The sequence below is a fragment of the Ideonella sp. genome, assembly GCF_041918995.1.
GTDB lineage: Bacteria > Pseudomonadota > Gammaproteobacteria > Burkholderiales > Burkholderiaceae_C > Ideonella.
Map to the genome: position 1 here is coordinate 1 of NZ_JAYRUN010000002.1, position 111,225 is coordinate 111,225.

At 72.5% G+C, this 111,225-nt stretch carries 104 protein-coding genes and 1 tRNA gene (1 of these 105 only partly in view); 56 read left to right on the top strand and 49 right to left on the bottom strand.

Annotated features, from left to right (window positions below):
* The first annotated feature begins 347 nt into the window (after positions 1-347).
* Positions 348-2,282: a DUF1631 family protein gene (locus ACE3UN_RS01775; RefSeq protein ID WP_374673190.1), complete on the top strand. Its 1,935-nt coding sequence runs from the start codon at positions 348-350 to the stop codon at positions 2,280-2,282.
* Between the two features lie 9 nt (positions 2,283-2,291).
* On the opposite strand, the gene ACE3UN_RS01780 is transcribed toward ACE3UN_RS01775, so the two are convergent.
* On the bottom strand, positions 2,292-2,708 hold the full coding sequence (locus ACE3UN_RS01780; RefSeq protein ID WP_374673191.1) for a PilZ domain-containing protein: 417 nt from the start codon (positions 2,706-2,708) through the stop codon (positions 2,292-2,294).
* A 197-nt stretch (positions 2,709-2,905) separates the two neighbouring features.
* Between ACE3UN_RS01780 and ACE3UN_RS01785 the strand changes: the two genes are divergently transcribed.
* Positions 2,906-4,867 (top strand): GspE/PulE family protein, encoded by a 1,962-nt coding sequence (locus ACE3UN_RS01785; RefSeq protein ID WP_374673192.1) that lies wholly within the window; start codon positions 2,906-2,908, stop codon positions 4,865-4,867.
* 15 nt (positions 4,868-4,882) lie between these two features.
* On the opposite strand, the gene ACE3UN_RS01790 is transcribed toward ACE3UN_RS01785, so the two are convergent.
* The 6 genes from ACE3UN_RS01790 to ACE3UN_RS01815 all read right to left on the bottom strand — a co-directional run bounded on the left by ACE3UN_RS01790 (position 4,883) and on the right by ACE3UN_RS01815 (position 10,412).
* Positions 4,883-5,704, bottom strand: coding sequence for a class I SAM-dependent methyltransferase (locus ACE3UN_RS01790; protein ID WP_374673193.1), 822 nt, complete (start codon positions 5,702-5,704; stop codon positions 4,883-4,885).
* A 115-nt stretch (positions 5,705-5,819) separates the two neighbouring features.
* Positions 5,820-6,341 carry a DUF2231 domain-containing protein gene (locus ACE3UN_RS01795; protein WP_374673194.1) on the bottom strand — a complete coding sequence of 174 codons (522 nt, stop codon included), beginning with the start codon at positions 6,339-6,341 and terminating at the stop codon, positions 5,820-5,822.
* Between the two features lie 67 nt (positions 6,342-6,408).
* The gene (locus ACE3UN_RS01800; protein WP_374673195.1) at positions 6,409-6,792 is read right to left on the bottom strand and encodes a hypothetical protein; all 384 of its coding nucleotides are present in this window, start codon (positions 6,790-6,792) and stop codon (positions 6,409-6,411) included.
* A 121-nt stretch (positions 6,793-6,913) separates the two neighbouring features.
* Positions 6,914-7,603, bottom strand: a complete 690-nt coding sequence (locus tag ACE3UN_RS01805; protein ID WP_374673196.1) for a glutathione S-transferase — start codon at positions 7,601-7,603, stop codon at positions 6,914-6,916.
* A gap of 2 nt (positions 7,604-7,605) precedes the next feature.
* On the bottom strand, positions 7,606-9,093 hold the full coding sequence (locus ACE3UN_RS01810) for a diguanylate cyclase domain-containing protein (protein WP_374673197.1): 1,488 nt from the start codon (positions 9,091-9,093) through the stop codon (positions 7,606-7,608).
* Positions 9,090-10,412 (bottom strand): TIGR03862 family flavoprotein, encoded by a 1,323-nt coding sequence (locus ACE3UN_RS01815; RefSeq protein WP_374673198.1) that lies wholly within the window; start codon positions 10,410-10,412, stop codon positions 9,090-9,092. Before ACE3UN_RS01815 ends, ACE3UN_RS01810 begins: the two co-directional genes overlap by 4 nt.
* A gap of 116 nt (positions 10,413-10,528) precedes the next feature.
* On the opposite strand from ACE3UN_RS01815, the gene ACE3UN_RS01820 reads away from it, so the two are divergent.
* Both ACE3UN_RS01820 and ACE3UN_RS01825 read left to right on the top strand, forming a co-directional pair.
* Positions 10,529-11,464: a response regulator gene (locus tag ACE3UN_RS01820; protein ID WP_374673199.1), complete on the top strand. Its 936-nt coding sequence runs from the start codon at positions 10,529-10,531 to the stop codon at positions 11,462-11,464.
* Positions 11,465-11,486: 22 nt separating this feature from the next.
* Positions 11,487-12,389: a hypothetical protein gene (locus ACE3UN_RS01825; RefSeq protein WP_374673200.1), complete on the top strand. Its 903-nt coding sequence runs from the start codon at positions 11,487-11,489 to the stop codon at positions 12,387-12,389.
* 30 nt (positions 12,390-12,419) lie between these two features.
* On the opposite strand, the gene ACE3UN_RS01830 is transcribed toward ACE3UN_RS01825, so the two are convergent.
* Genes ACE3UN_RS01830 through ACE3UN_RS01840 form a run of 3 tightly spaced genes read right to left on the bottom strand, consistent with a single transcriptional unit; the run spans position 12,420 to position 17,309 of the window.
* A complete protein-coding gene (locus ACE3UN_RS01830; protein ID WP_374673201.1) occupies positions 12,420-13,649 on the bottom strand; it encodes a diguanylate cyclase in 1,230 nt (409 codons plus the stop codon).
* A 5-nt stretch (positions 13,650-13,654) separates the two neighbouring features.
* Positions 13,655-16,330, bottom strand: coding sequence for a PAS domain S-box protein (locus ACE3UN_RS01835; RefSeq protein WP_374673202.1), 2,676 nt, complete (start codon positions 16,328-16,330; stop codon positions 13,655-13,657).
* A gap of 49 nt (positions 16,331-16,379) precedes the next feature.
* On the bottom strand, positions 16,380-17,309 hold the full coding sequence (locus tag ACE3UN_RS01840) for a recombination-associated protein RdgC (RefSeq protein WP_374673203.1): 930 nt from the start codon (positions 17,307-17,309) through the stop codon (positions 16,380-16,382).
* A 276-nt stretch (positions 17,310-17,585) separates the two neighbouring features.
* Between ACE3UN_RS01840 and ACE3UN_RS01845 the strand changes: the two genes are divergently transcribed.
* Positions 17,586-18,302, top strand: a complete 717-nt coding sequence (locus tag ACE3UN_RS01845; protein ID WP_374673204.1) for a hypothetical protein — start codon at positions 17,586-17,588, stop codon at positions 18,300-18,302.
* Between the two features lie 9 nt (positions 18,303-18,311).
* Here ACE3UN_RS01845 and fahA read toward each other — a convergent pair whose 3' ends face one another.
* From fahA to ACE3UN_RS01890, 9 genes are all read right to left on the bottom strand, one after another.
* Entirely contained in the window at positions 18,312-19,613 is a 1,302-nt protein-coding gene (gene fahA, locus ACE3UN_RS01850; protein ID WP_374673205.1) for a fumarylacetoacetase, read from the bottom strand.
* Positions 19,610-20,164: a VOC family protein gene (locus ACE3UN_RS01855; RefSeq protein ID WP_374673206.1), complete on the bottom strand. Its 555-nt coding sequence runs from the start codon at positions 20,162-20,164 to the stop codon at positions 19,610-19,612. The genes fahA and ACE3UN_RS01855 overlap by 4 nt, the downstream gene beginning before the upstream one ends.
* Before the next feature lie 106 nt (positions 20,165-20,270).
* Positions 20,271-21,362, bottom strand: coding sequence for a 4-hydroxyphenylpyruvate dioxygenase (gene hppD, locus ACE3UN_RS01860; RefSeq protein ID WP_374673207.1), 1,092 nt, complete (start codon positions 21,360-21,362; stop codon positions 20,271-20,273).
* 299 nt (positions 21,363-21,661) lie between these two features.
* A complete protein-coding gene (locus tag ACE3UN_RS01865) occupies positions 21,662-22,033 on the bottom strand; it encodes a hypothetical protein (protein ID WP_374673208.1) in 372 nt (123 codons plus the stop codon).
* Positions 22,034-22,349: 316 nt separating this feature from the next.
* Positions 22,350-23,780 (bottom strand): sigma-54-dependent transcriptional regulator, encoded by a 1,431-nt coding sequence (locus ACE3UN_RS01870; RefSeq protein ID WP_374673209.1) that lies wholly within the window; start codon positions 23,778-23,780, stop codon positions 22,350-22,352.
* On the bottom strand, positions 23,777-25,132 hold the full coding sequence (locus ACE3UN_RS01875) for a sensor histidine kinase (protein ID WP_374673210.1): 1,356 nt from the start codon (positions 25,130-25,132) through the stop codon (positions 23,777-23,779). Before ACE3UN_RS01875 ends, ACE3UN_RS01870 begins: the two co-directional genes overlap by 4 nt.
* A 38-nt stretch (positions 25,133-25,170) precedes the next feature.
* Positions 25,171-25,806, bottom strand: a complete 636-nt coding sequence (locus tag ACE3UN_RS01880) for a DUF2242 domain-containing protein (RefSeq protein WP_374673211.1) — start codon at positions 25,804-25,806, stop codon at positions 25,171-25,173.
* 25 nt (positions 25,807-25,831) lie between these two features.
* Positions 25,832-26,239 (bottom strand): type II toxin-antitoxin system death-on-curing family toxin, encoded by a 408-nt coding sequence (locus tag ACE3UN_RS01885; RefSeq protein WP_374673212.1) that lies wholly within the window; start codon positions 26,237-26,239, stop codon positions 25,832-25,834.
* Complete coding sequence (locus ACE3UN_RS01890; protein ID WP_374673213.1) at positions 26,236-26,460, bottom strand: AbrB/MazE/SpoVT family DNA-binding domain-containing protein; 225 nt, start codon at positions 26,458-26,460, stop codon at positions 26,236-26,238. Before ACE3UN_RS01890 ends, ACE3UN_RS01885 begins: the two co-directional genes overlap by 4 nt.
* 40 nt (positions 26,461-26,500) lie before the next feature.
* Between ACE3UN_RS01890 and ACE3UN_RS01895 the strand changes: the two genes are divergently transcribed.
* The 13 genes from ACE3UN_RS01895 (at position 26,501) to ACE3UN_RS01955 (ending at position 37,980) form a co-directional block, all read left to right on the top strand.
* Positions 26,501-26,938, top strand: coding sequence for a hypothetical protein (locus ACE3UN_RS01895; RefSeq protein WP_374673214.1), 438 nt, complete (start codon positions 26,501-26,503; stop codon positions 26,936-26,938).
* A 122-nt stretch (positions 26,939-27,060) separates the two neighbouring features.
* Complete coding sequence (locus ACE3UN_RS01900) at positions 27,061-28,194, top strand: 4-oxalomesaconate tautomerase (RefSeq protein WP_374673215.1); 1,134 nt, start codon at positions 27,061-27,063, stop codon at positions 28,192-28,194.
* Complete coding sequence (locus ACE3UN_RS01905; protein ID WP_374673216.1) at positions 28,191-29,216, top strand: amidohydrolase family protein; 1,026 nt, start codon at positions 28,191-28,193, stop codon at positions 29,214-29,216. Before ACE3UN_RS01900 ends, ACE3UN_RS01905 begins: the two co-directional genes overlap by 4 nt.
* A gap of 1 nt (position 29,217) precedes the next feature.
* Entirely contained in the window at positions 29,218-29,901 is a 684-nt protein-coding gene (gene ligK, locus ACE3UN_RS01910) for a 4-carboxy-4-hydroxy-2-oxoadipate aldolase/oxaloacetate decarboxylase (protein WP_374673217.1), read from the top strand.
* Between the two features lie 9 nt (positions 29,902-29,910).
* Entirely contained in the window at positions 29,911-30,810 is a 900-nt protein-coding gene (locus tag ACE3UN_RS01915; RefSeq protein ID WP_374673218.1) for a DUF1932 domain-containing protein, read from the top strand.
* A gap of 1 nt (position 30,811) precedes the next feature.
* Entirely contained in the window at positions 30,812-31,738 is a 927-nt protein-coding gene (locus ACE3UN_RS01920; protein WP_374673219.1) for an amidohydrolase family protein, read from the top strand.
* A complete protein-coding gene (ligA, locus tag ACE3UN_RS01925) occupies positions 31,738-32,139 on the top strand; it encodes a protocatechuate 4,5-dioxygenase subunit alpha (protein WP_374673220.1) in 402 nt (133 codons plus the stop codon). The genes ACE3UN_RS01920 and ligA overlap by 1 nt, the downstream gene beginning before the upstream one ends.
* Positions 32,139-33,014 (top strand): class III extradiol dioxygenase subunit beta, encoded by an 876-nt coding sequence (locus ACE3UN_RS01930; protein ID WP_374673221.1) that lies wholly within the window; start codon positions 32,139-32,141, stop codon positions 33,012-33,014. Before ligA ends, ACE3UN_RS01930 begins: the two co-directional genes overlap by 1 nt.
* 27 nt (positions 33,015-33,041) lie before the next feature.
* A complete protein-coding gene (locus tag ACE3UN_RS01935; RefSeq protein ID WP_374673222.1) occupies positions 33,042-33,548 on the top strand; it encodes a TRAP transporter small permease in 507 nt (168 codons plus the stop codon).
* The gene (locus ACE3UN_RS01940) at positions 33,545-34,867 is read left to right on the top strand and encodes a TRAP transporter large permease (protein ID WP_374673223.1); all 1,323 of its coding nucleotides are present in this window, start codon (positions 33,545-33,547) and stop codon (positions 34,865-34,867) included. Before ACE3UN_RS01935 ends, ACE3UN_RS01940 begins: the two co-directional genes overlap by 4 nt.
* A gap of 50 nt (positions 34,868-34,917) precedes the next feature.
* Entirely contained in the window at positions 34,918-35,967 is a 1,050-nt protein-coding gene (locus ACE3UN_RS01945; protein ID WP_374673224.1) for a TRAP transporter substrate-binding protein, read from the top strand.
* 37 nt (positions 35,968-36,004) lie between these two features.
* Positions 36,005-36,952 (top strand): Gfo/Idh/MocA family oxidoreductase, encoded by a 948-nt coding sequence (locus ACE3UN_RS01950; RefSeq protein WP_374673225.1) that lies wholly within the window; start codon positions 36,005-36,007, stop codon positions 36,950-36,952.
* A gap of 14 nt (positions 36,953-36,966) precedes the next feature.
* Complete coding sequence (locus ACE3UN_RS01955) at positions 36,967-37,980, top strand: aldo/keto reductase (protein WP_374673226.1); 1,014 nt, start codon at positions 36,967-36,969, stop codon at positions 37,978-37,980.
* Between the two features lie 723 nt (positions 37,981-38,703).
* Here the strand turns inward: ACE3UN_RS01955 and ACE3UN_RS01960 are convergent.
* Positions 38,704-40,020 (bottom strand): esterase-like activity of phytase family protein, encoded by a 1,317-nt coding sequence (locus ACE3UN_RS01960; RefSeq protein WP_374673227.1) that lies wholly within the window; start codon positions 40,018-40,020, stop codon positions 38,704-38,706.
* Between the two features lie 97 nt (positions 40,021-40,117).
* On the opposite strand from ACE3UN_RS01960, the gene ACE3UN_RS01965 reads away from it, so the two are divergent.
* Complete coding sequence (locus ACE3UN_RS01965) at positions 40,118-40,762, top strand: DUF599 domain-containing protein (RefSeq protein WP_374673228.1); 645 nt, start codon at positions 40,118-40,120, stop codon at positions 40,760-40,762.
* A gap of 24 nt (positions 40,763-40,786) precedes the next feature.
* On the opposite strand, the gene ACE3UN_RS01970 is transcribed toward ACE3UN_RS01965, so the two are convergent.
* Positions 40,787-41,686 carry a LysR family transcriptional regulator gene (locus ACE3UN_RS01970; protein ID WP_374673229.1) on the bottom strand — a complete coding sequence of 300 codons (900 nt, stop codon included), beginning with the start codon at positions 41,684-41,686 and terminating at the stop codon, positions 40,787-40,789.
* Positions 41,687-41,797: 111 nt separating this feature from the next.
* On the opposite strand from ACE3UN_RS01970, the gene ACE3UN_RS01975 reads away from it, so the two are divergent.
* From ACE3UN_RS01975 to ACE3UN_RS01995, 5 genes are all read left to right on the top strand, one after another.
* On the top strand, positions 41,798-42,145 hold the full coding sequence (locus ACE3UN_RS01975) for a protocatechuate 4,5-dioxygenase subunit alpha (RefSeq protein ID WP_374673230.1): 348 nt from the start codon (positions 41,798-41,800) through the stop codon (positions 42,143-42,145).
* Between the two features lie 31 nt (positions 42,146-42,176).
* The gene (locus ACE3UN_RS01980; RefSeq protein ID WP_374673231.1) at positions 42,177-43,043 is read left to right on the top strand and encodes a class III extradiol dioxygenase family protein; all 867 of its coding nucleotides are present in this window, start codon (positions 42,177-42,179) and stop codon (positions 43,041-43,043) included.
* A gap of 129 nt (positions 43,044-43,172) precedes the next feature.
* Positions 43,173-43,667, top strand: a complete 495-nt coding sequence (locus ACE3UN_RS01985) for a DUF2938 family protein (protein WP_374673232.1) — start codon at positions 43,173-43,175, stop codon at positions 43,665-43,667.
* Between the two features lie 117 nt (positions 43,668-43,784).
* The gene (locus ACE3UN_RS01990) at positions 43,785-44,396 is read left to right on the top strand and encodes a flavodoxin family protein (protein ID WP_374673233.1); all 612 of its coding nucleotides are present in this window, start codon (positions 43,785-43,787) and stop codon (positions 44,394-44,396) included.
* The gene (locus tag ACE3UN_RS01995; RefSeq protein WP_374673234.1) at positions 44,393-44,629 is read left to right on the top strand and encodes a DUF2798 domain-containing protein; all 237 of its coding nucleotides are present in this window, start codon (positions 44,393-44,395) and stop codon (positions 44,627-44,629) included. Before ACE3UN_RS01990 ends, ACE3UN_RS01995 begins: the two co-directional genes overlap by 4 nt.
* A 28-nt stretch (positions 44,630-44,657) precedes the next feature.
* Here the strand turns inward: ACE3UN_RS01995 and ACE3UN_RS02000 are convergent, their stop codons facing one another.
* On the bottom strand, positions 44,658-45,122 hold the full coding sequence (locus ACE3UN_RS02000) for a helix-turn-helix domain-containing protein (RefSeq protein WP_374673445.1): 465 nt from the start codon (positions 45,120-45,122) through the stop codon (positions 44,658-44,660).
* Between the two features lie 90 nt (positions 45,123-45,212).
* Here ACE3UN_RS02000 and ACE3UN_RS02005 point away from each other — a divergent pair, with 90 nt between their 5' ends.
* Complete coding sequence (locus ACE3UN_RS02005; RefSeq protein WP_374673235.1) at positions 45,213-45,698, top strand: DUF6622 family protein; 486 nt, start codon at positions 45,213-45,215, stop codon at positions 45,696-45,698.
* A 66-nt stretch (positions 45,699-45,764) separates the two neighbouring features.
* Here ACE3UN_RS02005 and ACE3UN_RS02010 read toward each other — a convergent pair whose 3' ends face one another.
* The 3 genes from ACE3UN_RS02010 to ACE3UN_RS02020 all read right to left on the bottom strand — a co-directional run bounded on the left by ACE3UN_RS02010 (position 45,765) and on the right by ACE3UN_RS02020 (position 49,907).
* The gene (locus ACE3UN_RS02010; protein ID WP_374673236.1) at positions 45,765-47,324 is read right to left on the bottom strand and encodes a S8 family serine peptidase; all 1,560 of its coding nucleotides are present in this window, start codon (positions 47,322-47,324) and stop codon (positions 45,765-45,767) included.
* Positions 47,325-47,526: 202 nt separating this feature from the next.
* Positions 47,527-48,282 (bottom strand): alpha/beta fold hydrolase, encoded by a 756-nt coding sequence (locus tag ACE3UN_RS02015; RefSeq protein WP_374673446.1) that lies wholly within the window; start codon positions 48,280-48,282, stop codon positions 47,527-47,529.
* Positions 48,283-48,335: 53 nt separating this feature from the next.
* Positions 48,336-49,907, bottom strand: coding sequence for a benzoate-CoA ligase family protein (locus tag ACE3UN_RS02020; RefSeq protein WP_374673237.1), 1,572 nt, complete (start codon positions 49,905-49,907; stop codon positions 48,336-48,338).
* Between the two features lie 86 nt (positions 49,908-49,993).
* Here ACE3UN_RS02020 and ACE3UN_RS02025 point away from each other — a divergent pair, with 86 nt between their 5' ends.
* The 8 genes from ACE3UN_RS02025 to ACE3UN_RS02060 all read left to right on the top strand — a co-directional run bounded on the left by ACE3UN_RS02025 (position 49,994) and on the right by ACE3UN_RS02060 (position 59,017).
* Positions 49,994-50,941 (top strand): helix-turn-helix transcriptional regulator, encoded by a 948-nt coding sequence (locus ACE3UN_RS02025; protein ID WP_374673238.1) that lies wholly within the window; start codon positions 49,994-49,996, stop codon positions 50,939-50,941.
* 117 nt (positions 50,942-51,058) lie between these two features.
* Positions 51,059-52,735 (top strand): 2,3-epoxybenzoyl-CoA dihydrolase, encoded by a 1,677-nt coding sequence (boxC, locus tag ACE3UN_RS02030; protein WP_374673239.1) that lies wholly within the window; start codon positions 51,059-51,061, stop codon positions 52,733-52,735.
* Between the two features lie 37 nt (positions 52,736-52,772).
* Positions 52,773-54,200, top strand: coding sequence for a benzoyl-CoA 2,3-epoxidase subunit BoxB (gene boxB / locus ACE3UN_RS02035; protein WP_374673240.1), 1,428 nt, complete (start codon positions 52,773-52,775; stop codon positions 54,198-54,200).
* A gap of 25 nt (positions 54,201-54,225) precedes the next feature.
* Positions 54,226-55,533, top strand: a complete 1,308-nt coding sequence (gene boxA, locus ACE3UN_RS02040; RefSeq protein WP_374673241.1) for a benzoyl-CoA 2,3-epoxidase subunit BoxA — start codon at positions 54,226-54,228, stop codon at positions 55,531-55,533.
* 100 nt (positions 55,534-55,633) lie between these two features.
* The gene (locus tag ACE3UN_RS02045; protein ID WP_374673242.1) at positions 55,634-57,061 is read left to right on the top strand and encodes a hypothetical protein; all 1,428 of its coding nucleotides are present in this window, start codon (positions 55,634-55,636) and stop codon (positions 57,059-57,061) included.
* A gap of 51 nt (positions 57,062-57,112) precedes the next feature.
* Entirely contained in the window at positions 57,113-57,736 is a 624-nt protein-coding gene (locus tag ACE3UN_RS02050; RefSeq protein WP_374673243.1) for a DUF4142 domain-containing protein, read from the top strand.
* Positions 57,737-57,767: 31 nt separating this feature from the next.
* The gene (locus ACE3UN_RS02055; RefSeq protein ID WP_374673244.1) at positions 57,768-58,676 is read left to right on the top strand and encodes a GDSL-type esterase/lipase family protein; all 909 of its coding nucleotides are present in this window, start codon (positions 57,768-57,770) and stop codon (positions 58,674-58,676) included.
* An 11-nt stretch (positions 58,677-58,687) separates the two neighbouring features.
* A complete protein-coding gene (locus ACE3UN_RS02060; RefSeq protein ID WP_374673245.1) occupies positions 58,688-59,017 on the top strand; it encodes a thioredoxin family protein in 330 nt (109 codons plus the stop codon).
* A 13-nt stretch (positions 59,018-59,030) separates the two neighbouring features.
* On the opposite strand, the gene ACE3UN_RS02065 is transcribed toward ACE3UN_RS02060, so the two are convergent.
* On the bottom strand, positions 59,031-60,560 hold the full coding sequence (locus ACE3UN_RS02065; protein ID WP_374673246.1) for an acetyl-CoA hydrolase/transferase family protein: 1,530 nt from the start codon (positions 60,558-60,560) through the stop codon (positions 59,031-59,033).
* Positions 60,561-60,697: 137 nt separating this feature from the next.
* The gene (locus ACE3UN_RS02070; protein ID WP_374673247.1) at positions 60,698-61,051 is read right to left on the bottom strand and encodes a DUF1304 domain-containing protein; all 354 of its coding nucleotides are present in this window, start codon (positions 61,049-61,051) and stop codon (positions 60,698-60,700) included.
* A 208-nt stretch (positions 61,052-61,259) separates the two neighbouring features.
* On the opposite strand from ACE3UN_RS02070, the gene ACE3UN_RS02075 reads away from it, so the two are divergent.
* Positions 61,260-61,835, top strand: a complete 576-nt coding sequence (locus ACE3UN_RS02075; protein ID WP_374673248.1) for a TetR/AcrR family transcriptional regulator — start codon at positions 61,260-61,262, stop codon at positions 61,833-61,835.
* 18 nt (positions 61,836-61,853) lie between these two features.
* On the opposite strand, the gene ACE3UN_RS02080 is transcribed toward ACE3UN_RS02075, so the two are convergent.
* A complete protein-coding gene (locus ACE3UN_RS02080; protein WP_374673249.1) occupies positions 61,854-63,854 on the bottom strand; it encodes a PAS domain-containing protein in 2,001 nt (666 codons plus the stop codon).
* 178 nt (positions 63,855-64,032) lie between these two features.
* On the opposite strand from ACE3UN_RS02080, the gene ACE3UN_RS02085 reads away from it, so the two are divergent.
* Positions 64,033-65,286 carry a glycerophosphodiester phosphodiesterase family protein gene (locus ACE3UN_RS02085; protein WP_374673250.1) on the top strand — a complete coding sequence of 418 codons (1,254 nt, stop codon included), beginning with the start codon at positions 64,033-64,035 and terminating at the stop codon, positions 65,284-65,286.
* Between the two features lie 8 nt (positions 65,287-65,294).
* Here the strand turns inward: ACE3UN_RS02085 and ACE3UN_RS02090 are convergent, their stop codons facing one another.
* Entirely contained in the window at positions 65,295-66,650 is a 1,356-nt protein-coding gene (locus tag ACE3UN_RS02090; RefSeq protein WP_374673251.1) for a tetratricopeptide repeat protein, read from the bottom strand.
* Between the two features lie 326 nt (positions 66,651-66,976).
* Between ACE3UN_RS02090 and ACE3UN_RS02095 the strand changes: the two genes are divergently transcribed.
* On the top strand, positions 66,977-68,377 hold the full coding sequence (locus tag ACE3UN_RS02095; protein WP_374673252.1) for a choice-of-anchor Q domain-containing protein: 1,401 nt from the start codon (positions 66,977-66,979) through the stop codon (positions 68,375-68,377).
* A 50-nt stretch (positions 68,378-68,427) separates the two neighbouring features.
* On the opposite strand, the gene ACE3UN_RS02100 is transcribed toward ACE3UN_RS02095, so the two are convergent.
* From ACE3UN_RS02100 to ACE3UN_RS02120, 5 genes are read right to left on the bottom strand one after another with little or no spacing between them, the layout of a single operon-like run.
* Positions 68,428-69,435, bottom strand: a complete 1,008-nt coding sequence (locus tag ACE3UN_RS02100; RefSeq protein WP_374673253.1) for an alpha/beta hydrolase family protein — start codon at positions 69,433-69,435, stop codon at positions 68,428-68,430.
* Positions 69,432-70,004 (bottom strand): GNAT family N-acetyltransferase, encoded by a 573-nt coding sequence (locus ACE3UN_RS02105; protein ID WP_374673254.1) that lies wholly within the window; start codon positions 70,002-70,004, stop codon positions 69,432-69,434. The genes ACE3UN_RS02100 and ACE3UN_RS02105 overlap by 4 nt, the downstream gene beginning before the upstream one ends.
* A gap of 56 nt (positions 70,005-70,060) precedes the next feature.
* A complete protein-coding gene (locus ACE3UN_RS02110) occupies positions 70,061-70,696 on the bottom strand; it encodes a DUF2306 domain-containing protein (RefSeq protein WP_374673255.1) in 636 nt (211 codons plus the stop codon).
* Entirely contained in the window at positions 70,693-71,892 is a 1,200-nt protein-coding gene (locus tag ACE3UN_RS02115; protein WP_374673256.1) for a sensor histidine kinase, read from the bottom strand. The genes ACE3UN_RS02110 and ACE3UN_RS02115 overlap by 4 nt, the downstream gene beginning before the upstream one ends.
* Before the next feature lie 32 nt (positions 71,893-71,924).
* Positions 71,925-73,511 (bottom strand): methyl-accepting chemotaxis protein, encoded by a 1,587-nt coding sequence (locus ACE3UN_RS02120; RefSeq protein WP_374673257.1) that lies wholly within the window; start codon positions 73,509-73,511, stop codon positions 71,925-71,927.
* A gap of 235 nt (positions 73,512-73,746) precedes the next feature.
* On the opposite strand from ACE3UN_RS02120, the gene ACE3UN_RS02125 reads away from it, so the two are divergent.
* Together ACE3UN_RS02125 and ACE3UN_RS02130 are read left to right on the top strand one after the other, a co-directional pair.
* Positions 73,747-74,652, top strand: coding sequence for a LysR family transcriptional regulator (locus ACE3UN_RS02125; protein ID WP_374673258.1), 906 nt, complete (start codon positions 73,747-73,749; stop codon positions 74,650-74,652).
* Positions 74,653-74,803: 151 nt separating this feature from the next.
* Complete coding sequence (locus ACE3UN_RS02130) at positions 74,804-75,262, top strand: DUF2141 domain-containing protein (protein ID WP_374673259.1); 459 nt, start codon at positions 74,804-74,806, stop codon at positions 75,260-75,262.
* Between the two features lie 30 nt (positions 75,263-75,292).
* Here ACE3UN_RS02130 and ACE3UN_RS02135 read toward each other — a convergent pair whose 3' ends face one another.
* Genes ACE3UN_RS02135 through ACE3UN_RS02145 form a run of 3 tightly spaced genes read right to left on the bottom strand, consistent with a single transcriptional unit; the run spans position 75,293 to position 77,383 of the window.
* Positions 75,293-76,048, bottom strand: coding sequence for a VOC family protein (locus ACE3UN_RS02135; protein WP_374673260.1), 756 nt, complete (start codon positions 76,046-76,048; stop codon positions 75,293-75,295).
* 3 nt (positions 76,049-76,051) lie between these two features.
* The gene (locus ACE3UN_RS02140; protein WP_374673261.1) at positions 76,052-76,444 is read right to left on the bottom strand and encodes a tautomerase family protein; all 393 of its coding nucleotides are present in this window, start codon (positions 76,442-76,444) and stop codon (positions 76,052-76,054) included.
* Positions 76,445-76,456: 12 nt separating this feature from the next.
* Positions 76,457-77,383: an amino acid ABC transporter substrate-binding protein gene (locus ACE3UN_RS02145; protein ID WP_374673262.1), complete on the bottom strand. Its 927-nt coding sequence runs from the start codon at positions 77,381-77,383 to the stop codon at positions 76,457-76,459.
* Between the two features lie 391 nt (positions 77,384-77,774).
* Between ACE3UN_RS02145 and ACE3UN_RS02150 the strand changes: the two genes are divergently transcribed.
* From ACE3UN_RS02150 to ACE3UN_RS02160, 3 genes are read left to right on the top strand one after another with little or no spacing between them, the layout of a single operon-like run.
* Positions 77,775-78,149, top strand: a complete 375-nt coding sequence (locus tag ACE3UN_RS02150) for a hypothetical protein (protein ID WP_374673263.1) — start codon at positions 77,775-77,777, stop codon at positions 78,147-78,149.
* 15 nt (positions 78,150-78,164) lie between these two features.
* Positions 78,165-78,875, top strand: a complete 711-nt coding sequence (locus tag ACE3UN_RS02155) for a VOC family protein (RefSeq protein WP_374673264.1) — start codon at positions 78,165-78,167, stop codon at positions 78,873-78,875.
* Positions 78,872-79,618 (top strand): hypothetical protein, encoded by a 747-nt coding sequence (locus ACE3UN_RS02160; protein WP_374673265.1) that lies wholly within the window; start codon positions 78,872-78,874, stop codon positions 79,616-79,618. Before ACE3UN_RS02155 ends, ACE3UN_RS02160 begins: the two co-directional genes overlap by 4 nt.
* Here ACE3UN_RS02160 and ACE3UN_RS02165 read toward each other — a convergent pair.
* From ACE3UN_RS02165 to ACE3UN_RS02180, 4 genes are all read right to left on the bottom strand, one after another.
* Positions 79,567-81,696: a putative bifunctional diguanylate cyclase/phosphodiesterase gene (locus ACE3UN_RS02165; RefSeq protein ID WP_374673266.1), complete on the bottom strand. Its 2,130-nt coding sequence runs from the start codon at positions 81,694-81,696 to the stop codon at positions 79,567-79,569. The genes ACE3UN_RS02160 and ACE3UN_RS02165 overlap by 52 nt on opposite strands.
* A 186-nt stretch (positions 81,697-81,882) precedes the next feature.
* Entirely contained in the window at positions 81,883-84,153 is a 2,271-nt protein-coding gene (locus ACE3UN_RS02170) for a hypothetical protein (RefSeq protein ID WP_374673267.1), read from the bottom strand.
* A gap of 113 nt (positions 84,154-84,266) precedes the next feature.
* Positions 84,267-85,190 (bottom strand): LysR family transcriptional regulator, encoded by a 924-nt coding sequence (locus ACE3UN_RS02175; RefSeq protein ID WP_374673268.1) that lies wholly within the window; start codon positions 85,188-85,190, stop codon positions 84,267-84,269.
* A gap of 46 nt (positions 85,191-85,236) precedes the next feature.
* Entirely contained in the window at positions 85,237-85,935 is a 699-nt protein-coding gene (locus tag ACE3UN_RS02180) for a hypothetical protein (protein ID WP_374673269.1), read from the bottom strand.
* 227 nt (positions 85,936-86,162) lie between these two features.
* Here ACE3UN_RS02180 and ACE3UN_RS02185 point away from each other — a divergent pair, with 227 nt between their 5' ends.
* Positions 86,163-87,053: a LysR family transcriptional regulator gene (locus ACE3UN_RS02185; protein ID WP_374673270.1), complete on the top strand. Its 891-nt coding sequence runs from the start codon at positions 86,163-86,165 to the stop codon at positions 87,051-87,053.
* 17 nt (positions 87,054-87,070) lie between these two features.
* On the opposite strand, the gene ACE3UN_RS02190 is transcribed toward ACE3UN_RS02185, so the two are convergent.
* Entirely contained in the window at positions 87,071-88,651 is a 1,581-nt protein-coding gene (locus tag ACE3UN_RS02190; RefSeq protein WP_374673271.1) for a methyl-accepting chemotaxis protein, read from the bottom strand.
* A 161-nt stretch (positions 88,652-88,812) separates the two neighbouring features.
* Positions 88,813-90,021, bottom strand: coding sequence for a choice-of-anchor Q domain-containing protein (locus ACE3UN_RS02195; RefSeq protein WP_374673272.1), 1,209 nt, complete (start codon positions 90,019-90,021; stop codon positions 88,813-88,815).
* 468 nt (positions 90,022-90,489) lie between these two features.
* Between ACE3UN_RS02195 and ACE3UN_RS02200 the strand changes: the two genes are divergently transcribed.
* The 4 genes from ACE3UN_RS02200 (at position 90,490) to ACE3UN_RS02215 (ending at position 93,298) form a co-directional block, all read left to right on the top strand.
* Positions 90,490-91,512 (top strand): hypothetical protein, encoded by a 1,023-nt coding sequence (locus ACE3UN_RS02200; protein WP_374673273.1) that lies wholly within the window; start codon positions 90,490-90,492, stop codon positions 91,510-91,512.
* 46 nt (positions 91,513-91,558) lie between these two features.
* Positions 91,559-92,101 carry a hypothetical protein gene (locus ACE3UN_RS02205; RefSeq protein ID WP_374673274.1) on the top strand — a complete coding sequence of 181 codons (543 nt, stop codon included), beginning with the start codon at positions 91,559-91,561 and terminating at the stop codon, positions 92,099-92,101.
* On the top strand, positions 92,091-92,633 hold the full coding sequence (locus tag ACE3UN_RS02210) for a GNAT family N-acetyltransferase (RefSeq protein WP_374673275.1): 543 nt from the start codon (positions 92,091-92,093) through the stop codon (positions 92,631-92,633). Before ACE3UN_RS02205 ends, ACE3UN_RS02210 begins: the two co-directional genes overlap by 11 nt.
* Positions 92,634-92,794: 161 nt before the next feature.
* The gene (locus ACE3UN_RS02215) at positions 92,795-93,298 is read left to right on the top strand and encodes a DUF6714 family protein (protein WP_374673276.1); all 504 of its coding nucleotides are present in this window, start codon (positions 92,795-92,797) and stop codon (positions 93,296-93,298) included.
* A 33-nt stretch (positions 93,299-93,331) separates the two neighbouring features.
* On the opposite strand, the gene ACE3UN_RS02220 is transcribed toward ACE3UN_RS02215, so the two are convergent.
* Together ACE3UN_RS02220 and ACE3UN_RS02225 are read right to left on the bottom strand one after the other, a co-directional pair.
* Complete coding sequence (locus tag ACE3UN_RS02220; RefSeq protein WP_374673277.1) at positions 93,332-94,315, bottom strand: Bug family tripartite tricarboxylate transporter substrate binding protein; 984 nt, start codon at positions 94,313-94,315, stop codon at positions 93,332-93,334.
* Positions 94,316-94,371: 56 nt separating this feature from the next.
* A complete protein-coding gene (locus tag ACE3UN_RS02225; protein WP_374673278.1) occupies positions 94,372-95,217 on the bottom strand; it encodes a 3-keto-5-aminohexanoate cleavage protein in 846 nt (281 codons plus the stop codon).
* A gap of 596 nt (positions 95,218-95,813) precedes the next feature.
* Here ACE3UN_RS02225 and ACE3UN_RS02230 point away from each other — a divergent pair.
* Positions 95,814-97,481 carry a methyl-accepting chemotaxis protein gene (locus tag ACE3UN_RS02230; protein ID WP_374673279.1) on the top strand — a complete coding sequence of 556 codons (1,668 nt, stop codon included), beginning with the start codon at positions 95,814-95,816 and terminating at the stop codon, positions 97,479-97,481.
* 16 nt (positions 97,482-97,497) lie between these two features.
* On the opposite strand, the gene hrcA is transcribed toward ACE3UN_RS02230, so the two are convergent.
* On the bottom strand, positions 97,498-98,526 hold the full coding sequence (hrcA, locus tag ACE3UN_RS02235; RefSeq protein WP_374673280.1) for a heat-inducible transcriptional repressor HrcA: 1,029 nt from the start codon (positions 98,524-98,526) through the stop codon (positions 97,498-97,500).
* Between the two features lie 81 nt (positions 98,527-98,607).
* On the opposite strand from hrcA, the gene ACE3UN_RS02240 reads away from it, so the two are divergent.
* From ACE3UN_RS02240 to ACE3UN_RS02255, 4 genes are read left to right on the top strand one after another with little or no spacing between them, the layout of a single operon-like run.
* Positions 98,608-99,483, top strand: a complete 876-nt coding sequence (locus tag ACE3UN_RS02240; protein WP_374673281.1) for an NAD kinase — start codon at positions 98,608-98,610, stop codon at positions 99,481-99,483.
* A 4-nt stretch (positions 99,484-99,487) separates the two neighbouring features.
* On the top strand, positions 99,488-101,185 hold the full coding sequence (gene recN / locus ACE3UN_RS02245; protein WP_374673282.1) for a DNA repair protein RecN: 1,698 nt from the start codon (positions 99,488-99,490) through the stop codon (positions 101,183-101,185).
* Positions 101,186-101,201: 16 nt separating this feature from the next.
* Complete coding sequence (gene rapZ, locus ACE3UN_RS02250; RefSeq protein WP_374673283.1) at positions 101,202-102,116, top strand: RNase adapter RapZ; 915 nt, start codon at positions 101,202-101,204, stop codon at positions 102,114-102,116.
* Entirely contained in the window at positions 102,113-102,745 is a 633-nt protein-coding gene (locus ACE3UN_RS02255; RefSeq protein WP_374673284.1) for an LON peptidase substrate-binding domain-containing protein, read from the top strand. The genes rapZ and ACE3UN_RS02255 overlap by 4 nt, the downstream gene beginning before the upstream one ends.
* A 19-nt stretch (positions 102,746-102,764) precedes the next feature.
* Here the strand turns inward: ACE3UN_RS02255 and mutY are convergent, their stop codons facing one another.
* From mutY to mutM, 3 genes are all read right to left on the bottom strand, one after another.
* Positions 102,765-103,811 carry an A/G-specific adenine glycosylase gene (gene mutY / locus ACE3UN_RS02260; RefSeq protein WP_374673285.1) on the bottom strand — a complete coding sequence of 349 codons (1,047 nt, stop codon included), beginning with the start codon at positions 103,809-103,811 and terminating at the stop codon, positions 102,765-102,767.
* 7 nt (positions 103,812-103,818) lie between these two features.
* Positions 103,819-105,864, bottom strand: a complete 2,046-nt coding sequence (locus ACE3UN_RS02265; protein WP_374673286.1) for a dynamin family protein — start codon at positions 105,862-105,864, stop codon at positions 103,819-103,821.
* Between the two features lie 117 nt (positions 105,865-105,981).
* Complete coding sequence (mutM, locus tag ACE3UN_RS02270) at positions 105,982-106,833, bottom strand: bifunctional DNA-formamidopyrimidine glycosylase/DNA-(apurinic or apyrimidinic site) lyase (RefSeq protein WP_374673287.1); 852 nt, start codon at positions 106,831-106,833, stop codon at positions 105,982-105,984.
* Positions 106,834-106,925: 92 nt separating this feature from the next.
* On the opposite strand from mutM, the gene ACE3UN_RS02275 reads away from it, so the two are divergent.
* The 5 genes from ACE3UN_RS02275 to ACE3UN_RS02295 all read left to right on the top strand — a co-directional run.
* Positions 106,926-108,767 (top strand): tetratricopeptide repeat protein, encoded by a 1,842-nt coding sequence (locus ACE3UN_RS02275; RefSeq protein ID WP_374673288.1) that lies wholly within the window; start codon positions 106,926-106,928, stop codon positions 108,765-108,767.
* Complete coding sequence (locus tag ACE3UN_RS02280) at positions 108,764-109,294, top strand: lipoprotein insertase outer membrane protein LolB (protein ID WP_374673289.1); 531 nt, start codon at positions 108,764-108,766, stop codon at positions 109,292-109,294. The genes ACE3UN_RS02275 and ACE3UN_RS02280 overlap by 4 nt, the downstream gene beginning before the upstream one ends.
* 28 nt (positions 109,295-109,322) lie before the next feature.
* Positions 109,323-110,231, top strand: coding sequence for a 4-(cytidine 5'-diphospho)-2-C-methyl-D-erythritol kinase (ispE, locus tag ACE3UN_RS02285; protein ID WP_374673290.1), 909 nt, complete (start codon positions 109,323-109,325; stop codon positions 110,229-110,231).
* A 39-nt stretch (positions 110,232-110,270) separates the two neighbouring features.
* A tRNA-Gln gene (locus ACE3UN_RS02290) sits at positions 110,271-110,347 on the top strand.
* 110 nt (positions 110,348-110,457) lie between these two features.
* Positions 110,458-111,225 carry the 5' portion of a ribose-phosphate pyrophosphokinase gene (locus ACE3UN_RS02295; RefSeq protein ID WP_374673291.1) on the top strand. It continues 195 nt past the right edge of the window, so 768 of the gene's 963 nt are visible here — the first part of the coding sequence; it begins with the start codon at positions 110,458-110,460; the stop codon falls past the right edge of the window.

A 111,225-nucleotide genomic window follows, 5' to 3' on the forward strand; every position in this document is an offset into this window, starting at 1 on the left:
AGCACCCCCGCCGCGATGCCGGCGCGGCACGCACGGGCCGGCGTCCGGCCGCGGGGCGGGGTGTCGGGCAGCGGCGCGGTGGCGGCCGGTGCGGTGTCGTCTCGTGCGGCCATGTCGGCGCATCCCTCGGATGGTGTGCTTCGGCCGCGGCCCGGTGCCGCGGCCCGCGGCGGCGCCCCATGCTGCGCCCGGTCCCGGCGCCGTCCCACCCCACGACCGCGGGAGGGGCCCTCCCCAGGCCCGGGACGGCGGCTGGCGAGGCCGGGCACGCCTGGTGCCTGCCCCCAGCCGCACGTGCCGCGCCGCCGGCGGCGACAATCGGCGGCGCAAGGAGCTCCCCGAGCGACATGTCCGCAGTACCCCCCTCCCCGCCCGGCACGCTGTTCCAGCGCTACCTCGCGCATTGCCGCGCCGACGCCCAGCTCGTGCTCGACCAGGTCTGCCGCGAGGCCGCCGCACCGGCCGCGGGCGCCGCCATCTGGGTGACGCCCGCGCAGCGCCAGGCCCGGCAGCTCCTGCCCGGCCTGGCCGCCGAGTGGGCCGAGCAGGCGGCCCGGCCGCCGGAGCCGCCCCGCCCCACCACCGCCCCCGCGCCCTTCGTGGCCACCGACTTTGGCGTGCCCACCGGGCTGGCCCTGATGTCCGACGACGACGTGGACGAGGACATCGAATCCACCCGCGTGGTGCAGACGGTCGAGAGCAGCGCGGAGTGGCATCTGCGGGACCTGCGCGCCCGCCTGGCCGGGGCCCCCGAGGCGGCCGGCTGGTCGGGCGACGAGCCGGTGCCGCTCGCCCCCGCGCGCCTGGTGGGCGCCTTGTGTGCGGTGCTGCACGCGCGGCCCATCGACGCGCCGGTGCGCCTGGCCGCCCTGCGCCTGGTGGCCACGCCCCTGGGACACGTGCTGCCTGCGCTGTACCAGCGCCATGTGCAGCTGCTGGAGGAATGGGGCGTGCAGCCGGCGCGCTACGCCATCCGCCGGGAGCCCGACACCCGCGGCGCGCCGCGACGCGCCGATCCGTCCGCCCCGGCGGGTACCGACGCCGCGCCGCCGGCCGGGCTGGGTGCGGCAGCCGGCCGCATCCCGGCCCTGCTGGCCCATGTGGCGTCACAGGCCGGGCTGAACACCGAGATGCAGGGCCTGATGACGCGCCTGGCTGGCCCGGTGGCGCGCAGCGTGGCCGCCGATCCCTCGCTGCTGGACTCGGTGGACAACCCCCTGTGGCGGCTGATCGACCGGCTGGCGGCCATCGGCCAGCTGGACACCGACGCCGCGCGCAGCCCCTTCCAGCTGCCGCTGCACCTGCGGCTGGAGCCCATCATCGCGTCGCTCGAGGCCGCGCGGGGCGCCGTGCCCGCCGCGCGCTATGCGCAGGCGCTGGCGGCGGCCGAGGCCGAGGCCGGCACCGTGGCCGACAGCACGCGCCCGATCGCGGGCGACCCCACCGCGCCCTCGCCGCTGCAATCGGCCCCCTGGGCGCCTGCCACCACCGGGCTGAGCGAGCCGCTGGTGGCGGCGGCCGAGCGCCGGCGCGAGCTGGAGCCCCTGGTGCGCGGCCAGATGGTCGACCGCCTGCGCGACACGGTGGTGGTGCCCGAGGTCAAGCAGTTCCTGCTCGGCCCCTGGCTGGGCGTGGTGCTCGAGGCCGTGGTGCGGCATGGCGAGGAAGCCACCGAGGCGCAGCGGGTGCTGGGCGCGGTGGAGCACTTCATCGACGCGGGCCACCTGCAGCGCCACGCGCCGCTGACGCCCGCCGAGCTCGATTGCCTGCGCCTGGAAGCCGAGGACGGCCTGCACGCCCACTCGGCGCTGCCCGGCGCGAAGATCCAGCAGCATGCGCGCGAGCTGCGCGCCGCGCTGGCGGTGTGGCCGCGCGAGGCCGTGCTGGACGCCGGCTGGGCTCCCGCGCCACCCCCCATGGCGCCGTCCGCCCCCGGCGACGAACTGGCCCTGCCGCGCCACGACGAGCTGGCCACGGTGCCGGCCGCGCTGGACGCACTGAACCCCGACGAGCGCGCCCTGCGGGCGTCCGACGCCTGGTTGGACGGCCTGGCCGTGGGCGACATCTGCCGCATCCAGCGCCAGGGCCAGTGGGCCACGCTGCGGCTGAACTGGCGGGGCGAAGGGGGCAGCTACTTCGCCTTCGGCAACTCGGCCGGCGTGGCCTTCTGCGTGAGCCGCCGGGTGCTGGGCCGGCTGCGGCTGGAGGGCCTGGCCACCACCATGGCGCGCGGCCAGTGGGTGCGCCGGGCGATGGACACCCTGCCCGCGTCGCGCGACTGACGCCGCAGGTCAGTGCATGGGCGGGAAGTCCGCCGCATGCCGCTCGATCCACTCGGCGGCGGCCTCCTCGGCGCCGAGCTCCCGCCCCTCGGTGCGCCGCACGGACCGGCGGTAGTCCTCGATGGCGCACACCTGCGCCACCATGCGCGCCCGGAAGGCGTCCTCCGCGTCGAGGAAACGCACCCCCAGCTCGTAGCCGCTGACGACATGCGGCCGGCACCAGGCCACCTGCGCCTGGGCGCGGAACGGCGGGTCGACGCTGTCGATGCACACGTCGATGTCGCGCCCCGCCGGCACGGCGCAGCTGCAGCGGAAGGCGAGCCCGCCCTCGCCGATGTCGTGGGTGTGGTACGCCCCGGGCGTCTCGCCCGGGGTGAAGCCCACCCGCACCGGGACGTCGATGGCATGCCGGATGAATTGCCGCATGGTGCCCCCGCCTGTGCGCAGAAGCAGCCAGCATACGCACCCGCGGGCCGGCTGCCTACCGGCGGGGCGCCTGTCCCCATGGCTTGCGTTGGGTCAAGCCGGATCGCCAGCGGCGCGCCGCGCCGCCCCCGGGGGCAGGCAGGATCGAGACATTCGCCCTGTGGCCACCGCGGTTTTCGGCCGATAGAGCGATCAGCATGCCCACCGACGCCCCCCCTTCCCTCACCTGCCCCGACGCCGCCGACACCGGCCTCGGCGCCCCGCCCGCCACCCTGGCCGCCCTGCGGCAGCGGCTGTCCGGCCACCAGAGCCCGCGCGCGCGCCACCTGGGCGAGGCCATGGTGCAGCGCGGCCTGGTGGACGCCGCCACCCTCGGCGCCGTGCTGCGCCAGCAGGCGACGCTGCAGCCGCACCGCCTGATCGGCCAGATGCTGGTGGAGCGCGGCGCGGTCACGCCCGCGCAGCTGGACCGCGTGCTGGCCGAGTGGCTGGGCGTGCCCACGGTGGACCTCGCCCAGCTGGAGCCCGAGCCCGAGGCGCTGGCCAAGGTGCCCGCCGGCCTGGCGCTGCGCGAGACGGTGCTGCCGCTCATGCAGCACGGCGAGTCCCTGGTGGTGGCCGTGCCCGACCCCTGGGACCACACGCTGCTGGACGAGCTGCGCTTCGTGTGCGACCGGCCCGTGACCCCCGTGCTGGCGCTGCCCGGCACCCTGGCGCCGGCGGTGGCGCGCGCCTATGCCTCGGGCCATGCCGCGGCACTGGGCGTGGCGCCGGCGGCCGCCCATGCGCCCCCGGCCGCGCCGGCCGCCGCCGGACGGGCGTTCGCCCAGCGCGACGTGCATGCGCTCGTGGCGGAGCTGGCCACCCACGAGGCCGCCCCGGGCGGGCCGGATTCCAGCGTGGTCTCGGAGGCCGACAACACCCTGGTGCGCCTGGTCAACACGGTGATCGCCGACGCGATCCGCCTGCGCGCGTCGGACATCCACATCGAGACCGGCGACAACGGCCGGCCGACGTGGATCCGCCTGCGGGTGGACGGCGACCTCATGCCCTACCTGGAGCTGCCCGCGCCGTGGCGCTTCGCCATCGTCGCGCGGCTGAAGATCATGGCGGAGCTGGACATCGCCGAGCACCGCAAGCCGCAGGACGGCAAGATCGACTTCGCGCGCTTCGGCGGTGACTCGGTGGAGCTGCGCATGGTCACCGTGCCCACCCTCCACGGCATGGAGGACGTCGTGCTGCGGCTGCTGTCGGGCCTGAAGCCGCTGCCGCTGGACGCCATCGGCCTGGCCGAAGGCAACCTGGCGACGCTGCGGCGCCTGGCCGCCAAGCCGTACGGGCTGATCCTGGTGTGCGGCCCCACGGGCTGCGGCAAGACCACCACGCTGCACTCCATCATGCGCGAGCTGAACACGGCCAAGCGCAAGATCTGGACGGCCGAGGACCCGGTGGAGATCACCCAGGAGGGCCTGCGCCAGGTGCAGGTGAACCCGCGCATCGGCTGGGATTTCGCCGCCGCCATGCGCACCTTCCTGCGGGCCGACCCGGACGTGATCATGATCGGCGAGATGCGCGACGAGGAGACCGCGCGCATCGCCGTCGAGGCCTCGCTGACCGGCCACCTGGTGCTGTCCACGCTGCACACCAACTCGGCGCCGGAGAGCGTGACGCGGCTGCTGGAGATCGGCCTGGACCCGTTCATGTTCTCGGATTCGCTGCTGGGCATCCTGGCGCAGCGCCTGGTGCGCCGCCTGTGCGTGCACTGTCGCCAGCCCGTGGCCCTGGACGCGCCCCAGGAGCTGGAACTGGCGCGCCAGTTCCTGGCCAGCGGCCGCAGCCAGCCGGTGCCCGGCGACGCCGAGGCCCTCGTGCGGCGCTGGCGCACCCGCCACGCCCCGGCGGGCGGCCGGCTGCAGCTGTGGCGTGCCGTGGGCTGTCCGGCCTGCGAGGGCCACGGCTACCGCGGCCGCCTCGGCCTGCACGAGCTGATGACGGCCGACGACGCGGTCCGCGGCCTGGTGCGCCACCGCGCCAGCGCGGCCGAGCTGCAGTCGGCCGCCCTGGCCGGCGGCATGGTCACGCTGCGCCAGGACGGCATCGAGAAGGCCCTGGCCGGCCTCACCGACCTGGCCGAGACGCTGGCCGCCAGCAACGGCTGAGCGCCGGCGGGCGCCTCAGCCCGCAGGCACCGGCGGCACCCGGCCCCGCACCGCCCAGGCCACCGCCGCATACGAGCGGGGGCCGTCGGGCTGGCCGGCCAGGTAGGCCCGGCGCAGCGCCGCTTCCAGCGTGCGCCGCGTGGTGTCGTCGAGGCCGCCCACGTACTCGGCGATGGGGCCCTCGCGGCCCAGGAAGGGCTGCCACCAGTCGTCGAACTGGGAGAACTCCATGCGGATGAGCAGCTGCGTGGCCTGCACGTCCAGCAGGCCGGCCCGGTGCCACGCCGCTTCCAGCTCGCCCGGGCGGGTCATGGGCCGGGCGTAGTTGCGGGCGCGGCGCGCCTCCGCGTCCGGGTCGACCATGGCCGCCGTGTCGAAGAAGATGCGGTTGACGACGTAGCCGCCGCTGGCATCCCACACCGCCGCCGCCACCACGCCGCCGGCGCGGCAGACGCGCCGCATCTCGGCCACGGCGCGCGCCGGATCGGGCACGAAGTGCAGCATGAGCAGCGACAGCACGTGGTCGAACGAGCCGTCCGGGAGATCGAGATCGCAGGCGTCGTCCACCCTGAACTCGGCTGCCCCGCCCAGGCGGCTGCGCGCCATCTCGACGTAGGGCCCGGACAGGTCGACGCCGACGATCCGCGCGCGGGGCACGGCACCCGACAGCGCCTCGGCCAGCACGCCGGTGCCGCAGCCCAGGTCCAGGATGCGCGCGTCGGGCGGAATGCCCGCGAAGTCGATGAACGCCGGCGCCAGGCGACGGCTCCAGCGACCCATCATCGATTCATAGTCTTCGGCGTGGTGGGCGGAGAACGTCGAGCTGGCGGCGGTCATGGGGGCGCTCCTTCGTGCGGAGCGCCACTCTGGCGCAGCGGAGCGGTCCCGCACCAGCCCTAGGACCACCGGTGGCCGCGGGGCGACCGGCGTGCCGCGGCGGCGGTGCTGCTGCTCAGCGCGGCACGCGCGACGGGCCGGCGGGCCCCTCACGCACCGGCTCGGCCGGTCCGTCCAGCGAGCTGCGGGCGTTCAGGTGCGCGTGCGGGGACACGCCCACGCCGAGGCGGTCGACCAGCTCGCCGCCCAGCCAGGCCGTGACCAGCGCCAGGCCGGCGCCGGCGAAGGACAGCACCCAGGCCAGCGTGGGCGGCTGGGCCTCCTGGCCGGCGCGCAGCCACCAGCTGGCGGCGAACAGCAGCAGCACCACCACGTTGCCACCGCCGTGCATGGCACCGATGGCCTTGGCGCGCGTGCCCTTGGGGATGGCGAGCCAGTCGATGGTGCCCCACGGCGCGGCGATGAGCCCGCCCACCAGCCCGGCGGCGATGAGCGCATGGGCCACGGTGGCCGCCGAGGGGCTGCCGCCGATTAGGTGGATGAGATCGAAGACGACCGAAGTCGCGAGCAGACCGAGCGGGAAGACGATGAGCATCTGATGCAACGGATGCCCGAACACCCGAACCTTGCTTTCCATGGCCACTCCCGTGCGATTGAGGATGGCCTGTCAGGGCAAGGCACGCGCCCAGCCGGCGCACCCGGCGTCACATCGGCGTCGGGTTGCCCGCCATGCGGTCGTAGCGCAGGAACCACTGGCGGGCCATGGCGACCAGCTGCTTGTCGCTCGGGTGGTCCACCACCTCCCAGCCGACGACGCGGCGGGCCGTCTGCGGGCGGTGCTTCTCGGCGTAGTGGCGGAACGCCTCGAGCCCGGTCTTCGGGCCCACGGCCAGGACCTCCACGATGCCCTCCAGCTCGTCGCACAGCGCGCCGAAGAACTCATGCTCGGTGCGCACGCCGCTGCCGTGCTGCGCGGTGTGGTGGGTGGCCGCCTTGACCTTGCTGGCCTCGACGTGCTCGGTGTCGAAGCGCAGGACCTGGGCGTGGTGGTGGTCGGTCCAGACCACGGCGTGTTGGGTGGTGCTCATGTGACGGTGACGTGTTCGTTGTGAATGGATGGAAGGCAACGTCGCTCCCCTGTCCATGGTGCGTCGATCACGCCGGCGCGCCTTGACCTCCGTCAACCGCCCCGCAGGGCGCGGCGCGCCCTCAGCTCGCCGCCGGCACCCGGGCATAGTCGTACGGACCGCCGCGCTGCAGCGCCCGGTGGTAGGCCGGGCGGGCGTGGATGCGCTCCAGGTAACGCATCAGGTGCGGCCGGCTGGCATCGAGCCCTGCGCGCTGCGAGGCCGCCTCCAGCGGGAAGCTCATCTGGATGTCCGCCGCGCTGAACTCGTCGCCCGCGAACCAGGGCCGGGTGGCCAGCTCGGCCTCCATGAAATCCAGCTGCTGGGTGATGTTGGGCATGACGAACCCCTGCAGCACCTTGCCGGCGATGGCGCGCGCCACCGGCCTGGCGAAGAAGGGCATGGGCGCGCCGAGCACCTTGTCGAAGACGAGCTTCATCAGCAGCGGCGGCATGGCCGAGCCCTCGGCGAAGTGCAGCCAGTAGGTGAAGCGCAGGGCCTCCGGCGTGCCGGCCGGCGGGCGCAGCCGCCCGCCGCCATGACGCTCGAGCAGGTACTCGATGATCGCGCCCGACTCGGCCACCACCGTGTCGCCGTCGGTCAGCACCGGGGACTTGCCCAGCGGGTGCACGGCCTTCAGCGCCGCGGGCGCCAGCAGGGTCTGCCGATCGCGCTGGTAGTGGCGGATCTCGTAGGGCAGCTCCAGCTCCTCGAGCAGCCACAGCACGCGCTGCGAGCGGGAGTTGTTCAGGTGGTGGACGACGAGGCTCATGTTCACTCCTTCCGGCGGTCGAACTGGGCGTTGGCGTGGAACGCCTTCTTCTGCACGTACATCTGCGCGTCGGCCCGGTGCAGCGCGGCCTCCAGGCGCTCGCCGGGCTGGGCGAAGGCGATGCCCACCGCGAAGCGCACCGGGTCGCCACTGTGGAACTGGTTGTTCAGCTCCACCAGTTCCTGCAGGGTGGCCATGAGCTGCTCCACCGCGGCCTCGTCGGCGCCCGGCAGCAGCAGGGCGAACTCGTCGCCGCCGATGCGGGCCGCCGTGCCCGGCGCGGGCACCGCCTTGCCCAGCACCTCGCCCATGCGGCGCAGCAGGGCGTCGCCGGCGCGGTGGCCGCGTTCGTCGTTGACCTGCTTCAGGCCGTTGAGGTCGATCACCACCAGGGCCAGCGGCTGCACCTGCTTGCGTTCCAGGCGGTTCAGCTCGTCGTCGAAGTACGAGCGGTTGCGCAGCTTGGTGAGCGCATCGTGCTTGCCCAGGAACTCGAGATAGGCCTCGGCGCGCTTGCGCGCCGTGATGTCGGTCAGCGACACCTGCACCTGCGACCAGTCGTGCTCGTGGCCGGGCAGCACCGCGAACTGCAGGTGCACGTGCAGCGGTTCGCCGTCGAGCGCGTAGTTCACGGTCTCCCGCTGCTGGTGCAGCCGGCCATGCCACAGTTCGATGAGTTGCTCGGTGAAGGGCCGGCGCATCTCGTCGCGGAAGATGTCGGACAGCCGCCGCAGCAGCGTGGGCTTGTCCGGCGCGCGGAACAGCGTGAGCGTCTGGCGGTTGACGTCGACCACGCGGATCTCCGCCATGCAACGGTCCACGAACTCCGGGTGCACGTCGGTGAACACGCGGAAATCGTCGATGCCCTGCGCCCGCACCTCGTCGAGCAGGCGCTTCACGGCGGAGAAATCCTCCACCCACAGCGACACCGGCGAATGCTCGAACAGGCCCTGTGCATACCGCTCGCTGCGGCGCAGGCGCTCCAGCGCCTGTTCGCGCGCGCTCACGTCCTCCAGGGAGAGCAGCACCTTGTGCCAGGTGGTCTCGTGGCCGGGCAGCACGCGGACCTGCAGCTCCACGTCCAGCCGGCGGCCGTCGAGCGTGTAGTTGACCGTGCGGCTGCCGTAGCTGGTGGCGCCGTTCCACAGCTGCACCAGCTCCTCCACATGGTGGGCCAGCATGTCGTCGCGGAAGATGCGCGACAGGTTCTGCTCCAGCGTGGCCTGGTCCGGCGCGCCGAACAGCTCCAGCGTGCGCCGGTTCACCTTGAGCAGCCGGATGCCCTGGGTGCACTCGGCCACCCGGCCGCGGTCGGCGAGCAGGTGTGCGCGCAGGTCCGTCACGCCGTCCTGGCGCCAGCGGGCGAAGACCTGCGCCACGCCGGAGAAATCCTCCAGCCACAGCGACACCGGTGCCAGGTCGAACATGCGCGCGTCGTCCTCGGCCGAGGGGGCGGGGGTGGGGGCAGGGGCGGAAGGCGAGGCATTCATCGTGCGGTGCGCAGTGCGGACGCAACGTCCAGGTGCAGGGTATGGCACAGGCCGGCCGCCGCGACGCGGCCGGTCGCGAAGCAGGCGGTGAGCAGGTAGCCCCCCGTGGGGGCCTCCCAGTCCAGCATCTCGCCCGCGAAGGCGATGCGGGGGTCGGCCTGCCAGCGCAGGTGGCCATCCAGGCCCTCCAGCCGCACGCCGCCCGCGGTGCTGATGGCCTCGTCCACCGGGCGGGGCTCGCGCAGCGTGATGGGCACCGCCTTGATGCGGGCGGCCAGCGCGACCGGGCTCGCCGCCAGCGCGGCCCAGGTGGCCGCGTCGGTGCCCTCGCGCAGCAGGGCCGCCTTGGCCCCGTGCAGGCCGGCCTGCTCGCGCAGGTGGTTGGCCAGCGAGCGGGCACCGCGGCCGCGCGCCAGCGCCCGCGCCAGGTCGTCTTCCGCGCGGTCGGGCAGCAGGTCCAGGACCAGCGCCGCCTGTCCCGTGGACGAGATCATGTCGCGCAGCGCCGCCGAGGCTGCATAGACCAGGCTGCCCTCCAGGCCGGTGGCGGTCAGCACACACTCACCCTTGCGTTCGAAGCGCTGGCCCTGGGCGTCGGCGAAGCGCAGCGCCACGCCCTTGAGCGGCGCACCGGCATGGCGCTCGGCCAGGTGGGCGCTCCAGCCCACGTCGAAACCGCAGTTGGCGGGCTGCAGCGGGGCCACCGGCACCCCCGCCTGGGACAGCGGCGCCGCCCAGCGGCCGTCCGAGCCCAGCCGGGGCCAGCTCGCGCCGCCCAGGGCGAGCAGCAGGGCGTCCGGTGCCACGGCGTGTTCGCCCGTGGGCGTGTCGAAGCGCAGCGCCAGCGGCGCCCCGGGCGCCGGCAGCGCCGGCAGCACCGGCTGCCAGCGGTGCCGCATGTGCAGCCGCACCCCCGCCGCCCGCAGGCGATGCAGCCAGGCGCGCAGCAGCGGCGCCGCCTTCATTTCCTGGGGGAACACGCGGCCCGAGCTGCCCACGAAGGTGGGCACCCCCAGGCCGGCCGCCCAGTCGCGCAGGGCCTGCGGCCCGAAGGCGGCCAGCCAGTCGGCGGCCTCGCGCTGGCGGCCGCCATAGCGGGTGACGAAGGCGTCCAGCGGCTCGCTGTGCGTCAGGTTCAACCCGCCCTTGCCCGCCAGCAGGAACTTGCGCCCGGCCGAGGGCATGGCGTCGAACACGTCCACCTGCGCGCCGGCCGCGGCCAGCACCTCGGCGGCCATCAGGCCCGCAGGGCCGGCACCGACGATGGCCACCCGAGGGGGCCGCGGGGAGGAAGAAGAAGAGGCGGGCACGGTCGTCATGGGGGCCGCCAGTCTATGCCCTCCTGCCGTCCCGGCATGCCGCGGATTCAAGACGTCAGCGCGGGCGCCGATAACCGCTATGGGTTCCTTGCCCCGTGCGGGGCCCGCTGCCGCCCATGCCACCGACTGCCTCCCTTGCCGCCCCTGCCGCTGCCACCGCGTCCGCCACCCGGCGCGTGCTGGTCGTGGACGACAGCCGCGCCATGCAGGCCATCCTGCGGCGGGCGCTGCAGCATCCGTCCCTGGGCGGCACCGTCATCGAGACCGCCGCGTCGGGCGACGAGGCGCTGGCCGCCGTGGAGCGGGCCGAGCCGGCCCTGCTGGTGTCGGACTGGCACATGCCGGGCATGACCGGCATCGAGCTGCTGCAGACGCTGCGCCAGCTGGGCCACCAGCTGCCCGTGGGCTTCGTCACCACCGAAACCACCCCGGCCCTGCTCGAACAGGCCAGCACCAACGGCGCCGCCTTCATCCTGCACAAGCCCTTCGACGACGAGGTGCTGCGCGGCGCCGTGGCCGCGGCCCTGGGCCTGGGCCAAGACGGGACCGCGACGGCACCGGCCGCACCGGACCGCGAGGCGGCCGCGCGCTCGATGCGCCTGGCCGTGCAGGCCTGGATGTCCGGCGTGCCGTTCCGGCTGGTGCCGGGCGATCGCTTCGGCAGCGCCCGGCTGTCGGGCCAGAACCTGCTGGCGCTGTACACGCCGGCCAGCGGCGGCGCGGTGAGTGCGCTGGCGGTGGCCGACCTGCCCGCGCTGTGCATGCTGGGCGCGGGCGCGCTGTCCGCGGACCCGCGGGACGTCCGGCGTGCCATCCAGGAGGGCCAGGCGCCGGTGGCCTTCGTGGAGAGCGCCTCCGCGTTCTTCGCCGGGCTGGCGGACCGCGTGCCGGCGCAGCTGGGCACCGGGCCGGTGGCGTTCAAGGCCGCCAACCTGGCGGGGCGCACCATGGCCCGCCTGCCCCAGACCCTGGACCAGGCCACGGTGCGCGCGGACTACCGCCTGTCCGTGCCCGGCTACGGCGACGGCCACGTCGCCCTGCTGCAGCCCTGAGCCGCCCTGAGGGAATCCCCCCATGAGCTGGGTCGACCTGGGCATCGTCTCCGTCGTGGTGTGCAACCTGCTGCTGCTCGGGCTGTGCACCTTCATGGCCTGGCGCATGGTCGGCTACGTGCGTGACAGCCAGGCCGACCTGGGCGCGCTGTCCGGCAGCCTGAAGGCCCATGCCGGGCGGCTGAACCGCAGCGCCGACGACGCCCTGTCCACCTTCGCCGACCTGAAGCGCGAGCTGGCTCGCCTGGCCGATGCCGCCCGCCAGGGTGCGGCCGGGGGCGGCCGGGCGGGCGGCCGCCCGTCGGACCCCTACCAGCAATGGGCCGCGCGCGACCCCAAGGCACTGAACCGGCTGGTCGGCCGCCAGGGCGAGATGCTCAGCGAGGTGGCGCGTGTCGATGCCGCCCAGTTCGAGCAGTGGCGGCGCGGCAAGCAGGCCGAGCTGGAGCAGCTGCTGCAGCAGCACGGCCATGTGCAGGCGCAGTTCGAGCAGCTGCAGCAGGCGCATGACGCGGCCGTGCAGCGGCTGCGGGAGCAGGAGCTGCGCGCCCGCCAGGCAGAACAGTCCGCCGGCGAGGCGGCCCGCCTGCAGGGCGAGCTGGAGGCCGTGCGGGCGCGCCTGCACGCGGCCGAGGCGCGTGCCTTCGCCGCCGAGCAGCTGGCCGCCGCGGCCGAGGACGCCGGCGCGGCCGAGCACCAGGACGGCAGCGGCGGCGAGCCCGCCGCCGGCGACACGGCAGCCGCGCCGCGGGTGAAGGAACTGGCCGGTCGCCTGGCCGAGGCCGAGGCCGACCGCCAGCGCCTGCGGCGCCAGCTGCAGCAGCTGCAGGACCAGCACAAGCGCACGCTGACGGAAAAGGACTTCATCGAGGACCGCTTCCTCGCCATGGAGGCCGAGCGGCCGGCCGAGGCGGCCGCCGCCTGAGCCCGGGGCCGGCGGCCGGCCCCGGCCGCGTCAGGCGGGCTGGGACGCCACCTGGCCCGCCACCAGCCCCGCCACCAGCCCCGCCACCACCACCCGGTTGCGCCCACCTCGCTTGGCGTCCAGCAGCGCATGGTCCGCGTCGCGCAGCACCCGCTCGAAGGCCGCCAGGGGCGTCTCGCTGCCCACCACGCCGGCGCCCGCCGCGCAGCCGGCCGACAAGGTGAAGTGCAGCGGCCCGCCCCCGGCGTGGCGCACGGCCTGGGCCTCCGCGCCTGCGCGCACACGCTCGGCCAGGGCGGCCGCATCCGCCAGCGGGCAGCCGGGCAGCCACAGGCAGAACTCCTCGCCGCCGTAGCGGCCCACCGCGTCGTCCAGGCGCACCGCGTTCTGCAGCAGGCGCCCAAGGCTGGCCAGCACGGCGTCCCCGGCCTGGTGGCCATGGCCGTCGTTAAGCCGCTTGAAGTGGTCCACGTCGATCATCACCACCGCGAAGCCGGCGTGCGGTGCGCGCGACAGCGCCTCGCCCACCTGTTCGAACAGGGCACGGCGCGTGAGCACCCCGGTGAGGCCGTCCCGCCGCAGGGCCGCCACCACCTCGCGGCGGTGGCGGTCGTGCACCAGCGTGTGCAGGGCGAGGCTGCCGGCCACTGCGTACAGCGCCCCCACCCCGAACAGCGCCCAGCTCGACGGCGACGTGCCCGCCGGCGCGAGCGAGGCCTGGTCGGCGGTGAGCGCCAGCCCGGCGCGCAGCCAGAACAGCGTGCCCAGCACCGCCGCCACCAGCGCCGCCAGCCAGGTGACCGCCGTGCTGCCGCTGCGTGGCTGCCGCGTCAGCAGCCAGGCCGTGCCCATGAACAGCACGCCCACCGCCGCCGAGTACACGCTGAGCGCCGGGCCATAGGGCACCGCCCCGGCCATGCACAGGGCCAGGGCCGCCACCGCCACGGCCATGAGCACGCGCGCCAGCCGCGACGGACGTTCGTCCACGACCCGGCGGAAGGCGTCGTCGCCTTTGAGCACGCAGGCGGCCACCAGCGAATTGGCGACCAGGAAGTCGAGCACGCCGATCTGCGGCCCGCGCAGCAGCAGGCCCAGGATGCCGCCGCCCAGGAAGAACATGGACCCGCACCAGGCGCGCGCCGGCGCCGCCTGCTCGGGCAGGCCGCGCGCGGTGACGTGCGAGAAGGCCGCCAGCATCCACGCCAGCACGGCGATGGACACCATCAGGGTGAACAGGTCCAGCCCGCGACCGGCCGCCATGGCCGTCATGCCGCGCGACCGCCGGCCGCGCCGTCGGCGCCCGGCTCGGCCACCTGGCCGCGCCCGCCGGCCTTGGCGCGGTAGAGCATGGCGTCGGCCTGCTCCAGCGCCTGCTCCCACGGCGTGTCCGCCGGCCGCCAGAACGCCACGCCCACGCTGGCGCCGATGCGCGCCTGCCTGCCGTCGGGCAGGACGAAGGGCAGGCCGGCCGCCTCGACGATCTTGTCGGCCACGCCGCGCGCATGCACCGGTTCACGCACCCGATCCAGCACCACCAGGAACTCGTCGCCGCCCAGCCGGGCGACGGTGTCGGTGGGCCGGACCAGGTCGCGCAGGCGGCCGGCGAACTGCCGCAGCAGCAGGTCGCCGGTGGCGTGGCCGTGCAGGTCGTTCACGGCCTTGAAGCGGTCCAGGTCGACGAACAGCAGCGCCACGGCGCCGGTCTCCTGGCCCGCGGCCGCGCTGTCGCGGGCCCGCTGCGCGCGCGCCGCCAGGGCATGGTCGAGCCCATGTCGGTTGAGCACGCCGGTCAGCGCGTCGGTGTCCGCCAGGGTGCGCAGGCGCTGCTGCTCGGCGCGGGTGGCGGAGATGTCCGAGGCCACCGACACGAATCCCTCCACCCTGGCCCCGGCATCCAGCAAGGGAATGAGCTCGATCTGGGCGTGGCGCTCTCCCCCGGGCAGGCTCAGCGCGCGTTCGAACTGCACCCGCTCACCGGCCAGCGCCCGCTCGACCCACGGCCGCCGCGCCTCGGCCTCGTCGGCGCCGAAGATGTGCGCCAGGTCCTGGCCCAGCAGCGCATGGCGCGGGCGCCCCATCTTGGTCTCGAAGGCCTGGTTGACGAACAGGCAGCGCTGCCCGCGGTCGAACACCGAGATGGCCACCGACAGCCCCTCGGTCACCGCGCGCAGCACGGCCTCGCCCCGGTGCAGAGCCTGCTGCACCTCGCGCTCGGCCGTGATGTCGCGCAGGATGGCCGAGAAGTACTCGGGCCGGCCCCGGGCGTCGCGGTGCGCGATGACCAGGTGGCTCGCCCGCAGCTCGCGCCCCGCGGCGTCGCGCAGCACGGTCTCGCCACTCCAGGTGCCCTTCTGCAGGGCCACGGGCAGGATCTCCACCGCGTGGCGCGCCACGGTCTCCGGCGGCAGCAGGGCCAGCACGTTCATGCCCGTGAGCGGCGCGTCGGCCGGCAGCCCCAGCACGCGCCGGGCCGCCGGATTGGCGAAGGTCAGGCCGCCGTGCAGGTCGGTCTGCACCACGTAGTCGGTGGTCGCGTCGAAGATGGTGGCCAGCGTGCGCAGGGCGCGTTCGCCCTCGATGCGGTCGGTGATGTCGGCCACGGTGCCCACATGGCCCTGCAGCATGCCGGCCACCATCAGCGGCGCGCTGCGCACCACCACCACGATTTCCCGCCCGTCGGCGCGGCGCAGGTGGCGGGTCAGGCGCACCCCCACGGGCTCGTTCATGGCCCGCCGCCAGCCATCGCGCGCCGCGGGTCGGTCCGCCTCCGGCAGCAGGGAGATCCAGCCCTCTGTCGCCTGCTCGCGGTGCTCGAAGCCATGGATGCGCAGGTAGGCCTCGTTCACGTAGCCCAGGCGGCCATCCAGCCCGGCGCGGAACAGCCCGAGCGGCGAGGTATCCGCCACGCCGGCCAGCTCAGCCCGCTGCGCCAGCAGCTGGCGCATCAGGGCGTCGAACTCGCGGGCGAGCCGTCCCCGCTCGTCCTGGGCGCGGGTGTCGATGGGCACGCGCTCGTCCGGTGATTCGCGCTGGCGGCGCATCGCCTGCCACAGCGTGTCCAGGGGCCGCATGAGCCAGCCCACGCCGGCGCTGACGGCCAGCGCGGTGGCGATGCCCGACAGCGCCAGGGCCAGCCACAGCGCATGCCGCGAGCGCAGCAGCGGCGCGTGCGCCTCGTCCGCCGGCAGCACGATGCGCAGCTCCCACGGCACGGCGCGCAGCGCCCGGCGGGTGACGAAGTCGGCGCGGGCGTCGGTGTCGTCGAGCGTGGTGATCGGCTCCGCCGGCCGCATGAGCCGATCGGGGTCGGGGTGCATGACGAACACCGGCACGCGCCCGCGGGTGACCAGCTCCACCCGGCCGGCGTGGCCCACCCGGGTGCGCCCCAGCGTGCCCAGCAGGGTGTCGCGGGGCAGCTCCAGCCCGCCGCCCAGCGCGCCGACGAAGCGCTGGCGTGCGTCGAACAGCGGCACCAGCATGCGCACGATCGGTGCGCCGTTGGCGCGCGACAGCAGCGGCTCGGAGATGACCGGCTGCCCGGTGACGCGGGCCTGGCGGAAGTGGTCGCGGTCGCCGACGTGGAACTGGTGGGCCGCCGGCGGCTCGTTGGCCAGTACCAGGCCGTCGGCCTGCGCCAGCAGCAGGCTGTCGAAGGGGGGCCGCAAGGCCTGCCGGGCCAGCGCCCGCCCGGCCGCCGGTGCGTCGGCCAGGGCCGCTTCGTCGATGGACCGCGCGGCCTGCACCAGCATGCGCCGGTGGGTCTCGATGCGCTCGTCGATGGCCGCCGCCAGCGCGTCGGCCAGGGCGTCCTGCTGCTGGCGCAGCAGCGCGGTGTGCCCGCGGGCCTGCTGCTCCACCAGCCAGCCGCCGGCCAGGGAAACCGAAGCCAGCACCACCAGCGTGGTGACCAGCGCGGCCTTGGCTTTGAGCGTGAGGTTCATCGGCGAGGAAGACCCAGCATAGCGGCCGGACGGGCCGGCGGCCAGTCCGTCACGTCACCGGTTGTTCGCCGTCCAGCGCCTCGACCAGGTCGGGGATGAGCTGGCGCAGTTCGCCGGTGGCGATCGCCACGTCGGCATCGAAACCCTCGTCGGCGTCGCGCGGCTTGCCGTGCTCGGCGATGCCGTCGTCCACGCTGAGCTTCTTGACCTGCAGGGTGTCGGTGAGCACGAAGCTGACCCGGCCCTTCCACGTCAGCGCCAGCCGGGTGGGCTGCTTGCCCGCGGCCTGCACGTGGGCGCGCACCTCCTCCGTGTCCAGCGGGTGGCGGGCGTAGCGCACCACCGACTTCATCTCGTCGGTGGACTTCAGTTCGCACTCGCGGTCCACGCTGAAGCCGGCGGGGCCTTCGCCCTCCACCAGCCAGGCGGCCATGGCGGTCGCCGGTGCCGTCTGCGTCTGCAGCAGCCGCAGCGACAGGCCGGGCAGGGCCTGCACCAGCAGGCTGGCGGCGTCCTCGGCCCGGCGGGCGCTCCCCGCGTCCACCATCAGCAGGCCGGCCCGCGGATCGATCCACACCAGCGACGACGCCTGCTTGGTGAAGGCCTGCGGCAGCAGCGCCAGCACGGCCTCCTCCTTCAGTTCCTTCGTCTGGCGCTTGCCCGGCTTGCGCCCGGTGGCGGCCTCGGCCTGGCGCGCCAACTCCTCGACACGGCGCTTGACGACCGCCCCCGGCAGCACCTTCTGCTCCACCATGAGGCGCAGCACCCATTGGCCGCCCACGGATTCGACCAGGGGCGCCTGCGCATCGCGCCCGGGCTCCCCGCGGCGCGGCGGCACCCAGCCGCTGGACACCGGCTGCGTCGCCCCGCAGGGCAGGAAGCGGCCGGCCTGCAGCGCGGTCTCCACCTCGGTGAGGTCGGGCTCCCACGGCACGCCATTTGCCCCCGTGGCGCGGTAGATCACGAGGTTCTTGAACATCAAGCCGGCCACATGGCCCCCTTCCAACCCGTCAGATTCACGTCATGCCCTCCTGCGGCCCCCTTGCGTCGCCCCTGCGTCGCCCTTGCGTCGCCCTGGCGGCCATCCTGCGCGCGCTGGCGCTAGGGGCAGCCGCCGAACCGTCCATTGTCGGTCAGGCCGGCTCGCCGGACCGGTTCGCCCCCCGGATTTCCCGCGTCAGCCCCATAAGAAGGTTAGGTTGCCGCTACACTCCCGGGCTCGGGGAGGTTCATCCAGTTGTACCGAGGAATCTCAATGAAGTACCGTGATGTGGTGATCTTCAGCGGCCACGCCTTCAAGGTGCCGCAGAACATCCAAAGAATCGATCACCTGGCCACGCACGGCTGGCAGCTGCGCTACGGCGGCACCAAGCTGTTCTCGGACCACACCACCGACGGCAGTGGTGCCGCGGCGGCGCTGGAAGCCGCCACCAAGGAACTGGTGCGCCGCATCGCGACCTTGCCGGCGCCGTCGCGCCTGCAGCAGCGGCCCAACCACAACAAGTCCAGCGACCTGCCCGTGGGTATCTCCGGTCCCATCGTGCGGCAGCGCCGCGGCGGGCGCGTGCGCGATTGCAGCCTGGCGGTGCTGCTGCCCCGCTTCGGCGAATCGGCCAAGCGGGTGAACGTGTACATCGGCACCGAGAACACCTACACGCCCGAGCGCTTCGAGCAGGCGCTGCAACGGGCCGTGGCCCTGCGCGAGGCGGCGGTGGACGCCTACCAGAAGGCCTCGACCCGCGCGATGCGGGTGGCCGGCAAGGAGCTGAAGGACACCCTGCGGTCCGGCCCGGTTCCCGCCAAGGCGACGAAGGCGGTCAAGGCCGCCACGGCCACGGCAAAGGCCCCGGCCAAGGCCCCCGCAAAGGCCGCGACCAAGGCGAGCACGAAGTTGGCGCCCAAGGCGGCGCCGAAGGTGCTGGCCAAGGGGGCCGTGAAGGCGCCCGCTCGGCGCGCCGCATCGGCGCGCTGAGCACCTCCGTCAGGGGGCCGACGACCGCGCCGGCAGCACCTGGGCGCGGCACTCGCCCAGGCCGATGCGGCGCTGCCCCGGCCGCTCGCACCAGCCCTTGAGCACGACCGTGTCGCCGTCCTCCAGGAAGCTGCGCTGCTCCCCGTTGCTGAGGGTGAGCGGCTGCCTGCCGCCGGCCGACAGCTCCAGCAGCGAGCCGCCCTGCTCGGGCGCCGGGCCGCTGAGCGTGCCACTGCCCAGCAGGTCGCCCGGCTGCAGGTTGCAGCCGTTGACGGTGTGGTGCGTGACCAGCTGGGCCAGGGTCCAGTAGGCGTCGGCGTAGTTGGAGGTGGACAGCCGGTCGCCCGCGTGGCCGGCCGCGCGCATGGCGGCCGTCTGCAGCCACACCTCGAGCGTGATGTCGATGGCGCCGTGGCTGCGGTTGTGCGGGCTGTCCAGGTACGGCAGGGGCGCCGGGTCGCCCTCGGGCCGCTGGAAGGGCCGGCGGAACGGGGCCAGGGCCTCCAGTGTCACGACCCACGGGGACACGGTGCTCGCGAAGTTCTTGGCCAGGAACGGGCCCAGCGGCTGGTACTCCCAGCCCTGGATGTCGCGTGCGCTCCAGTCGTTGAACAGCGCGATGCCGAAGACATGGTCCTCGGCCTGCGTGATGGGCACCGGCTCGCCCAGCGCATTGCCCGGCCCCACGAAGATCGCCAGCTCGAGCTCGTAGTCCAGGCGGCGCGACGGCCCGACGTGCGGCGGCGCGTCCGGCGCGGCGGTGGGCGGTCGCGTCTGCCCGCAGGGCCGGTGAAAGGCCTGGCCGCTGGGCAGCACCGAGGAGGCGCGGCCGTGGTAGCCGATGGGCACCCACTTGTAGTTGGGCAGCAGCGGGTTGTCCGGGCGGAACTGCCGGCCCACGGTGGTGGCGTGGTGGATGCTGGTGTAGAAGTCGGTGTAGTCGCCGATGCGGCAGGGCAGGCCCAGTTCTACCTGCGCCAGGGGGTGCAGCGCGGCGGACCACTCGGCCTGCTCCGCCGAGCCGGTGCGCAGCCCCTGCGACAGGCGCCGGCGCAGCGCACGGCGCTCGGCCGCGGGCAGCGCCATCAGCGCATTCATGTCGTCGTGGTCCAGCAGGCCGGCGGCACGCAGGTCCAGCGCCTGGTCGCCGATGGCCACGCCGATGCGCCAGGTGGCGTCGGGCGCCGGCCGGAAGCGGCCGAAGGGCAGGTTCTGCACGGGGAAGTCGGCATGCTCGCCGTTGGCCGACTCGACCCAGCTGGTGAGGGCGGCGTCCAGCGTGTCGTCCGCGCTCAGGTCGGGCCGGCTCATGCCGAGCCCTCCATGCCGTCGAACTCCTTGGCGTGCAGGAAGGCCGCGTGGCGCGGCGCGCGGCGCGTCTTCGACCACTCCTCCAGCATGTCCCACTTCACGGCGTCGAGCTCGCGCAGCTGGCGCTCTTCCTCCGGGTCCGGGCAGGCCAGCTCGACGCGGTGGCCGTTGGGGTCGAAGAAGTAGATGGAGTGGAAGATGCCGTGGTCGGTGACACCCAGCACGTCCACGCCCTCGGCCTCGAGGTGGTCCTTGAAGGCCAGCAGCTCGTCGCGGTCCTTCACCTTGAAGGCGATGTGCTGCACCCACTCCGGCGTGTTGGGGTCACGCCCCATGGGCGGCTGGGTGGGCAGCTCGAAGAAGGCCAGCACGTTGCCCTGGCCGGCATCGAGGAACACGTGCATGTACGGGTCCGGCGCCTTGGTGGAGGGCACATGGTCCTCGGCGATGGCCAGCACGAAGTCCATCTTCAGCATGCGCTGGTACCACAGGACCGTTTCCTTCGCGTCCTTGCAGCGGTAGGCGACGTGGTGAATCCGCTCGATCTTCATGTCTGCCCCTCGTCCGATGGGTACATCGGCCGGTCCCCCCTGGGGACGCGGCCCGGCTTGGGAGCGGCCCGGCGCCCGGTCCGCTGCCCGGTGGTGAGATCCTGGCTCATGCCTCGGCGGTCTTCAGCGCGCCGCGGCGGATCTGGTCGCGTTCCATCGACTCGAACAGCGCCTTGAAGTTGCCCTCGCCGAAGCCGTCGTCGCCCTTGCGCTGGATGAACTCGAAGAACACCGGGCCCAGCAGCTTCTGCGAGAAGATCTGCAGCAGCAGGCGCGGCGCGCCGCCGGGCGCGCCACCGGTGGTGCCGTCCAGCAGGATGCCGCGCGTCTTGAGCGAGCCGACGTCCTCGCCGTGGCCGGGCAGGCGCTCGGCCAGCATCTCGTAGTACACGTCGTTGGGGGCGGTCATCAGCGGCACGCCGCTCATCTGCAGGCGGTCGATGGTGGCCTTCAGGTCGTCGGTGAGCAGCGCCACATGCTGGATGCCCTCGCCGTTGAACTGCATCAGGAACTCCTCGATCTGGCCGGAGCCCTTGGAGGATTCCTCGTTCAGCGGAATGCGGATCCTGCCGTCCGGCGCCGTCATGGCCTTGCTGGTCAGGCCGGTGTACTCGCCCTGGATGTCGAAGTAGCGGATCTCGCGGAAGTTGAACAGCTTCTCGTAGAAGCCGGCCCAGAAGGCCATGCGCCCGCGGTAGACGTTGTGCGTGAGGTGGTCGATCACCTTCAGGCCATGGCCCACGGGGTGCCGCTCCACGCCCGGCAGGAACTCGAAATCGATGTCGTAGATGCTCTTGCCGTCTTCGAAGCGGTCGATGAGGTACAGCGGCGCGCCGCCGATGCCCTTGATGGCCGGCAGGCGCAGCTCCATCGGGCCGGTGGGGATCTCGATGGGCTGGGCGCCCAGCTCGAGCGCGCGGTAGTAGGCCGCGTGGGCGTCCTTCACCCGGAAGGCCATGCCGCAGGCGCTGGGGCCGTGCTCGGCGGCGAAGTACGCGGCATGGCTGCGCGGCTCGTTGTTGACGATGAAGTTGATGCCGCCCTGGCGGTACAGCAGCACCTGCTTCGAGCGGTGCCGGGCGACGAGGGTGAAGCCGAGCCGCTCGAACAGCGGCTCCAGCAGGTTCGGGGTGGGGGAGGCGAATTCGACGAACTCGAACCCCATCAGGCCCATGGGGTTCTCAAACAGGTCGGCCATGTGGTGCTCCGGTGGTGCGCGCGAGGCGGCGCGCAGGACGAGACGGGAAGGCTCAGCGCGCCGGGCGCGCGGGCCGGTCCGGCGGAGCACCCGGCACGCCGCGCACGCTGCGGGCGAGGTGGTCGCCGATGACGAGCTGATGGACGGGCGCGGTCAAGGGCGTCTCGGGTGGCAAGGAGATCGTCAGTGTACGTCCGCATTTCGGCAGCCAGCACTTGGGGGCAACCCGCCCCTGCGGGCCATGCGGGCAACAAAAAAAGGCCCGCGCGCGGCGGGCCTTCGGGGTGCGACCGGGCAGATCAGTTGCGGCGGCAGCTCACCGTCTTGCTCTCCAGCACGTTGCCGCTGGCGTCCAGCAGGCTGCCGGTGACGGTGTTGTTCACGATGAAGTTCTTGGCGATCGGCGTGGCGCCCTGGCGGATGTCGCGGCGGTTGCTGTCGAAGTCGAACTCCACCTCGTCGCCCACCGTCTGCTCCTGCGGGCTCTGGGCGGTGTTGGGGCCAGAGGTGATCATCGACGAGTACAGCCCGCTGCGCAGGTTGCTGCCATCGACGGAGGCGCGGGAACGGTCCGACCGGGTCTCGCACTTCACGCGCAGGGCAGCGCTGGCGTCCACGGACAGGGCAGCCAGCAAGGTGAAGGCACCGACGGTCATCAGGGTCTTGGTCATGGAAATGTCTCTCTCAGAGTGAAGCGGCATCGATCAGGGTCCGCCGGACGGTCATGCGGCACCACGGCCGCCCGGCGGGAAGGGGCCCGTGCGCGGCACCGCCCGGGACACCTGGTAAATGGCAAGGCCTGTGCCACGAAATGTGCTTGCATCACATTTCTAGGGGGATGGAACGCAAGTGCTTGTCGCCCAACGAGTTTTCGGCAGACGCCGGGCCAGGTGGGCACGCCGGCCGGGTCCCGCACCCGCTCGCCACCGAGCGCAGTGGGGGAAATGCCCCACGGGCCTGGCCCCAGCCCCGGGGGATTTGACCCGCTCAGGCGTCGGGCGGACGCAGCCCCAGCCGGTCCAGCCGGTAGCGCAGGGTGTCGCGGCTCACGCCCAGCAGGCGCGCGGCCTGGGTGACGTTCTGGCGGGTGCGCTGCAGCGCACGTTCGATCAGGCGGCGTTCGGCCCGCTCGAGGTTCAGGTCCTCATCCTCGCCGCCCTCCGTGCCCGGCGCGCTGCCCGCGTCCGGTGGCCCCTGGTCGGCGGCAGTGCCGGCACCCGGGCGCGCGGCCGCGGCGAAGCCCAGGTCGCGCACGCCCACCTCCTGCCCGGCCGCCAGCAGCGCCGCCTGCTCCATGGCATTGCGCAGCTCGCGCACATTGCCCGGCCAGGGGTGGCGCCGCATCTCCGCGGCTGCGGCGTCCGACAGGCGCAGGTCCCCCTTGCGGTAGCGGTGGCCGTGCAGCCGCAGGAAGTGCTGCGCCAGCTCCAGGATGTCGTCGCCGCGCTCGCGCAGCGGCGGCACCGTGAGCTCCACGATGCGCAGGCGGTAGTACAGGTCGGCGCGGAACCGGCCCTCCTGCACCATCTGCGCCAGCGGCCGGTGGCTCGCGCTCACGATGCGCACGTTGACCGGCTGGTCGCGCAGCCCACCCAGGCGCCGGAAGCGCTTGTCCTCCAGCAGCTTGAGCAGCTTCACCTGGGTGGACGCATCCGCCTCCGCGATCTCGTCGAGGAACAGGGTGCCGCCCTCGGCCGTCTCCACCAGGCCTGCCTTGCGCTGGCGGGCGTCGGTGAAGGCCCCGCGCTCGTAGCCGAACAGCTCGGCCTCCACCAGCTGGGCGGGCAAGGCGCCGCAGTTCAGCTCCACGAACGGCGCATCGCGCCGCGGGCCGTCGAAATGCAGGGCGCGCGCCACGAGCTCCTTGCCGGTGCCCGTCTCGCCGTGGATGAGCACGGCCGGCGCGTCGGTGTCGGCCAGCTGCCGCTCGGACTCCAGCAGCGTGGCGATGCGCGTGCGCAGGGCCACGATGGCCGGCGAGCGGCCGATGATCTTGTCCAGGCCGCTGTGGTCGGCCTGGCGCTGGCTGTAGTAGTGGACCGCCGTTTCCAGCCGGCCATGGCTGATCAGGCGCTCCAGCAGCAGCTTCAGCTCGGCCAGGCCCAGCGGCTTGGTGAGGTAGTCCGCGGCGCCCGCCTTCATGGCCTTGACCGCGAGGTCGATGCCGCCGTGGCCCGTCATCATCACGACGCACACCGCCGGGTCCAGCGCGCGCAGGCGCTGCAGCGCCTCCAGCCCGGTCATGCCGGGCAGGTTGTGGTCGAGCAGCACCACGTCGGGCCGGAAGGCGTTGAACTGCGCCAGGCCGTCCTCGCCCGAGCCCGCCACGCGCGCCTCCCAGCCCTGGCGCTCCAGGTACAGCGCCAGGTTGCGTGCCAGGGTGGCTTCGTCGTCGATGATCAGGATGGCTCGGCTCATGGCGTGTGCAGGGGCAGGGTGAGGGTGGACCGCGTGCCGAGCCCGGGTCCGTCGCTGGCCACGTCCAGGCCGCCGCCCAGGCGCTCGGCCACCCGCCGCACCAGCGCCAGGCCCAGGCCCAGGCCGCGCGGCTTGGTGGTGAAGAAGGGGCGGCCCACGTCGCCCAGCGCGGCGGCGGCGATGCCCGCCCCCTGGTCCTCCACGACGATGCGCACCTGCCGGCCCGCGCGCTCGGCGGCCAGCCGCACGCCCTCGCCCGCGCGCGTGGCCTCGGCGGCGTTCGACAGCAGCGAGGCCAGCATCTGCGCCAGCAGCACCGGGTCCACGGCCACCTCGCCCAGGCCCTCGGGCACGGTGGCCTCGAACGGCTTGCCCTGCCCGGCGAACTCGCTGTGGAAGCGCGCCCGCGCGTCGTGCAGCGCCTGGCCCAGGTCCGCCCGGCCGTGCGCGTCCACCGGGCCGCGCGCATAGCTGAGCAGCGTGCGCACCAGGTGCTCGATGCGCTCGGTCTGGGCGATGACCTCGTCGGCCAGGCCGGCAGGCGCCTCGCCGCCCAGCTCGCGCTGCAGTTCCGCCGAGCTGCGGATGGAGCCGAGCGGGTTGCGGATGCTGTGCGCCACCGACGCGGAGATCTCGCCCACCATGGCCAGCGCCTCGGCCTCGACCAGCCGGGCCTGCTGTTCGCGCAGGGCGCCGGCGATGCGGCGCACATACCAGGCCAGGCTGGCGAACAGGAACAGCGCGCCGATCAGCGCCCCCGCCCACACCAGCCGCTGGCCGCTGAGGATGGCCTCGATCAAGGCCAGCGGCCGGCGGTACAGCTCCACCACGCCCACCAGCCGGCCCGTCTCGTCGTACACGGGCAGGTAGTTCTCGACGAATTCGGAGGGCCGGGCGCCGAGCAGCATGTGCTCCGGCTTCGCGTCCGGGGCGTCGTCGCCCTCCTCGCGGTGCACCACCACCTCGCCGCGCAAGGCGTCGTCCAGCTCGTCGTTGTCCGGGAACGCGCGGCCGATCATCTCGGGGCGGCTGGACCACAGCACCCGCCGGTCGGTGGTGTACAGGTTGGCGCGCAGCACGTCCGGCATCGCGGCCACGTGGCTGAAGAACTCGGTGAAGCCCGCCTCGCCGTCCACCCGCCCCGCGCGCAGGGCGGCGGCCACGTGCTGCGTGGTGACGATGCTCTGCACGAAGTCGCGGCTCAGCACCGCGTCGCGCTGCAGCAGCCGGCTTTCGATGAAGCCGGTGAGCAACCAGGCCATGCCCACGCTGAAGGCGGCGATGGCCGCCGCCCCCGTGAAGACGAACCGCTGCATGAGCCCATGGTGGGTGGCCGCGGCGGTGTCCGGCATGGGAGGGTGGGGCGGGCGGGGGGCGCGCAGCGGGCGCCTCAGGGGGCGCTGGCCGCGTTGGCCGGCGCCGGCCCGGGACGCGGCACGGGGGTGGCCGCAGGCTCGTCGGCCACGTCGCTCTGGTCGCGCAGGTAGCGGTGCATCAGCGCGAAGAAGCGGTCGTAGAACGGGCCGGCGGGAATGGTCTCGCTGGCCACCTTGACGAGCGAGTCGTCGCTCGCCGCCAGCGGGATGGACACCGAGCCGATCGCCGACAGGCCCAGGCTGGCCGAGTTGGGGTTCTTCTTGAGCGTGTAGCGGTCCTGCAGGGCGTTCACGTACGCGGTGGCCAGCTGGCCGCCGGGGCCGTCCGGCGCGCACACCACGTGGAACTCGATCTGCACGTGCACGTCGCCCTCCGGCTGGAAGCGCTTGCTGCCGTTGAGCTGGTCGGGCTTGACGACCGACAGCACGTAGCCCTGGCTGAGCAGCGCGCGGCGCGCGGCCTCGCAGGTGCGGCTCACCGGCGCATCGAACAGCCGCGAAAAGGTCTCGTCGGCCTCGAAGCCCTCGTTCTGGTAGACCTTGAGCTTGGCCGGCGACGTGTGGCTGCAGCCGGCGGCCAGGAACAGCAGGGCGCACGTGGCACCAAGGCCTGCGCGCCAGCGAGGCGAAGAAGGGGAGCGATCCGACATGTGGCGGTGGATTATCCGCACCCTGTCAGGTTCCCTGCCCGCACGCACCCAGGTGGCGACGGATCCACCCCGCCAGCGCTGGCTCGTCGAGGGTGCCGGCCGCGACCGCCCACATCGTCAATACGCACTCGGCATCCTCCGCGTCGAGCGTGTGACCGTTCAAAGCCAGGAACAACTCCATCGCCACGAACGCAGTGCGCTTGTTGCCATCGGCGAACGGATGGTTGCGGGCGATGCCGTGCGCGTAGGCAGCCGCCAGCGCCGCCACATCCGGGCTGCCATATGCGGCAAGCTGACCAGGGCGCGCCGCCGCCGATTCGAGCAGGCCGGCGTCCCGCACACCGGGCAAGCCGCCATGCTCGGCCAACTGCTCCTGGTGCACCGCGCGCAGCACGGCCGGATCCAGCCAAACCCACCGCGTGGCGTCGCTCACTTGGCGAGTTCGCGCAGCACCTGGCGACGCTTCTTCATGATCCGTCGCGCCTCGGCCATCTGGTGCTCGAACTCGTCGTTGTAGGGCGACAGCGTGACGCCGTTGGCCGCCTCCACCAGATAGACGGTGTCGCCCTTTTCCAGCTTCAGCCGGGCCAGGACGTCCTTGGGAAGGATCACCCCGACCGAGTTTCCGATCTGGGTCAGTTTCAGCACGGTCATGACAGCATGGGTACGTTATAACGGATGTTATTATCAACGCATGAGTACCTCCTACGCCACCCCCTTGCCGCCCCTGAAGGTCTCCCGGCTCATGCCCCAGGGCCGCGGCCTGGCCGCTGCCCTCGTCAGGCGCGCCCCCGTGCTCGCCCTGCCGGCCACCGGCGCGCCCGCCGGGGCCTTTGACGCCGTGGACGACCAGGGGCGCGCCCTGCGCGTGGACCTGGCCGGCGCGACCGAGCTGCGCACCGGCGACGTGCTGGTGGCCGAGGACGGCAGCCTGCTGCGTGTGCAGCGCGAGGGTGACGCCGGCCTGCCGCGCGTGGTGGCCGCCCCGGCGCCCCATGTGCACGGCCCGGGCTGCGGGCACGCCCACCACGCCCATGAGCCGCATGTGCACGGGCCGGGGTGTGGCCACGACCATGGGCATGACCACGGGCATGGCCACGGCCACGACGACGGGCACGGCCACCGCCACTGACCGGCCCCGAGGTCGCGTCGGCCATGCCGAAGCGACATAGCTGCTAGTCCGCCCACTCCATAGCCGGCATGGCCCGGCGTTTCCAGAATGCGCCACCGCTTCTCGGAAACCGCCGTCGCACCATGCCGTCGCAAACCGCCCTGCCCTGCCTGCTGATGCGCGGGGGCACGTCCAAGGGCACGTTCTTCCGGGCCGCGGACCTGCCGGCCGACACCGCCACGCGTGACCGCGTGCTGCTCGCCGCGCTGGGCTCACCGGATCGCCGCCAGATCGACGGCCTGGGCGGCGCCCACCCGCTCACCAGCAAGGTGGGCATCGTCGCGCCCAGCCAGCGCCCGGGGGTGGACCTGGAGTTCCTGTTCGCGCAGTTGCAGCCCGAGAAGGACACGGTCGACACCACGCCCAACTGCGGCAACATGCTCGCGGCCGTGGTGCCCTTCGCGCTGGAAGCCGGCCTGGTGGCCGCCCGGGGCGACACCAGCACCTTCCGGGTGCTGACGCTCAACACCGACATGGCCTGCGACATCACCGTCTGCACGCCCGGCGGCGAGATCACCTACGCGGGCGACGCACGCATCGACGGCGTGCCCGGCACCGCCGCCCCGGTGACCATCAACTTCCTCGACACCGCCGGCTCCGTGTGCCCGGGCCTGCTGCCCACCGGCGCGGTGCGCGACACGGTCACGGTGCAGGGCGAGGGCTTCGCGCCGTTCACGCTGGACGTGACCTGCATCGACAACGGCATGCCGCTGGTGATCCTGCGCGCCCAGGACCTGGGCCGCACGGGTGCCGAGACCGTCGCCGAGCTGAACGCCGACACCGAGCTCAAGACACGGCTGGAAGCGCTGCGCCTGGCCATCGCGCCGCGCATGGGCCTGGGTGACGTGCGCGACAAGAACTACCCCAAGATGACGCTGATCGCGCCGCCGCGCGCGGGCGGCGCGCTGGCCACGCGCAGCTTCATCCCGCACGTGTGCCACGACGCCATCGGCGTGCTGGCCGCCGTCACCGTGGGCACGGCCTGCGTGCTGCCCGGCTCGGTGTGCGACGGGGTGGCCGAGCTGCCCGCGCCCGAGGCCGACGGCACGCGCCGCGTGTCGGTGGAACACCCCACCGGCGAATTCAGCGTGGCGCTGGCCACCGACCCGAACGACCCCACCCGAGTGACCCAGGCCGCGCTGCTGCGCACCGCCCGCGCGCTGATGCGCGGCGAGGTGCTGGTGCCGGCTTCCGTCTGGAAAGGACACCCCGCATGATCATCGACGTCCACGGCCACTACACCACCGCGCCCGCCGCGCTGGGCGCCTGGCGCGACCGGCAGATCGCCGGCCTGGCCGACCCGGCGCTGGCGCCGCGCGCCAGCGAGCTGGTCATCAGCGACGACGACATCCGCGAGTCCATCGAGACCAACCAGCTCAGGCTGATGCGCCAGCGCGGCTCGGACCTGACCATCTTCTCGCCGCGCGCCAGCTTCATGGCCCACCATATCGGCGACTTCCAGACGTCCGCCACCTGGGCCGCGATCTGCAACGAGCTGTGCTTCCGCGTGGCGCAGCTGTTCCCCGAGCATTTCATTCCGGCGGCCATGCTGCCGCAGTCGCCCGGCGTGGACCCGGCCACCTGCCTGCCCGAGCTGGTGAAGTGCGTGGAGCAGTACGGTGCCGTGGCCATCAACCTGAACCCCGACCCCTCGGGCGGCCACTGGAACAGCCCCCCGCTGACCGACCGCCACTGGTACCCCATCTACGAGAAGATGGTCGAGTACGACATCCCCGCCATGGTCCACGTGAGCACCTCGTGCAACGCGTGCTTCCACACCACCGGGGCACACTACATCAACGCCGACACCACGGCGGTGATGCAACTGATCCAGGGCGACCTGTTCACCGACTTCCCCACCCTGCGCTTCGTCATCCCCCATGGCGGCGGCGCCGCGCCCTACCACTGGGGCCGCTACCGCGGGCTGGCGCAGGAGATGAAGAAGCCGCTGCTGAAGGACCACCTGCTGAAGAACGTGTTCTTCGACACCTGCGTGTACCACCAGCCCGGCATCGACCTGCTGACGCGCGTGATGCCGGTGGAGAACGTGCTGTTCGCCAGCGAGATGATCGGCGCCGTGCGCGGGATCGACCCCGAGACCGGCTTCCACTACGACGACACCCGGCGCTACATCGAGGCCAGCACGCTCACCCCGGAGCAGAAGCACCTGGTCTACGAGGGCAATGCGCGTCGTGTCTTCCCGCGGCTCGATGCCGCCCTGCGCGCGAAAGGCCTGTGACATGTACCAGCTCGGTGTCGTCTACCGGAACATCACCCGCACCGACAGCGCCACGGCCGATGCCCTGGCGAAGTTCGGCAGCGCCACCGTGCACGAGGCCATGGGCCGCGTGGGCCTGCTGCAGCCGCACATGCGGCCGATCTACCCGGGCGCGCAGGTGGCAGGCACCGCGGTGACCGTGCTGCTGCACCCGGGCGACAACTGGATGATGCACGTGGTGGCCGAGCAGGTGCGCCCGGGCGACATCGTGGTGGCGGCCATCACCGCGCCCTGCACCGACGGCTACTTCGGCGACCTGCTGGCCACGTCCTTCATGGCCCGCGGCGCGCGTGCGCTGGTGATCGACGCCGGCGTGCGCGACGTGAAGACGCTGCAGGAGATGGGCTTCCCGGTGTGGAGCAAGTGCATCAGCAGCAAGGGCACCATCAAGGCCACGCTGGGCTCGGTGAACATCCCGGTGGTGTGCGCGGGCCAGCTCGTCACCCCGGGCGACGTCGTCGTGGCCGACGACGACGGCGTGGTCTGCGTGCCGCGCGCAGTGGCCGAGAAGACGCTGGCCGCGGCCAGCGCCCGCGAGGCCAACGAGGCCGACAAGCGCGCCAAGCTGGCGTCCGGCGTGCTCGGGCTCGACATGTACAAGATGCGCGAGCCGCTGGCCCAGGCCGGCCTGCGCTACATCGACTGACGCCACGCCATGCACATCTCGCTCATCGGCTATGGCGAAGTCGGCCGCATCCTGGCCGAGGACCTGGCACCCGCCGGCCACACGCTCACGGCCCATGACCTGAAGCTGGCCGACGCACGCGGCCACACCCTGCGTGCCCACGCGGCCGGCCTGGGCGTGCGCCTGGCGGCGTCGCACGCCGAGGCGGTGCAGGGCGCCGAACTGGTGCTCAGCGCGGTCACCGCCAGCCAGGCGGTGCCGGTGGCCGAGGCGTGCGCGCCGGCCCTCGCCGCGGGGGCCTTCTTCCTCGATCTCAACTCCGCCAGCCCCGGCGCCAAGTGCCGTGCGGCCGAGCTCGTGAACGCCGCGGGCGGCCGCTACGTGGAAGGCGCGGTGATGACCAGCGTGCCGCCGTACCGCATCCAGGTGCCGCTGCTGCTGGGCGGCCCCGACGCCGCGGCGCTGGAGCCCATCGTCAATGGCCTCGGCTTCGCGGCCAGGGTGAGCAGCCCGCAGCTGGGCGTCGCCTCGGCCACCAAGATGTGCCGCAGCGTCATGATCAAGGGCCTGGAGGCGATGGTCATCGAGAGCTTCACCGCCGCGCGCCACTACGGCGTGGAAGACGCCGTGCTGGCGTCGCTGGCGGAAACCCTCCCCGGCATCGACTGGGAGAAGCAGGGCGCGTACTTCTTCCAGCGCGTCATCGAGCATGGCCGCCGCCGCAGCGAAGAGGTGCGTGAAGTGGCCCAGACCGTGCGCGAAGCCGGCCTCGAGCCGCACAGCGCCAGCGGCACCGCCGAGCGACAGGCCTGGGTGGCCGACCTGGCCGACGACGGGCTCTTCGGCGAGCGCGGCACGCCCGCCTTCGCGCGCAGCGCCGACTGGCGCGTGGAAGCCGACCGCATCCTGCAATCGCTGAAGAGGGACTGAGATGCCTTTCGAGAAGACCCCCGGCTGGCTGGACTGGTACGCCGGGCCCGCCAAGCCGACATTTCAGCTGCCTGCGGGCGCGGTGGACGCGCACTGCCATGTGTTCGGCCCCGGCGACGAGTTCCCGTTCGCCCCCGAACGCAAGTACACGCCCTGCGACGCCAGCAAGGCGCAGCTGTTCGCCTTGCGCGACCACCTGGGCTTCGCGCGCAACGTGATCGTGCAGGCCACCTGCCATGGGGCCGACAACCGCGCGATGGTCGATGCGTGCATCGCCAGCCAGGGCAAGGCGCGTGGCGTGGCGACCGTCAAGCGCAGCGTCACCGACGACGAGCTGCAGCGCCTGCACGCAGCCGGCGTGCGCGGCGTGCGCTTCAACTTCGTCAAGCGCCTGGTGGATTTCACGCCCAAGGACGAGCTGATGGAGATCGCCGGGCGCATCGCCACGCTCGGCTGGCACGTGGTGATCTACTTCGAGGCTGTCGACCTGCCCGAGCTGTGGGACTTCTTCACCCGCCTGCCCACCACCGTCGTGGTCGACCACATGGGCCGGCCCGACGTGACCCAGCCGGTCGACGGCCCCGAGTTCGAGCTGTTCGTGAAGTTCATGCGCGAGTACCCGAACGTGTGGAGCAAGGTCAGCTGCCCCGAGCGGCTGAGCGTGAGCGGCCCGCGCGCGCTCGGCGGCGAACAGGCAGCGTACCGCGATGTCGTGCCCTTCGCGCGCCGCATCGTCGAGACCTTCCCCGACCGCGTGCTGTGGGGCACCGACTGGCCCCACCCCAACCTCAAGGACCACATGCCTGACGACGGCCTGCTGGTGGACTTCATCCCCCACATCGCGCCGACGCCCGAGTTGCAGCGCCGCCTGCTCGTGGACAACCCCATGCGCCTGTATTGGCCCGAAGAAGTGAAGGAGTCCTGCTGATGGCACTGCACAAGCCATACGACGACATTCCCGGCACCACCATCTTCGACGCCGACCGCTCGCGCCAGGGCTACTGGCTCAACCAGTTCTGCATGTCGCTGATGAAGGCCGCCAACCGCGAGCGCTTCAAGGCCGACGAACGCGCCTACCTCGACGAGTGGCCGATGACCGAGGACCAGAAGCAGGCCGTGCTGGCGCGTGACCTGAACCGCTGCATCGCGCTGGGCGGGAACATCTACTTCCTGGCCAAGGTCGGCGCCACCGACGGCAAGAGCTTCCAGTACATGGCGGCCTCCATGACCGGCATGACGCAGGAGGAGTACGCCGCCATGATGCTGGCGGGCGGCCGTTCGCCCGAGGGCAACCGCTACGCCCACGAACAGACCGGGGAGAAGAAGTAATGGCCCGCATCACCGCGAGCGTGTACACCTCGCACGTGCCGGCCATCGGCGCGGCGCTCGATCTCGGCAAATCCGCCGAGCCCTACTGGCAGCCGGTCTTCCAGGGCTACGAGCCCTCGCAGCAGTGGCTGCGCGAGCACCGGCCCGATGTCGTGTTCCTGGTCTACAACGACCACGCCACGGCCTTCAGCCTGGAGCTCATCCCCACCTTCGCCATCGGCTGCGCGGCCGAGTTCCAGCCGGCCGACGAGGGCTGGGGCCCGCGCCCGGTGCCCACCGTGGTGGGCCACCCCGAGCTGGCGGCGCACATCGCGCAGAGCGTGATCCAGGAGGACTTCGACCTCACCATCGCCAACCGCATGGACGTGGACCACGGCCTCACCGTGCCGCTGTCGCTGATGTGCGGCAAGCAGGACCCGGTGCAGGGTGCGTGGCCCTTCCGCGTGATTCCCTTCGCGGTCAACGTGGTGCAGTACCCCGTTCCCTCGGGCCGTCGCTGCTTCCAGCTCGGCCAGGCCCTGCGCCGCGCGGTGGAGAGCTTCGACGAGGACCTCAACGTGCAGGTCTGGGGCACGGGCGGCATGAGCCACCAGCTGCAGGGCCCGCGCGCAGGCCTGATCAACCGCGCCTGGGACAACGCCTTCCTGGACCGCCTGATCGCCGACCCCGCCGGCCTGGCCCAGGTGCCGCACCTGGACTACGTGCGCGAGGCGGGCTCCGAGGGCATCGAGCTGGTGATGTGGCTCATCGCCCGCGGCGCCATGGCCGACGTGGCCGGTGCCGGCCCGGCCCCCACGGTGGCGCGGCGCTTCTACCACGTGCCCGCGTCCAACACGGCCGTCGGCCACCTCATCCTGGAAGACCACGCCGGCTGAAGCCAGGCGCAGCGAAAGGACCTTCTCGTGCCCTACCTTCGAGCGCAGGAACGCGGCATCGCCCGTGTCCTGCACCGCCTGTGCGACGTGTCCGCCGGCATCGGCTGCCTGCTGCTGCTGGGCATGGCCGGCATCACCGTGACCAGCGTGCTGGGCCGCGCCCTGTTCTCCAGCCCCATCCAGGGCGACGTGGAGCTGGTGCAACTCGGCGGCGCGGTGTGCATCGCCTGCTTCCTGCCGTACACGCAGTTCCGCGGCGCCAACATCATCGTGGACTTCTTCACCCAGCGCACCGCCGCCCGGCCGCGTGCCTGGCTGGACGGCCTGGGCACGCTGCTGTACGCACTGGTGCTGGCCCTGGTGTGCTGGCGGGTGGCCGCCGGCGGCCTGGCCGCGCGCGAGAACGGCGAGACCTCCATGCTGATGTCCATCCCGGTGTGGATCCCCTACTTCGGCATGCTGCCCGGCCTGGCCCTGGCGGCCGCCGTGGGGGCCTGGCAGACCGTGGAACACGTGATCGAGGCCCGCGCATGAGCTCGTTGCAGATCGGCCTCACCCTGTTCGGCGCCATGCTGGTGCTGATGGCGCTGCGCGTGCCCATCGCCATCGCCATGTTCGTGCCGGGCGCCGTGGGCTACGTGGCCCTGGCCGGCTGGCTGCCGCTGCTGGCCCACCTGAAGGGCGCGGTGTACGGGCGGGTGTCGGTGTACGACCTGTCCGTCATCCCGCTGTTCATGCTGATGGGCGCCTTCGCCGTGCACGGCGGGCTGTCCAAGGCGCTGTTCGACTTCGCCAACGCGCTGCTCGGGCGCTTCAAGGGCGGCATGGCCATGGCCGGCGTGCTGGCCTGCGCGGCCTTCGGCTCCATCTCGGGCTCCACCGTGGCCACCACCGCCACCATCGCGCAGGTGGCCTACCCCGAGATGCGCCGCATCCACTACTCCGGCCGGCTGGCCACCGCCTCGCTGGCGGTGGGCGGCACCATGGGCGTGCTGCTGCCGCCGTCGGTGACGCTGCTGGTGTACGCCATCCTCACCGAGCAGAACATCACCAAGATGTTCCTCGCGGCCTATGTGCCGGCGCTGCTCGCCGCCATCGGCTACGTGATCGCCATCGCGGTGACCGTGCGCTGGAAGCCCGAGCATGCGCCCGAGGTGCAGCCCGCCACGGGCGCGCAGGTGGTGCAGGCCACGCTGCGGGTGTGGCCCATCCTGGGCATCTTCCTGGCGGTGTTCGGCGGCATCTACGGCGGCGTGTTCACGCCCACCGAGGGCGCGGCCATCGGCACCGTGCTCACCTTCGTGGCCGCGGTGGCCGGCGGGCAGCTGCGCCGCGCGGGCGTGCTGGAGGCGATCCGCAGCACCGCATCCACCAGCGGCATGATCTTCCTGATCTTCATCGGCGCGGACATGATCAACGCGGCGCTGGCGCTGTCGCAGCTGCCGAACCAGCTGGCCGACATCGTGGCGCACGCGCAGATCCCGCCGGTGGCCGTGATGGCGGCCATCATGGTCTTCTACGTCATCCTCGGCTGCGTGATGGACGAGATGTCCATGATCCTGCTCACCGTGCCGGTGATCTTCCCGGTGATCATGGGCCTGGACTTCTTCGGCCTGGGTCCCACGGACAAGGCGCTGTGGTTCGGCATCCTCATCCTCACCGTGTGCGCCATCGGCATGATCTTCCCGCCCGTGGGCCTGAACGTCTACATCATGAACGGGCTCGCCAAGAACGTGCCCATGACCGAGACCTACAAGGGCGTGGTGCCCTTCCTGGTCACCGACTTCCTCCGCCTGGCCCTGCTGATCGCCTTCCCCGGCATCGCGCTGTGGCTGGTGCACCGGCTGACGTGAGCCGCCGCCCGACCCCCTTTCCCCGCCCGACGACACCTGGAGACAAGACCATGACGACCGCCCGCACTGCCCCCTCCGTCCGCCTGGCCCCGCTGGCCGCTGCCCTGGCCCTGCTCGGCGCCGCAGGCGCCCAGGCCGAGGTGGTGCTGAAGGTGCACCACTTCCTGCCGCCCAGCTCCAACGCGCACGTCAACATCATCTCGCCGTGGTGCGAGAAGATCGCCAAGGAATCCGCCGGCGGCCTGAAGTGCCAGATCTTCCCCGCCATGCAGCTGGGCGGCACGCCGCCGCAGCTGGTGGACCAGGCACGCGACGGCGTGGCCGACATCATCTGGACCATTCCCACCTACTCGGCGGGCCGCTATGCCAAGACCGAGGTGTTCGAGCTGCCCTTCATGGCGGTGAATGCCAAGCAGGGCTCGCAGGCGCTGTGGGAGTACACCCAGAAGTTCTCGCTCGACGAGTTCAAGGGCGTCAAGCCGCTGTTCATGCACACCACCGAGGGCTACGTGCTGCACAGCAACAAGCCGGTGACGCAGATGGAGCAGCTCAAGGGCATGAAGATCCGCACCGCCACGCGCATCAGCGCCAAGATGGTGGCCGGCCTGGGCGGCACCCCCGTGCAGATGCCGCTGCCCCAGGTGGCCGACGCGCTGAGCAAGGGCGTGGTCGACGGCGTGCTGGTGCCGTGGGAGGCCATGCCCGCGACCAAGCTGTACGAGATCGCCAAGTACCACCTGGACGCGCCCAAGGGCAGCCCGCGCTTCGCCAATTCCATTTTCCTGTTCGGCATGAACCAGGCCAAGTACGACAGCCTGCCGCCCAACCTGAAGAAGGTGATCGACGACAACTCCGGCCTGGCCGTGTCCGCCTGGGCCGGCGAGAAGGGCTTCGACGCGCAGGTCGAGGCGTTCAGCAAGCTGGCGCGTGACCGCGGCAACACCATCACCGTCATCCCCGAGGCCGAGCTCAAGCGCTGGGAGGCCGCCACCGCCAACGTCGACGACGACTGGATGAAGGACGTGGCGGCCAAGGGCGCCGACGGCAAGAAGCTCGCGGCCGAGGCCAAGGCCATCCTGGCCAAGTACGCACCCAAGTGACCCCCTCGTCCCTGACACGCATCCGCAAGGAGACCCCATGAAAGTCGCCCTCGCCGGTGCCGGCGCCTTCGGCATCAAGCACCTGGACGGCATCCGCCACATCGACGGCGTCGAGGTCGTCTCCCTCATCAGCCGGGACCTGGACAAGACGCGCGAGGTGGCCGCCAGGTACGGCATCGGCCACGTCACCACCGAGCTGGACGAGGCCCTGGCCCGGCCGGAGGTGGACGCCGTCATCCTGTGCACGCCCACGCAGATGCATGCCGCCCAGGCCATCGCCTGCCTGAAGGCCGGCAAGCACGTGCAGGTGGAGATCCCGCTGTGCGACGTGCTGGCCGACGGGCGCGAGGTGGTGCAGCTGCAGCGCGAGACCGGGCTCGTGGCCATGTGCGGCCACACCCGGCGCTTCAACCCCAGCCACCAGTACGTGCACAAGAAGGTCGCCGCGGGCGAGTTCGCCATCCAGCAGATGGACGTGCAGACCTACTTCTTCCGGCGCACCAACATGAACGCGCTGGGCCAGCCGCGCAGCTGGACGGACCACCTGCTGTGGCACCACGCCGCGCACACGGTGGACCTGTTCGCCTACCAGTGCGGCAGCCCCATCGTGCAGGCCAACGCGATCCAGGGCCCCATCCACCCCACGCTGGGCATCGCGATGGACATGTCCATCCAGCTCAAGGCGGCCAACGGGGCGATCTGCACGCTGTCGCTGAGCTTCAACAACGACGGGCCGCTGGGCACCTTCTTCCGCTACATCGGCGACACCGCCACCTACATCGCCCGCTACGACGACCTCTACACCGGCAAGGACGAGCAGATCGACGTGTCGGCGGTGGACGTGTCGATGAACGGCATCGAGCTGCAGGACCGCGAGTTCTTCGCCGCCATCCGCGAGCGGCGCGAGCCCAACGCCAGCGTGGCGCAGGTGCTGCCCTGCTACGAAGTGCTGCACGCGCTGGAGCAGCAGCTCCAGCGGGGCTGACCGGCATGGCGGCCGTGCCCACCTCCCTCGGCGCCCCGCGCGCCCTCGGGCCCTGGCGCGTCGCGCCCGTGGCCCTGGGCTGCATGAACCTCAGCCACGCCTATGGCCAGCCGCCGTCGTTCGAGCAGGCCAGCGCGCTGCTGCGCCATGCGCTGGACCGTGGCGTGACGCTGTTCGACACCGCGGCGCTCTACGGCTTCGGGGCGAACGAGGACCTGTTCGGCCGCGTCCTGGGGCCGCACCGCCGCGAGTTCGTGCTGGCCAGCAAATGCGGCATGACGGGCGTGCCCGGCGAGGGCGGCATCAAGCGGGTGATCGACGGCCGCCCCGAGACGATCAAGCGCACCTGCGACGCATCGCTCCAGCGCCTGCGCACCGACGTGATCGACCTGTACTACCTGCACCGCTGGGACAAGGCGGTGCCCATCGAGGACTCGGTGGGTGCGCTCGCCGACCTGGTGCGCGCCGGCAAGGTGCGCACGATCGGCCTGTCGGAGGTCTCGGCCGCCACGCTGCGGCGCGCGCACGCGGTGCACCCGATCACCGCCGTGCAGTCCGAGTACTCGCTGTGGACGCGCAACCCGGAGATCGCCGTTCTGGATGCCTGCCGCGAGCTGGGCACCGCGTTCGTGGCCTTCAGCCCGCTGGCGCGCGGCTTCCTGCCCGGCACGCTGCGTGACGTGTCGGCGCTCGACGCCAAGGACATCCGCCGCGCCATGCCGCGCTTCGCCCCCGCCGCCTACGCGCACAACCTGTCCCTGGCCGACGCCCTGGGCGCGCTGGCCGCCGAGGCCGGCTGCACCCCGGCCCAGCTGGCCCTGGCCTGGGTGCTCGCGCAAGGCGAACACATCATCGCCCTGCCGGGCACCACCCGCATCGACCACCTGGACGACGACCTGGGCGCCGGTGCGCTGCCACTCCCAGCCGAGCTGCTCGCGCGCGCCGCCGCACTGTTCGCCCCGGGGCGCGTGCAGGGTGCGCGCTACCACCCCGCCACCCAGGCCGAGATCGACACCGAGGAGTACTGACGCTGCCCGGCGCCCGGCGCCGTGGCAGCCTGGTATGAGTGCCAGCGATCGGCGCGACGGTCGTCGCGCGGCACCCCCGACACCGACCCCGCCGGGCTCATTCGTCCGCGCCCTCGGCCTGGCGGCCGACGGTCCGCTGCGATGCTCGGCCAGCCGGCACGCCGCCGAACTCGCTGCGCGGGCTGCCGCCCGCTGCGCTCAGACACCGGACGGCGAGTCAGAGGACGAAGCGCGCCGCAACGGCGCGCTGCCGGCCGTCCTGCGCTTCTCGCCGCTCCCCAAATCGCCCGGCGGGGCCGGTGTCGGGGGTGCCGGAGCTGCGTCGGCGCAGCGGCAAGGGAGGGCCAGGGCCTCGTGAAAGGACGAGCCGCTCACCCGCCCGCGCCGGTGCCCGCCCCGGGTGGCGATTTCGGCAGCGCCGAGAAGCGCAGGCTGCGGGTCGGCGCGCCAAGGGCGCGCCTTGTGAACTGACTCGCGGCGACTGTCCGAGCGCAGCGAACGCCAGTGAGCGAAGCGAGTTGAGCCGCGCGACCCGCGGCCGAGCATCGCAGGGCACCCTCGGCCGCGAGGCCGAGGGCGCGGACGCATGAGCCGCCCGGGGCGGGTGCCGGTGGGGGCCTGCTCCACCTGGGCGACGAGGGCCTTCGACAAGCTCAGGCCGAACGGAATGGGGGCGCCCTGGCCGGACGCAGCGGTCAGGCTGCGGACGGTCAGGGCGCCAACTCAACGCAGCGCCACCTCGCTCTTCACCGGCAGCGGCTGGTCCAGCGTCAGGCGCAGGAACTCGGTGCGGTCGGGCACGCCGGCGTCGCGGCTGCTGCCGGGGTAGTTGTTGTCGTTGATCACCAGGATCGTGCGCTCGTCCAGCACCAGCACGTCCTCGATGGTCACCCACGGGAAGGTGAACGTCGACTGGCCGTCCTGGTTCAGGTCGTCGGGGTCGGCGATGGCCATCAGGTCCACCACCTCGGTCTTGCGCACGTAGCCCGCGTCGTCGCGGTCGTTCAGGTCGATCAGGAAGACCTTCTTGAAGCGCGGCTCCTCGGTGCCGTTGCGCTCGATCACCAGGAACTGGTGGTTGTTCACCGCCGTCATGTCGCCGATGGCCGTGCCCTGCGGCTCCAGGCGGTACAGCCAGTGGCGCCCGGTGTAATGCGCCGTGGGGATGTCGAAGGCGTTGATGCGCAGGGTGCCCGGGGCGTCGCCGGTCACGGTGCCCTCCAGCAGCGTGAACAGCAGGTTGCCCGCGGCGTTGATCGCCATGCCCTCGAAGCCCTTGGAGCGGCCCAGCGTGGGCGTGCCGCCGTCCAGGTGCGGGTTGTCCGGCGACTGCACGCCCGGCATCGGCACCTCGGCGCGCAGCACCTTGCCGTTGGCGTTGGCCTGCACCAGGAAGGGCCCGAACTCGTCGCCGAACCACAGCCGGCCCTTGCGGTCCATGCGCACCGACTCGATGTCCAGGTCGCCGCCCGTCAGCAGCCGGCGCTTGGCGATGGCGCGGTCCACCGGGATGTCGGCGCTGCCCGGGCCGCTGCCGGCGTAGGGGTAGGTGGCCGCGTCGGCCACCAGGCCGAAGCCGAGGCGGTGGTCGGTGTCGTGCAGGGTGATGAAGCTGCGCTCGTCGAAGGCCGGCAGCGCGAAGCCGGTATGCCGGTCGGCCGCGTGCACCACGCCGGCGCCGACCAACGAGCCGCCTTCCACACGGCGGAAGTCAGGCGTCACGGTGTACAGGCGCAGCAGCGCGTCGGGCGAGTTCGCCTTGGTGCCGAAGCCGTTGTCGGGCATGACGCGGAAGCTTCCCTCCACCGGGCCGGGCAGCACGGCGGAGAAGCCCTGCACCGGCTGGCGGTCCACCAGGGGCAGCGTCACGCCGTTGGCGCCGCTCGCGAACTGGCCGGACGTGGGCCCGGGCGCGAAGGTGTCGGCGGGCATCACGGCAAAGCCGCTGAGCGTGCCGGCGGCGATGGCGGGCAGTGCCACCAGCGCGGCGGCCAGGGCGGCGGTGGCGGCGGCCACCGGGCGGAGGGAGGGTCGGGTCATGCGCATCCTCGGGCGTGTGATCGAAGTGCGCGCATGCTGGCCAGCGGCCGTGACAGGCGCATGAACCCTGCGCCGGGCCACGCCTATCATCCGCCGCATGAACACCTGGTGGTCCTGGGGCGGCTTCATGCTCAGCGTGGCCCTGCTCGTCGGCTACGAGTGGCGCGTGCACCACGTCGGCCGGCAGCAGCCCGAGAAGCTCGCCCGCTACGCCAACGCGCGGCTGCGCATGCACTGGGTCCGGGCGCTGGGCGACCAGCCCGGTTTCGAAATCGTGGCGGTGCAGTCGCTGCGCAACTCGCTGATGGCCGCGTCCATCTCGGCGTCCACCGCCGCGCTGGCGGTGATGGGCGCGCTCAGCATGGTGGGTGCCTCGCTGGTGGCCAACCTGGCGCGCTGGTCCACCGAGCACACCCTGCACACGGTGCTGCAGGCGGTGCTGGTGGCCACGCTGTTCGCGTCCTACGTGTGCTCGGCCCTGTCCACGCGGCACTACAGCCACGCCAGCTTCATCATGTCCATGCCGGTGGGGCACCCCGAGCGCCAGGCGCTCAACCCCACCGCGGCGCGGCACGTGCGCCGCGCCGGGCTGATGTACAGCTGGGGCCTGCGCCTGTTCCTGATGGTGCTGCCGCTGGTGGCAGGCATCGTGCACCCGCTGGCCATGCTGCCCGCCACCGCGCTGCTCATCGTGGGCCTGGTGCTGTTCGACCAGCCGGCCCACGACGCCGAGGTGGACTGAGGGGTCTGGCCCTCGGCCGACGCGTCACAGCGCGGCCGCCACCTCCATCAGCTGCCCGCGCAGCCACTGCATCGCCGGGTCGGCATGCTGGCGCGTGTGCCAGGCCAGGTACATGGGCAGCGGCGGCGTGGGCCGCGGCACCGGTGCGCAGCCCAGGCCGCGCAGCACGCCACCGGCCAGCCGGGATGGCATCGTGGCCAGCCAGGGCCCCCCGTGCAGGAGGGCGGCCACCCCGGCGAAGCCCGGCACCGTGGCCACCAGCCGGCGCGCCACGCCCTGCGCAGCCAGCCAGTCGTCGATCTCCAGGGCCCGGCGCGGCTGCTCGTACTGCACGCTCACGTGCTCGCTGCGCAGGTAATCGGCCATGTCGGCAGGCGGCGGGCGCACGGCGGCGTCGAAGAACACCGCATGGCGGTCCTCGAACAGGCGCCGGTGCACGATGTCGCCGGCCTCGGGCGGGCGCGGGGTGAGCAGCAGGTCACAGCCGCCGTCGCGCAGCAGCTCGGCGCGCGGTGCGCCGGAGGGGATGACGCGCAGCGTGACCCCCGGCGCCGCGCTGCGTACCCGGCGCAGCCAGGCGGGCAGCAGCAGGTCGCGCTGCAGGTCGTTGGCGGCCACGGTGACACAGGCGGCCAGCCTCGCGGGCTCGAACCCGGGCGCCGCCGCGAAGCCGCGCAGGCCGTCCAGCAGCGCCTCGGCGCGGCCCGCGAGCTCGGCCGCGCGCGGCGTGGCCGCGATGCCCCGGCCGCTGCGCACGAACAGCGCGTCGCCCGTGAGCGCGCGCAGCCGGTCCAGGCCGTGGCTCACCGCGGACTGGCTCAGCCCCAGGCGCTCCGCCGCCCGGGTGACCGAGCCGGTGTCGTGCACCGCCACCAGCAGCGCCAGCAGGTGGCCGTCCAGGTCCAATGCATCGATGCCGTTCATGGATGGCATGAGTATGGGCCGCTTCCTTCGCCGGCGAGCGCTTTGCACACTCGACAACCGGGCGGCCACCGCCCGGCCTTGATGCACGACAAGCTTCCCCAGGAGACACCCATGCCCCCGACGCCGCGGCCCATCCCGGGCACCACGCTGTTCGACGGCACCCAGGCCCGCAAGGGCTATGCCCTGAACCGCATGTGCTACTCGTTCAACAGCGCCGCGAACCGCGCCGAGTTCCAGCGCGATGAGGCGGCCTGCTGCGCGCGCTTCGGCCTCACGCCCGCGCAGACGCGCGCCATCCGCGAGCGCGACGTGGCCGGCCTCATCGCCGAGGGCGGCAACGTCTACTACCTGGCCAAGTTCGCCGGCATCCTGGGCCTGGACGTGCAGGACCTGGGCGCCTTGCAGACCGGCATGAGCAAGGACGCCTTCAAGGCCATGCTGCTCGCGCACGCCAACTGATCCCGCCACACCCCCGCCCGGAGCAGTCCCCATGGCAACCCTCGTCGGTGGCATCACCACCTCCCATGTGCCGGCCATCGGCCGCGCGATCGCCCAGGGCCTGCAGGACGAGCCCTACTGGAAGCCCTTCTTCGACGGCTTCGTGCCGGTGCGGCGCTGGCTGCACGACACCGCGCGTCCCGACGTGGTCGTCGTCATCTACAACGACCACGGGCTGAACTTCTTCCTCGACAAGATGCCCACCTTCGCGGTGGGCGCGGCACCCGAGTACCTGAATGCCGACGAGGGCTGGGGCATCCCCCAGGTGCCCGCCTTCCGCGGCGAGCAGGACCTGTCCTGGCACCTGATCGAATCGCTGGTCGCCGACGAGTTCGACCTCACGACCTGCCAGGAGATGGTGGTGGACCATGCGTTCACCCTGCCCATGGCCCTGCTGTGGCCGGACCAGGCCTGGCCGGTGCGCGTGGTGCCGGTGTGCATCAACACCGTGCAGCTGCCGCTGCCGAGCGCCCGGCGCTGCCACGCGCTGGGCGAGGCCATCGGACGCGCGGTGCGTGCCTGGCGCGCCGACCAGCGGGTGCTCGTGCTGGGCACGGGCGGGCTGTCGCACCAGCTGGACGGGCCGCGCGCGGGCTTCATCAACAAGGCCTTCGACCTGCGCTTCATGGACAGCCTGGTGACGGAGCCGCGCTGGGCGACCCAGTACAGCACCCATGAGCTGGTGGAACACGCCGGCACCCAGGGCGTGGAGCTGCTCATGTGGCTGGCCACGCGCGCAGCGCTGGGCGAGCAGGTGCGGGAGGTGCACCGCAATTACCACATCCCCATCTCGAACACGGCCTCGGGCCTGATGGTGCTGGAGCCGGTGGCGGCGCAGACGGCGCTCCACCCCGCCTGACACCCACGGCGCCGACCGGCAGGGCTTGCCCCTGCCGTTGGTCGGGCTTCTTCGACGGACGGCTTGACTTGAAGTTGACTTCAACTTCTACAGTTCGGCCACGGATCCCACCCCGTCAAAGGAGCCCCCATGAACACCCTGCCGCCCCTGCTGGCCGCCGTCCTCATCGGCATCGGCGCCACCGCCCTGCTGGACCTGTGGCTGGCCGCACTGAAGCGGGTGGGCGTGCCCACCGGGAGCTTCGCCCTCATCGGTCGCTGGGTGGCCCACATGGGCCGCGGCCGGTTCCGCCACGCGGCCATCGCCCGCGCCGAACCGGTGGACCATGAGCTCGCGCTGGGCTGGGCCACGCACTACGCCGTTGGCATCGCCTTCGCCGCCGCGCTGGTGGCCATGCAGGGCACCGACTGGCTCCAGGCACCCCGGTTCCTGCCCGCCTTCCTCACGGGCGTCGCCACGGTGGCCATGCCGCTGCTGGTGATGCAGCCGGCGATGGGCCAGGGCGTCGCCGCCTCCCGCACAGCCACGCCCCTCAAGAACTGCGCGCGCAGCCTGGCCAACCATGCGGTGTTCGGCATGGGCCTGTACCTGAGCGCCCTCGTGCTCTCGCGCGTCCTGCCCTGACCGGCGGCCGGGGCTCGCCCGGCCGTGCCCTGGCCCTGGATCGCCTCGCATCGCCCGGATTTCCCGATGACGAGCCCCCACCCGTTCGGAAGTCCGCCCCCTCACCGGAGAACCCCCATGCAACTCGCCATCGTCTACCACAGCGCCCACGGGCACACCGAGCACATCGCACGCCAGGTGCTCGAAGGCGCGCAGCAGGTCCCCGGCGTGCAGGCACACCTCGTGCGGGCCGAGGACATCGGCACGCGGCCCGACGACCTCGTCGCGTACGACGGGATCGTCCTGGGCTCGCCCACCTACCTGGGCGGGGTGTCCGCGCCGTTCAAGTCCTTCATGGACGCCACCGGCCGCCTCTGGCGTACGCAGGCGCTCAAGGGCAAGCTGGCCGCCGGCTTCACGGTGTCGTCCCTGCCAGCGGGCGACAAGCAGTCCACGCTGATGTCCATGTTCGTCTTCGCCATGCAGCACGGCATGCTGTGGGTGGGCAACCCCATCCTCCCCGAGCAGCACAGCGGCGTGCCCTACGACGAAGCAGCCAACCGCCTGGGCTCCTGGTCCGGCCTGATGGCCCAGGCGGGGCATTCGGCTCCGGCCGATGAATTTGCGCCGGGCGACGTGCGCACCGCGCGCCTGTTCGGCCGCACCGTGGCACGCACGCTGCTGCGCGTGAATGCCACGCCGCTGTCAGCGTCGGCGGCGGCGGCGGCGTCGGCATCGGTGGAGGCATGAGTGCCATGATCGCCCGCCGCTATGCGCCCCTGCTGTTCGGCCTGATCCTGTCCGGGCTGATGTCGCTGCTGGTCTCCGGCATTGCCACGTACCGCGCCACCGGCCTCGGGCCCGGCTTCGCGGGCCTGTGGGCCTCGGGCTGGCTCACCGCCTGGCTGGTGGCCTTTCCCGTCGTGCTGGTCGTGGCACCACTCACGCGCCGTGCCGTCGATGCCCTGCTGGCTCCGGACTGAGCGCTGCCGCCGGCCGCCCCGCCTGCGCTCATCCCGGCCGGCGTGCGCGCGCGCGTGGCGCCGTGGCCGGGCCAGCCGCGGCAGACGCCTCCCGCTGCCGGCTCTGCAGCGCACCGGCGGCCGCCGCCGACAGCAGCCGCTGGAACGACGGGCAGGCGGCATGGCTGGCCGCCGGACACACCACCGCATGCCGCAGGCCGCGCACCATCGCCCGCAGGCGCCGGGCGGTCGCTTCCAGCTCGTCGGCCTTGGCCGCCAGCCGCGCCCGGTCGATGTCCGGTTCCCCGTCCGGTGTCAGCATCGCGCGGATCTCGTCCAGCGAGAACCCCGCCGCCTGACCCAGTGCGATGAGGGCCAGCTGGTCCAGCACCGCGGGCGCGAACTTGCGGCGCGCTCCGTCCGACGCCAGCGAACGGATCAGGCCCTTGCGCTCGTAGTACCGCAGCGCCGAGGCGGCCACCCCGGACCTCCTGGCAACGTCGGCGATGTCCAAGGCCATGGCAATCCCTTGACTTGAAGTCCACTTCAAGTTGCATGATGGCTGTCGGCAGAGTCGGCGTCAAACTCGACGAAGGAGATCGAAATGCTCTCGCATGTGCCCGCCTGGGTCTACGGTGTGCTGCTCGCGCTGCTGGCGCTGGGCCTGTTGTTCAGCCGTCCCCGGGCCGTGCGCCCCGTGGTGCCGGCGCTGACGGCGCTGGGGTTCGGGGCCTACTCGCTGTACGGGGTGATCAGCTCGTTCGGCGCGTCGCCCGGGAGCCTCGTGCCTTGGGCGCTCGGCCTCGTGGCCAGCATGGTGGGCAGCCGCCCCTGGGTGGGCCCTGTGGGCATGTCGCGCGTGCCCGGCTCGTCACGGGTGCTCGTGCCCGGCAGCTGGCTGCCGCTGGCCCTGATGATGGGCATCTTCGCGCTGAAGTTCTTCGTCGGCATCGTGCACGGCGCGCGCCTGCCGCTGGGCGCACTGGCCGGGTTTGGTCCGGCCGTGAGCCTGGTGCTCGGCCTGTGCAGCGGCGTGTTCATGGCCCGCGCGCTCAACGTCCGTCGCTTCGTGCAGGTGCGGTCGCCGTGAAAGGCAGACGGGGCCCCGTGGGGCCCCGTCGTCTTGCCGCAGGCAGCGCGAGGCTGCCGTCGGTCGTCAGTTGCCGCAGCCCTGCGCGGTGATGCGCTTCTTCGCGGCCAGGGCCTGCACCAGGCCGTAGCCGGTCTTGCTGTCGCGGCCGGCCACGTCCAGGTCCTTGGCAGACTTGTTCAGCGACTGGCGGATCTGCTCGCCGGTGCAGGTGGGGAAGTAGCTCCACACCAGGGCGGCGACGGCCGACACGTGCGGCGTGGCCATCGAGGTGCCGTCGTAGTAGGCGTAGTTCGTGGTCTCGACCGCCACGGCGGCGCTCTGGCCCAGCTTGGTCAGCATGTCGGCACCTTCGGTGTCGGACGCGGTGACCGACGGGATGGTGGTGGCCACGCCGTTCAGCGTGCCGGCGAAGCCGCCCGCCACGTTGTTGTAGACCACGGCGCCCACGCCGCCGGAGTTCTGGCAGTTCAGCACCTTGTCGGAGAAGGCGATGTTGCCGCGCTGGATCAGGCACACCTTGCCGGCCACCGAGGTGTCGATGGTCTCACCCAGGCCGAAGTCGGCCAGGGGGGCGGTGGTGCTGGCCACCGGGGAGCCGTCCATGGCGCCGGGGGCGTAGGTGGTGCCACCCACGGTCAGGGCCGGGGCCGAGCCGGTGCCCATGGGCACGGACGACAGCACGCCGACGCCCGGGCCGGCGATCTCGACGTCCTTGTTGCGCTGCGAGAAGCTCGCCCAGGCCGCGTTCTCGTCCACGGCGGCCACGGACATCACCGCGGCGTAGCCGGCGGGGTACGAGGTCATCGTGTTGCCGCCGTTGCCGGCCGCGGCGATGGACAGGATGCCGGCAGCCTGCAGGCTGTCGAACGTGGCGCGCTCGCTGGCGTTGGGCAGCGGGCCGCCCAGGGACATGCTGATCACGTTGGCGCCGGCGGCCTGGCACTTCTTGGCCGCGGCCGACAGGGTGGACGAGTAGGCCCAGCCGTCCGCACCGAACACCTTGACGATGTGCAGCTTGATCTTCTTGTTCGGCAGCACGCCCACCACGCCCTTGTCGGCCTGGTTGACGGCGGCGATGGTGCCGGCCACGTGCGTGCCATGGTGCGATTCGTCGGTGCTCCACAGGCCGGCGCCGCCCGGATCGTCTTCGCCGGCGACGGTGTCGACGCCCGGCAGGTCCTCATGGCCCAGGGCGTAGCCCGAGTCGATGATGCAGATCTTGCGGTTGGCGGCGTTGGTGTCCTTTACCTTGTCGGCCTGCACCTGCTTGATGCCGTAGGGCACCAGCTGGCCGAGCTTGTAGGGCTTGCCGGTGGACGGGGTGGTCAGGGCCAGCGGGTAGCGCTTGCCGTCTTCCTCCACCAGCTCCACGGCGGCGTGCTTGGCCAGGGCCTGGGCAGCGGCCTTGGGCAGCTCGACGGCGACGTTGCGGCCGTCGATTTCCACCTTGATGCGGCCGCCGAAGTTGGCGATGGCGGCACGGGCCATCTTCGCCGCCTGCTCGCCCGACTTGAAGGTCACGATCACACGGGTGGTGTCGGCAGCGGCCTGCGCGCCCATCATGGCGAAGGCCAGGCCCAGGCCGGCGACCAGCTGGGTGACCGGGAAGCTCGTCTTGTTCATCAATCGCTCCGAAATGGATTGCCACCGCGGGCGGCGCCGGGCAGGCAGGTGTCAGTGAAGGAAGAGGCCCGCAGTGTGCGGCCGGCGGCCGGCGTTGCCCATCACAAAAGCTTCAACGATCCTCACGCCCGCGGCCGGGGGGGGCCCGCGCCGTGTGACGGAGTGCGCAGCGGGATGAGCGCCCGGCCCGCCGCAAGGCCGCTCAGGCGCGCGTGGCGAGGAAGTGCCGGACGGCGTCGGTCAGCCGCCCGGGCTGGTCACGGTGCGGCGAATGGCCGCAATCGGGCAGTTCCAGCACCTCGGTGCCCGGCACCTGGCGCGCGATGCCCTGCACCTGCTCCAGGCTGCCGTATTCATCGTCGCGACCCTGCACCGCCAGCACCGGGCAGCGGATGGACGCGAGTTCGCCGGTGATGGACCAGCCGCGGAAGGCCGGATCCAGCCAGATGTCGTTCCAGCCCCAGAAGGCCGAGTCCGGGTCGTCGTGGTGGCGCGCCAGGCGCTCGCGCAAGGGGCCGGCACGGTAGGCCTCGCGCGCCTGGGCGATGCTGCGCATGGACACGTCCTCCACCAGGATGTGCGGGGCCAGCACCACCAGCCCGGCCACGCGGCCCGGAAAGCGCGCGGCATGCAGCAGGGCGATGGAGCCGCCGTCGCTGTGGCCGAACAGCCAGGGCGGCTCGGCCACGGTGTCCACCTGCAGCGCGGCCAGCAGGGCCGGCAGCACCTCGTGGGCCTGGCGGTGCATAAAATTCGGCGCCCAGCGTTCGCCCGGCGCCCGCGGGGTCGAGCGGCCATAGCCGGGCCGCGAGTACAGCAGCCCGCGCCAGCCCAGGGCGTCCACCAGGCGCTGCGGAAAATCGCGCCACAGGGACACCGAGCCCAGGCCCTCGTGCAGGAACACCATGAGCGGCCGGTCGTGCCGCTCGGCGGCGAGCCAGCGGTACTCGATGTGCATGGGCCCGCCGCCGGCAGCGGCCAGGCCGGCCAGGGCCACGTGCTGCGTCGCCGTCACGCGGCCGCCGCGCGCTCCTGCTCGCGCAGGCGGAAGCGCTGGATCTTGCCCGTGGCCGTCTTGGGCAGTTCGTCCACGAAGGCGATCTGGCGCGGGTACTTGTACGGAGCCAGCCGGTCCTTCACGAAGGCCTTGAGCTCGGCATCGCTGGCCGTCTGGCCGGGCTTGAGCACCACGAAGGCCTTGGTGCGTGTGAGGCCGTCGGGGTCGGCCACGCCGATCACGGCCGCCTCCAGCACCGCGGGGTGCTGGGCGAGCGTGGATTCCACCTCGAAGGGCGAGACGTACATGCCGCTCACCTTGAGCATGTCGTCGCTGCGCCCGGCGTAGGTGTAGCTGCCGTCCGGGTGCCGCAGGTACTTGTCGCCGGTGCGCGTCCAGTCGCCCTGGAAGGTCTCGCGCGAGCGGTCGCGCTGGCCCCAGTACATCAGTGCCGCACTCGGGCCGCGCACGTACAGGTCGCCGGTCTCGCCGTCGGCCACGGGCTGGCCGTCGTCGCCGCGCAGCGCGATGTCGTAGCCGGGCACCGGCCAGCCGGTGGTGCCGTAGCGCACCCCGCCCGGGCGGTTGCTCAGGTAGATGTGCAGCATCTCGGTGGAGCCGATGCCGTCGACGATCTCGCAGCCGAAGTGCGCCGTGAAGCGCTCGCCCAGCTCGGCCGGCAGCGCCTCGCCGGCCGACGAGCACAGGCGCAGGGCCACCTCGCCGCGCGCCGGCAGCCCGGGCGCCGCCAGCATGCCGGCATAGCCGGTGGGCGCCCCGAAGAACACCGTGGGCCTCACGCCGCCCACCTCGCCGCGCCAGCGCCGGAACACCGCCTCCGGCGTGGGCCGCTCGGCCATCAGCAGCGTGGTGGCCCCCACGCTCAAGGGGAAGGTGAGCCCGTTGCCCAGCCCGTAGGCGAAGAACAGCTTGGCGGCGGAGAAGCACACGTCCTCGCCGGTCAGGCCCAGCACGCCTCGGCCGTAGAGCTCGGCCGTCCACCACGGGTTGGCATGCGTGTGCACCGTGCCCTTGGGCCGGCCGGTGGAGCCTGAGGAGTAGAGCCAGAACGCGGGCTCGTCGGCGCCCGTGTCGGCCGGTGCCTGCAGCGGCGCATGGCGCTCCAGCACCTCGTCGAAGGCCATGGAGCCCGCCACCGCCCCCTGGGGCCCGCGCGAGACCACCACCGCGCGCAGGGCCACCTCGGCCTGTGCCATGGCCGCCTGCAGCACCGGCCACAGCGGCGCCGACACCAGCGCGGCGTGCGCCCGGCTGTGGCGCAGCATGTAGGCATAGTCGTCGGCGGTGAGCAGCGTGTTCACGGCCACCGGCACCAGGCCGGCGTACAGCGCACCCAGGAAGGCCACCGGCCAGTCGGTGGTGTCGTGCATCAGCAGCAGCACGCGCTGCTCGGGCTGCAGCCCCTGCGCGAGCAGCCCGGCTGCCAGGCGGCGGCTGCGCGTCTCCAGCGCGGCGTAGCTGAGCGCGCCCTGGTCGTCGATGAAGGCGCTGCGGCTGCCATGGCCGGCGTTCAGGCCGAACAGGTGCTGCGCGAAGTTCAGGCGCGGTCCGGGGCCGGTGGGCATCGCTGTCTCCTTTGACCTGCCCGGCTTGCACCGGGGGGTGGGATGCACTATTGTGCTTGCAGGCACTCTAGATCCGGCCCCGGACCATGTCAAGCACTATATTGCATCCCTCCGCCGCCACCGACGCCGATGGCGCCGCGCCCCCCGGCAGCGAGGACAAGCACCCCTTCCTGGTGGCGCTGGGCGAGCGTGTGCGCGCGCTGCGCGCCCGCCGCGGCATGACGCGCAAGGCCGTGGCCGCCGCCGCCGAGGTGTCCGAGCGGCACCTGGCCAACCTGGAATACGGCACCGGCAACGCCTCCATCCTGGTGCTGCTGCAGGTGGCGCAGGCCCTGCAGTGCCCACTGGCGGAACTGATCGGCGACGTCACCACGTCCTCGCCCGAATGGCTGCTGATCCGCGAGATGCTGGAGCACCGCGACGAGCCCAGCCTGCACCGGGTGCGCCTGGCCATCGGCGAGCTGCTGGGCACGGGCGCCAGTGCGCAGCGGGCCGACGGCGAGCGGCCGCCGCGCGTGGCGCTGGTGGGCCTGCGCGGCGCCGGCAAGTCGACGCTCGGCCAGATGCTGGCCGACGACCTGGCCTTTCCCTTCGTGGAGCTGAGCCGGGAGATCGAGAAGTTCGCCGGCTGCAGCATCTCCGAGATCCAGGCCCTGTACGGGCAGAACGCCTACCGGCGCTACGAGCGACGGGCGCTGGAGGAGGCGATCCAGATCTACCCCGAGGCGGTGATCGCCACGCCCGGCGGGCTGGTGTCGGACGCGGCCACCTTCAACCTGCTGCTGTCGCACTGCACCACCGTGTGGCTGCAGGCGGAGCCCGAAGACCACATGCGGCGCGTGCAGGCCCAGGGCGACCTGCGGCCGATGGCCGCCAGCCGCGAGGCCATGGACGACCTCAAGCGCATCCTGGCAGGCCGGGCGGCCTTCTACTCCAAGGCCGACTACCGGGTGGACACCAGCGCGCACACCCTGGAGGCCACCTTCGCCGCCTTGCGGCGCGTGGTCCGCGAGGCGCTGCGCCTGGCGCCCTGATCCCCCAGCGCACTCCGGGGCACACGCATGCAGTAAACTGCTTGCGTGCGGAACAGCGATGCACTATGCTGCGTCTCATGGCGGCACCGGTGCCGTGCCGCCCCAAGGAGACCGCGCATGAGCCTGTCCGCCCCGCCCGTCGACCCGCCCCGTGTCGATTACCAGACCGACCCGTCCCGCTACCGCCACTGGCAGCTGCGCGTGGAAGGGGCCGTGGCCACGCTGGCCTGCGACATCGACGAGAACGGCGGCATCGCGCCCGGCTACAAGCTCAAGCTCAACAGCTACGACCTGGGCGTCGACATCGAGCTGCACGACGCGGTGAACCGCATCCGCTTCGAGCACCCTCAGGTGCGCACCGTGGTGGTCACCAGTGCCCGCGACCGCGTCTTCTGCTCGGGCGCCAACATCTTCATGCTCGGCGTGTCCAGCCACGCCTGGAAGGTGAACTTCTGCAAGTTCACCAACGAGACGCGCAACGGCTTCGAGGACTCCTCGGCGCAGTCGGGCCTGAAGTTCCTGGCCGCCGTGAACGGCGCCTGCGCCGGCGGCGGCTACGAGCTGGCCCTGGCCTGCGACGAGATCATCCTGGTGGACGACCGCTCCAGCGCCGTCAGCCTGCCCGAGGTGCCGCTGCTGGGCGTGCTGCCCGGCACCGGCGGCCTCACCCGCCTGACCGACAAGCGCCGCGTGCGGCACGACCTGGCCGACATCTTCTGCACCACCACCGAGGGCGTGCGCGGCCAGAAGGCCAAGGCCTGGCGCCTGGTGGATGAGGTGGTCAAGCCCGCCCAGTTCGCCGCCCGCGTGCAGGAGCGCGCGCTGCAGCTGGCCGCCACCAGCGACCGGCCCACCGGAGCGCGCGGCGTGCCGCTCACCCCGCTGGAGCGCCGCATCGAGCCCGACGCGCTGCACTACCGCCATGTCAGCGTGACCATGGACCGCGCGCGCCGCACCGCCACCTTCGTGGTGCGTGCCCCGGCGGGGTCCCAGCCGGCCGACGTCGCCGGCATCGAGGCCGCCGGCGCCGCCTGGTACCCGCTGCAGATGGCACGCGAGCTGGACGACGCCATCCTGTCCATGCGCACCAACGAAGGCGAGCTGGGCACCTGGCTGCTCACCACGCAGGGCGACCCCGCCGCCGTGCAGGCCATGGACGCCACGCTGCGCGCGCACGGCGGCCACTGGCTGGTGCGCGAGACGGTGGGCCTGCTGCGCCGCACGCTGGCGCGGCTGGACGTGTCCTCGCGCACGCTGTTCGCCCTCATCGAGCCGGGCTCCTGCTTCACCGGCACGCTGCTGGAGCTGGCGCTGGCCGCCGACCGCAGCTACATGCTGGTGCTGCCCGACGCACCCGAGCGCGCCCCGCGCCTGGCCGTGGACGAGGTGAACTTCGGCCTGTACCCCCTGGCCACCGGGCAGAGCCGCCTGGCGCGGCGCTTCTACGGCGAGGCCGAGGCCCTGGACGCCGTGCGGGCCCGCCTGGGCGAGCCGCTGGACGGCGACGCCGCGCTGGCGCTGGGCCTGGTCACCAGCGCGCCCGACGACATCGACTGGCCGGACGAGACGCGCATCGCCATCGAGGAACGCGTGGCCATGAGCCCGGACGCGCTCACCGGCCTGGAGGCCAACCTGCGCTTCAACGGGCCCGAGACCATGTGGACCCGCATCTTCGGCCGGCTCACCGCCTGGCAGAACTGGATCTTCCAGCGCCCCAACGCCGTGGGCGACAAGGGCGCCCTGAAGGTCTACGGCACCGGCGACAAGCCCGGCTTCGGCTGGCAGCGCGTCTGACCCCCGCCCGGCGCCCCACACGAGACGAAGGACAGCCATGAGCAGCATCGACTACAGCGAGAAGATCCCCAACAACGTCAACCTGGCCGAGGACCGCACGCTCAAGCGCGCGCTCGAGCAGTGGCAGCCCAACTATCTGGACTGGTGGGCCGACATGGGGCCGGACGGCTCGCAGAACTTCGACGTCTACCTGCGCACCGCCATCAGCGTGGACCCGCAGGGCTGGGCCCAGTTCGGGCACGTGAAGATGCCCGACTACCGCTGGGGCATCTTCCTGAACCCGGCCGAGAAGGACCGCAAGATCCACTTCGGCGACCACAAGGGCGAGGACGCCTGGCAGGACGTGCCCGGCGAGTACCGCGCCAACCTGCGCCGCATCATCGTCACCCAGGGAGACACCGAGCCGGCCAGCGTGGAGCAGCAGCGCCACCTGGGCCTCACGGCGCCCAGCCAGTACGACCTGCGCAACCTGTTCCAGGTGAACGTGGAGGAAGGCCGCCACCTGTGGGCCATGGTGTACCTGCTGCACAAGTACTTCGGCCGCGACGGCCGCGAGGAAGGCGAGGCGCTGCTCGAGCGCCGCAGCGGCCAGCAGGACAACCCGCGCATCCTGCAGGCCTTCAACGAGCCCACGCCCGACTGGCTGAGCTTCTTCATGTTCACCTACTTCACCGACCGCGACGGCAAGTTCCAGCTGTGCGCGCTGGCGGAGAGCAGCTTCGACCCCCTGGCGCGCACGACCAAGTTCATGCTCACCGAGGAGGCCCACCACATGTTCGTGGGCGAGTCGGGCGTGAGCCGCGTCATCCAGCGCACCTGCCAGGTGATGAACGAGCTCAAGACGGACGACCCGGCCCGCCTGCGCGCCGCGGGCGTGATCGACCTGCCCACGCTGCAGCGCTACCTGAACTTCCACTTCTCGGTGACGATCGACCTGTTCGGCGCCGACCAGTCCAGCAACGCCGCCACCTTCTACTCCACCGGCCTGAAGGGCCGCTTCGAGGAAGGCAAGCGCACCGACGACCACCAGCTGCGCGGCCAGAGCTACCGCGTGCTCGACCTGCAGGGCGGGCAGCTGGTGGACAAGGAAGTGCCCATGCTGAACGCGCTCAACGAGGTGCTGCGCGACGACTACATCAAGGATTCCATCGCCGGCGTCGAGCGCTGGAACAAGGTCATCGAGAAGGCCGGCATCCCCTTCCGCCTGAAGACCCCGCACAAGGCCTTCCACCGCAGCATCGGCACGCTGGCCGGCGCCAAGGTGTCCCCCGAGGGCCAGGTCGTGTCCGAGGCGGAATGGGCCGCGCGCGTGGACGACTGGCTGCCCTCGGCCGCCGACCGCGCCTTCGTCGCCAGCCTGATGGGCCGCGTGGTCGAGCCCGGCAGGTTCGCGCACTGGATCGCCCCGCCGGTGATGGGCATCAACCGCCAGCCGGTGGACTTCGAATACGTCCGGTTCAACTGACGCGCACCGACGCCGCCCCGTCGCCATGGACATCGCCCCGACCGTGATCCGGCAGCACCTGATCGACCCGGAGATCTGCATCCGGTGCAACACCTGCGAGGCGACCTGCCCCGTGGGGGCGATCACCCACGACGAGCGCAACTACGTGGTGGACGCGGCACGCTGCGACGCGTGCATGGCCTGCGTGCCGCCCTGCCCCACCGGGTCCATCGACAACTGGCGCACCATGCCGCGCCAGGCGGCGTACAGCGTGCAGGATCAGCTCGGCTGGGACGCCCTGCCGCCGGAGCTGACGCCGCTGCAGCTGGCCAGCGCCGCGGGCGCGGCGGAGCCGGCCGGCGGCGACCCCGTGGACGCCCCGGGGGCGGCAGCCCGGGTGGCGCCTGCGCCGGCGGCCGCCCCCAGCGACGGCGCGCCCGAGGCCACGCCGCACGCCAGTTGGGGCTCTTCCGTGCCGCCGTGGTCGGCCGCCCACCCGTACGTCAACCTCTACGGCCCGCGGGCGGCCGAGCGCTCGGTCACTGCCACGGTGGCGGGCAACGTGCGCGTCACCGACGCCGGCACGGCCTACGACACCCACCACATCGTGCTCGACTTCGGCGCCCTGCCGTTCCCGGTGCTGGAGGGCCAGTCCATCGGCATCCTGCCGCCGGGCACCGACGCGGCCGGCCGCCCCCACCATGCCCGCCAGTACTCCGTGGCCAGCCCGCGCAACGGCGAGCGCCCCGGCTACAACAACGTGTCGCTCACCGTGAAGCGTGTGCTGCAGGATCACCACGGCCGCCCCGTGCGCGGCGTGGCCAGCAACCACCTGTGCGACCTGCGCGTGGGCCAGACGGTGGAGGTCATCGGCCCGTTCGGCACCAGCTTCCTGATGCCCAACCACCCGCGCAGCCACCTGGTGATGATCTGCACGGGGACCGGCTCCGCGCCCATGCGTGCCATGACGGAGTGGCGACGCCGGCTGCGCCGCTCGGGCAAGTTCGACGGGGGTCGCCTGCTGCTGTTCTTCGGCGCCCGCACCCACCAGGAGCTGCCGTACTTCGGCCCGCTGCAAAACTTGCCGAAGGATTTCATCGACCTCCACTTCGCCTTCAGCCGCACGCCCGGCGCCCCACGGCGCTACGTGCAGGACCTGATGCGCGAGCAGGCCGCGGAGCTCGCCCCGCTGCTGGCCGACCCGAACGCCTACTTCTACGTGTGTGGCCTGAAGGCCATGGAAGAGGGCGTGGTGCAGGCGCTGAAGGACATCGCGCAGCAGGCCGGGCTGGACTGGACGGCCACCGCGTCCGCGCTGCGCCAGCAGGGGCGCCTGCACCTCGAGACCTACTGAGGCCGCGCGGCCGCGGCCCGCGCGGGCGCGGGTCTGACGCGCCGACTGAACGGCACGCGCCTTGCCCGCCGGGGCGACCCCCGCCGAGCAGGAGACGCCCATGCCCCGCCTCGCCCCCACCGCCGCTGCGTGCGCCGGTGCCGCGCTGTTCGCCTCCAGCCTCGTGCTGAGCGTGGCCGTCACGGCCGACCCGCTGCCCATCGACCCGCTGCCCGCCGACCTGACCTACCGCCCGCTGCCCACGCAGCCGTTCTCGGTGGTGAAGGCGCAGGACGAGGCCATGAAGCCGCAGGTGATGCAGCGGCAGGCCGGCCTGCTGGCCAGCCGTTACGACCTGGCCAACCGCCCGCTGCCGGGCGTGATGATGTCCGGCGGGCGCAAGCCCGTGCAGGGCGGTGTGCGCGTCAAGCTGCCCGCCGGCGTCACCTGGGACACGCTGGGCCGCCTGAGCCCGCAGGAGATCCTGCAGCGCAACCTGCTGCCCGACGGCTTCAAGCCGCTGCCGCATGTGAAGCAGGCCTCGGGCGGCCAGGTGTTCCCGCAGCGGCAGATCGACGAGATCGCCCGCCTGGAGCAGCGTGACCTGCGGCGCTTCGACGTGGACTTCGACCTGCCCGACCACCTCACGCCGGAGTTCCCGCCGCCCATCTTCCTGCAGACGCAGCCGCACCTGGGCGATGTGTCGCGCGGGCAGCTGCTGAGCCTGCGCAACTTCTACGCGCTGATGAACGGGCTGGTGACGCCGGTGCAGATGGAGGGCCTGCGGCTGCTGCTCACGCCCTTCCCGCAGGAGGAGTTCAACCTCACCGAGGACCGCAAGGTGGCGCTGCCCAGCCAGGGCGTGGCCTGCCTGGATTGCCACGCCAACTTCCACAGCAACGCCGCCTTCCACCTGACGCCGGACGTGCGGCCGCAGGCCGCGCGCTTCCGGCTGGACAGCACCAGCCTGCGCGGCATGTTCGCCCAGCAGATCCACGGCTCCAAGCGCTCGCTGCGCTCGGTGGAGGACTTCACCGAGTTCGAGCAGCGCACCGCCTACTTCAACGGCGACCACGTCAGTGCCACGCGCAAGGGACCGAACCTGCCCGACCGCACCAACCAGGTGGCGATGATGGCGCAGATGCAGAACATCATCGACTTCCCGCCCGCGCCCAAGCTGGACCCGCTCGGCCGGCTCGACCCGGCCCGCGCCACGCCCCTGGAGCTGGCCGGCGAGAAGCTGTTCCTGGGCAAGGCCCAATGCGCCCAGTGCCATGTGCCGCAGAACGCGTTCATGGACCAGACGATGCACGACCTGAAGCTGGAGCGCTTCTACCGCGTGGGCCGCACACAGAACGACTTCATCGAGCTGCCCGATGGCCCGATCAAGACGATGACGCTGCGCGGCATCAAGGACTCGCCGCCCTACCTGCACGACGGGCGGCTGCCCACGCTGCACGACACGGTGGAGTTCTTCAACCTGGTGCTGGGCACGCGCCTGAGCGGCCAGGAGAAGGAGGCGCTGGTCGCCTACCTGCTCACGCTGTGAGCCGCCCTGTCCGCCTTTGTCCGCCCTCCCGCCCGCCGCCAAGGAGCCGCCATGTCGCCCACCCCCGCCTCGCTGCTGGCCGCCGCCCTGGCGCTGGCGCTGCCCGCCCACGCCCAGCAGGGCAACCCCGGCGGCATGACGCCCGCCGTGCCGCTGGCCGCGCCCGGCACCCCGGCGCCGGGCCAGCCCAACCTCACCGACCGGCTGTTCGTGCACCTCATGGCCACGGGCGGCATGGCCGAGGTGGAGACCGCCAGGCTCGCGGACGCGCGCGCGTCTGCCGCTCCGGTGCGCGCGTTCGCGCGCCGCATGCTGCAGGACCACCCGCCGGTGAACGAGCAGCTCGCGGCGCTGGCGCGCGACGACCAGATCGCCTGGCCGCCACGGCCCGCCCCCGACCACGGGGCCACGCTGGCGCACCTGCAGTCGCTGCAGGGCGCCGACTTCGACCGCGCGTACGTGCAGACGCAGGTCGCCGAGCACCAGAAGGCCGCCCAGCTGCTGGCCTACGAGATCGGGCAGGGCCAGGACGCGCGGCTGCAGCGCCTGGCCGCCGCCACGTTGCCAGCCGTGCTGGACCACCTGCGCCACCTGCAGCACCTGGCCGGCGAGCTCTCGGGCGCCGGCCCGCAGGGGCTGGCCGCGGCCGCCGCCCCGCCCCGACGGGCACCGTGATTGCCCAGGGCACGGCAGACCACCTTCTGCCATGCACCCCCTGCTGCTGCCCATCGCCCTGCGCCTGCTGACCCGCCGCCCCGTCACCCGGGTGCTGGCGCGTGTGGGCACCGGCGTGGCCGCGGCGGCCGGCGTGGCGATGGTCGCCCTGACCGCCGAGCAGGTATGGCGCGTGTGGCGTGCCTGGCAGGGCGTGGACAGCGGCCCGCGCGCCCAGCCCTATCAGTACCGGGCGGCACGGCCGCGCCGCCGCGTGCTGGTGGTGGGCGACAGCACGGGCGTGGGCATCGGCGCCGAGCGCCGCACGGAGTCCATCGGCGCGCTGGTGCGCGCGGCCTGCCAGGGCGCCGAGCTGGTGAACCTGAGCGTGTCGGGCGCCTGCCTGGGCGACGTGCCGGCCCAGCTCGAGCGCCTGGGACCGCTGGACCGCCGCTTCGACATCGTGCTGCTGCACTGCGGCGGCAACGACGTCATGCGCACGCCGAACCTGGGCTCCATCGAGGCCACCGCCGACGCACTGCTGCCGCGCCTGCACGCCGTGGGCAAGCGCGTGGTGTGGCTGGGGCCGGTGGACGTGGGGCTGGCACCGCTGTTCCGGCCGCCCTTCAGCTGGTGGCTGTCACACCGCAGCCGGCAGGCGGCCGCCCTGTTCCAGCGCGCCGCGCGGCGCCACGGCGTCGAGTACGTGGGCTTCCACGGCAGCCGCCACAGCCATGTGCTCACGCGCGAGCGAGCCCAGTTCTTCTCCGCCGACGGCATCCATCCCAGCGGCCACGGCTACCGCTACGCTTATGGCTGGCTCGCGCGCTCCGGCGCGCTGGGCCACGCGATGGCGGACGTGCAGGCCGGCCCGGCCCACCCGCCCACCCTCACTCCTCCCCTCAGCCCGCCCCTGACGGCGCCCGTGCCCGCTGCCGCGCCACTGCGGCACGCGGCCTGACCCCTCCCGCCATGGCCTTCACCACCCAGTTCACCACCCCCGAACCCAGCCGCGCCGAGGTCGACGCCTGGCGGGGCCTCAGCGTCATCGAGTTCGGCACCGGCTGGTGCGGCCACTGCCAGCGCGCGCAGCCGTTGATCGAAGGCGCCCTGTCGCCGCACGAGCCGCTGCGCCATGTGAAGGTGGAGGACGGCAAGGGCCGCCCGCTGGGCCGCTCGTTCGGCGTCAAGCTGTGGCCCACGCTCGTGTTCCTGCAGGACGGGCGCGAGGTGGAGCGCCTGGTGAGGCCGCAGACCGGCTCGGAGATCGCCGAGGCCCTGGCGCGCGCCATCGCGGCCTGAGCCTCGCAGGCCCTCAGGCGCGCATGCTGCCCGTGCGCTCGTAGCGCTCGTGCCACGACAGCGCCTCGGCCAGCAGGTGCGGCGTGTGCAGCCCGCCCTGGCCACGCCGGCCCGCCGCCTCGGCGCGCTCGATGTAGTCCTGCAGCGCGGGCCGGAAGTCGGGGTGGGCGCAGCGGTCCACCACCACGCGGGCCCGTGCCCGCGGCGACAGGCCGCGCAGGTCCGCCAGCCCCTGCTCGGTGACGATCACCTGCACGTCGTGCTCGGTGTGGTCCACATGGCTGGCCATGGGCACGATGCACGAGATGCGGCCGGCCTTGGCGGTGGACGCGGTCATGAAGATGGACAGGTAGGCGTTGCGGGCGAAGTCGCCCGAGCCGCCGATGCCGTTCATGATGCGCGTGCCCATCACGTGCGTGGAGTTCACGTTGCCGTACAGGTCCGCCTCGATCATGCCGTTCATGGCGATGATGCCCAGGCGGCGGATCAGCTCGGGGTGGTTCGAGATCTCCTGCGGCCGCAGCACGATGCGCTCGCGGTAGAAGGGCAGGTGCGCCAGGAACTCCTGCATCGCCTCGGGGCTGAGCGACAGCGCCGTGGCCGAGGCGTGCGCCAGGGTGCCCGACTTGAGCATGGCCAGCATGCCGTCCTGCAGCACCTCGGTGTAGGCCGACAGGTCGCGCCAGCCGCCACGGTCCAGCCCGGCGAGCACCGCATTGGCGGTGTTGCCCACGCCGGACTGGAAGGGCAGCAGGTTGGCCGGCAGGCGGCCGCGCTTCACCTCGTGCGACAGGAAGTCGAGGATGTGCTCCGCAATGCGCTCCGACACCGCATCCGGCGGCGCGAAGGCGGTGTTGCGGTCGGGCAGGTGCGTCTGCACCACCGCCACCACCTTGTCCGGGTCCACCCGCAGGTAGGGCTCGCCGATGCGGTCGCTGGCGGCGGTCATCGGGATGGGCAGGCGATGCGGCGGGCGCTCGGTGCCGTAGTAGATGTCGTGCATGCCCTCCAGCTCGGCCGGGTGCCAGCCGTTGACCTCCAGGATCACGCGGTCGGCCTGCTCCAGCCAGGTCTTGTTGTTGCCCACCGACGAGGCGGGTATGAGCAGGCCGTCCTCGCGCACGCCGGAGACTTCCACCACGGCCACGTCGAGCTTGCCGAGGAAGCCGAACCACACCAGCTGCGCCACGTGCGACAGGTGGATGTCCAGGTACTCCATCTCGCCGGCGTTGATGCGCTGGCGGCAGGTGGCGTCCGACTGGTAGGGCAGGCGCATCTCGATGCCCTCGGCCTTGGCCAGCGCACCGTCGAGCTCCGGCGCGGTGGACGCGCCCGTCCACACGCCCACGCGGAAGGGCTGCCCCGCTGCATGCGCGGCCTCGATGCGGCGGGCCAGCGCGCCCGGCACGACCTTGGGGTAGCCGGCCCCGGTGAAGCCGCTCATGCCCACGTGGTCCCCGTGGCGGATGAGGGCGGCGGCCGCATCGGCCGTGGTGATCTTCTGCTGCAGGCCAGGGTGCAGCACGCGGGACGGAAGGCTCAAGCAGGAACTCCGGTGGGGCGGCCACAGCGGGCCGGGCGGCGTCGGCGACGCCAGTCGGCCGCGATCTTAAGGGTTAACCCTGATTCTCCAGTGGACGGACATCAAGCCCCCGTCGAAGCGCGTGACATCCCGCCGCTTCAGGACGCCGCCAGGACCCCGGCGGCGATGGCGGCCACCGCCGGCACCGTCTGGATGAACAGGATCTTGCGCGAGCCCGTCGTCGCGGCACCGACCACCCCGGCCACCGCCACGCAGGCCAGGAAGAACAGCACGGTGGGCGCGTCCCCGCGCAGCAGGCCCCAGCCGATGCCCGCCGCGAGGAAGCCGTTGTACAGGCCCTGGTTCTGGGCCAGCACACGGGTCGCGGCGGCGAAATCGGGGGTGAGGCCGAAGGCCTTGTGGCCCCGCGGCGTGTTCCACCAGAACACCTCCAGCACCAGGATGTAGACGTGGATGAGGGCCACCACGGTGGCCAGGACCTTCGCGATCATGAGGCGCTCCTGAAAACATTGTTGTTTACGCTCGGTATGATATTGTTTTCCGGCGATGTCCGCCAGCCGCCGCCCCTCCGCCCCAGCTGCCGCCCCAGCTGCCGTCTCAGCCGCCGCCCCGGGCGCCGCGCGGCCTGCACCGCCCGCTTCGCCGGCCCCGCCTCCACCGCCCGGGCCGTCCGCCCCCCCCGCGGGCACACGCCACGCCGTGGCCCAGGCCCAGCGCCGCCGCATGCTGGCGGCGGTGGTGCAGGCCGTGGCCGAGCGCGGTTATGCGGCCACCACCGTGGCCCACGTCATCGCGCTCGCCGGCGTGTCGCGCCGCACCTTCTACGAGCAGTTCACCGACCTGGACGACTGCTTCGTGGCCGCCTATGCGTCCGGCCTGGCCGGCCTGCAGCAGGCCGTGCACGAGGCCACCGCGGGCGCGGTGGGCCGGCCGCTGGCCGAGCGGGTGCGCGCGCCGCTGAGCGCCTACTTCGCCACCTTGCGCGCGGTGCCCGGGGCGGCGCGCGCGTTCTCCGCCGCCGCGGTGGGCGCCAGCGAGCGCGTGGCGGCCCTGCGCGCGCAGGCGCTGCGCCAATGGGTGGCGCTCTGGCGCGCCACGGCGGACGACTGCCGCGCCCAGACCCACGGCCCCGTGACGGACACCGAGCTGCTGGCCATGGTGGGCGGCGTGGAAGAGCTGGTGCGCGATGCCGTGCAGCACGGCGCCGACCCCGCGGACCCGGCCCTGCTGGAGGCGGCCATCGGCTTCGTGCGGGTCGTGCTGCGGGCGCGCTGAGCGCACCCCGCGAACGCATCAGCCGGCCAGGGGCAGGCGCAGCTCGAACACCGAACCCTGGCCCGGCCCCGGGCTGGACGCCACCAGGCTGCCGCCGTGCTGCTGGGCGAGGCTGCGCGCCAATGCCAGGCCGATGCCCAGGCCGCCCTGGAAGCGCTCGGGCGTGGCCTCGGCCTGCACGAACAGGTCGAACACGCGCGCCAGCAGCGAGGGCTCCATGCCGATGCCGGTGTCCGCCACCCGCGCCAGCGCCATGCCGGTGCCGTGCTCCGCATGCACCGCCACCGTCACCTGCCCGCCTTCCGGCGTGTACTTGGCCGCGTTGTTCAGGAGGTTGCTGAGGATCTGCGCCACGCGCACCGGGTCGCCCTGCAGCACCAGGCCCGGGGCCTCGTCGACCACGTCCAGCCGGTGGCCACGCGCGGCCATGGACGCGGCCGTCTGCTCCACCGCCATGTCCAGCGCCTCGCGCAGCTGCATCGGGCGCTTCTGCAGCGTGGCCAGGCCCCGCGTGACGCGCGACACATCCAGCAGGTCCTCCACCAGGTGGCGCATGTGGGTGGCCTGGCGGTCGATGATGCCGGCCGCATGCCGCACGCTGTCCACCCGCTCGGGCGCCAGCAGGATGAGCCGGGCCGAGGTGCCGATGGGTGCCAGGGGGTTGCGCAGCTCGTGGGCGAGCGCGGCCAGGAACAGGTCCTTCTGCCGGCCCGCGTCGCGCAGGGCCTGCTCGCTGTGCTCGAGCCGAGCCTGCACCTCCTTGATCTCGTGGATCACCGTGCAGGAGCCCATCCAGCGCGTGATGCGGCCGTCCTCGTCACGCACCGGCAGCGCCCGGCCCAGCACCCAGCGGTACTCGCCGGCGCGGTCGCGCAGCCGGTACTCCACCTCGTAGGGCTCCCCCGTGGCCAGGCTGTGGCGCCAGCGTGCCCAGGCGCGCGGCTGGTCGTCGGGGTGGAACATGCCGCTCCAGGCGTCGCCGTCGGTGGAGCCCTCGGGCACGCCGGTGAAGTCGTACCAGCGCTGGTTGTACCAGTCGTGGTGGCCGTCGGGCCGCGTCGACCACAGCATGTGCGGCAGCAGGTTGGCGATGGTGCGAAAGCGTGCCTCGCTTTCGCGCAGCGCGGCCAGCGCGGCCTCGCGGCCCGTCACGTCGGCGCCCTGCACGAACAGGCCCTCGACCTCCCCGCCCGGGCCCCGCAGAGGCTGGTACACGAAATCGACGAAGATCTCGCGCGGTGCCTCGCGGGCCCGCAGGCGCACGGGCACGCCGCGCCCGACATGCGGCTCGCCACTGCGGTACACCGCGTCCAGCAGCTCGAAGAAGCCCTGGCCCGCCAGCTCGGGCAACACGTCGCGCACCGGCCGGCCGACCACCGCCTGGCGGTCCACCAGCTGCAGGTACGCGGCGTTGGCCAGCTCGAACACATGCGCGGGCCCGCGCAGCACCGCCATGAAGCCGGGCGCCTGGGCGAACAGCTCGGTGAGGAAGCGCTGGCTGGCCGACAGGCGGATGTTGTCCTGCTGCACCACCGCGGCGCGCGAGCGCACGCCTTCGGCGAGCTGGTCGGCGGTGAGCCCGGTGGCGGCGCGGGCCCGCTGCAGCTCCTCGCGCAGGCGCTGCACCTCGGTGACATCGGTGGTGTGCTGCATCACCGCCACCACCTCGCCCTGCGCGTTGCGCAGCGGGGTGTGGGTGGCGCTCCAGTAGCGCTGGTCCACCACCGGGCCGTCGGCCGTCCGGGCCTCGATGGCATAGGGGATCAGCGCCAGCGTGTCCCGCTCGCCGGTGGTGAACGCCCGCTCGATCGACGCCCGCAGCACATCGGCCTGGGCGCTGCCGTCGTCGTTGGCCGTGCCGGGGAAGATCTCGAACAGGCCGCGGCCCAGCAGCTCGTCGCGCCGACGGCCGGTGAGCAGCTCGTAGGCGGTGTTGACCTCGAGATAGCGCATCTGCCGGTCGAGCACCATGTAGGCGTTCGGTGAATGCCGGAACAGCGCCTCGTGGGGAACGGACATGGGCAGCCCTGGCTGCGGAAACGGGCCCGGGGGCCGGGCGGGCCCCCAGGGGCTGGGGCCGCATGGGCCAGGGCCGACGGCCCGTCGATTATGGGTGCGCCCACGGCATGGCACGTCATCCGACCGACACACCACCCCCCTACCCTGCGGCCTCGTCTGACTCCACACAGGATGCCCCATGTCGATGTCTCTCACGCTCCGCCTGGCCTGCGCCGCCGGCGCCGCCTGGTCGGTCGGTGCCGCCGCCGCGCCGAACAGCGCCTACCCCGTTCCCTCCGTGCAACTGGGCCCGCGCCCGTTCTTCCTGGCCGCCGAGATGCCCGAGGGCCGTCTCAAGCGCGAGCTGAACCAGTGCGCCAGGACCGTCCAGCAGTACCGCCCGAGCGAGTTCTCCATCGGCCACCGCGGCGCGCCGCTGCAGTTCCCCGAGCACACGCGCGAGTCGTATGAAGCCGCCGCGCGCATGGGCGCCGGCATCATCGAGTGCGACGTGGCCTTCACGCAGGACAAGGAGCTGGTCTGCCGCCATGCGCAGAACGACCTGCACACCACCACCAACATCCTGGCCACGCCGCTGGCCGCCAAGTGCACCACACCGTTCCAGCCGGCCGTGCTGGACGGTGCCGGCAACCTGGTGACGCCGGCCAAGGCCGAGTGCCGCACCAGCGACATCACCCTGGCCGAGTTCAAGACCCTGCGCGGCAAGATGGACGCCTTCAACCCGCGCGGCCGCACCGTGCAGGAGTACATGGCCGGCACCGCCACCTGGCGCACCGACCTGTACGCCGGCCCCACCAGCGGCACGCTGATGACGCATGCGGAAAGCATCGCGCTGTTCAAGAAGCTGGGCGTGAAGATGACGCCGGAGCTGAAGACCCCCGTGGTGCCCATGCCCTTCGACGGCTTCACCCAGCAGGCTTATGCCCAGAAGCTGATCGACGAGTACAAGGCCGCGGGCATCGCGCCGTCCAAGGTGTTCCCCCAGTCCTTCCTGAAGGACGACGTGCTGTACTGGGTGGCCCACGAGCCCGCCTTCGGCCAGCAGGCCGTCTACCTCGACGACGCCGGCGTGCCGGCCGACCTGCCCACGGCCACCGAGCTGCGCGTGTACAAGGCCCAGGGCATCAACATCTGGGCGCCGCCCACCTGGGCGCTGCTGGCACTGGACGCCAAACAGCAGATCGTGCCCTCGCAGGCTGCCAGGGACGCCCGCGCCGCCGGCCTGGACCTGATCACCTGGTCGCTCGAGCGCAGCGGCATCCTGGCCGACGGCAGCAACGGCTCGTACTACCAGACCATCGACGCGGCCATCACCCGCGAAGGCGACGTGCTGCGCGTGATCGACGTGCTGGCCAAGGACGTGGGCGTGCGCGGCATCTTCAGCGACTGGCCGGCCACCGTGTCCTTCTACGCCAACTGCACGGGGCGCTGACCCGCGCCTCAGGCGCCGCCGCGGGTGCAGGCGACCGGCGGCGGCCCCGCAGCGGGTGGCAGGGGCACGGCCCGGGCGCTGCGGTACAGCTGCTGGAACTCGGGCCGCCCGTACAGGGGCTCGAACAGCGGGCTGATGACGCCGGCCAGGAACAGCGGCTCCTGGCGTCGGCCACTGAGCGCCAGCAAGGCCAGTGCCTCCTCGTGGCAGTGGCGCACCGCCATGAGCTCGGCCTGCACGAACGCCGACGGCGCGGCGGCAAGCCCGTGGGCCGCGTCGTGCAGGCGCCTGGCCTCCTGCTCGTGGCCCAGGCCGACCAGGGCCGCGGCCTGCCCGAGCAGGGCGTCGGCATGGCCGGGCGAGGCGGCCGCCGCCGCGCGGTAGCCCTCGAGCGCGGCCGCCCAGTGCCGGCGGTAGAGGTGGAGATCGGCGGCCGTCAGCACCGCCCACACATGGTCGGGCGCCACGTCCAGCAGCGCCGAGCACTCCGCCTGGGCGTCGTCCCAGCGCCGCTGCGCCAGCCGCAGCCACACCATGTGCAGCCGGAAGGCGGGGTTGTGCGGGTCCAGCGCGCGGGCGGCCGAGAGCTCTGCGTCGGCACGCGTCAGCAGGCCCGCGAACATCAGCTGGCTGCCGTACAGGGCGCGCACGCGCGCCTGCCCGGCCCCCAGCTGCACCGCACGCTGCAGCTCCACCTCGGCAGGCGCCCACTGGTGGCCGAAGCGGTGCAGCACCAGTCCCTTCAGTGCCGCGGCCTCGGCCAGGGCCGGATCGAGACGCTGCGCACGCGCGAGGCTGCCCAGCGCCCGCGTGACACACACACCGGCCGCCCGTTGCCCGCTCATGCTCAGGTTGATCCAGCCGCGGGCGGCGCCCAGGTGGGCCAGCGCATAGCGGGGACACAGGCGTACCGCCTGCTGGTAGCGGTGCAGCGCGGACGCGAACGCGCCCTGCCGCAGGAAGTGGTCGCCCCGTTCGACGAGGTCGCGTGCGTGGCGGGTGCTGGGCGGGGCACTGCCATCGCCACGGCGCACCAGACGGGGCTGGTAGCCGCCCACGGGCACCTGGATCTCCCACGGGTCGTCGCGACCCGAGGTGGCGTAGTGGCGCGCCAGACGTTGGCGCAGGCGCCGCACCTCCACCCGCACGATGGAGTCGGTCGAGGGGTCGAAGCGTGCGGCGGACCGTCCGAAGACCTCCAGGGCCAGGACGGTTTCCTTGAGCGAGGCGCCGTCGCCGGCCCTCACCCGCTCCACCAGGTGGACGAGCAGCTGCCGCTGGCGCCCGGCATGCACGAACGACGGGCCACCGAGCACCGCTGCCAGGGCCATGTCCCAGGAATCGCCGCGGGAAGGACTTGTCACGTGGGAGTCACCTGTTCACCGCCCACGCGGCAGACGGCGACCGCCAGAATGCGGTCGCCGCGCCTGCAGAGGGATTTTCCATTGAAGGCGGCGGCCAATAAGGAGAATCCGGTGGCGCGCCGGTCCGAGCCGTCATTGTTGATGACGATTGCGGATCGTCAATGGTGACCATGCCGACGATCCTCGCCAGTATGCATCCATAGGTTACACCAGACCATTCGAATCATGGAGGGGAGCCTTTCGCAGGGCGGATATCGCCTGCGACAAACCAGTGGGCGACTGCACGGCAGCCGCCTGTTCATTCATCGATTCGGAAATCCCGTTCCATGCGCTTGTTCGCCACTTCCCTGTGCACTTTCCGCCCCTGGCCGGTCGCCCTGGCCGCGGGCCTGCTGTGTGCGCACGCCGCGCCGGCGGCCCAGCCACCGGGCCCCGCCGCCGTGCCCGCTGCGGCCGCCGTGCAGTCCACCCCCGAGGAGCAGGTCACCCAGCTGTACCTGACGATGCTCAACCGCATCCCCGATCCCGCCGGCTTGGCCTATTGGTCGCAGGTGATCCGCGATGGCGGCACCTCGGACACCGTGGCGGCGGGCATCGAGGACAGCCCCGAGTACATCCACCTGACGCGCGGGCTGCCGCCCACCACCCACAACTACTGGGTGTCCCCCTACGGCTCCGACACCTCGGCGGGCACCAAGGACAAGCCCTTCAAGACCCTGGCGCGCGCCGTGCAGGCGGCGCAGCAGCCCAGCACCACCGTCTGGGTCGCCCCTGGCGTCTACACGGGCGGGCTGAAGACCACCGCCCACGGCACCGCCACCGGCCGGATCATCTGGGCCGCCACCAGCAAGTGGGCCGCGAGCCTCGTGCAGCCGACCCACTCCAGCACGAGCACCGCCTGGGACAACCGCGGCGACTACGTCAGCATCGTGGGCTTCGACGTGGACGGCAGCAAGCTGCCACAGACCGGGCCGGTCTGGCGCATCGGGCTGTACACCGGCGGCTCACACAGCGTGATCGAACGCAACCGCGTGCACCACATCGCCAACACCAGCGCCTACCAGTGCACTTCGGGCGGGGGCTCGGGCATCAATGTGGATTCCTACTACAAGGGTGTCAATGGCGAGGTGCGGTCCAATGTCGTGCACGACATCGGCAAATCGGATTGCACCTATGTGCAGGGCATTTACTTCAGCACCACCGGGGCGGTCAGGAACAACGTGGTGCACCGCATCGGCGAAGCGGCCATCCACCTTTGGCACGACGCCCATGACATCGAAATCGTCAACAACACGTTGACTTCCTCAAAGTACGGCATCATCGTGGGCGGAGGAAACTACTACTATTGGAGCAAGGATTTGGGTGGCGCCAATTTTGTCGACGTGCACAACAACCTGATCTACGACAACACCTATGGGGTTTCGGAACAGGGTGACACCGGCACGTCAAATACCTATTACAACAACCTGGTGATGCAGAATCCCGGGTATTCCTGGTCGCTCAGGGCGGGCATGCGGCACTACAACACCGTGGCCTGCGTGCCGCCGGCGCCGTGCGACCCGAAATTCGTGGCCTACTCGCGCAGCGCCCCCCTGCCCGACGTGCACCTGCGGCCCGATTCCCCCGCCATCGGCCGCGGCATCGGGACCTACGCGCCGCCGGTGGATGCGGACGGCAAGCCACGCAACGCGAGCACGGGTTACGACATCGGCGCCTACCAGCACTGAGTCCGGCGCCGCCCGGGCCGGCCCACCCAGGCCACCCGGGCGGCCGGGGGTCACAGCGTGCGGGCGAAGAAGTCCGCCACGGCGGCGTTCATGTCGGCATGCAGCTTCTCGCGCTCGATGCCCGGGCCGTCGGCACACAGCATCGGCGGCCCGAACAACCCGCACGGGGCCAGGAAGGTGAAATGGCCGGCACCGGGTACCTCGTGCAGTTCCGCCCGCTGCCCCAGGCCTGTGGCCACGACGGCCGCGTTGGAGGCGGTGGGCACGTTGCGGTCGGCCGCGCCGGTCCACAGCTGCACGGGCACGCGCACACCCGCCAGGGCCTCGCCCGCGAACGTGAAGCCGAGCCCCGGCGCCACCACCACCGCTGCCTTCACACGGGGGTCGCCCTCCCATGCACCGGCCGACGCCGGCGCCTGCATCAGCGGCGAGCGCGCCCGCGTCAGCAGGTCGCACACCAGCTCGGGCGCCTGCGCGCAGTGCGCGCCGATGCGCCCGAGGTCCGGCCGGGCGCCGACGGTGGTCAAGGCGGTGAAGCCCCCGGCAGAGAAACCGAACACACCGACCTTCGCCGCATCGATGTGCCCGTGGCCCGTCCAGCGGCCCAGCACGTGGTCGAGGGTGGCACGCATGTCGCGGTGCCGCCCGGTGAACCAGGCCGTGGTGCCGACCGCGCTGGCGTCCGCCGCGTTGTCACCGGGATGCACCGGCGCGGCGACGACGAAACCCTTCTCGGCCAGCGCCAACGCCAGGTCGACATGGCTGCCGGGGCCGCCTTCGTTGCCGTGCGAGATCACCACCAGGGGCAGGCCGAGGCCATCGACCGGCCCGTCCTTGGCCACGCTGATCAGGTTGGCACCCAGAAGGGTGGTGGGCCACGGCCGGGCGGTCGTGGGGTAGTACAGCACCACGGGAAAGCGGGTGCCGTCCGGCGCAGATACCGCGACCGCCTGAAAGCCGACGGGGCGTGCCGGGTAGTGGGCGCGCGACAGCACGTAGGCCAGCAGCAGCCCGCACAGCAGCAGGACGACCAGCAGGGCGATGCGAAGGGCTTTCATGGGAATGCTCCAGTGAGGAGGGTGGCGGACAGCCTGACGGGCGGGCAGACGTAGAGGTACTCGGTGCAGGGCTCTCCCTTGAACTCGACCTCGCGGCGACCCTCGCGGACGAAGCCGCTGCGTTCCAGCAGACGGATCGACGCCCCGTTGCGGGCGTCGGTGACGGCATGCAGGCGGACCCCCGGCCGGCGATCGGCCAGCAGGCGGCGCACGGCCTGCACGGCCCGCGTCGCGTGGCCGCGGCCCTGGGCCCACGGGCCGAGGGTGATGCCCAGTTCGACCGTGCCGCCGGCTGCATCGAGACACAGCCCGAGATCGCCCAGCAGCGCGTCGGTGTCCAGGTCGGCAATGCCCAGCTGCATCCACTGTCCCGGCACCAGATCACGCACGGTCTGCATGAACTGCAGCATGCGCGCCGCGGCCTCCTCGGTCATTGGGGTCCAGCCCTGATAGCGGCTGACCTCCGGGTCCGACCGGTAGCGGTGAAAGTTCGCCAGATCACTGGCGAGAAGCGGTCTCAGGCAGATGCCGCCTTCGCTCAGTGGCCATCGGTGGCCCCATGTCTGCATGCGAGTCTCCTTGTCGATGTGTCGCGCCTGACCGGCCCGGTGCCGCGTCGGCGGGTTCAGGGCCGCGCGGCGAGCGGGCCTGCGCCGCGCGCGCGAATCGCGTACTCGGCCACACCCAGGTTGAGCAGCCAGGCGCAGCTCATCAGCACGTCCCGGGTGAGCCCGAGCACGTCCGAGCCGGTCACGAGCGCCACCGGCAGCATGAGCAGCACCTGCGTGCCGGCGCCCTGCGCCATGGCGTAGGCGCGCACCATCCAGGCGCGGTGCAGCGCCCACTGACGTGCCCGCGCCGCCACGACGGCCAGGACCAGCGCCACGCACAGCCCCGTGCCCACGGCCAGGCGCACGGCCCACAGCAGGTCGCCCTGCAGCGCCGCCGGGATGGGGTAGCGCAGCGTCATCCAGATGCCCGTCATGCCCGTGGCCAGGCCACCGGCCAGTGCAGCCCATCCGGCGGCACGGTGCCAGGGGGGCAGCGGCGAGCGTTGGGCGCCACCGAACTGCAAGGCCCCCAGGACGGCGTACACGGCCGCCGCCATGACGTGGATCGCCACCGGCCACGGCGCCTGGAAGAACCGCTCGTCCACCGCCGCCGGCGCCGCGCCGCCGGCCAGGCCCAGCAGCCGGACGGCGCCGGCCGCCAGCGGCACGGCCGACAGCAGCCACAACGCGTGGTGCAGCCGCAGCCTCATGCCCGCCCGTCCCTCGCCGCACCGCGCGGCCGCTCGCCGCGGCAGTCCAGGCCGCCCGCCAGCTGCGCGATGAGCGCCTCGTCCGAGCAGGCCGCGCACAGCCGCTGCGGCCGGCCCCGGGCGTCCCCGGTGGTCGCCTCCAGGCGCCAGACCGGCACGCCCAGTCGGCGTCCCAGCCGCTGCGCGCGCAGCGCCATCGGCGGCCGTCGGGCACCCGCATCGTCGGGCAGGACCAGCACGATGAGGTCGGGACGGCCCGCCGTGGCCTGGCCGTCCAGCTCGGTCGCCGTGGCCACCGCAGCGGCCTCGTGCCCCAGCGCCCGCAGCCGCATCGCGAACCCGGCGCCGGCGCACGCCGCCGCCGGACAGAACACGAGGATGCGCAATGGCGGGGGCACATCCGGGGCCGGCGGTGTGCCCGTGCCCGCCAGGGACAGCGTGAAGCCGAAGGTGCTGCCCTGGCCGGGCCGGCTGTGCACCCACAGCTCGGCCCCCAGCTGCCGCACCAGCGTCTGGCTGATGTGCAGCCCGAGGCCGGCACCCGCGGCGCGCTGCGCGCCGGGGCCGAACTGGGTGAACGGCGCGAACACGCGCGCCAGGTCCTGTGCGGCGATGCCGCAGCCGGTGTCCTGCACCTCGAACGCGAGCAGCTGCCCGCCACCCGGCCGGGGCAGCGCCCGGACGCGCAGCCGGACCTCACCGCTGACGGTGAACTTCAACGCATTGCCCAGCAGGTTGAACAGCACCTGGCGCAGCCGCAGGCCGTCGGTGGTCACCTGCAGCACGTCGCCCGTCTCATCGACCAGCCTGAGCGCCACGGCGGGGCCGGACTGCTGCACACGCACCGCATCGAGCAGTTCATCGAGCAGGCCATGCAGGTCCACCACCTCCCGTCGCGCCTGGGGCCGGGCCTGGAAGCGCGACAGTTCCAGCACCTCGTTGGCCAGACGGAGCACGTGCTCGGCGCAACTGCGGATGGCGCTCAGCCCCCTGGCCGTGCGTGCACTGTGCTCGCCGGCCTGCGACTCCAGCAGGCGCGCGTAACCGAGGATGCCGTGCAGCGGCGAGCGGATCTCGTGGCTCAGCACGGCCAGCAACAGCGGGCTGGCCGGGGCGTCCGTCGCCTCGCCGGCGCCGGCCGTGTCCGCGGGTTGGCCACCGTGGACGGCGGGCGCGGGGGGAAGATGGGACAACATGGCGACTTCCGGGCTGACGGCGCAGGCGCCATTCACGCCGCGGACGCCGCCGGGGCCACGGCCTCGTCCGCGGGCAGGCGGAAGACGGCCACCGCCTGTGCCAGCGAGCCGGCCTGGTCGCGCATGCTCTGCGCCGCGGCGGTGGATTGCTCCACCATCGATGCGTTCTGGTGTGTCAGGCCTTCGAGCTGGCCGATCGCCCGGCCGACCTGCTCGATGCCGGCCGACTGCTGCACGCTCGCCACGGTGATCTCCTGCACCAGGGCGTCCACCTGCTGCACGCGGGTGACGATGGACGACATGGTCTGGCCGGCCTGGCGGACCAGGTCGGTGCCTTCGGTGACCCGGTGCGCGCTGTGCTCGATCAGCCCCTTGATCTCCCGGGCCGCCTGCGCGCTGCGCTGGGCCAGCCCGCGCACCTCCCCGGCCACCACGGCGAAGCCGCGCCCCTGGGCACCTGCCCGAGCGGCCTCGATGGCCGCATTCAGGGCGAGCAGGTTGGTCTGGAATGCGATGCCGTCGATGACCGCGATGATGTCCGTGATGCGTGCAGCGCCGTCGGAGATCTCGCCCATCTTGGCCACGATCTCCTGCACCACGTCGTTGCCTTGCACTGCGACCTGGTTGGCCCCGGCGGCGAGGTCGGCCGCCACGCGCGCGTTGTCGGCGTTCTGCCTCACGGTGGACGACAGCTGCTCCATCGCGGAGGCCGTCTGTTCGAGATTGCTGGCCTGCTGTTCCGTGCGCTCGCTGAGGTCCAGGCTGCCGGCGGCGATCTGGCCCGAGGCCGCGGCGATCGCCTCGCTGCCACCCCGCACGCCCGCCACCATGCCGCGCAGACTGTGGTTCATGGTCGCCAGCGCCTGCAGCAGTGCACCGAGCTCATTGTGGGCAGCCGGCGGCACGGGTGTCGCCAGATCGCCCTCCGCGACCCGCCGCACGGCGGCGATCGCGCGCTCCAGGGGCCCGGCGATGCTGCGCAGAAGCACCACGCCGGCGACCACGCTGACCAGCAGCGCCAGCCCGAGGGCGCCGGCGATCTGGTAGCTCAGCCGGGTGACCAGGTTCTCCGCGGCGGACGCGCTGTCCGCGTGGCGCGCTGCCAGCAGCTGGGACAGGGCGACCGACGCCTTGGCGCCCGCCGCGTAGCCCGGGTTGATGCGGTCGATCAGCACATGTTCCGCATCGTTCCAGCGGCCCTCGCGCACCGCCTGCGCGGCATCCGCCACGTCCTTGAGGCCCAGACCGTTGCTCTTGGCGAACCAGTCGTCGGCCAGCTGGCGCTCCTGGTCACTGGCCAGGGAGTCCCGGTAGCGCGTCCACTGCGCGTGGAGTGACCCGGACAACTTCTCGATGGCAGCGAAGTGGATGTCGATCGGATGGTCGTGCAGCTTGGACCACGCGAACTCCGGGTGGTGCTGCAGGGCCTGCAGCACCTGGCTGCGGTTGCTCTCCATGAGCAGGCGCACCTCCTGGAAGATGTTCTCCGACAGGGCCTCGCGGTAGGCCCGCTGCATCGACGAGGAGGCGTACAGTGCCAGCGCCCCGACGCCCGCCATGGCCAGCATCAGGAAGGCCATCACGGCCACGATCAGCGTCTTGATCTTCAACTTGAGCATCATGGTCGGGTAGGGATGTCCGGTGAAGCCGTCCGGCCGCGCGCCACGGTGGTGCCGTGCGGCCGGGTGAGCCCGATTCCGCGGCGGTCGGCCGGTCGGTCGGGGTGCAGGAAAGTCTAGGAAGGGCATCGGCGCGAGAGAAGGGCCGTGCATGCATAGCTGGGATGCACGAAAGCCCGGGCGGGTCGGACGGGCCCCTACAATCCGGCCGTCAGGTGTGGACGGAGGGTGGGCCATGAAGTGGCAATCCGTGAAGTTCGACTGGAACCACGCCCGGGCCTTCCTCGCCATCGCGGAGGAAGGCTCGCTGTCCGCGGCCGCCCGGGCGCTCGGCATGGTGCAGCCCACCCTCGGGCGGCAGCTGGCGGCGCTGGAAGCCGAGCTGGGTGTGCCGCTGTTCATGCGCCACGGCCGTGGCCTGGAGCTCACACCCAGCGGCAGGCAGCTGCTGGCCCATGTGCAGGCCATGGGCGAGGCGGCACATGCGTTGTCGCTGGCCGCCGCGGGCCGCAACGATTCCCTGGAAGGACGCGTGACGATCAGCGCATCGGAGGTCATGGCCACCTACGTGCTGCCCGGGATGCTGGCCAAGCTGAACCACACGCTGCCGCAGCTGTCCGTGCAGCTGATCTCCTCCAACGCCACCACCAACCTCACCCGACGCGAGGCGGACATCGCGGTGCGGCTGTTCAAGCCGACACAGAGCGACCACATCTGCAAGAGAGTGGGCCAGATCAGCGGCAACCTGTACGCCACGCCCGGCTACCTGGCCTCCCTGGGCGCGCCGCGCTGTCCGGCGGACTTCGCCGGAGCCGCGTTCATCGGCAGCCACAGCGACAACACCGGCTACATCGAGCTGCTGAGGGAGTGCGGCTTCCCGGTCAGCGAGGACAACTTCCGCCATTGCAGCGAGAGCCGCGTCACCCAATGGGAGATGGCCAAGGCCGGCCTTGGCCTGGCGGTCATGCAGGAGGACGTGGGCCACGACGAACCGAGCGTGGTGCCGGTGCTGCCGCGCATCGAGCGCATGTCCGGGCAGCTCTGGCTGGTGACCCACCAGGAGCTGCGCACAAGCAGCCGCATCCGCGCGGTGTTCGACTTCCTGGCCACGGAGATCGCCGCCCGCAACGACGCCAGCTGAGCGGTCTGGCGGCCGGGGAGGCCCCCATCGGCGTTGCCGAGGTGGCTCCCCCGGCAATCCGATTGGACGGCGGCGAGGCGGCCGCGGACAGTGAACATGCCCGTGGCGCATGCCCTGCGCCGGCGCTGTTCCTTCCTTCCCGGCTCCGCCCATGATCGACCGACTCACCCTCACCCTTTCCGTCGTCCTGTCCTTCCTGGCCGGCGCCTCCGATGGCGCCGTGCCCGGCGACGCCGCGTTCACCCTGACGCTGCAGATGCCGCCCTCCCCCGCCGACGGAGAACTGGTCATCGAACTGTTCGATGCGCCCGGCAACTGGCCGCACCAGCCGTTGCGCACCCGGCGTACCACGGTGAAGGCCGGCCAGCCGGCGCGCCTGGCGTTCGCCGACATGCCGCCGGGCCGCATCGGCGTGCTGGCCTACCTGGACCGGAACCTCAACCACCGATGGGATGCCGCACGGGCCGACGAGCCGCGCGCACGGCTGGCCACCGCCCCTGGCGCGGGGGGTGGCAGTGGTGCCGGCGCCGGCACGGGCGACGCCGGCTGCTTCGAGCACGTCGCCGTGATGGTGCAAGGCGACACGGAGGCAACGCTGCGTTGGCCATGAGCCGGGCGGCGCGCGCCGCCTTGGGGCCCATCATGCCGGCGCACCGGCATGCAGCACACAGCGTCCGCGTCGGGTGTCGATGTGGGCAGTCAGGCCGGCCTGCGGCGCCCGATGGACGTCGATCAGCGCGCCAAGCCCGTCCATCCGGAGGTGGACGAGCAGGCGCTGCAGGCGGGCCGGATCCGGGTGGGCAATGTCCAGTCGGCGCAGGCGGCACTGCCGGTCGGGCAGCTGCCGCGCCGGATGGCCCGCCGACTGCCACTGCAGCAACAAGGGCGCCGCGCCGTCGAGCGGCAAGGTGCCGTCGTCGCGCAGGCCCATCGTCCAGGCGTAACCGCCGCGCGCCATGGCCTGGGGGCTGCCGATCGGCTCGGGCGCGGACGCGGTCAGGACATTCAACTGCTGCGTGCGCGCGGCCCAGGCGGCCAGACGCGGGCGGGCGCGCGCGGACAGGCGGTCCAGGCCGAACCACCGCGGGTGAGGCGGCGCGGGCGCATCGCGGTCGATCGCCAGCACCTCCAGGTACAGGTCGTCACCCAGGTGCAGCAGGGCGTTGTGCGTGCCCATGCGGGGATGCGCCCCGCCAGGCTCCAACGGAACGCCCAGGCAACGCTCGACATGGTTGACCCCCTCGGCCAGGCGGCGGCACACCACCGTCAGGTGGTCGAGCGCACACAGCGCGGAGGCGCCGGAAGGGGCCTCCGGCGCGGACGGTGTGGCCGGTGTGGCCGGTGTGGACGGTGTGGACGGAGGGGAAGCATCCACCGCACGGTGGGAGGGCCGCACGGCTCAGCCGTGCTCGGTGTGGTCGGCGTAGGAGCGCCCGCGGCCCAACGACCAGTCACCCGGCCCGTTCTCCGTCAGGGCCACCATGACATCGTCGGCACGCACCCCCGCGACCACGGCACCGGCGGCAATATGGCGGAACAGCTCGCGCTTCTGCGTGTCCGTGCGTCCTTGCAGGAAGGTGATCTCGACGATGCACGCGCCATCGGACCGCCACACGCCGCCGAAGGACTCGTCCATGACCATGTCGCCCGTGTCGAAGCGCTGGATCAGCTGGAACAGGTCATTGGGGGGCACCTGGCAGGTGCGGACGAGCGCGTCCTGTACCGCTGCGGCGAGCGCCTTCACGAGCGCATCAGGGAGGTGGCGGGGCGCGGCAATGCGGGTCAGGGGCATGGGATGGCTGGCTCAGAAGGGAACGTAGTCCGACGGGAACTTCCAGAAGTCCCGCAGCAGGTGGTTCATCGGCAGGTTGAGGGAACTGCCGTGGGGCGGAATGGGGCGCTCGAACCACTTCGTGTAGATGCCGTGCAGTTCCTGGCTGCGGATCAACCGCTTCATCTCCTCGTCGACGAGGCGCTTCAGGTCGGGATCGTCCTTGGCCATCATGATGGCCAGGGGCTCCACGGTGAGCATCTTCCCGACCACCTTGAGGCGCGACGGGTCGGGACGCGAGGACATCAGTGCGTAGAGCAGCACGTCGTCCATCACGAAACCGTCGGCCTGGGCCTTCTCGACCATGTCCACGGCACCGGCGTGGTCCGGCGCCTCGATGATCTGGATGCGCATGAGGCGGTCGGCATTCGCGGCCTGCAGGGCCTTGAGCGAGGTGGTCGAGCGGGTGGAGACCAGTCGCCGGCCCTCGAACTGGCGCAGTTCGGTCAGCGCGCTGTCGCTGCGCACCAGCAGGCGGGACCCGGTGATGTAGTGCGGGACGGTGAACGCCACCGTCTGCCGGCGCTCGGCGTTGTTGGTGGTGGAGCCGCATTCGAGGTCCACCTGGTGTGACTGCACGAGCGCCATCCGCGTGGCTGGCGTGACCAGCTTGTAGCTCACAGGCACGCTGGCCAGCTTGAGCTCCCTGCGCATGGCCTCGGCGAGCCGCTGGCAGATGTCCAGGGCATAACCCACCGGGCGGCCGGTGCCGTCGACGTAGGAAAACGGCGTCGAGGACTCGCGGTGACCCAGCACCAGGGTGCCCCCCTGCGCGAGCTTCTGCAGCACCGGGGTGGCCGCCGCCGCCGTGCCGCCCAGCGCGCCGGCAGCAAGCGCCGCCAGCAGCCCGCGCATCCATGGGCCTGGCTTGCGCCGAGTCGGTGTGTCGATGGGTGCCATGTCGCACACCTTATGCAGGCGGGCGTCCCGGCGTCCAATCGTGTATTGCGGGGTGGGGCCTCGCTTCGGGCGAATACCGGCCACCCCTCGATTTCCCTCGGTGATCTGCATTGCCGCGGATTCTGGCGGGCAGGCGCGGCGGGTCGCCGGCTGGCCCCGTGACATCGACGTGACATGCCTGCGCGCTGCGGTGGACCCCGCCGCGGCCCTGCGGCGGCGAAGGACTGCCCTCCGAAAACACGAGACGCAAGCCGCGGCACTGCCGTAACACTCCGCAGCAAATCAGTCGTTGACTTCGGGGTAAGAACCAGTGCCTGTCTCCCTGCAATTCGAACCCGTCCATGGGACCGCACGTCTGGTCGGTCTGCCGGACGCGGTGCTGTCCCCCGGCATGCACCACCAGGATGCCGTGGCGTCCCTCAGGGCACTGCTGTGGCTGTCGCGCGACTACGACCACGGCATTTCCTGGTCCTGCTTCCAGGGCGCCTGGTTTGGCGGCCAGCGCTGCGGCTTCGCGCTGCTGTTCCGGCGGCAACGCCTGTCCGCCCTGCACTTCAACGTGGTGCTGCCACAGGCGGCCGATGCAGCGCCCACCCGGGCCGAGATCGACCGCGAGATCGTCTTCGTGCGGCAGGAGCTGGGGCTGCAGCTGGGCACCGCCATCTCGGACAGCGGGGCCAACTTCCATTGGGGAACGGCGTGGTCGCGGTTCGATCCGGTGGGGTTCCAGGCCAGTTCGGGCCTGCAGTTCGCCCTGCACGGCTGACGGCCCGCGATGGACATGTCCCTGCCTGTCGGCCTCGGAGCCAGTGCCACCACCGACGTGGCGCACGCACCGGCGCCGCCGCCCGCCGGGTGCGTGGTGGACCATCTCACGGTGCTCAGCGCCACGCTGGACATGGGCATCGCCTGGGTGCAACGGGCGCTGGGTGTGCACGCCGACCGCAGCGGCCAACCCGACACCATGGGCACTCACCAGGCACGGGTGCGCCTGGGCCACAGCCAGTTCCTGCAGATCGTTGCCATCGACCCGCGGGCGCGCCGCCCGCCCCGCCCGCGCTGGTTCGGACTGGACAGGGGACAGACACCCAGGCGCCCGCAGCTGGCGAGCTGGTCGGTCCGCAGCGACGACATCCTCCGGGCTGCCACCGGCTCACCGGAGCCCCTGGGGGCGGTGCGCAGTCTGGCGCGCGGGCCGGTCCAGTGGCGCATGACGCTGCGCGACGATGGGGCCCTGCCGCTGTCTGGCACGGCGCCGGTGCTGGTGCAGTGGCCCGACGGCGGATCGCCTGCGGCCACGCTGGCCGACAAGCAGTGTGCACTGCTCGGCCTGGAGCTGCTCACGCCCGAGCCCGCGCGGCTGCACGCGCTGCTGCAGGATCTGCAGGTGGACGGCCTGGATCACACCGTCGTGGTCACGCGGGCCCGCGCGCACGGGCTGGTCGCCCACATCGACACGCCCGGTGGGCTGCGCACGCTGGCCGCGCGATGAACCTGGCCGACATCGCCCGCCTGGTCGCCGAGGCGGCGCAGCTGCTTGCCGCTCATCCGCTGCACTGGGCCGTGGTCGTCGCCCTGTTCCTGGTCACGGTCGAGGCGCTGATGTTCCTGCCCTGGGTGGGGTTCGTGCTCAAGCTGACGGTGTCCAGCCTGCTGGCCTGCCAGATGGTGGCGCTGTGGCTGGCCGCCGCTGGCGGCCTTGCGCCGGCACCCCAGGCGTTGTTCCAGGGCCTGGGGCGCCCGTGGTCCGCCCTGTGGGCGCTGTGGGGCGCCGCACTGATTCCCTTCCTGGCCGGCATGGCCTTCCTCGCCGCCAGCCGGGACCGCGCCCACCTGCGGTTCTTCTTCGGTCGCGTGCTGCGCGACCCGGCGCCCCCGGCCGGCACCTTCTTCCGACTGAAGCTCGTCATGCAGCTGTGCGCCCTGCCCTTCACCTTCGTGGCCGGCGCGGTCCTGCTCGCGGGGCTGGGCGGCACGGCGGCCTGGACGCGTTCAGCGCAGCTCGCCGCGGTCCATCCTCTGCCCCTGGCCCTGTTGCTGGCCTTCGGGCTGTGTCAGGAATGGGCGGCCATGCGGCTGCCCGCGTGGGCCCGGTCCGCCGTCGGCGTGACGACCGTGCTGCTGGTGCAGGCGCTGTGCGTGGCCGCGGAACTCGCGTTCGTGTCGGTGCTCACCCACCACGCCTATGCCGACGCCGGCGCGTCGTCCAGGGGCTGCATCTCGGCGCCACGCTGATCGACCGCCTCGGCCCAGCGCGCCAGCAATGCCTGGGCCGCCAGCGCGTCCACCGGCGCGGAGAACAGGAAGCCCTGGCCCCGGGTGCAGCCGAGTCGGAGCAGGGCCTGGGCCTGGACGGGCGTCTCGATGCCCTCGGCCAGCACCTCGACGCCCAGGGCGGAACCGATGGCGATGATGGCGCGGGCGATGGCGTCGCTCTGGCTGTCGCCGTTGAGCTTGCACACGAAGGCCCGGTCGATCTTCAGCATGGTCACCGGGAAGCTGTCCAGGTAGGCCAGCGACGAATAGCCGGTGCCGAAGTCGTCGACGGCCAGCCCCAGCCCCGCGGCGCGCAGGCGCCCCAGGCGTTCGGGCATCGGCCCGGTCCGGTCCACCAGCAAGGACTCGGTGAGCTCGAGCTCCACGGCGCCAGCCGGCAGGCCGCTGGCGCGGAACACCTCGCACAGGCGGTCGACGCTCGCCGCGCAGGCCAGCTGCCGCGCCGACAGATTGACGCTCATCTGCAGAGCGGGATAGCGCTCGCGCCAGCGGCACAGCTGTTCGGTGGCCTCGCGCATGACCCATTCGCCGATGCACTGGATCGCCCCGCTGGACTCGGCCAGCGGGACGAACTCGGCCGGGCTGACCGCGCCCAGCACCGGATGCGTCCACCGCAGCAGGGCCTCGAAGCCGGTGATGGCGGGGAGCGCCCCACCGGTGCGCAGCTGCACCTGGGGCTGGTAGAGCAGATGGAACTCCGACCGTTCCACGGCCTGTGCCAGCGCGTCGGTCAACTGCTGGGCCCGCGTCGCGGTGTCGTCTTGCCCACGGCGATGCACGCAGTAGCCGTTCTTGCCTCCCGCCTTCGCGCGGTACATGGCACTGTCGGCATGGCGCATGAGGCTGTCACGGTCATCTGAGTCCGTGGGAAAGCTGCATGCGCCGATGCTGGCCGACACGGGCGGCACCGGCCGATCCCCCATCGGGTAGGGCAGCGCCAGGCTGCGCACCAGCTTGGCGGCCACGGCCTCCACCTGGGCCAGGTCGCTGTCGTCGTCCAGGATGACGGCGAACTCGTCCCCGCCCAGCCGGCACACCCCGTCGCGTCGGCGCAGCGTATCGGTCAGGCGGCGGCCCACCTCGCGCAGCAACTCGTCGCCCGCATCGTGTCCCAGGGCGTCGTTCACCTGCTTGAAGCCGTCCAGATCGATGTACAGCAGCGCGCAGCGTCCCGCCTCGCGCCGGGCGCGCGCCACGGCCGCGCCGATGCGTTCGCGAAAGTAGTGCCGGTTGTGCAGGCCGGTGACGCTGTCGAAGTAGGCCAGGTCGTTCAGCCGCCGCTCCGCTTCGCGGCGCTGCAGCAGCTCCTGGTGGAGGCGATCGTCGCGCTGCTGCAACTCACCCATCATGCGGTTGAAGCTGCGGCCCAGGGCAGACACCTCCTGGCTGCCCTGCGCCGGAGCACGCACGCGGAAGTCGTGCTCCAGGCTCACGCGCTCGCTGATCTCGGCGAGTTGCGTCACCGGGCCCGAGATGCGCCGGGCCGTGCGCCGCCACAGCGGCATCGACAGGACGAACGAGGTGATCGCCATCAGCAGGCTGGTGGCGATGGCACCGGCCAGCGCCCGATAGGTGGGGTCACGCTCGACGACGATGGCCAGCGTGCCGAGTGCCGCCCCGTTCAGCACCACCGGTGCGCGCACGACCGCGCCGCCGCAGCCGTCCCACTGCCACGCCGGGCCCTGTGCATGCAGGAAACAGCCGGCCCCGGCGGGCTGCCGCGCGTAGCGGGCGAAGGTGGACCCGTCGTGCAGGAACACGCGCGCCTCGGTGACCTCGGGCGCGGCAGCGAGCGCGCGCAGCATGTGGTTCGCCTCCGTGGACACGCCGAACGCGATCGCCGCCGCCGTGCTCGCGCCGACGATCTCCGCGTCCTTGGTCATGGACCGTTCGAGCGCATGGCGCCGGGCCAGCACCTCGTGCACCAGCATGCCAGCGGTCGACAAGGCGAGCGTCAGCGCGGTCACGCTCAGGCCCACGGTGGTGATCTGGCGCTGGATGGTCTGACTCGACCAGGAGGGCAAGGACGGTCGCAAGGCGGAAGGACCTTTCGCGGACGCCCCAGGGCCGCCCGAGCCGGGCAAACGCCAAGGGGTACCAGAGGTGGCGAACCGGGGCCACCGGCTCGCGGCCCCAGGGCGCACAGTCTCCGCCCGAGCGGTCCCACGCCGAACTCACATCTTCGGAGGCCTCCCGTCAGCGCCGACACGGCGTGGGCGCCGTCAGCGCACCGGCACGATGGCCCACTGCGGTGCCTGGGTGTAGTCGGGTTTGACGCTGCGCGCCATGAACTGGTCCCAGGCGGCCTGTGCCTGCGGCGCCGCCATGTCGACGGCCGCCGCGAGGGCGGGCTGCATGTTCGACGGGTAGCCCGAGGGCACGGCCGCGTAGCCCGTCATCTCGCCGGCCACCCAGGGCACGCGTTGCACACCCAGGTCCTTGTCGCGTTGCGTGCGCCAGTCGGCCTGCGCCGTGCTGCCGCAGGGCTGGTCCAGGTAGCGCGCACCGGTGCTGTTGACCAGCGGGATGGGCTTGCCGGCGCTGTCCGTGCCCTGCATGGTCGCCAGGTAGGCCGAGCTGAAGTCACCGTAGAGCGGGGCCCCGGCGGCCGGACGGACCGCCAGCGCATACACGGCGCCGTCGGTCCAGCAGTAGCCGGCGCCGACCATGCGCCCGACAGGAAAGCGGCTTTTCCAGGTGGCCAGGGGGCGGGCCTGCTCGAAGCCGAGTCCGCTGGCCAGGTGCGCCACGCTCCAGGTGAAGAAGTCGTCCATCCAGGGTGCCAGGCCGGTGGCGGGGCCCATGGCGGTGGTGTAGGCGATCACCGGCCCCACGTTCTGTCCACTGCCGTCCAGCACGCCCAGGGCATTCGGCGGCGTGTTGACATACGTGGTGGTGTACCAGTCGAGGTTGTGCCGGAGGCGGTCCACGAAATAGGCCTTCATCGGGTCGTCGTCCGGCGTGATGTAGGCCGCATGGCCCAGCGTGCGCAGCGACCACGCCTGGCCGCGCACCTGGTCCCACTTCAACAGGCCTTGCTCGAGCCCACGGTAGTGCGGGTTGGCCTGCAGCATGTTGTAGTTGGCCCAGAACTGCAGTTCCTCGAGCAGGTAGTGGTCCCCGGTCACCAGGTACGGCAGGTAGGCCAGCGACGGCTGGTGTGCGGAGTCCGGCTGGTAGGCGTAAGGCGCCGTGTCGCAGGCCAGGCAGGGCGGGAAGGCCTCGCTGAGCCCGGTGCGCGGATTGACCGTGTCACCCGGCCGGCCGAGCAGCGTCATGTAGGGATAGTCGGCCAGGCTCACCGGGCGGCCCGTGCGCTTGTCGCGGTAGTGGATGGGCCAGCTGCCGGCCAGTTCGCCGTTGCCCACGGTGGCGGCCTTGGCCCGAGGGTCCATGCTCAGGAGATACAACGCCGCCCACTGGGGCAGCGGGGCGATGTCCGCGCGCCCGCCGGTGGTGGGCATGGCGGGCGTGACCAGGCCAGGCGCCATGGGCCCCTTGGCCGCCGCATCCCACGACGCGGCCAGGGCGTCCAGCGCCGCGGTGGAGGGCCGTACGCCGAGGTCATAGTGCGGCACGGCGCCGCTGGCGACCAGGTAGCCGGTGTCGTGGCGGACATGCAGCCGCGGCTCCGGGCCGCCCCACCAGAAGGTCTTGCGCCAGCGCGCATGGGCGAAGTGCTTCAGCGCCCGCTGCGCATGCACCTTGCGACCGCCGACGTAGGCGGCCACGTCGTAGGTGACGTTCTGCGGGTCCGGCTCATAGGCCCAGGTGTTCTCGATCGTCATGTCGACCCGGGCGCGGTGCGCGCCCGGGTACCAGCGCACCGCGAACCGGGCGGACAGGTGGGGATGCGCGACGCCGGCGTCGTCCCGCAGCGGGGCACTGCCCAGCCATTCCTGTGCCAGCGGCCCGGACAGCCAGACGCGCCGGCCATCACGGCGCAGCATCGTCTCCGCGGACGCGCGGTAGGTCCGGCCGTCGATGCGAACGCCCAGCTTGGCAGTGAACCCGGCGGCCAGGAGGTCCGCCACGGAGCCCGGGCCCGACACCTTGCGCAGCGGCGGCCCGGACAGCAGCCGGAGTTCCTGCGTGGTGCCCGGTTCCAGGCGCGGCAGCACCGCCGACACGACGGCATGGCGCACCGAGCCGTCCGCGTGACGCGCCTTGACGTCCAGCTGCACGGGCGTGTCCTGACCGGCGTAGGTCGCCGTGAGCGAGGCTCCCTCCGGCAGGTCACCCCGCGCGAACACCTGACCCAAGCTGAGCGGTACCTCGCTCTGTGGCGCCGTGTCGGTGCTCTGCAGCAGCAGCGGCACGGCGACGCCGGCACCGGCATGCCGGACGGGGGCCACCGTGCGGCCGCCGGCGAGGGCGGCCTGGACCGCGCCCAGCCACGCCACTGCGGCGAGCGCGAGGGGCAGCGCCGCGCGGATGGCCCGGCGGGCGCGCCTGGCGGGCAGGCGGTCAGGGCGTACAGGTATGAGGTGCATGGCAGGTCCGTCCGTATCCGACGATGGGGGGGCGATTCTGGGGTTCCCCTCCTCGTCCGTGGCGCCCCACACCGTGACCGGCAGGTGACACGACCCCGCGGCAGGACGGTGCCCTACGGGGCCAGAGCGCTGCCCCAGCGCAGGCTGGCCAGGTGGTCGAACACGGCCCGCACGGCGCGGTGGGTGCGCAGCTCCTCGTGCGCCGCCAGCCACACGCTGCGCCAGTCCGGCGGCAGTGCGGGCACGGCGCGCACGACCCGCGGCTCGGCGTCGCCGATGTCCTCCTGCATCAGGCCGATGCCCAGGCCCTGCTTGGTCAGCTCCCACTGCGCCACGCGGCTGGCGCTGCGAATGCGCAGGTTGTCGTCGGTCACCGTCAGTCCATGCTGCCGCAGAGGCTCGACGTAGCGACGGGGATCCTCACCGACGATGAAGGTCGCGTGGGCGAGGGCGTCCAGGGACGTCGGCCGGCCGAGCTGGTCGAGGTAGCCCGGCGTCGCGTACAGGCGAAGGGCAATCTGTCCAACCCGCCGCGCGATGAGGTGCCCCTGCGTCGGCTGGAACAAGCGGATCGCAATGTCGGCTTCACGCCGCAGCAGGTCGCTGGGTCGGTTCGCGGCAATGACCGACAGACTCAGCCTCGGATGCGAGGCGCGCAGTGCCTGAAGAATGCCGGGCATCACGTAGGCCGCCATCACCTCGGACACACTGAGCGTCACGCTGCCGTCCAGCGATTCGGTGCGGGCCTGGGCCGTCAACGCCACCTGGCGGGCGGCCCCTTCCATGACGCGCACGTGCGCCAGCAGCGCCTGGCCGCCAGGCGTGAGTGCCATGCCCCGCCCGTGCCGGGCGAACAGCGGCACGCCCAGCTGCCGTTCCAGCGCCACCAGGTGGCGGCTGAGCGTGGGCTGGCTGAGCTGCAGCACCCTGGCCGCGGCCATCAGCGTGCCGTGGTCCGCCACCGCCAGGAAGCTGCGCGCCTGGTTCCAGTCGAAGGCGCTGACGCGGCCGGTGTGGCGGATGAGCCCATCGCTCATGCGCCGCATCCCCGCCACCCGACTCGCCGGCGCGCAACCCCGTGGGTCATCCGTCGCATGTCAGGGCTTGCAAGGCGCTGCCAGCCGCCAGGCACGCGCCGACCCGGCCTCCCGCTGACAGCGCCACGTGTCGCCATGGCCCCGACGCCGCCACCGCCTCGACGGCATGTGCGGTGTGGCGGTCGTGCGGCGCGGCCAGCTGCGAGGCGTCGATCAGCGCGGTGATCTGCTCGGGCGGCACCTGCAGTTCGCGGGCCGTGCGCTCCAGCCAGTGGCAGGCCGCCTCCGCCGCCCCATGCCGATCGAGCGGCGTCAAGGGGAAGCGCAGCACCCAACGCTGGTTGCCACAGGTGGCGCTGGCGGCCTGCATCGCGGCCCGGTCAGCCAGGCTGCAGCCGCGCGATACCACCGGAAGTGCGCAGATGCCGGCCTCCCACAGCGACACGAACAGGCGGTACACGGGCGACTCGCGCGCAGGCGGCGCCGCGGCGCGTCGGAACGCGGGGTCGATGGCCACCACCTGCCCGCCCTCGCAGGACGCCTGCAGTTGGCCGACGATCTCCTGAATGTGCCGCCCCCAGGATCGACGCGGCCCCCGGAACAGCGGCTGCTGCGAGCGGTCGGGCACCTGGCCGAGCAGCACCGCCGGCGCCAGGCCGGCATGCCGGCGGTGCCGCAGCACGCCCTCGGCCAGCGTCAGACGGGGGGCCAGGATGACCACATGGCCGGGGTCGGCATCCAGCATGGAAGAACACCTCTCGGAGCAGTGCGCCCGGCGTGCGGCCAGACGACGGCGGCACTCTAGCGGTGGCCCCGACGCGACCACAAGCCGGCACGTCGCATGTCAGCTATGCATTGGCTGGGGTGCGCGGTCCCCCCGCGCGCTGCTACCTTTGCCGCGGCGCCGGCGACCACCGCGTCAGTCGAACGCCGTCGCGAGGCGGGCCCTGGATCACGAAGTACACGACCGACATGGAAACCTACCAGCTCAAGACCTTTGTCACGGTGGCCCGCGAGGGCAGCATCACGCGGGCGTCCGAGCTGCTCTACCTGAGCCAGCCTGCCGTCAGCGCGCATATCAAGGCGATCGAGGAAGAGTTCGACCTGACACTGTTCGAGCGCACGCCGCGCGGCATGGTGCTCACCCCGAATGGCTCCGGCCTGCTGGTGCATGCCGAGCAGTCCATCGCGATGCACCAGCAGTTCATCGAGCAGGCCAGGCGGCTCAAGGGGCTGCCCAGCGGCCGCCTTCGCCTGGGGCTGCTGGGCCGAACGGACCCCGCGCTCGTCTCGCGCTGGATGTCCAGGCTGGTCGATCGCTGGCCAGACCTGGCCGTCACCGTGGAACACGGCAGCTCCGCCCAAGTGGCGGACGGGCTGCAATGCGGGCACCTGGATGTGGGCTTCTTCATGGACGAGGCCGGCATGGACACGGAACTCCATGGCATGGAGGTGGCCACCCGCACGCTTCACCTGGCCGCACCGAAGGGATGGGCGGCGCCGGACGCAGAGCCCGACTGGCGCGCCCTGGTCCAGCGCCCGTGGATCAGCCCGGCCTGCCGCGGCTGCTGCGGCCAGTCACTGCACAGGCTGTTCGCTCAGCTGGGCGAAGTGCCCAGGCGCCTGATCAGCCTGGACCAGCCCGCGCTGGTGCCGGCCTTGGTCACGGGGGGAGTGGGACTGGGCTTCGTACACGACGAGGTGTCGCGGACGGCGGGCTTCCTCGCCGCCGCCGACCTGGTGGGCGGTGTGCATTTCACCTTTCCCGTGCGCTTCGGCTGCCTGGCCAGCCGGACCTCTGAGCCCGCCGTGCAGGCGGCGCTGCAGACGATGCGAGAGGTGCGAGAGGTGCGCGCCGGCTGAGGGCCGCCGCGCCGGCGTCATGCCGCGGCCGCCGCGCCGTGCGGAGCCGGCCCCAGCCGGAACACGGACACGGCGTCGGCAAGCCGGTTCGCCTGTTCCGACAGGCTCTCAGCGGCGGCCGCAGCCTGCTCCACCAGCGCCGAGTTCTGCTGGGTCATCTGGTCCACGCTCGCGACGGCGCCGTTGACGCGTTCGATCTCGGCACGCTGCTGCTGACCGGCCACGCTGATGGCGCCGATGGTGTCCGTGACCCGGTCCACCCGCGCGACGATCTCGTCCATGGTGCGGCCGGCGCGCTGCACCAGCTCGGCCCCGCTGTCGACCCTGCCGAGGTTGGCGCCGATGAGCGCCTTGATCTCCTTGGCCGCGTTCGCGCTGCGCTGCGCCAGCGTCCGCACCTCGCTGGCGACCACGGCGAAGCCGCGGCCCCCCTCGCCCGCGCGGGCCGCCTCCACCGCCGCGTTGAGGGCAAGGATGTTGGTCTGGAAGGCGATTGTCTCGATGACGCCGATGATCTCCGCCATGCGTCGGGAGCTGTCGCTGATGGTCGCCATGGTGTGCACCACCTGCCCCATCACCTGTCCACCTTCCTTGGCGGTCTGGGCGGCGGCCTGGGCCAGCTGGTCCGCCGTGCCGGCGGACTCGGCCGTCTGACGCACCATGGCCGTCAGCTGAGACAACGAGGCACACGCTTGCTGCAGGCTGGCGGCGGTGTGTTCGGTGCGCTCGGACAGGTCGCGGTTGCCCATCGCGATCTCGGCGCTGGCGGTGTGGGTGCTGTCGACGGACTGACGCACACCCGCCACCAGCTCGCGCAGCGAATCCTGCATGCCGTTCAGGGCAGACAGCAGCCGGCCGGTCTCGTCGCGCCGGCTGACCGGGATGTCGTGGCTGAGGTCGTAGGCGGCGATCGAGCGGGCCACGTCCACCGCATGCTCCAGCGGGCGATTGATGGACCGCGCCGCCCAGAGGCACAGCAGCACGCCCAGCACGCACGCCACACCCGCGAACGCCAGCAGGCTCCACCGCGCGTGCCGGCTTCGTTCAATGGCACGGGCCCCGGCCGCGTCCAGTTCGGCACGCTGCAGGTCCGACAGTGCCTGCATGGTGTCCTTGAACCGGGTTGCGGCCGGCTCGAACTCGAGCTCGAAGATCCGCTGGGCGGCCGCCGGATCCCCGGCCTGGCGCGCAGCGTACAGCGCATCGCGGGCGCCGAGGTAGGTCTTCCTCGCCTCGCCCAGGCGGGCGAAGACTGCCCGTTCGGCGTCCGATGCCATCAGCGCGTCCAGCTCCTTCTGAAGCTGACTCGACTGGGCCGTCGCCTGGGCCGAGGCACCCGCGAAGAACGTCGTCAGCGCCGGGTCCTTGCTCACCGCGATGGCGGTGGTACGGAAGACGCCGTTGGTGATGTTGCGGTACCAGTCGGCGGCCAGCCGTTCGCTCCGCAGCGCGTTGCCCAGCATTTCCTGGTTCTCCCGCTCCACCTGCAGGAGCGAGCCGTAGCCGATGCCGATGCCGATGAAGGCGGTGAGCAGGATGGCGCCCATGACCCGCAGCAGGCGCTGCCGAATGGACGGGTCGGAGGAAGGGTGGAACATGTGCGTGGAGGTACGGTGACGATGGAACCCGCTGCATCGACAACGCGACAGGGCAGCGATGAACGCCGGACCGTAATCGGCTCGCCCGTGTTCGGCAACACTGGAAACCGGAGGTCCGGCCTCCGCCTTTTGACAGACAGTGGGCCGGACCGCATGAGGCGTCAGTGCTGGTATGCGCCGATGTCGTAGCCCGCGCTGCCGCCGCGAGGCTTGCCGTCGTGGTCGGTGGCGGGCGCGTAGGTGGACAGCGCACGGCCGATCGCCGGCGAAGCGGGCGTCAGGTGCAGGTCCGGCGGCGAGGCCGTGCGCGAGTAGGACACCAGCAGCGGATCCGCGGTGACCGTGCCCGTGTGGGTCTTGCCCGACTGCAGCCGCCAGTTGGACAGCCGATTCAGGTACACGAGGTTGTTGCGGTAGGTGGTGTTCCTTCCGACGGCGCCGATCTCGCCGATGCCATAGGTGTTGTCGTACACGATGTTGTTGTGCACGTGCACGTTGTCCGCGACGTAGGGAGGCCGGCGGAAGTCGCCGCCGCCCACGATGACGCCGTAGCCCGAGCTGGCAGCGGTGTTGTTGATGATCTTGACGTTCGACGCGTCGTGCCACAGGTGGATGGCGCCATAGCTGGCCCGGTACACCACGTTGTTCACCACGCTGCCCGAGGTGGCCATGTAGATGCCCTGGATGCGCACGCAGGGGTTCGGCTCGAACGGGTTGTCACCGATGTCGTGCACGACGTTGCCGACCACGTCGCCCAGGACGCCCTGGTAGTAGCTGTCCACCTCGATCCCCGCGCCACCCGTGCCATCGCAGGGCACGTCGTTGGCGACATGGTGAACGTGGTTGCCCTCGTAACGCGTGTACGAGCCGCCGCTGTAGAGCCCGAAGCGCCAGTGCTTGCCGCCCGTGCCGTCGACCTGGAAACCATAGATCGACACGTGGTGGCCGCGGTTGTCCCACGCCGCCTGGGCGGAGGACAGGGGATCGGGCACGATGACGGCGGCCCGCTGGCCGGTGGAAACCCAGTGGATGCGCGCGGTGGCCGTGCCGTGCGCGGTGGTCTTGAACCCGCCGGTGTAGCGCCCCGGTGCCACCCACACGGTGGTGCCCGGCCGCGTGGCAGCGCGCGCGGCACGGGCCAGCGTCTTGAAGGGGGCGGTCGAGGTGCCGGGGTTGCTGTCCGAACCCGAGGGCGACACGTGGTAGTTGTAGGTCGTTCTCGGGAGGGCCGGCGGCCACACGAGGGATGGGTGGGCCTGGACGGCGTCGGGTCCGTCCGCCGCGATGGCGTTCCCGAGATCGTCCCCTGTGTTCTCCCACGCATCGGCCGTGGCCAGCACCTGGTCGTCGTCCGGCATCGCGGGTCGCATGGAGGCCTGCTCGGAGGACGCCGTGGCAGCTGCCAGGCTGTCGCCTTCCTGGCCTCCGCCGCAAGCGGTCAAGGCCGCTACGCATCCCGCCGCGATCCAGGTCCAGGGGTGTGCCCGAGGGGCATGCATCTTCAGTGTCATCCAGGTCTCCTTCGATGTGTCCATCGCCTGCGCCGCAGCGCCGCACGGGGGTGCGCGGTGTGTCCTGCGGCGATCGCACCCGATCGATACGCGGGCAGATCGAATTTTGGGAACCTCCCCGCGCGCCGCGAGGGGGCCAGGGGTGACCACCACGTGACATGCACGGCGGGCGGCCGTGCGGTGGTGCCGGACTCCATCCGGCCGAGGGGGGGCCTCACCACTCGCTGGGTCACCGCCCTGCACGGCGAGGCGCCGGCCGCCGATAGACAGGCCATGGCTCGGCGGCCGCCCTGGCGCGCCGCCCTCCTCCACCTTCGTCGCCTGCCCATGCCACTGCGCCCGTCCATGCCGCTGCCCGCCCTGCTTCGTGGGATGTCGCTGCCCAGCCTCGCCGCCTGCCTCGTGGGCGGTGCCGTCGCCCAGCCCGTCCCCGGGCCGGCATGGGACGAGATGCAGGACAACGAGCCGCCCGGGCTGGTGGAGAGCGCCGCGCGCAACCACCTTGGTCGGCAGCCCGGCGATCCGGCGGCCTCGCTGGCACTGGCGATGGCGCTGGCGGCGAACCCCAGGCCATCCGTGGCGGAGGCCGCCCTGCCGCTCATGCAGAGCTGCAGCGCCCGCCATCCCACCGCCGCTGAGTGCGCCTTCGCGTTGGGGGTGCTGCAGTCGGCGCGCGCTCGGGACAGCGCCTGGAAGACCCTCGGACTGGCGCCCAGCATCCGCGAAGCCTTCCAGCAGGCGGTGCAGCTGGCGCCGGCACACCTGCCCTACCGCGCGGCCCTGATGCAGTTCTACCTGGCAGCACCGACGATGGCCGGTGGAGGCGATGAGCGGGTGGATGCGCTGCTGCGCCTCACTGAGCCGGCCTATCCGTCCCACGCCCGCTTCCTGGCCGGCCTGCGCCTGGTGCACCAGCGGCGGTACGAGGACGCCGAACGCGCGCTGTGGTCCATCGAGCCCGGCACGGACGAAGCGCTCAGGCGCTCGCTCTACGATCTGCTCTGCCAGGTCGGCGGGCTGCAGCTGCAGGCCGGCCAGCTGCACTCCGCGCACGGCCTGTTCCTGCGCCTGGTGGCGCGTGAACCGTCACTGGCCGCGGCCCACTACGGCGTGGGCCGCACGCACGCCGAGCGCGGCGCGCCGCAGGAGGCCATCGAGGCCTACCAGCAAGCGCGTCGGCTGCGGGGCCGGGCCGCCCTGGCGCTGGACTACCGCGAGGCACTGGCGTGGCTGCAGATGAGTCAGCCGGCACGGGCCCGACCCCTGCTGCAGCGCCATGTCGATGGGAACCGCGGCCCGGTCGAGCATCTCAAGGACGCCCGCGCACGGCTGGAAGCCCTGTCGCGTTGATCGGGAAGCCAGCAGCATGTGGAACGCCAGACGCGGCCGGGCGGCCATGGTGGAGTTCGCGCCGGAGTACACACCGACCGAGCGCCTTCGCCGGGCCGCCACCGGCATCGCAGGAGGCGGGTTGGCGGTGCTGGCCGTGCAGTGGTTCCTGCGCTGGCTGCAGGATGTCTCGGCCACGGCCCATTGCCACACGGTGCTGGGGTTCAGCGGAACCGCCGTGCTGCTCCACGGGGCCCTGGTGGGGCTTCCCTTGCTGGCAGCCGCGGTGTTGGCGCTGACGGTGGGGCGCCGCGGCTACCGCATCGTCCGCCAGGGCCGAACGCCCCCGGAGGGCGAAAAGGTCTTTCGCCGCACGCCCGTCGTTCACGGGCCGCGCGCACGGCTGCTCGGCGGGGTCCAGCTCTTCGCGGCGGTGCCCTTGGTCCTGCTGGCTGCATGGGGCGCGTGGCACGCGCGCTCGGGACTGGCCACCGAGCAGCTCCGGTCCCCGTCCATCGCCCAGGCGCACCGGCCTCCCGCGGGGCCAGGCGGATGCGCCCGCCCGGGTCGAAGCCCGCCCACCCCACCGAGGAACCGCCATGCACACTGACATCCGGCCCGCAGCCCATCTCCCCCGCCTGCACATCGAGCCCTTGCGGCCGGAGCACCTGGACAGCCTGGCGCAGGTGCTCATGCATCCCCTGGTGCACGCCCACATCGACGACACGCCCCCCCCGCCCGCTCGATTCCGGGCGGAGCTCGAGCACGGCTTGGCGGGCCCGGTGGAGCCGGCGGACGGAGAGCACTGGCTCCACTTCCTGGTGCGCAACGGCGACGGTGACATGCTGGGACGGCTCGAGGCGACGGTCCACCACGGCATCGCCGAGGTGGCGTTCCTGTTCGGTCCGGCCCATTGGGGCCGAGGGTACGCCACCGAGGGGCTGCAATGGCTGCACGCCGAGCTGGCCTGGACGGCCGGCGTGACCGAGTGCTGGGCGGCCACCCGGCCGGCGAACCTGCGGTCGCGCCGTCTGCTGCTGCGCTGCGGCTACCGGCCCGCCGAGGCGCCCGACGGACTGCCGCTGTACAGCCGGGACCCCGACGATCTGGTGTTCTGCCGTACCGCCGTGCGGACGGGCTGAGCTGGCGAACCGCCGACACGGTACCGCCGGCGACTGCGTCTCGGTTGGCGCAGCGCCGCAAACCAGCCATGCACGCACGCCTCTGGTGCGAAGGCCTGCCGCTGCCTAAGCTGCGGTCACACGCGCCCGGAGGGGCGCGTTCCCCGAAGAAGGACCCTGACATGGCACTCGACCAGGAAGACATGCTGCGGCGCATCCGGCGGGCCTTCGCCGACGTCCGGCGGGGCGAGGGCATCAGCCTGCACGAGGCGGTGGCCATCGACGACCACGCGTCGCCCGCGCAGCGGGAGGCCGCCCGCCGGCTGGACACCGACCGGCACTGGTCCGAGGTACCCGACGCCCACATCGCCTCCCATGCGTCGGTGTTCTCCTTCCTCGACCTGCGTGGCCATGTCTACTACGCGCCGGCCTACATGTCGTGGATGGTGCGGCACGGACACACGACCGAGTCGAACTCCGTCGAGGCGGCCGAGAACGCGTTCCACCCCTGGGGCAAGTGGGAAGACGGGCGACGCCACCTGCCCGACGAGATGTTCTCCGCCGCGCAATGCGCCTGCATCGCGCAGTACCTGCAGTACGTGTACGAGGTAATCGACGAGCGCTGGTGCTTCTCGACCGCCAAGGAGTACCTGGACGCCTACTGGCACCGGTACCTTCCGGCCTGACCCGTCCTGACTCCCCCCTCCCCGACGCGGGAGTCAGTCGGCAGTCACGCCTGCCTCGCGCACCACGCGACCCAGGCGGACCGACTCGGTGCGGATCAGCTGGCCGAAGGCCTCCGGCGAGCCAGCCACCACCGGGGTGCCGATGGCTTCCCACTTCTGGCGGAAGGCGGGGTCCTTGAAGATGTCGACGATGGTGCTGTTGAGCCGGGCGATGACCGGTGCCGGCGTGCCCGCGCGCACGGCCACGCCGTGCCAGGCCGTGGTCTCGAAAGACGCAAGACCCGCTTCTGCCATCGTCGGCACATGGGGCAGGACCGGGCTGCGGTGCGCCGAGGTCACCGCAAGGGGCCGGAGCCTGCCCGCCTGCAGGTGGGGCAGCGAACTGCCCAGGATGTCGAACATCACTTTCACCTGACCGCCCAGGACATCGCTGAGCGCCGGGCCGGCGCCCCGGTAGGGCACGTGCACCAGCGGCACGCCCGACGCGCGCGCGAACAGTTCACCCGCCAGATGCTGCGGCGTGCCGTTGCCCGCCGAGGCGAAGGCGAACGGCTCCTTCTGAGCCTTGGCGGCCAGGAGGAACTCCTTGAGCGACTTCACGGTCACCGACGGGTGCACCTCCAGCACGAGCGGGAAAGCCGACAACTGGACCACTGGCGCCAGGTCCTGGATGGCGTTGAAAGGCATCTGGCGGAACAGCGTGGCATTGACGGCCATCGGACCGCTGGCTGCCAGCAGCAGGGTCTGGCCGTCAGCCGGCGCCTGCCGGGCCACCTCCGCGCTGCCCAGGTTGCCACCGGCGCCGCCCTTGTTCTCGATCACGACCGGCACGCCGAGTCGTTTCTGCAGCTCGGGCTGCAGCAGGCGGGCCATCAGGTCGGTGGGGCCGCCGGGCGGATAGGGAACGACAAAACGCACCGGGCCGCTCGGGTACGGCGCCTGGGCGCGTGTCCACGGGGCGAGGGTCAGGCCGCCGAAGGCGAGGGCGGCCAATGCAGAACGTCGGGGCAGCGTCACGGGCAGTCTCCAGGGAAGGCCGGGCCATCGGCCCGGGCGGTGGGATCCGGCAGCCCTCAGGCGCCGAAGCGTTCTCGGATCTGGGCGGCGCTGGCCAGCTTGCGGCCCAGCGCCCCGGCCAGTTCGGTGACCTGCCGCACAAGAGCGGCGTTGTCCGGTGCGACGGTGCCGTCGCGCAGATGGAGGTTGTTCTCGAAACCCACGCGGACGTGGCCGCCCAGCGCCGCGGCGGTGGCCACGCAGGCGTGCTCGGCCGGTCCGAAGGCGCATGTCGCCCAGGCCTCCGGGCCGTCATGCGCCTGCACGAAGGGCAGCAGCTCGCGCGGGTCGGACACGTGGGTGGCGCTGTGGCGACCCAGCACGAAAAGCAGGAACCAGGGGGCCTCGGGCACCGTGCCTGCCCGGCGCAGGGCCTGCCAGCGCTGCAGGTCCGTCAGGTCGTAGAGGATGACCTGGGTCATCGCCCGTCGTGCGGCCAGCGCGTGGAAGAAGGCCGCCAGGCCGGCGTCGCCGATCTCCGGCTGGTCCAGTTCGCGCAGCGCCACCGACAGGGCCTCGGGCCGCAGGGTGCGCAGCATCGCGATCTGCTGCGCTGGCCGGTAGCGCTGCGCGGCCTCGCTGGTGACCTGCAGCACCATCGCCTCGCCCACGGCGCTGCGCACCACCCGCAGCGCCTCGCGGTAGCCTTCGACGTCCAGGCTGTGGCGGCCTTGCGCGTCGCGCAGGTGCAGGTGCAGCATCGCCGCGCCCGCGTCGAGGCAACGCCGTGCGGTGTCGGCCAGCGTCTCGGGGCTCAGCGGCAGGGCCGGGTGATCCGCGGGCTGCCGACGCGCACCGTTGGGCGCCACGGTCAGGATGAGCGGATCACTCGATTGGGGGAGCTCGGGCCGGCCAGCGTGCATGGCTGGGCAGTCTAGGAACATCCCCGGTTCCTTGCCCTCGCATTTTGCGATCCGGCGATCCGCCGTGGTGAGGGCCCCGCCGGCGCGCGCCGGGACGGCGGATGGGACGACGGATCGGATGGCCGGTCCGACGGCGTGGTAGGCCGTGCTGGGCTCGAACCAGCGACCAAGGGATTCAGGTTGGCACGGGTTTCCCCGTTCCCTGGACTATCTCATCACCCACAGCCGCACTGTTGGGGTGCCGGGCGCTCGTGGGGTGCTTATTGGAATGGCTCCGCACACCCTAGTCTCTGCACCTTCCCGCCTACCGGTCTTGCGACCTGCCTTCGGCGGGCTTGGCTCAGGATTGCCGGGCAACCACGCGAGCGGTCACTGACGGTTTCCCTGAGTTCACCCGGTTTTCCGCTGGTGCTCTCACACCAGGGTCACCTCACGATGAGTCCCCTGCTCTAACCAACTGAGCTAACGGCCCACGGCCCGGATTGTAGGTGAGGCCCGCCGACATGTCGGGGTCAAGCCCCGTGCGGTGCAGCCTATAGCCAGGGCAGTGGCGCCCGACGGCGGGTGCCCATAACAACAACTCCGGAGCCATACCCATGCACCCCAGCACCGCGGCGCCGCGCGCCCCGTCCCTCCCCTCTGCGGCCCGCGAACACGGCCTGCACGGCTTCTTCAGCCACCATGGCATCTGGGCGCCTGGCGTGCGCCTGTTCCGTCGGCTGGGGTTTCGCACCAAGGCCTGGCTGGTCACGCTGGCGCTGGTGCTGCCGCTGGCCGGCCTGATCGTCTGGCAGGCCTGGAACGAGTACCAGCTCGACATGGAGGCGAACGAAGCCGGCGTGCGCAGCCGGGTCGAGACGGCCCATGGCGTGCTGCGCTGGGCCCACGCCCAGGAAACCGCCGGGGCGCTGGATCGCGCCGCGGCGCAGCGCGCGGCGCTGGACGTGCTGCGCGGGATGCGCTTCGGGCTCCAGGGCAGCGGCTACTTCTGGGTGAACGACACCCAGGCGCGGATGGTCATGCACCCGCTGCAGCCTGCCCTGGACGGGCAGGACCTCAGCGGACGTCGGGATCCGCGCGGCCAGGCCATCTTCGTCGAGTTCGCCCGCACGGGGCGCGATGGCGGCGAGGGATTCGTGCGCTATCAATGGCCGCACCGGGAGGGTGATCCGCCCGCCGACAAGGTGTCCTACGTGAAGGGCTTCGCGCCCTGGGGCTGGGTCGTGGGCTCCGGCGTGTACGTCGACCATGTGCTGGCCCATGCCAAGCAACGCTGGGAAGTCGACGCACTGGTCGCCGCGCTGGCGCTGCTGGCCGGCGGCTATGCCTTCCACAGCTTCTACCTGGTGATGATGGGCGGCCTGCGCGAGACCGAGCGCCACCTGCAGGCCATGACGCAGGGCGACCTGACGACCTCGCCCGCGCCATGGGGTCGCGACGAAGCCGCCAAGCTCATGCTCAGCCTGCGGGACATGCAGGATTCGCTGCGCGCCATGGTCATCGGGGTGCGCGGGGCCAGCGACCGCATCGTGGCCAGCAGCGACGAGATCGCCGGCGGGGCGCAGGACCTGCACGTGCGCACCGAGCAGGCTGCCGCCAACCTGGAGGAATCCGCCGCCGCCATGGAACAGATCGGCGCCACGGTGCGCCAGACCTCGGAGCACGTGGCGCGTGCGGCGGGCCACGCCCGGGACAATGCCCAGGTGGCCGAGGCGGGCGGCCAGGTGATGCGGCGCATGGTCAGCACCATGGGCGAGATCGACCAGGCCTCCGCGCGCATCGCCGAGATCATCGGCACCATCGACGGCATCGCGTTCCAGACCAACATCCTGGCGCTCAATGCCGCCGTCGAGGCCGCCCGTGCCGGCGAGCAGGGCCGTGGCTTCGCGGTGGTGGCCGGCGAAGTGCGGGCGCTGGCTCAGCGCAGCGCCGAAGCGGCACGGGAGATCAAGTCGCTCATCGGCACCAGCGTGGAGCGCGTGGCCACCGGCACCGACATCGTGCAGCAGGCCGGCGGCACCATCGGGCAGATCGTGGACCACGCGGCGCAGGTGAATGAGTTGCTCGACCAGGTGGCCGTGGGTGCGCGCGAGCAGGCCGCAGGGGTGGGCCAGATCACGCAGTCCCTCAGCGAGCTCGACCGCATGACGCAGCAGAACGCCGCCCTGGTGGAGGAAACGGCCGCCGCGTCCGTCACCCTGCGCGAGCACGCGCGCGCCCTCGCGGGTGAAGTGGCCCGGTTCCGCCTGCCTGCGCAGGACTGAGGGCGGTCCCGCCGGCTCAGCGCTGCGACAGCGCGTTGCCCACCAGCCGCGCGGTGATGTCCACGATCTGGATCATGCGGTCGTAGGCCATGCGGGTGGGGCCGATCACGCCCAGCGTGCCCACCACCTGGCCGTCCACCTCGTAGGGGGCGGAGACGACGGAGAGCTCTTCGTAGGGCACCACGCGGCTCTCGCCGCCGATGTAGATGCGCACGCCTTCGGCGCGGCTGGACGTGTCCAGCAGGCGCATCAGCTGGGTCTTCTGCTCGAACAGATCGAACAGCTTGCGCAGCGAGCCCAGGTCGTTGCCGAAGTCCTGCACGCCCAGCAGGTTGCGCTCGCCGCTGACGATGACCTGCTCCTGCGTCTCGGCCATGGCCTCGGTGCCCACCTGCACCGCCGCCTGCATGAGCCCGGCGATCTCGCCGCGCAGGGCGTCGATCTCGCCCTTCAGGCGCTCGCGCACCTCTTCGAGCGTGAGGCCGGCGTAGTGGGCGTTGAGGTAGTTGCTCGCCTCGGCCAGCTCGGACTGGCTGGGGTCGTGCGCGGTGATGATGACCCGGTTCTGCACGTCGCCGTCGGGCGCCACCAGGATCACGAGCACGCGCCGCTCGCTCAGGCGCAGGAACTCGATGTGGCGGAAGACACTGGGCTTCTTCGGCGCGGTGACCACGCCGACGAAGCTGGACAGGCTGGACAGCAGGTGGGCCGCCTGCGCGATGACCCGCTGCGGCTGGTCAGGATGCAGCTGCTCGCGCGCCGCGGCGAAATCCGCCGAGGGGCTGTGCAGGTCCAGCGGCCGGGCGGTGAGCATGGTGTCCACGAACAGCCGGTAGCCCCGCGCGGTGGGGATGCGGCCGGCCGAGGTGTGCGGGCTGACGATCAGGCCCATGTCTTCCAGATCCGCCATGACGTTGCGGATCGTGGCCGGCGAGAGCTCCAGGCCGGACGCCTTGCTGAGGGTGCGCGAGCCCACGGGCTGGCCGTCGGCGATGTAGCGTTCCACCAGGGTCTTCAGCAGCGATCGGGCGCGCTCGTCGAGCATGAAATCATTGTAAGTACGGCGGGGCGGACATGCCCGGCGAAACACGGCGCGCCAGGGGCCCCTGTGGTGTAATTTCCGTGCATGCCCACCCGTTTCCGCCACGCCGCGCTGATAGGCAAGTACCAGGCCCAAGGCATCCGACCGATGCTGCAGAGCCTGGCCGATTTCCTCATCGCCCAGGGGCTGGAGGTGTCGATCGAGCGCGAGACGGCGCTCAATACCGACTGGCATGAGCACGGCGCCTACACGCCGTCCGAGCTGGGCCAGCGCTGCGACCTCGGCGTGGTCGTGGGCGGCGACGGCACCATGCTGGGCATCGCCCGCGAGCTCGCGCCCTTCCACCTGCCGCTGGTGGGCATCAACCAGGGGCGGCTCGGCTTCATCACCGACATCCGCGCCAGCGACTGGGCCGACGCGCTCGGGCCCATGGTGCAGGGCGACTACGAGGAAGAGCACCGCGCCATGATCGAAGGCGAGGTGTGGCGCGACGGCGAGGTCATCTTCCAGGGCCTGGCGCTGAACGACGTGGTCGTCAGCCGCGGCCACACCGCCAGCATGGTGGAGTTGCGCGTGGACGTGGGCGACGAGTTCGTGGCCAACATGCGCGCCGACGGCCTCATCATTGCCTCGCCCACCGGCTCCACGGCCTACGCCCTGTCGGCCGGCGGCCCCATCCTGCACCCGGCCATCGGCGGCTGGGTGGTGCTGCCCATCGCCTCGCACACCTTGTCCAACCGCCCCATCGTGCTGCCCGACGGGCAGGACGTGCACGTCACCATCGTGGCCGGCCGCGATTCCAGCGCCAGCTTCGACATGCACCGCCTGGCCAGCCTGCTGCACGGCGACCGCGTGAGCGTGCGCCGCTCGGCCACGAGCGTGCGCTTCCTGCACCCGCGCGGCTGGAGCTACTACGCCACCCTGCGGCGCAAGCTGCGCTGGTACGAAGGGGTGGTCTGACGCCATGCTCAAGAGCCTGACCCTCCAGGATTTCGTCATCGTCCGCGCGCTGGACGTGGAGTTCGACGCCGGCTTCTCGGTGCTCACCGGCGAAACCGGCGCCGGCAAGTCCATCCTCATCGACGCGCTGCAGCTCGCGCTGGGCGCCCGCGCCGAGAGCCACGTGGTGCGCGACGGCGCCGCGCGCGCCGAGATCACCGCCGCCTTCGACCTGCCCGCCTCGCTGGCCGACTGGCTGGACGCCGCCGGCTTCGACCGCGGCGAGGACGGCACGCTGCTGTTGCGCCGCATCGTCGATGCCAAGGGCGGCAGCCGGGGCTTCATCAACGGCAGCGCGGCCACCGCCGCGCAGCTGCGCGAGGTGGCCGACCACCTGGTGGACATCCACGGCCAGCACGCCTGGCAGGGCCTCACGCGGCCGGCCGCCGTGCGCGCCCTGCTCGATGAGCAGGCGGGCATCGATACCGCCCCGCTCGCCGCCGCCTACGAGGCCTGGCGCCAGGCCAGCCAGACGCTGGCCTCGGCCCGCACCCGCCAGGGCGAGCTGGCCAGCGAGCGCGAACGCCTGCAGTGGCAGATCGGCGAGCTGGACCGCCTGGCGCCCGGCGAGGCGGAGTGGCCCGAGCTGAACGCCGAGCACCAGCGCCTGGCGCACGCGCAGGCGCTGCTCGACGGCGCCAGCCAGGCGGCCGCCGCCATTGGCGGCGACGACGACGAGGCCAATGCGTCGCGGCTGGTGGCGCGGGCGCTGTCCGCCCTGGAAGACGTGGCCGCCTACGACACGCGGCTCGCCGCCGTGATCGAGGTGCTGCAGGGCGCCCAGGCGCAGCTCGATGACGCCGGCCACACCCTGCACGCCTACCTGTCGCGCACCGAGCTCGATCCCGACCGGCTGAACGAGCTGGACGCCCGCCTGGGCGCCTGGGTGAGCCTGGCGCGGCGCTACCGCCGTCCGCCGGAGGAACTGCCCGCCCTGCTGGCCGAGTGGCGCGCCGCGCTGGCGGCGCTGGACGAGGCCACCGACCTGGCCGGGCTGGAGCAGCGCGTGGCGCAGGCTCTGGCCGCCTGGCAGGCCGAGGCGAAGAAGGTCAGCGCCGCGCGCCAGAAGGCGGCCAAGCCGCTGGCCGAGCGGGTCACCGCGGCCATGCAGCAGCTCGGCATGGCCGGCGGCCGCTTCGAGGTGGCCCTCACCCGGGTGGAGGGCCCGCAGGCCCATGGGCAGGAGAGCGTCGAGTTCCTCGTGGCCGGCCACGCCGGCAGCCCGCCGCGGCCCCTGGGCAAGGTGGCCTCGGGCGGCGAGCTGTCGCGGCTGGCGCTGGCGATTGCCGTGACCACCGCCCAGTCGCGCCAGACGGGCAGCGCCGGGCGCAGCGCCGCCTCGCCGGCCACGCTGATCTTCGACGAGATCGATTCCGGCGTGGGCGGCACGGTGGCCGACGCCGTCGGCCGGCTGATGAAGCAGCTCGGCCGCAGCGCCCAGGTGCTGGCCGTGACCCACCTGCCCCAGGTGGCCGCCTGCGCCGATGGCCACTTCGTGGTGGCCAAGGCCACGGAAGGCGGCCACACCACCAGCCGCGTGCAGCCCGTGCAGGGCGAGGCCCGTGTGGCCGAGGTGGCGCGCATGCTGGGCGGCGAACGCGCGTCGGGCACCAGCCTGGCGCATGCGCACGAGCTCATCCAGCAGGCCGCCGGCGCGGCCTGAGCGGCCCGAGGCCACGATGGACACCCCGCCCCCCTTACCCGCCATTCCCCCGCCGCCCGCGCCGGACCGCGAGGTGGTGCTGGTCACCGGCATCTCCGGCTCGGGCAAGTCGGTGGCGCTGCATGCACTGGAAGACGCCGGCTTCTACTGCGTGGACAACCTGCCGCCCGAGCTGCTGCGCGACCTGATCGAGGTGGAAACCCGCCACGGCGTGCGCCGCATGGCCATCGCCGCCGACGTGCGCAGCGCCGGCTCGCTGCCCCACCTGCTGCCGGTGCTGGATGAGCTGCGCGCGGGCGGCGTGGTGGTGCGCAGCCTGTTCCTCGACGCCACCAGCACCGAGCTGGTCAAGCGCTTTTCCGAGACAAGGCGCCCGCACCCGCTGAGCAAGCCGCGTCCCGGCCAGGACATCCACCGCGCCCTGTTCGACGCGATCGAGCTGGAGCGCGAGCTGCTGGCCGACCTGCGCGAGCGCTCCACGGTGCTCGACACCACGCACCTGCGCCCGGCCCAGCTGCGCCAGTGGCTCAGCGAGCTGGTGGGCCTGCCGGAGTCGCGCCTGACGCTGGTGTTCCAGTCCTTCGCCTACAAGCGCGGCGTGCCGCTGGACGCCGACCTGGTGTTCGACGTGCGCGTGCTGCCCAACCCGTTCTACATCCGCGAGCTGCGGCCGCTCACCGGACGCGACGCGCCCGTGGCGGACTACCTGCTGGCCCAGCCCGAGGCGCGCGAGATGCTCGACCAGATCGAGGCCTTCGTGGCCCGCTGGCTGCCCGGCTATGCGCAGGACCAACGCAGCTACCTCACCGTGGCCATCGGCTGCACGGGCGGGCAGCACCGCTCGGTGTACTTCGTCGAGCAGCTCGGCCAGCGCTTCGCCGGCCGGGTGGCCACGCTGCGGCGCCACCGCGAGCTGGACGCGCGCGGATGACCGACCTGTCGCTCGACGCCCCGGGCGGCGTGCTGCCACTGTTCCCCCTGCGCAGCGTGCTGTTCCCGGGCGGGCGCCTGGGCCTGCAGGTGTTCGAGGCGCGCTACCTCGACCTGGTGGCCACCTGCCTGCGCGAGCAGCGTGGCTTCGGCGTGGTGTGCCTGGCGCAGGGCCAGGAGGTGCGGCAGCCGGGCGCGCCGGCCCCGCTGTTCGAGCCGGTGGGCGTGCTGGCGCGTCTGGTGGACGTGGACGCGCCGGCCGCGGGGCGGCTGCAGGTGCGCTGCACCGGCACCCGGCGGTTCCGCTGGACGGGCATGGTGGAGGGCCCGAACGGCCTGTGGCAGGCCGAGGGTGTGCAGTGGCTGGCGGACGACCCGCCCCGCGTGGTGCCCCAGCCCATGCTGCCCACCGCCCTGGCGCTCGCCCGCGCCTATGCCGCGCTGAGCCTGCGCGCCGACACGGACCTGCCCCCCGAGCGCGAGTTCGGCAATGCCGGCTGGGTGGCCAACCGCTGGTGCGAGCTGCTGCCGCTGTCGCTGGCGGCGCGCCAGCAGCTCATGGTGCTGGACGACCCGCTGCAGCGCCTGGCCCTCGTCGACCGCTACCTGCGCGACAAGAAGCTGGTCTAGCGCGGGCCCGGGCGCCGGGTCACCCGCTCGCCGCGAGCAGCCGCGCCACGGGCGCCGGCAGGCCGTGCTCGGGCAGGCTCGCCGCGTCCACCCAGCGCCCCTGCGGCCAGCGCGCACCCGGCAGCGCCTGCGTGTCGGCACCGGCCGGGAGCACCCAGCGCACCGGCTCCAGGTGCAGGTCCCGGTGCGTCAGCACATGGGTGAAGCCCGGCAGCCAATCGGCCTGCCCCGGCCAGCCCGCCAGCGCCTCGGCCAGCACCTCCGGTGCATCGAACTCGGGCAAGGACCACAGCCCGGCCCAGATGCCGGTGGCGGGACGCCGCACCAGCCACACCCGGTCCTGCTGCGACAGCCACAGCAGCACCACGCGCTGGGCGCTGCGCCGCAGCCGGCGCGTCTTCACCGGGTAGGCCTCGGGCCGGCCCTCGGCACGGGCCAGGCAGGTGTCGGCCAGCGGGCACGTGCCGCAACGCGGCGCACTGCGCGTGCACACGGTGGCCCCCAGGTCCATGAGGCCCTGCGTGTACGCCGGCATGTCGCCGGGCGCCGGCGGCAGCAGCGATTCGGCGCGGGCCCACAAGGCGCGCTCGTGCCGCGCCACCGAGAGGTCGTCGTCCACCGCGAAGGCACGGCCGAGCACCCGCTTGACGTTGCCGTCCAGGATGGCCGCGCGCTCGTCGAAGCAGAACGCCGCGATCGCGGCCGCGGTGGAACGGCCGATGCCGGGCAAGGTGGCCAGCACCTCGGCGCGGCGGGGGAACGCCCCGCCGTGCGTCGCCACCACCTCCTGGGCGCAGCGATGCAGGTGGCGCGCCCGGCTGTAGTAGCCGAGCCCCGCCCACAGGGCGAGCACCTCGTCCGCCGGGGCGGCGGCCAGCGTGGCCACGTCGGGGAACCGCTGCAGGAAGCGCTCGTAGTAGGCGAGCACGGTGCTCACCTGCGTCTGCTGCAGCATGATCTCCGACAGCCACACGCGGTACGGGTCGCGCGTCCGCTGCCACGGCAGGGCGTGCCGGCCATGCCGGCGCTGCCAGGCGACGACGCGCCCGGCGAAGTCGGCGTTCATCGCGGCGTCAGGGCAGCACGAGGTCGGTGCCGCCGGCCAGCAGCGAGGCGGTGCCGGGCTCTGTGTCGATCGCGTCGCGCATCAGCCCCTCGGTGGCGGGGCCGCGCTGGGCCAGCTGGCGCAGCTCGTTGGCCTGCGCGTAGGCCTGCTCGATCACCTCCATGAGGCGCACGTCCTGCTGCTCCACCTCGGCGAGCCGGTGCTCCAGCTCGCCCGTGGCCTGCTGGATGCGCTCCAGCGCCTCGCGGCGGCGCTTGAAGCCCCGCCGCCGGTCCTTGAACTGGCCGTCGATCTGCTGCGAAGCCATCTGGTTCCAGGATTCCACCTCCGCCGAGGCGTTCTCGAAGATCACGCGCAGCTTGCTCATGAGCATGCGCTGGAACTGGTCGTTGAACGCCGGGCCGCTCATGCGCAGGGACCGCGTCACGCTGAAGTAGCGGCTGTAGCCCTTCTCGATGAGCTGCAGTTCCTCGCGGAACGGCGCCAGGTCGGGCGGGGGGGTCAGCGCCAGGGTGAAGCCGAACTCCGCGTTCAGCTGCTTGAAGGTGGCCTGCAGCATCTGGTCGATCTCGGCGCACTGGTGGGCCGCGCGGTCGACCTGCTCCAGCAGCCCCTGGCACAGGCTTTCGAACGCGGAGCGGGCGCGCAGGTTGAACCAGCTGGTCCCGAGGTTGGCCTGCAGGCTGGCCACCGCCTCGCGCAGGCGGTCGCTGGACAGCGCATGCAGGGCGTCGCGCAGCATGCGCAGGTGCACCGCACGCAGCGCCGTGAGCCGCGACGCACAGCGCTCGAATTCCTCCGTGTCGGCATGCACGCGCACCAGCATCTGCGCCACGCGGCTGCCACTCTTGCCGCGCAGGCTGCGCAGCTCGAGCATCTGCTCGGCGTTGCCGCGGCGCTGGTCGCGCAGGCGGCGCGTGGCGTGCTCGATCATCGACTGCACGCCGCTGATCACGGTGCGTGAGAGCACCTGCTGGCGCTGCGGCAGCAGATCGGCATTGAGCGCGGCCTCCAGTGCGGGCAGGCGGCTGGCCGCGAGCCCGGCCTCGTCGCCCGCGAGCCGGGCAGCCAGCGCCTGCCGGGCCGACACGGGGAACACCCGGCCGCGCGGAATGCCCAGCGTGGCCGCGGTGTCGGCGCACTGGCGCTCGACCGCGCGCTCACGCTCGGCCGGCGTGGCCAGCGGGTCGGCCAGGGTGTCCACCTTGTTCAGCACCACGAAGCTGGCCAGCCCCTGGCCACCCAGGTGGTCGTTCCAGATGTCGAGGTCGGAGCGGGTGACGCCGGTGTCGGCACCCAGCACGAACAGCGCCGCATGCGCGCTGGGCAGCAGGCCCAGCGTGAGCTCGGGCTCGGTGCCGATGGCGTTCAGGCCCGGCGTGTCCACCACCACCAGGCCGCGCTGCAGCAGCGGGTGCGGGTAGTTGATGATGGCGTGGCGCCAGGCGGGCACCTCCACCCGGCCATCGGCCTGCAGGGGCGGGTTGTCGGACGGCGACTGGTCGGCCCAGAGCCCGAGCGTGCGCGCCTCGTCCACGGTGACCAGGCGGGTGGCCGTCACCTCGTTGAGCGAACGCGCCAACCCCTCGGTGTCGTTCGGGTCGAGCGTCAGCCGCTTCCAGCGCTCGCGCTGGGCGCGCCACTCCACCAGCGAGGCGGCTTCACGCCGCGTCTCGATGGGCAGCAGGTCGAGGGTGGGCAGCTCGCGGTCGTCCCAGCACAGCTCCACGGGGCACATGGTGGTGCGCCCGGGCGTCGCGGGCAGGACGCGGCGGCCGGCGTCGGCGAAGAAGATGGCGTTGATGAGCTCGCTCTTGCCGCGCGAGAACTCGGCCACGAAGGCGATGACGAGCTTGTCGCTGGCCAGCCGCTGGCGCAGCGATTGCGAGGCCGACTGGGCCGCCGGGTCGAGCAGGTCGGCGTCCAGCAGGTAGCGCTCGAGCAGGGCGAGGTCGCGCTCCATCGCCAGGCGCCAGTCGGCCAGGGCGTCGAGGCCGGGCGCCAGGAAAGGCTGCATCGCAAGCTGCTGTTCGGCCACGGAGTGGATGGGCATGTCGGCGTCAGGGGGCACGCGGCGCCGCGCCGGCAGACGCAGCGGCGGACGCCCCGCACCGGGGTGCGAAGAAGAGTGGGAAATCCTAGCAAAGGCACCCGGTGCCCGCGGCCGGCGTCAGCGACGCTGGCAGCCAGGGCAGAAATATGTCGCACGCTGGCCCTGCATGATCCGCCGGATGGCGCCCCCGCAACGGGCGCAGGGCTCGCCTTCGCGCCCGTAGACCCGGCGCCGGCCCTGGTACTGGCCCACCTCGCCGTGCGCGTTGCGGAAGTCGCGCAGCGTGGAGCCGCCCGCCGCGATGGCCTCGCCCAGCACCTGCCGCACGGCCGCGTGCAGGCGGGTGGCCCGCGCCGGCCCGATGCGCGTGCAGGGCGTGCGCGGGTCGATGCCCGCTTCCCACAGCGCATCGCTGGCGTAGATGTTGCCGGCGCCCACCACCAGCTCGCCCGACAGCAGCGCCGGCTTGATGGGCGCACGCCGCGCGCGCAGGCGCGCGAGGAGGTCGCCCGCCGTCCAGGCGGGGTCGAACGGCTCGGGGCCCAGGCCGGCGAGCAGGCGGCTGGCCGGCGGCGCCTCGGGCCCGGGTGCCCAGACCACGGCGCCGAAGCGCCGTGGGTCCGTCAGGCGCAGCGTGCCGGCGTCGGTGCGCAGGTCGGCATGGTCGTGCCGCCCGGGCTCCGGCAGCGGCCGGCCCAGCGGCCACCAGGCGAGCGACCCCGACATGCCCAGGTGCCACAGCAGCACCCCGGGCGCCGCGTCCGGCGCCGCCCCGGGCCCGTCGAGCAGCGGCAGCAGCAGGTACTTGCCGCGCCGCCCCACCTCCCCCACGTGCAGCCCGGCCAGGCGTGACGGGTCCACGCCCAGGGGCCAGCGCAGCGGCTTGCCCAGCCGCAGCCCCAGCACGCGGGCACCCTGGACGCCGCCGACACTGCGGCGCGTGACCTCCACCTCGGGCAGTTCCGGCATGGGGGAATTATCCCGGCTGGCCGGGGTCACACCCTCGGCCGGCCGCCCCGCGACCGCCTCCTAGAATCGTCGCCTCCGCCTGCAAGGACCCCATGCCCGCCACGCCCGCCCCCGCGCCGACGCGCCGCCCTGCCCCGCTGCGTCTCCTGGCTGCGGCCGCCGTGCTGGCGGGCGCGGGCGCCAGCCACGCCCAGCCGGCCCCGGCCCCGGCCACGGCACCGGCACCGGCGGCGGCGGCCAGCGCGCCGGCGCCCAACTCGGCGCTCGACGCCGCGCTGCTCGAGACCCTCATCGAAGCCGAGCTCAAGGCCCAGGGCGGCGACCTGGGTGACGCCTATGGCGACATGCTGGCGGCCGCCCGGCGCAGCCGCGACGAGCAGCTCTTCCAGCGCGCCGTGGAGATCGCCGTGGCGGCCCGGTCCGGCGACCGCGCGCTGGCCACCGTGCGCGCCTGGCGGGCCACGCTGCCCGAGTCGGTGGCCGCGGTGCAGACGCAGCTGCAGCTGCTGGCGGCGCTGGACCGCCCGGCCGACGTGGCGGAGCCGCTGCGCACCCTGATCGAACGCCAGCCGGCGACCGACCGCGGCGCGACCATCGCGGCGGTGCCCCGCTTCCTGGGGGCCTTCGCGGACAAGCCGCGCGCGCTGGCGGCCGCCGAGCAGGCGCTCGCGCCCTACGCCGGCGCCAGCCCCACGCGCACGGCCGCCCGCACCGCCCTGGCGCGGCTCGCGCTGGCCGCCGACCAGCCGGCCAAGGCGCTGGACCACGCCCGGCGCGCCCTGGCCGAGGACCCGGCCGCGCCAGGGCCGGTGCTGGTGGCGCTGGAGCTGATGCCCAAGGAGCCGGCAGCGGAAACCCTGGTGCAGGGCTACCTGGTGCAGCGTGAGGCGCTCACGGTGGTGCGGCTGGCCTACGCCCGCGCGCTGGACCAGCAGCAGCGCATCGGCGAGGCAGCCGAGCAGCTGGGCCAGGTGCTGCAGGCCCAGCCCGAGCAGCCGGGCGCCTGGCTGACGCTGGGGGCCTACCTGGTGGACCTGCGCGAGAACGACGAAGCGATCCGCGCCCTGGAGCGGGTGCTGTCGCAGCCGACCGCTGCCGCCGACACCGGCGCCGACGAGCCCGCCGACACGCCCGGCGCTGGCACCCGCGCACCGCGCGACCCCCATGCCACGGCGGACCTCGCGGTGCTGCTCATGGCCCAGGCGCACGAACAGAAGGGCGACCTGCGTGCGGCCGAAGCGTGGCTCGACCGCATCCCGCCCGAACGGGTGGACATGTCGGTGCTGGTGCGGCGAGCCAGCGTGTGGGCGGCCCAGGGTCGCATGGATCAGGCACGGGCCCTCGTGCGCGAAGGCGCCGTGCGCGACGCGCCCGAGGCGCGCACCCGGCTGCTGGCCGAGGCCCAGGTGCTGCGCGACCGCCGCCAGTGGGGGCCAGCGCACGAGCTGCTGCTCGGCGCCCTGCGCCAGCAACCCGACGACACCACGCTCATGTACGAGCTGGCCATGGTGGCCGAGCGCCTGGCGCGCTTCGACGACATGGAGGCGCTGCTGCGCCGCGTGATCACGCTCAAGCCGGACGACCACCACGCGCACAACGCCCTGGGCTACTCGCTGGCGGACCGGGGCCTGCGCCTGTCGGAGGCCCTGTCGCTGGTGCAGCAGGCCGCGCGCCTGGCACCGCACGACCCCTTCATCCTCGACAGCCTGGGCTGGGTGCAGTTCCGGCTCGGGCGGCCCGAGGAGGCCGTCGCCCTGCTGCGCCGCGCGCACCGGGCCCGCCCCCATGTGGAGGTGGCGGCCCACCTGGGCGAAGTGCTGTGGACGCTCGGGCGGCGTGACGAGGCCCTGCAGGTGTGGCGCGACGGGCGTCGCCGCGAGGCGGACAACGAGGTGCTGCGCGAGACCTTGCAGCGGCTGCAGGTCGCCCTGTGAAACGACGGGCTGCCACCTGGCTGGCCGCCGGCCTGGTGCTGGCGGGCTGCGCCACCGCACCGCCGCCGGGCGCCGCGCCGCCGGGCGCGCTGCGCGCCGGCCGCCTGGTGGTCAAGGTCGCCGAGGGCGACCAGGGCAGCCGCAGCCACAGCGCCGCCTTCGAGCTGCAGGGCGACGAGACCACCGGCCGGCTGCGCCTGCTGGGCCCGCTGGGCACGCAGGTGGCCCAGGCGGAATGGGGGCCGCAGGGCGTGCAGCTGGACGACGGCCAGGGACGGCGCCACTTCCCCGACCTGACCACCCTGGCGCGCGAGGCGCTGGGCGAGCCGCTGCCGCTGGCGGCGCTGCTGCACTGGCTGGCCGGCCGGCCGTGGCCCGGTGCCCCGCACGAACCGTCGGCACAGGGCTTCGTGCAGCTCGGCTGGGCGGTGGACCTCAGCCGCTGGGCGGACGCGGCCACGCTGCAGGCCGAGCGCCTGGACCCGCCCGGCGTCAGCGTCCGCGCCCGCCTGGACCCCGCGCCCTGACACGGCGCGCCACCGTCGCCCTTCGCCCATGTCCCTGCTCGCCCTGTACGACCTGCCCGCACCGGCCAAGCTGAACCTCTTCCTGCACGTCGTGGGGCGGCGGGAGGACGGCTACCACCTGCTGCAGTCGGTCTTCACGCTCATCGACTGGGCGGACACCCTGCACCTGGAGCGCCGCACCGACGGCCGCCTGCTGCGCCATGACCTGGGGCCCGCGCTGCCCGAGGACGACCTGTGCCTGCGCGCCGCCCGGCGCCTGCAGGCCGCGAGCGGCTGCCGCGTCGGCGCCGACATCCACATCGACAAGCAGGTGCCCTGGGGGGCCGGGCTGGGCGGAGGCAGCTCGGACGCCGCGACGGTGCTGCTCGGCCTGAACCGGCTGTGGGGGCTGCACTGGACGCGCGAGCAGCTGCTGCCGCTGGCGCTGGAGCTGGGCGCGGACGTGCCGTTCTTCATCGGCGGCCGCACGGCCTGGGTCGAGGGCATCGGCGAACGCCTGACGCCCATCGAGCTGCCCGTGCCTCCCTCGCGGCAGCATTACGCGGTGCTCAAGCCGGCCGCCGCCCTGCCCACCGCCAAGATTTTTTCGAGCCCCCTGCTGACACGTGACACGAACGCTGCTACAGTAGTGGGCTTTCTCGCAGACGCAAAAGCAAGCGCTGAGCAGCCAACGGCAGAGCGCACCGGATACCCGGGACGCAACGACCTGCAGGCAGCCGCAGAGGCCTTGTGCCCCGAAGTGGCCGCAGTAGGGCAGTGGCTGGAAGCCCGGTTCGGCAACAGCCGGATGACCGGCTCAGGCAGTGCGGTGTTTGCGAGAGCCGGCACAGGCGACCAACCTGTGGCGACCATGCCCGAAGGCGGTTTGCCCGAAGGCTGGGTCGGTCGAATGTGCCGTGGTCTGGATCAGCACCCGCTCGTCGGGTGGCCGGGCTGAAAGGTTTCAAGGGCGTGGCCGTCAGGCCGGGTCCTGTGTAGGGGAGTCGCCAAGTTGGTTAAGGCATCGGATTTTGATTCCGACATGCGAGGGTTCGAGTCCTTCCTCCCCTGCCAAATTCTTCACAACACGACGGCGCGCTGCTGATTGCCAGGCACTGCGCCGTTGTCGTCTGTAGCGCGCCCTTCTCGTCCCCCGCCTCCCGTTGCCTTCCCGGAGTTCCCCCGTGCTGTTCAACACCGTGCTCTTCACCGGCAACGCGAACCCGGTGCTGGCCCAGGAAATCGCCACCCACCTGGGCACCGAGCTGGGCAAGGCGTCCGTCGGCCGCTTCTCCGACGGCGAGGTCACGGTCGAGATCCAGCAGAACGTCCGCGCCCGTGACGTGTTCGTGGTGCAGCCCACCTGCGCACCCACGAACGAGAACCTGATGGAGCTGTTGATCATGGCCGATGCGTTGAAGCGCGCCAGCGCTCGACGCATCACCGCCGTGATCCCCTATTTCGGCTATGCCCGCCAGGACCGCCGCCCGCGTTCCACGCGCGTGCCCATCTCGGCCAAGGTCGTGGCCAACCTGCTGGAGACCGTGGGCGTCGAGCGCGTGCTCACCATGGACCTGCACGCGGACCAGATCCAGGGCTTCTTCGACATCCCGGTGGACAACATCTACGCCTCGCCGGTGCTGCTGACCGACCTGAAGGCCAAGTCCTACCCCGACCTGGTCGTCGTCAGCCCCGATGTCGGCGGCGTGGTGCGCGCGCGCGCGCTGGCCAAGCAGCTCGGTTGCGACCTGGCCATCATCGACAAGCGCCGTCCGCGCGCCAATGTCTCGGAGGTGATGCACGTCATCGGCGAGATCGAAGGCCGCAACTGCGTGATCATGGACGACATGATCGACACCGCCGGCACGCTGGTGAAGGCGGCCGAGGTGCTCAAGGAGCGCGGCGCCAAGAGCGTGTATGCCTATTGCACGCACGCGGTGTTCTCCGGCCCC

Coding starts and splice junctions, on each gene's coding strand:
- ACE3UN_RS01775 (WP_374673190.1), top strand. CDS start 348: ATGTCCGCAGTACCCCCCTCCCCGCCCGGCACGCTGTTCCAGCGCTAC.
- ACE3UN_RS01780 (WP_374673191.1), bottom strand. CDS start 2,708: ATGCGGCAATTCATCCGGCATGCCATCGACGTCCCGGTGCGGGTGGGC.
- ACE3UN_RS01785 (WP_374673192.1), top strand. CDS start 2,906: ATGCCCACCGACGCCCCCCCTTCCCTCACCTGCCCCGACGCCGCCGAC.
- ACE3UN_RS01790 (WP_374673193.1), bottom strand. CDS start 5,704: ATGACCGCCGCCAGCTCGACGTTCTCCGCCCACCACGCCGAAGACTAT.
- ACE3UN_RS01795 (WP_374673194.1), bottom strand. CDS start 6,341: ATGGAAAGCAAGGTTCGGGTGTTCGGGCATCCGTTGCATCAGATGCTC.
- ACE3UN_RS01800 (WP_374673195.1), bottom strand. CDS start 6,792: ATGAGCACCACCCAACACGCCGTGGTCTGGACCGACCACCACCACGCC.
- ACE3UN_RS01805 (WP_374673196.1), bottom strand. CDS start 7,603: ATGAGCCTCGTCGTCCACCACCTGAACAACTCCCGCTCGCAGCGCGTG.
- ACE3UN_RS01810 (WP_374673197.1), bottom strand. CDS start 9,093: ATGAATGCCTCGCCTTCCGCCCCTGCCCCCACCCCCGCCCCCTCGGCC.
- ACE3UN_RS01815 (WP_374673198.1), bottom strand. CDS start 10,412: ATGACGACCGTGCCCGCCTCTTCTTCTTCCTCCCCGCGGCCCCCTCGG.
- ACE3UN_RS01820 (WP_374673199.1), top strand. CDS start 10,529: ATGCCACCGACTGCCTCCCTTGCCGCCCCTGCCGCTGCCACCGCGTCC.
- ACE3UN_RS01825 (WP_374673200.1), top strand. CDS start 11,487: ATGAGCTGGGTCGACCTGGGCATCGTCTCCGTCGTGGTGTGCAACCTG.
- ACE3UN_RS01830 (WP_374673201.1), bottom strand. CDS start 13,649: ATGGCGGCCGGTCGCGGGCTGGACCTGTTCACCCTGATGGTGTCCATC.
- ACE3UN_RS01835 (WP_374673202.1), bottom strand. CDS start 16,330: ATGAACCTCACGCTCAAAGCCAAGGCCGCGCTGGTCACCACGCTGGTG.
- ACE3UN_RS01840 (WP_374673203.1), bottom strand. CDS start 17,309: ATGTTCAAGAACCTCGTGATCTACCGCGCCACGGGGGCAAATGGCGTG.
- ACE3UN_RS01845 (WP_374673204.1), top strand. CDS start 17,586: ATGAAGTACCGTGATGTGGTGATCTTCAGCGGCCACGCCTTCAAGGTG.
- fahA (WP_374673205.1), bottom strand. CDS start 19,613: ATGAGCCGGCCCGACCTGAGCGCGGACGACACGCTGGACGCCGCCCTC.
- ACE3UN_RS01855 (WP_374673206.1), bottom strand. CDS start 20,164: ATGAAGATCGAGCGGATTCACCACGTCGCCTACCGCTGCAAGGACGCG.
- hppD (WP_374673207.1), bottom strand. CDS start 21,362: ATGGCCGACCTGTTTGAGAACCCCATGGGCCTGATGGGGTTCGAGTTC.
- ACE3UN_RS01865 (WP_374673208.1), bottom strand. CDS start 22,033: ATGACCAAGACCCTGATGACCGTCGGTGCCTTCACCTTGCTGGCTGCC.
- ACE3UN_RS01870 (WP_374673209.1), bottom strand. CDS start 23,780: ATGAGCCGAGCCATCCTGATCATCGACGACGAAGCCACCCTGGCACGC.
- ACE3UN_RS01875 (WP_374673210.1), bottom strand. CDS start 25,132: ATGCCGGACACCGCCGCGGCCACCCACCATGGGCTCATGCAGCGGTTC.
- ACE3UN_RS01880 (WP_374673211.1), bottom strand. CDS start 25,806: ATGTCGGATCGCTCCCCTTCTTCGCCTCGCTGGCGCGCAGGCCTTGGT.
- ACE3UN_RS01890 (WP_374673213.1), bottom strand. CDS start 26,460: ATGACCGTGCTGAAACTGACCCAGATCGGAAACTCGGTCGGGGTGATC.
- ACE3UN_RS01895 (WP_374673214.1), top strand. CDS start 26,501: ATGAGTACCTCCTACGCCACCCCCTTGCCGCCCCTGAAGGTCTCCCGG.
- ACE3UN_RS01900 (WP_374673215.1), top strand. CDS start 27,061: ATGCCGTCGCAAACCGCCCTGCCCTGCCTGCTGATGCGCGGGGGCACG.
- ACE3UN_RS01905 (WP_374673216.1), top strand. CDS start 28,191: ATGATCATCGACGTCCACGGCCACTACACCACCGCGCCCGCCGCGCTG.
- ligK (WP_374673217.1), top strand. CDS start 29,218: ATGTACCAGCTCGGTGTCGTCTACCGGAACATCACCCGCACCGACAGC.
- ACE3UN_RS01915 (WP_374673218.1), top strand. CDS start 29,911: ATGCACATCTCGCTCATCGGCTATGGCGAAGTCGGCCGCATCCTGGCC.
- ACE3UN_RS01920 (WP_374673219.1), top strand. CDS start 30,812: ATGCCTTTCGAGAAGACCCCCGGCTGGCTGGACTGGTACGCCGGGCCC.
- ligA (WP_374673220.1), top strand. CDS start 31,738: ATGGCACTGCACAAGCCATACGACGACATTCCCGGCACCACCATCTTC.
- ACE3UN_RS01930 (WP_374673221.1), top strand. CDS start 32,139: ATGGCCCGCATCACCGCGAGCGTGTACACCTCGCACGTGCCGGCCATC.
- ACE3UN_RS01940 (WP_374673223.1), top strand. CDS start 33,545: ATGAGCTCGTTGCAGATCGGCCTCACCCTGTTCGGCGCCATGCTGGTG.
- ACE3UN_RS01945 (WP_374673224.1), top strand. CDS start 34,918: ATGACGACCGCCCGCACTGCCCCCTCCGTCCGCCTGGCCCCGCTGGCC.
- ACE3UN_RS01950 (WP_374673225.1), top strand. CDS start 36,005: ATGAAAGTCGCCCTCGCCGGTGCCGGCGCCTTCGGCATCAAGCACCTG.
- ACE3UN_RS01960 (WP_374673227.1), bottom strand. CDS start 40,020: ATGACCCGACCCTCCCTCCGCCCGGTGGCCGCCGCCACCGCCGCCCTG.
- ACE3UN_RS01965 (WP_374673228.1), top strand. CDS start 40,118: ATGAACACCTGGTGGTCCTGGGGCGGCTTCATGCTCAGCGTGGCCCTG.
- ACE3UN_RS01970 (WP_374673229.1), bottom strand. CDS start 41,686: ATGAACGGCATCGATGCATTGGACCTGGACGGCCACCTGCTGGCGCTG.
- ACE3UN_RS01975 (WP_374673230.1), top strand. CDS start 41,798: ATGCCCCCGACGCCGCGGCCCATCCCGGGCACCACGCTGTTCGACGGC.
- ACE3UN_RS01980 (WP_374673231.1), top strand. CDS start 42,177: ATGGCAACCCTCGTCGGTGGCATCACCACCTCCCATGTGCCGGCCATC.
- ACE3UN_RS01985 (WP_374673232.1), top strand. CDS start 43,173: ATGAACACCCTGCCGCCCCTGCTGGCCGCCGTCCTCATCGGCATCGGC.
- ACE3UN_RS01990 (WP_374673233.1), top strand. CDS start 43,785: ATGCAACTCGCCATCGTCTACCACAGCGCCCACGGGCACACCGAGCAC.
- ACE3UN_RS01995 (WP_374673234.1), top strand. CDS start 44,393: ATGAGTGCCATGATCGCCCGCCGCTATGCGCCCCTGCTGTTCGGCCTG.
- ACE3UN_RS02005 (WP_374673235.1), top strand. CDS start 45,213: ATGCTCTCGCATGTGCCCGCCTGGGTCTACGGTGTGCTGCTCGCGCTG.
- ACE3UN_RS02010 (WP_374673236.1), bottom strand. CDS start 47,324: ATGAACAAGACGAGCTTCCCGGTCACCCAGCTGGTCGCCGGCCTGGGC.
- ACE3UN_RS02015 (WP_374673446.1), bottom strand. CDS start 48,282: ATGCACATCGAGTACCGCTGGCTCGCCGCCGAGCGGCACGACCGGCCG.
- ACE3UN_RS02020 (WP_374673237.1), bottom strand. CDS start 49,907: ATGCCCACCGGCCCCGGACCGCGCCTGAACTTCGCGCAGCACCTGTTC.
- ACE3UN_RS02025 (WP_374673238.1), top strand. CDS start 49,994: ATGTCAAGCACTATATTGCATCCCTCCGCCGCCACCGACGCCGATGGC.
- boxC (WP_374673239.1), top strand. CDS start 51,059: ATGAGCCTGTCCGCCCCGCCCGTCGACCCGCCCCGTGTCGATTACCAG.
- boxB (WP_374673240.1), top strand. CDS start 52,773: ATGAGCAGCATCGACTACAGCGAGAAGATCCCCAACAACGTCAACCTG.
- boxA (WP_374673241.1), top strand. CDS start 54,226: ATGGACATCGCCCCGACCGTGATCCGGCAGCACCTGATCGACCCGGAG.
- ACE3UN_RS02045 (WP_374673242.1), top strand. CDS start 55,634: ATGCCCCGCCTCGCCCCCACCGCCGCTGCGTGCGCCGGTGCCGCGCTG.
- ACE3UN_RS02050 (WP_374673243.1), top strand. CDS start 57,113: ATGTCGCCCACCCCCGCCTCGCTGCTGGCCGCCGCCCTGGCGCTGGCG.
- ACE3UN_RS02055 (WP_374673244.1), top strand. CDS start 57,768: ATGCACCCCCTGCTGCTGCCCATCGCCCTGCGCCTGCTGACCCGCCGC.
- ACE3UN_RS02060 (WP_374673245.1), top strand. CDS start 58,688: ATGGCCTTCACCACCCAGTTCACCACCCCCGAACCCAGCCGCGCCGAG.
- ACE3UN_RS02070 (WP_374673247.1), bottom strand. CDS start 61,051: ATGATCGCGAAGGTCCTGGCCACCGTGGTGGCCCTCATCCACGTCTAC.
- ACE3UN_RS02080 (WP_374673249.1), bottom strand. CDS start 63,854: ATGTCCGTTCCCCACGAGGCGCTGTTCCGGCATTCACCGAACGCCTAC.
- ACE3UN_RS02085 (WP_374673250.1), top strand. CDS start 64,033: ATGTCGATGTCTCTCACGCTCCGCCTGGCCTGCGCCGCCGGCGCCGCC.
- ACE3UN_RS02095 (WP_374673252.1), top strand. CDS start 66,977: ATGCGCTTGTTCGCCACTTCCCTGTGCACTTTCCGCCCCTGGCCGGTC.
- ACE3UN_RS02100 (WP_374673253.1), bottom strand. CDS start 69,435: ATGAAAGCCCTTCGCATCGCCCTGCTGGTCGTCCTGCTGCTGTGCGGG.
- ACE3UN_RS02105 (WP_374673254.1), bottom strand. CDS start 70,004: ATGCAGACATGGGGCCACCGATGGCCACTGAGCGAAGGCGGCATCTGC.
- ACE3UN_RS02110 (WP_374673255.1), bottom strand. CDS start 70,696: ATGAGGCTGCGGCTGCACCACGCGTTGTGGCTGCTGTCGGCCGTGCCG.
- ACE3UN_RS02115 (WP_374673256.1), bottom strand. CDS start 71,892: ATGTTGTCCCATCTTCCCCCCGCGCCCGCCGTCCACGGTGGCCAACCC.
- ACE3UN_RS02120 (WP_374673257.1), bottom strand. CDS start 73,511: ATGCTCAAGTTGAAGATCAAGACGCTGATCGTGGCCGTGATGGCCTTC.
- ACE3UN_RS02125 (WP_374673258.1), top strand. CDS start 73,747: ATGAAGTGGCAATCCGTGAAGTTCGACTGGAACCACGCCCGGGCCTTC.
- ACE3UN_RS02130 (WP_374673259.1), top strand. CDS start 74,804: ATGATCGACCGACTCACCCTCACCCTTTCCGTCGTCCTGTCCTTCCTG.
- ACE3UN_RS02140 (WP_374673261.1), bottom strand. CDS start 76,444: ATGCCCCTGACCCGCATTGCCGCGCCCCGCCACCTCCCTGATGCGCTC.
- ACE3UN_RS02145 (WP_374673262.1), bottom strand. CDS start 77,383: ATGGCACCCATCGACACACCGACTCGGCGCAAGCCAGGCCCATGGATG.
- ACE3UN_RS02150 (WP_374673263.1), top strand. CDS start 77,775: ATGCACCACCAGGATGCCGTGGCGTCCCTCAGGGCACTGCTGTGGCTG.
- ACE3UN_RS02155 (WP_374673264.1), top strand. CDS start 78,165: ATGTCCCTGCCTGTCGGCCTCGGAGCCAGTGCCACCACCGACGTGGCG.
- ACE3UN_RS02160 (WP_374673265.1), top strand. CDS start 78,872: ATGAACCTGGCCGACATCGCCCGCCTGGTCGCCGAGGCGGCGCAGCTG.
- ACE3UN_RS02170 (WP_374673267.1), bottom strand. CDS start 84,153: ATGCACCTCATACCTGTACGCCCTGACCGCCTGCCCGCCAGGCGCGCC.
- ACE3UN_RS02175 (WP_374673268.1), bottom strand. CDS start 85,190: ATGAGCGATGGGCTCATCCGCCACACCGGCCGCGTCAGCGCCTTCGAC.
- ACE3UN_RS02180 (WP_374673269.1), bottom strand. CDS start 85,935: ATGCTGGATGCCGACCCCGGCCATGTGGTCATCCTGGCCCCCCGTCTG.
- ACE3UN_RS02185 (WP_374673270.1), top strand. CDS start 86,163: ATGGAAACCTACCAGCTCAAGACCTTTGTCACGGTGGCCCGCGAGGGC.
- ACE3UN_RS02190 (WP_374673271.1), bottom strand. CDS start 88,651: ATGTTCCACCCTTCCTCCGACCCGTCCATTCGGCAGCGCCTGCTGCGG.
- ACE3UN_RS02195 (WP_374673272.1), bottom strand. CDS start 90,021: ATGCGACCCGCGATGCCGGACGACGACCAGGTGCTGGCCACGGCCGAT.
- ACE3UN_RS02200 (WP_374673273.1), top strand. CDS start 90,490: ATGCCACTGCGCCCGTCCATGCCGCTGCCCGCCCTGCTTCGTGGGATG.
- ACE3UN_RS02205 (WP_374673274.1), top strand. CDS start 91,559: ATGGTGGAGTTCGCGCCGGAGTACACACCGACCGAGCGCCTTCGCCGG.
- ACE3UN_RS02210 (WP_374673275.1), top strand. CDS start 92,091: ATGCACACTGACATCCGGCCCGCAGCCCATCTCCCCCGCCTGCACATC.
- ACE3UN_RS02215 (WP_374673276.1), top strand. CDS start 92,795: ATGGCACTCGACCAGGAAGACATGCTGCGGCGCATCCGGCGGGCCTTC.
- ACE3UN_RS02225 (WP_374673278.1), bottom strand. CDS start 95,217: ATGCACGCTGGCCGGCCCGAGCTCCCCCAATCGAGTGATCCGCTCATC.
- ACE3UN_RS02230 (WP_374673279.1), top strand. CDS start 95,814: ATGCACCCCAGCACCGCGGCGCCGCGCGCCCCGTCCCTCCCCTCTGCG.
- hrcA (WP_374673280.1), bottom strand. CDS start 98,526: ATGCTCGACGAGCGCGCCCGATCGCTGCTGAAGACCCTGGTGGAACGC.
- ACE3UN_RS02240 (WP_374673281.1), top strand. CDS start 98,608: ATGCCCACCCGTTTCCGCCACGCCGCGCTGATAGGCAAGTACCAGGCC.
- recN (WP_374673282.1), top strand. CDS start 99,488: ATGCTCAAGAGCCTGACCCTCCAGGATTTCGTCATCGTCCGCGCGCTG.
- rapZ (WP_374673283.1), top strand. CDS start 101,202: ATGGACACCCCGCCCCCCTTACCCGCCATTCCCCCGCCGCCCGCGCCG.
- ACE3UN_RS02255 (WP_374673284.1), top strand. CDS start 102,113: ATGACCGACCTGTCGCTCGACGCCCCGGGCGGCGTGCTGCCACTGTTC.
- mutY (WP_374673285.1), bottom strand. CDS start 103,811: ATGAACGCCGACTTCGCCGGGCGCGTCGTCGCCTGGCAGCGCCGGCAT.
- ACE3UN_RS02265 (WP_374673286.1), bottom strand. CDS start 105,864: ATGCCCATCCACTCCGTGGCCGAACAGCAGCTTGCGATGCAGCCTTTC.
- mutM (WP_374673287.1), bottom strand. CDS start 106,833: ATGCCGGAACTGCCCGAGGTGGAGGTCACGCGCCGCAGTGTCGGCGGC.
- ACE3UN_RS02275 (WP_374673288.1), top strand. CDS start 106,926: ATGCCCGCCACGCCCGCCCCCGCGCCGACGCGCCGCCCTGCCCCGCTG.
- ispE (WP_374673290.1), top strand. CDS start 109,323: ATGTCCCTGCTCGCCCTGTACGACCTGCCCGCACCGGCCAAGCTGAAC.